At 55.6% G+C, this 111755-nt stretch carries 116 protein-coding genes (2 of these 116 only partly in view); 60 read left to right on the top strand and 56 right to left on the bottom strand.

Annotated elements, in window-relative coordinates; all coding sequences use genetic code 11:
- Both AC2FFA_RS14115 and AC2FFA_RS14120 read right to left on the bottom strand, forming a co-directional pair.
- Positions 1-373 carry the 5' portion of a hypothetical protein gene (locus AC2FFA_RS14115; RefSeq protein WP_496852068.1) on the bottom strand. Its footprint begins 29 nt before the window's first position, so only the first 373 of its 402 coding nucleotides appear in the window; it begins with the start codon at positions 371-373; its stop codon lies beyond the left edge, outside the window.
- A 26-nt stretch (positions 374-399) separates the two neighbouring features.
- Positions 400-1593, bottom strand: coding sequence for an aminotransferase-like domain-containing protein (locus AC2FFA_RS14120; RefSeq protein ID WP_496852070.1), 1194 nt, complete (start codon positions 1591-1593; stop codon positions 400-402).
- Between the two features lie 150 nt (positions 1594-1743).
- Between AC2FFA_RS14120 and AC2FFA_RS14125 the strand changes: the two genes are divergently transcribed.
- On the top strand, positions 1744-2514 hold the full coding sequence (locus tag AC2FFA_RS14125) for a FadR/GntR family transcriptional regulator (protein WP_117869895.1): 771 nt from the start codon (positions 1744-1746) through the stop codon (positions 2512-2514).
- A 42-nt stretch (positions 2515-2556) separates the two neighbouring features.
- Here AC2FFA_RS14125 and AC2FFA_RS14130 read toward each other — a convergent pair whose 3' ends face one another.
- The 6 genes from AC2FFA_RS14130 to AC2FFA_RS14155 all read right to left on the bottom strand — a co-directional run bounded on the left by AC2FFA_RS14130 (position 2557) and on the right by AC2FFA_RS14155 (position 6162).
- A complete protein-coding gene (locus tag AC2FFA_RS14130) occupies positions 2557-3411 on the bottom strand; it encodes a hypothetical protein (RefSeq protein ID WP_162896810.1) in 855 nt (284 codons plus the stop codon).
- A gap of 180 nt (positions 3412-3591) precedes the next feature.
- Complete coding sequence (locus AC2FFA_RS14135; protein WP_496852071.1) at positions 3592-4152, bottom strand: F0F1 ATP synthase subunit B; 561 nt, start codon at positions 4150-4152, stop codon at positions 3592-3594.
- 5 nt (positions 4153-4157) lie between these two features.
- On the bottom strand, positions 4158-4709 hold the full coding sequence (locus AC2FFA_RS14140; RefSeq protein WP_117869898.1) for a F0F1 ATP synthase subunit B': 552 nt from the start codon (positions 4707-4709) through the stop codon (positions 4158-4160).
- 86 nt (positions 4710-4795) lie between these two features.
- Positions 4796-5020 (bottom strand): F0F1 ATP synthase subunit C, encoded by a 225-nt coding sequence (locus tag AC2FFA_RS14145; protein ID WP_005981269.1) that lies wholly within the window; start codon positions 5018-5020, stop codon positions 4796-4798.
- 48 nt (positions 5021-5068) lie between these two features.
- Complete coding sequence (locus AC2FFA_RS14150; RefSeq protein ID WP_117869899.1) at positions 5069-5827, bottom strand: F0F1 ATP synthase subunit A; 759 nt, start codon at positions 5825-5827, stop codon at positions 5069-5071.
- Positions 5828-5829: 2 nt separating this feature from the next.
- Entirely contained in the window at positions 5830-6162 is a 333-nt protein-coding gene (locus AC2FFA_RS14155) for an AtpZ/AtpI family protein (RefSeq protein WP_117869900.1), read from the bottom strand.
- Between the two features lie 231 nt (positions 6163-6393).
- On the opposite strand from AC2FFA_RS14155, the gene AC2FFA_RS14160 reads away from it, so the two are divergent.
- Entirely contained in the window at positions 6394-6729 is a 336-nt protein-coding gene (locus AC2FFA_RS14160) for an ArsR/SmtB family transcription factor (RefSeq protein WP_299637197.1), read from the top strand.
- Here the strand turns inward: AC2FFA_RS14160 and AC2FFA_RS14165 are convergent.
- From AC2FFA_RS14165 to AC2FFA_RS14175, 3 genes are all read right to left on the bottom strand, one after another.
- Positions 6726-7139 (bottom strand): universal stress protein, encoded by a 414-nt coding sequence (locus AC2FFA_RS14165; RefSeq protein ID WP_117869902.1) that lies wholly within the window; start codon positions 7137-7139, stop codon positions 6726-6728. The genes AC2FFA_RS14160 and AC2FFA_RS14165 overlap by 4 nt on opposite strands.
- A gap of 126 nt (positions 7140-7265) precedes the next feature.
- Positions 7266-8180: a DMT family transporter gene (locus tag AC2FFA_RS14170; RefSeq protein WP_496852073.1), complete on the bottom strand. Its 915-nt coding sequence runs from the start codon at positions 8178-8180 to the stop codon at positions 7266-7268.
- On the bottom strand, positions 8177-9055 hold the full coding sequence (locus AC2FFA_RS14175; RefSeq protein WP_117869904.1) for a LysR family transcriptional regulator: 879 nt from the start codon (positions 9053-9055) through the stop codon (positions 8177-8179). Before AC2FFA_RS14175 ends, AC2FFA_RS14170 begins: the two co-directional genes overlap by 4 nt.
- Positions 9056-9175: 120 nt before the next feature.
- Between AC2FFA_RS14175 and AC2FFA_RS14180 the strand changes: the two genes are divergently transcribed.
- Positions 9176-9757 carry an FMN-dependent NADH-azoreductase gene (locus AC2FFA_RS14180; protein ID WP_496852074.1) on the top strand — a complete coding sequence of 194 codons (582 nt, stop codon included), beginning with the start codon at positions 9176-9178 and terminating at the stop codon, positions 9755-9757.
- A 70-nt stretch (positions 9758-9827) separates the two neighbouring features.
- Positions 9828-10565 (top strand): aspartate/glutamate racemase family protein, encoded by a 738-nt coding sequence (locus AC2FFA_RS14185; RefSeq protein ID WP_496852075.1) that lies wholly within the window; start codon positions 9828-9830, stop codon positions 10563-10565.
- Here the strand turns inward: AC2FFA_RS14185 and AC2FFA_RS14190 are convergent, their stop codons facing one another.
- Positions 10566-11096: a prolyl-tRNA synthetase associated domain-containing protein gene (locus AC2FFA_RS14190; protein WP_496852076.1), complete on the bottom strand. Its 531-nt coding sequence runs from the start codon at positions 11094-11096 to the stop codon at positions 10566-10568.
- A gap of 89 nt (positions 11097-11185) precedes the next feature.
- On the opposite strand from AC2FFA_RS14190, the gene AC2FFA_RS14195 reads away from it, so the two are divergent.
- Both AC2FFA_RS14195 and AC2FFA_RS14200 read left to right on the top strand, forming a co-directional pair.
- Complete coding sequence (locus tag AC2FFA_RS14195) at positions 11186-11704, top strand: hypothetical protein (RefSeq protein ID WP_496852077.1); 519 nt, start codon at positions 11186-11188, stop codon at positions 11702-11704.
- Between the two features lie 107 nt (positions 11705-11811).
- The gene (locus AC2FFA_RS14200; RefSeq protein ID WP_117869908.1) at positions 11812-12336 is read left to right on the top strand and encodes a hypothetical protein; all 525 of its coding nucleotides are present in this window, start codon (positions 11812-11814) and stop codon (positions 12334-12336) included.
- Here AC2FFA_RS14200 and AC2FFA_RS14205 read toward each other — a convergent pair.
- On the bottom strand, positions 12333-13220 hold the full coding sequence (locus AC2FFA_RS14205; RefSeq protein WP_496852079.1) for a sulfotransferase domain-containing protein: 888 nt from the start codon (positions 13218-13220) through the stop codon (positions 12333-12335). The genes AC2FFA_RS14200 and AC2FFA_RS14205 overlap by 4 nt on opposite strands.
- A 251-nt stretch (positions 13221-13471) precedes the next feature.
- Between AC2FFA_RS14205 and ffh the strand changes: the two genes are divergently transcribed.
- The 12 genes from ffh to AC2FFA_RS14265 all read left to right on the top strand — a co-directional run bounded on the left by ffh (position 13472) and on the right by AC2FFA_RS14265 (position 20831).
- Entirely contained in the window at positions 13472-14968 is a 1497-nt protein-coding gene (gene ffh, locus AC2FFA_RS14210) for a signal recognition particle protein (protein WP_117869910.1), read from the top strand.
- A gap of 41 nt (positions 14969-15009) precedes the next feature.
- The gene (locus AC2FFA_RS14215) at positions 15010-15522 is read left to right on the top strand and encodes a GNAT family N-acetyltransferase (protein ID WP_496852080.1); all 513 of its coding nucleotides are present in this window, start codon (positions 15010-15012) and stop codon (positions 15520-15522) included.
- Entirely contained in the window at positions 15519-16070 is a 552-nt protein-coding gene (locus AC2FFA_RS14220) for a GNAT family N-acetyltransferase (protein WP_496852081.1), read from the top strand. Before AC2FFA_RS14215 ends, AC2FFA_RS14220 begins: the two co-directional genes overlap by 4 nt.
- Positions 16067-16606, top strand: coding sequence for a GNAT family N-acetyltransferase (locus AC2FFA_RS14225; RefSeq protein WP_117869913.1), 540 nt, complete (start codon positions 16067-16069; stop codon positions 16604-16606). The genes AC2FFA_RS14220 and AC2FFA_RS14225 overlap by 4 nt, the downstream gene beginning before the upstream one ends.
- The gene (locus AC2FFA_RS14230; RefSeq protein WP_117869914.1) at positions 16603-16899 is read left to right on the top strand and encodes a chorismate mutase; all 297 of its coding nucleotides are present in this window, start codon (positions 16603-16605) and stop codon (positions 16897-16899) included. The genes AC2FFA_RS14225 and AC2FFA_RS14230 overlap by 4 nt, the downstream gene beginning before the upstream one ends.
- 71 nt (positions 16900-16970) lie before the next feature.
- On the top strand, positions 16971-17351 hold the full coding sequence (rpsP, locus tag AC2FFA_RS14235) for a 30S ribosomal protein S16 (protein WP_496852082.1): 381 nt from the start codon (positions 16971-16973) through the stop codon (positions 17349-17351).
- A 12-nt stretch (positions 17352-17363) separates the two neighbouring features.
- Complete coding sequence (gene bluB, locus AC2FFA_RS14240) at positions 17364-17999, top strand: 5,6-dimethylbenzimidazole synthase (RefSeq protein ID WP_496852084.1); 636 nt, start codon at positions 17364-17366, stop codon at positions 17997-17999.
- Between the two features lie 6 nt (positions 18000-18005).
- Positions 18006-18155, top strand: coding sequence for a hypothetical protein (locus tag AC2FFA_RS14245; RefSeq protein ID WP_162896811.1), 150 nt, complete (start codon positions 18006-18008; stop codon positions 18153-18155).
- Complete coding sequence (gene rimM / locus AC2FFA_RS14250) at positions 18148-18651, top strand: ribosome maturation factor RimM (RefSeq protein ID WP_299900408.1); 504 nt, start codon at positions 18148-18150, stop codon at positions 18649-18651. Before AC2FFA_RS14245 ends, rimM begins: the two co-directional genes overlap by 8 nt.
- The gene (locus AC2FFA_RS14255; protein WP_496852085.1) at positions 18651-19466 is read left to right on the top strand and encodes a hypothetical protein; all 816 of its coding nucleotides are present in this window, start codon (positions 18651-18653) and stop codon (positions 19464-19466) included. Before rimM ends, AC2FFA_RS14255 begins: the two co-directional genes overlap by 1 nt.
- Complete coding sequence (gene trmD / locus AC2FFA_RS14260; protein WP_299900402.1) at positions 19463-20272, top strand: tRNA (guanosine(37)-N1)-methyltransferase TrmD; 810 nt, start codon at positions 19463-19465, stop codon at positions 20270-20272. Before AC2FFA_RS14255 ends, trmD begins: the two co-directional genes overlap by 4 nt.
- Before the next feature lie 133 nt (positions 20273-20405).
- Positions 20406-20831 (top strand): hypothetical protein, encoded by a 426-nt coding sequence (locus AC2FFA_RS14265; protein ID WP_496852086.1) that lies wholly within the window; start codon positions 20406-20408, stop codon positions 20829-20831.
- Here the strand turns inward: AC2FFA_RS14265 and AC2FFA_RS14270 are convergent.
- The gene (locus AC2FFA_RS14270; protein ID WP_205511819.1) at positions 20828-21628 is read right to left on the bottom strand and encodes a glycoside hydrolase family 25 protein; all 801 of its coding nucleotides are present in this window, start codon (positions 21626-21628) and stop codon (positions 20828-20830) included. The two genes, AC2FFA_RS14265 and AC2FFA_RS14270, sit on opposite strands and share 4 nt — an antisense overlap.
- A 370-nt stretch (positions 21629-21998) precedes the next feature.
- On the opposite strand from AC2FFA_RS14270, the gene rplS reads away from it, so the two are divergent.
- From rplS to AC2FFA_RS14285, 3 genes are all read left to right on the top strand, one after another.
- The gene (rplS, locus tag AC2FFA_RS14275; RefSeq protein WP_117869922.1) at positions 21999-22382 is read left to right on the top strand and encodes a 50S ribosomal protein L19; all 384 of its coding nucleotides are present in this window, start codon (positions 21999-22001) and stop codon (positions 22380-22382) included.
- An 11-nt stretch (positions 22383-22393) separates the two neighbouring features.
- Positions 22394-22615, top strand: a complete 222-nt coding sequence (gene rpmE / locus AC2FFA_RS14280) for a 50S ribosomal protein L31 (protein ID WP_050605278.1) — start codon at positions 22394-22396, stop codon at positions 22613-22615.
- 173 nt (positions 22616-22788) lie between these two features.
- Entirely contained in the window at positions 22789-23016 is a 228-nt protein-coding gene (locus tag AC2FFA_RS14285; protein WP_496852088.1) for a hypothetical protein, read from the top strand.
- Between the two features lie 8 nt (positions 23017-23024).
- Here the strand turns inward: AC2FFA_RS14285 and AC2FFA_RS14290 are convergent, their stop codons facing one another.
- On the bottom strand, positions 23025-24620 hold the full coding sequence (locus AC2FFA_RS14290) for an MFS transporter (RefSeq protein WP_496852089.1): 1596 nt from the start codon (positions 24618-24620) through the stop codon (positions 23025-23027).
- A gap of 78 nt (positions 24621-24698) precedes the next feature.
- Positions 24699-25586, bottom strand: a complete 888-nt coding sequence (locus tag AC2FFA_RS14295) for an AEC family transporter (protein ID WP_496852091.1) — start codon at positions 25584-25586, stop codon at positions 24699-24701.
- A gap of 217 nt (positions 25587-25803) precedes the next feature.
- Here AC2FFA_RS14295 and AC2FFA_RS14300 point away from each other — a divergent pair, with 217 nt between their 5' ends.
- Positions 25804-26613, top strand: a complete 810-nt coding sequence (locus AC2FFA_RS14300; protein ID WP_117869926.1) for a division plane positioning ATPase MipZ — start codon at positions 25804-25806, stop codon at positions 26611-26613.
- 91 nt (positions 26614-26704) lie between these two features.
- Here AC2FFA_RS14300 and AC2FFA_RS14305 read toward each other — a convergent pair whose 3' ends face one another.
- The 4 genes from AC2FFA_RS14305 to AC2FFA_RS14320 form a co-directional block, all read right to left on the bottom strand.
- Complete coding sequence (locus AC2FFA_RS14305; protein WP_299900383.1) at positions 26705-27190, bottom strand: GNAT family N-acetyltransferase; 486 nt, start codon at positions 27188-27190, stop codon at positions 26705-26707.
- Positions 27191-27429: 239 nt separating this feature from the next.
- Entirely contained in the window at positions 27430-28257 is an 828-nt protein-coding gene (locus tag AC2FFA_RS14310) for a class I SAM-dependent methyltransferase (protein WP_496852092.1), read from the bottom strand.
- A gap of 245 nt (positions 28258-28502) precedes the next feature.
- Complete coding sequence (locus tag AC2FFA_RS14315; protein WP_496852093.1) at positions 28503-29753, bottom strand: adenylate/guanylate cyclase domain-containing protein; 1251 nt, start codon at positions 29751-29753, stop codon at positions 28503-28505.
- A gap of 60 nt (positions 29754-29813) precedes the next feature.
- Positions 29814-30266: a MarR family winged helix-turn-helix transcriptional regulator gene (locus tag AC2FFA_RS14320; RefSeq protein ID WP_117869928.1), complete on the bottom strand. Its 453-nt coding sequence runs from the start codon at positions 30264-30266 to the stop codon at positions 29814-29816.
- A gap of 57 nt (positions 30267-30323) precedes the next feature.
- Between AC2FFA_RS14320 and hmgA the strand changes: the two genes are divergently transcribed.
- The 7 genes from hmgA to AC2FFA_RS14355 all read left to right on the top strand — a co-directional run bounded on the left by hmgA (position 30324) and on the right by AC2FFA_RS14355 (position 37153).
- Entirely contained in the window at positions 30324-31679 is a 1356-nt protein-coding gene (gene hmgA, locus AC2FFA_RS14325; protein ID WP_117869929.1) for a homogentisate 1,2-dioxygenase, read from the top strand.
- 219 nt (positions 31680-31898) lie between these two features.
- Complete coding sequence (fahA, locus tag AC2FFA_RS14330) at positions 31899-33155, top strand: fumarylacetoacetase (protein ID WP_496852095.1); 1257 nt, start codon at positions 31899-31901, stop codon at positions 33153-33155.
- 10 nt (positions 33156-33165) lie between these two features.
- Positions 33166-34116: an MBL fold metallo-hydrolase gene (locus tag AC2FFA_RS14335; RefSeq protein WP_496852096.1), complete on the top strand. Its 951-nt coding sequence runs from the start codon at positions 33166-33168 to the stop codon at positions 34114-34116.
- 133 nt (positions 34117-34249) lie between these two features.
- Positions 34250-35860: an FAD-dependent oxidoreductase gene (locus AC2FFA_RS14340; RefSeq protein ID WP_496852098.1), complete on the top strand. Its 1611-nt coding sequence runs from the start codon at positions 34250-34252 to the stop codon at positions 35858-35860.
- 5 nt (positions 35861-35865) lie between these two features.
- Entirely contained in the window at positions 35866-36063 is a 198-nt protein-coding gene (locus AC2FFA_RS14345; protein ID WP_496852100.1) for a DUF2783 domain-containing protein, read from the top strand.
- Between the two features lie 11 nt (positions 36064-36074).
- On the top strand, positions 36075-36713 hold the full coding sequence (gene maiA / locus AC2FFA_RS14350; RefSeq protein ID WP_496852101.1) for a maleylacetoacetate isomerase: 639 nt from the start codon (positions 36075-36077) through the stop codon (positions 36711-36713).
- An 86-nt stretch (positions 36714-36799) separates the two neighbouring features.
- Entirely contained in the window at positions 36800-37153 is a 354-nt protein-coding gene (locus AC2FFA_RS14355; RefSeq protein ID WP_496852103.1) for a DOPA 4,5-dioxygenase family protein, read from the top strand.
- Here the strand turns inward: AC2FFA_RS14355 and AC2FFA_RS14360 are convergent.
- Positions 37132-38760 carry an acyl-CoA synthetase gene (locus AC2FFA_RS14360; protein WP_496852104.1) on the bottom strand — a complete coding sequence of 543 codons (1629 nt, stop codon included), beginning with the start codon at positions 38758-38760 and terminating at the stop codon, positions 37132-37134. The genes AC2FFA_RS14355 and AC2FFA_RS14360 overlap by 22 nt on opposite strands.
- A gap of 221 nt (positions 38761-38981) precedes the next feature.
- Here AC2FFA_RS14360 and AC2FFA_RS14365 point away from each other — a divergent pair, with 221 nt between their 5' ends.
- Both AC2FFA_RS14365 and AC2FFA_RS14370 read left to right on the top strand, forming a co-directional pair.
- The gene (locus AC2FFA_RS14365; protein WP_496852105.1) at positions 38982-40373 is read left to right on the top strand and encodes an aminotransferase family protein; all 1392 of its coding nucleotides are present in this window, start codon (positions 38982-38984) and stop codon (positions 40371-40373) included.
- Between the two features lie 124 nt (positions 40374-40497).
- On the top strand, positions 40498-40959 hold the full coding sequence (locus AC2FFA_RS14370) for a hypothetical protein (protein WP_496852106.1): 462 nt from the start codon (positions 40498-40500) through the stop codon (positions 40957-40959).
- A gap of 950 nt (positions 40960-41909) precedes the next feature.
- Here AC2FFA_RS14370 and rplT read toward each other — a convergent pair.
- The 4 genes from rplT to AC2FFA_RS14390 all read right to left on the bottom strand — a co-directional run bounded on the left by rplT (position 41910) and on the right by AC2FFA_RS14390 (position 44675).
- Positions 41910-42275 (bottom strand): 50S ribosomal protein L20, encoded by a 366-nt coding sequence (gene rplT, locus AC2FFA_RS14375; protein ID WP_074737047.1) that lies wholly within the window; start codon positions 42273-42275, stop codon positions 41910-41912.
- A 14-nt stretch (positions 42276-42289) separates the two neighbouring features.
- Entirely contained in the window at positions 42290-42490 is a 201-nt protein-coding gene (gene rpmI, locus AC2FFA_RS14380; RefSeq protein ID WP_010443552.1) for a 50S ribosomal protein L35, read from the bottom strand.
- A gap of 183 nt (positions 42491-42673) precedes the next feature.
- Entirely contained in the window at positions 42674-44224 is a 1551-nt protein-coding gene (locus AC2FFA_RS14385) for an alanine/glycine:cation symporter family protein (protein WP_496719577.1), read from the bottom strand.
- A gap of 13 nt (positions 44225-44237) precedes the next feature.
- Positions 44238-44675, bottom strand: a complete 438-nt coding sequence (locus AC2FFA_RS14390) for a universal stress protein (RefSeq protein ID WP_117869939.1) — start codon at positions 44673-44675, stop codon at positions 44238-44240.
- Between the two features lie 198 nt (positions 44676-44873).
- Here AC2FFA_RS14390 and AC2FFA_RS14395 point away from each other — a divergent pair, with 198 nt between their 5' ends.
- Positions 44874-45335, top strand: coding sequence for an Lrp/AsnC ligand binding domain-containing protein (locus AC2FFA_RS14395; RefSeq protein WP_254683713.1), 462 nt, complete (start codon positions 44874-44876; stop codon positions 45333-45335).
- A 13-nt stretch (positions 45336-45348) separates the two neighbouring features.
- On the opposite strand, the gene pyk is transcribed toward AC2FFA_RS14395, so the two are convergent.
- On the bottom strand, positions 45349-46794 hold the full coding sequence (gene pyk / locus AC2FFA_RS14400) for a pyruvate kinase (RefSeq protein ID WP_299900337.1): 1446 nt from the start codon (positions 46792-46794) through the stop codon (positions 45349-45351).
- 142 nt (positions 46795-46936) lie between these two features.
- Between pyk and AC2FFA_RS14405 the strand changes: the two genes are divergently transcribed.
- The 3 genes from AC2FFA_RS14405 (at position 46937) to AC2FFA_RS14415 (ending at position 48403) form a co-directional block, all read left to right on the top strand.
- Positions 46937-47674 carry an N-formylglutamate amidohydrolase gene (locus AC2FFA_RS14405; RefSeq protein WP_496852107.1) on the top strand — a complete coding sequence of 246 codons (738 nt, stop codon included), beginning with the start codon at positions 46937-46939 and terminating at the stop codon, positions 47672-47674.
- Between the two features lie 87 nt (positions 47675-47761).
- Positions 47762-48001, top strand: coding sequence for a DUF6868 family protein (locus AC2FFA_RS14410; RefSeq protein ID WP_117869943.1), 240 nt, complete (start codon positions 47762-47764; stop codon positions 47999-48001).
- 87 nt (positions 48002-48088) lie between these two features.
- Positions 48089-48403: a DUF1244 domain-containing protein gene (locus tag AC2FFA_RS14415; protein ID WP_496852109.1), complete on the top strand. Its 315-nt coding sequence runs from the start codon at positions 48089-48091 to the stop codon at positions 48401-48403.
- 381 nt (positions 48404-48784) lie between these two features.
- Here AC2FFA_RS14415 and AC2FFA_RS14420 read toward each other — a convergent pair whose 3' ends face one another.
- Positions 48785-49771 (bottom strand): zinc-dependent alcohol dehydrogenase family protein, encoded by a 987-nt coding sequence (locus AC2FFA_RS14420; RefSeq protein WP_496852110.1) that lies wholly within the window; start codon positions 49769-49771, stop codon positions 48785-48787.
- Positions 49772-50003: 232 nt separating this feature from the next.
- Here AC2FFA_RS14420 and AC2FFA_RS14425 point away from each other — a divergent pair, with 232 nt between their 5' ends.
- From AC2FFA_RS14425 to AC2FFA_RS14440, 4 genes are all read left to right on the top strand, one after another.
- Positions 50004-50999 (top strand): HlyD family secretion protein, encoded by a 996-nt coding sequence (locus AC2FFA_RS14425; protein ID WP_496852111.1) that lies wholly within the window; start codon positions 50004-50006, stop codon positions 50997-50999.
- Entirely contained in the window at positions 50996-53692 is a 2697-nt protein-coding gene (rbbA, locus tag AC2FFA_RS14430) for a ribosome-associated ATPase/putative transporter RbbA (RefSeq protein ID WP_496852112.1), read from the top strand. The genes AC2FFA_RS14425 and rbbA overlap by 4 nt, the downstream gene beginning before the upstream one ends.
- Entirely contained in the window at positions 53693-54817 is a 1125-nt protein-coding gene (locus AC2FFA_RS14435) for an ABC transporter permease (RefSeq protein WP_496852113.1), read from the top strand.
- 143 nt (positions 54818-54960) lie between these two features.
- Positions 54961-55389 carry a hypothetical protein gene (locus AC2FFA_RS14440; RefSeq protein ID WP_496719591.1) on the top strand — a complete coding sequence of 143 codons (429 nt, stop codon included), beginning with the start codon at positions 54961-54963 and terminating at the stop codon, positions 55387-55389.
- Between the two features lie 164 nt (positions 55390-55553).
- Here AC2FFA_RS14440 and AC2FFA_RS14445 read toward each other — a convergent pair whose 3' ends face one another.
- Together AC2FFA_RS14445 and AC2FFA_RS14450 are read right to left on the bottom strand one after the other, a co-directional pair.
- A complete protein-coding gene (locus tag AC2FFA_RS14445) occupies positions 55554-57347 on the bottom strand; it encodes a PHA/PHB synthase family protein (RefSeq protein WP_496852114.1) in 1794 nt (597 codons plus the stop codon).
- A 186-nt stretch (positions 57348-57533) separates the two neighbouring features.
- Positions 57534-57911: a nuclear transport factor 2 family protein gene (locus tag AC2FFA_RS14450; protein ID WP_117869950.1), complete on the bottom strand. Its 378-nt coding sequence runs from the start codon at positions 57909-57911 to the stop codon at positions 57534-57536.
- Between the two features lie 403 nt (positions 57912-58314).
- On the opposite strand from AC2FFA_RS14450, the gene AC2FFA_RS14455 reads away from it, so the two are divergent.
- Entirely contained in the window at positions 58315-61062 is a 2748-nt protein-coding gene (locus AC2FFA_RS14455; RefSeq protein WP_496852115.1) for an HAD-IC family P-type ATPase, read from the top strand.
- Positions 61063-61075: 13 nt separating this feature from the next.
- On the opposite strand, the gene AC2FFA_RS14460 is transcribed toward AC2FFA_RS14455, so the two are convergent.
- From AC2FFA_RS14460 to AC2FFA_RS14475, 4 genes are all read right to left on the bottom strand, one after another.
- Positions 61076-61600, bottom strand: coding sequence for a flavodoxin domain-containing protein (locus tag AC2FFA_RS14460; RefSeq protein WP_496852116.1), 525 nt, complete (start codon positions 61598-61600; stop codon positions 61076-61078).
- 222 nt (positions 61601-61822) lie between these two features.
- A complete protein-coding gene (locus AC2FFA_RS14465; protein ID WP_496852117.1) occupies positions 61823-62230 on the bottom strand; it encodes a universal stress protein in 408 nt (135 codons plus the stop codon).
- Positions 62231-62347: 117 nt separating this feature from the next.
- Positions 62348-62611: a hypothetical protein gene (locus AC2FFA_RS14470; RefSeq protein WP_496852118.1), complete on the bottom strand. Its 264-nt coding sequence runs from the start codon at positions 62609-62611 to the stop codon at positions 62348-62350.
- A gap of 436 nt (positions 62612-63047) precedes the next feature.
- A complete protein-coding gene (locus AC2FFA_RS14475; protein WP_496852119.1) occupies positions 63048-64352 on the bottom strand; it encodes a ferredoxin reductase family protein in 1305 nt (434 codons plus the stop codon).
- Positions 64353-64869: 517 nt separating this feature from the next.
- On the opposite strand from AC2FFA_RS14475, the gene AC2FFA_RS14480 reads away from it, so the two are divergent.
- Positions 64870-65106, top strand: coding sequence for a hypothetical protein (locus tag AC2FFA_RS14480; protein WP_496852121.1), 237 nt, complete (start codon positions 64870-64872; stop codon positions 65104-65106).
- 428 nt (positions 65107-65534) lie between these two features.
- On the opposite strand, the gene AC2FFA_RS14485 is transcribed toward AC2FFA_RS14480, so the two are convergent.
- Both AC2FFA_RS14485 and AC2FFA_RS14490 read right to left on the bottom strand, forming a co-directional pair.
- Complete coding sequence (locus tag AC2FFA_RS14485; RefSeq protein WP_496852122.1) at positions 65535-65888, bottom strand: hypothetical protein; 354 nt, start codon at positions 65886-65888, stop codon at positions 65535-65537.
- Between the two features lie 199 nt (positions 65889-66087).
- The gene (locus tag AC2FFA_RS14490; protein ID WP_496852123.1) at positions 66088-66705 is read right to left on the bottom strand and encodes a response regulator; all 618 of its coding nucleotides are present in this window, start codon (positions 66703-66705) and stop codon (positions 66088-66090) included.
- A gap of 155 nt (positions 66706-66860) precedes the next feature.
- Here AC2FFA_RS14490 and AC2FFA_RS14495 point away from each other — a divergent pair, with 155 nt between their 5' ends.
- The 6 genes from AC2FFA_RS14495 (at position 66861) to AC2FFA_RS14520 (ending at position 75921) form a co-directional block, all read left to right on the top strand.
- Positions 66861-67355, top strand: a complete 495-nt coding sequence (locus AC2FFA_RS14495; protein ID WP_496852124.1) for a putative pterin-binding protein — start codon at positions 66861-66863, stop codon at positions 67353-67355.
- Between the two features lie 43 nt (positions 67356-67398).
- On the top strand, positions 67399-69936 hold the full coding sequence (locus AC2FFA_RS14500; protein ID WP_496852125.1) for a hybrid sensor histidine kinase/response regulator: 2538 nt from the start codon (positions 67399-67401) through the stop codon (positions 69934-69936).
- 151 nt (positions 69937-70087) lie between these two features.
- Positions 70088-71308, top strand: a complete 1221-nt coding sequence (locus tag AC2FFA_RS14505; protein ID WP_496852126.1) for an NAD-dependent epimerase/dehydratase family protein — start codon at positions 70088-70090, stop codon at positions 71306-71308.
- Between the two features lie 19 nt (positions 71309-71327).
- Positions 71328-72944, top strand: a complete 1617-nt coding sequence (locus AC2FFA_RS14510; protein WP_496852128.1) for a cellulose biosynthesis cyclic di-GMP-binding regulatory protein BcsB — start codon at positions 71328-71330, stop codon at positions 72942-72944.
- Positions 72941-74776: a glycosyltransferase family 2 protein gene (locus AC2FFA_RS14515; protein WP_496852129.1), complete on the top strand. Its 1836-nt coding sequence runs from the start codon at positions 72941-72943 to the stop codon at positions 74774-74776. The genes AC2FFA_RS14510 and AC2FFA_RS14515 overlap by 4 nt, the downstream gene beginning before the upstream one ends.
- A gap of 71 nt (positions 74777-74847) precedes the next feature.
- Complete coding sequence (locus AC2FFA_RS14520) at positions 74848-75921, top strand: tetratricopeptide repeat protein (protein WP_496852130.1); 1074 nt, start codon at positions 74848-74850, stop codon at positions 75919-75921.
- A 431-nt stretch (positions 75922-76352) separates the two neighbouring features.
- Here AC2FFA_RS14520 and AC2FFA_RS14525 read toward each other — a convergent pair whose 3' ends face one another.
- From AC2FFA_RS14525 to AC2FFA_RS14545, 5 genes are all read right to left on the bottom strand, one after another.
- On the bottom strand, positions 76353-77753 hold the full coding sequence (locus AC2FFA_RS14525) for a TRAP transporter large permease (RefSeq protein WP_496852131.1): 1401 nt from the start codon (positions 77751-77753) through the stop codon (positions 76353-76355).
- An 11-nt stretch (positions 77754-77764) separates the two neighbouring features.
- Entirely contained in the window at positions 77765-78397 is a 633-nt protein-coding gene (locus tag AC2FFA_RS14530) for a TRAP transporter small permease subunit (RefSeq protein WP_117869968.1), read from the bottom strand.
- Positions 78398-78465: 68 nt separating this feature from the next.
- Positions 78466-79476, bottom strand: coding sequence for a TRAP transporter substrate-binding protein DctP (gene dctP / locus AC2FFA_RS14535; protein WP_496852132.1), 1011 nt, complete (start codon positions 79474-79476; stop codon positions 78466-78468).
- 125 nt (positions 79477-79601) lie between these two features.
- The gene (locus tag AC2FFA_RS14540; protein ID WP_496852133.1) at positions 79602-80942 is read right to left on the bottom strand and encodes a sigma-54-dependent transcriptional regulator; all 1341 of its coding nucleotides are present in this window, start codon (positions 80940-80942) and stop codon (positions 79602-79604) included.
- Positions 80939-82936, bottom strand: coding sequence for a sensor histidine kinase (locus AC2FFA_RS14545; RefSeq protein WP_496852134.1), 1998 nt, complete (start codon positions 82934-82936; stop codon positions 80939-80941). The genes AC2FFA_RS14540 and AC2FFA_RS14545 overlap by 4 nt, the downstream gene beginning before the upstream one ends.
- Positions 82937-83038: 102 nt before the next feature.
- On the opposite strand from AC2FFA_RS14545, the gene AC2FFA_RS14550 reads away from it, so the two are divergent.
- The gene (locus tag AC2FFA_RS14550) at positions 83039-83965 is read left to right on the top strand and encodes a DMT family transporter (protein ID WP_496852135.1); all 927 of its coding nucleotides are present in this window, start codon (positions 83039-83041) and stop codon (positions 83963-83965) included.
- Positions 83966-84617: 652 nt separating this feature from the next.
- Here AC2FFA_RS14550 and AC2FFA_RS14555 read toward each other — a convergent pair.
- From AC2FFA_RS14555 to AC2FFA_RS14565, 3 genes are all read right to left on the bottom strand, one after another.
- On the bottom strand, positions 84618-85004 hold the full coding sequence (locus AC2FFA_RS14555; RefSeq protein ID WP_496685713.1) for a YybH family protein: 387 nt from the start codon (positions 85002-85004) through the stop codon (positions 84618-84620).
- 25 nt (positions 85005-85029) lie between these two features.
- Entirely contained in the window at positions 85030-85464 is a 435-nt protein-coding gene (locus AC2FFA_RS14560; protein ID WP_496685715.1) for a hypothetical protein, read from the bottom strand.
- A 72-nt stretch (positions 85465-85536) separates the two neighbouring features.
- On the bottom strand, positions 85537-85923 hold the full coding sequence (locus AC2FFA_RS14565; protein ID WP_496852137.1) for a YybH family protein: 387 nt from the start codon (positions 85921-85923) through the stop codon (positions 85537-85539).
- A gap of 147 nt (positions 85924-86070) precedes the next feature.
- On the opposite strand from AC2FFA_RS14565, the gene AC2FFA_RS14570 reads away from it, so the two are divergent.
- Complete coding sequence (locus tag AC2FFA_RS14570) at positions 86071-86973, top strand: LysR family transcriptional regulator (protein ID WP_117869980.1); 903 nt, start codon at positions 86071-86073, stop codon at positions 86971-86973.
- Between the two features lie 25 nt (positions 86974-86998).
- Here the strand turns inward: AC2FFA_RS14570 and AC2FFA_RS14575 are convergent, their stop codons facing one another.
- On the bottom strand, positions 86999-87913 hold the full coding sequence (locus AC2FFA_RS14575) for a LysR family transcriptional regulator (RefSeq protein ID WP_496852138.1): 915 nt from the start codon (positions 87911-87913) through the stop codon (positions 86999-87001).
- 107 nt (positions 87914-88020) lie between these two features.
- On the opposite strand from AC2FFA_RS14575, the gene AC2FFA_RS14580 reads away from it, so the two are divergent.
- The 4 genes from AC2FFA_RS14580 to AC2FFA_RS14595 all read left to right on the top strand — a co-directional run bounded on the left by AC2FFA_RS14580 (position 88021) and on the right by AC2FFA_RS14595 (position 92007).
- Positions 88021-88656: a glutathione S-transferase family protein gene (locus AC2FFA_RS14580; protein ID WP_117869984.1), complete on the top strand. Its 636-nt coding sequence runs from the start codon at positions 88021-88023 to the stop codon at positions 88654-88656.
- A gap of 1 nt (position 88657) precedes the next feature.
- Positions 88658-89080: a nuclear transport factor 2 family protein gene (locus AC2FFA_RS14585; RefSeq protein WP_117869986.1), complete on the top strand. Its 423-nt coding sequence runs from the start codon at positions 88658-88660 to the stop codon at positions 89078-89080.
- A 171-nt stretch (positions 89081-89251) separates the two neighbouring features.
- Positions 89252-91222, top strand: a complete 1971-nt coding sequence (locus tag AC2FFA_RS14590; protein WP_496852139.1) for a pyridoxamine 5'-phosphate oxidase family protein — start codon at positions 89252-89254, stop codon at positions 91220-91222.
- Between the two features lie 389 nt (positions 91223-91611).
- Complete coding sequence (locus AC2FFA_RS14595) at positions 91612-92007, top strand: nuclear transport factor 2 family protein (RefSeq protein WP_496720580.1); 396 nt, start codon at positions 91612-91614, stop codon at positions 92005-92007.
- 268 nt (positions 92008-92275) lie between these two features.
- Here the strand turns inward: AC2FFA_RS14595 and AC2FFA_RS14600 are convergent, their stop codons facing one another.
- On the bottom strand, positions 92276-93076 hold the full coding sequence (locus tag AC2FFA_RS14600) for an outer membrane protein (RefSeq protein WP_496852140.1): 801 nt from the start codon (positions 93074-93076) through the stop codon (positions 92276-92278).
- A gap of 72 nt (positions 93077-93148) precedes the next feature.
- Positions 93149-94732: a sulfatase-like hydrolase/transferase gene (locus AC2FFA_RS14605; RefSeq protein WP_058277274.1), complete on the bottom strand. Its 1584-nt coding sequence runs from the start codon at positions 94730-94732 to the stop codon at positions 93149-93151.
- 116 nt (positions 94733-94848) lie between these two features.
- On the opposite strand from AC2FFA_RS14605, the gene AC2FFA_RS14610 reads away from it, so the two are divergent.
- The gene (locus AC2FFA_RS14610) at positions 94849-95424 is read left to right on the top strand and encodes a TetR/AcrR family transcriptional regulator (RefSeq protein ID WP_496852142.1); all 576 of its coding nucleotides are present in this window, start codon (positions 94849-94851) and stop codon (positions 95422-95424) included.
- Positions 95425-95747: 323 nt separating this feature from the next.
- On the opposite strand, the gene AC2FFA_RS14615 is transcribed toward AC2FFA_RS14610, so the two are convergent.
- The 5 genes from AC2FFA_RS14615 to AC2FFA_RS14635 all read right to left on the bottom strand — a co-directional run bounded on the left by AC2FFA_RS14615 (position 95748) and on the right by AC2FFA_RS14635 (position 100423).
- A complete protein-coding gene (locus AC2FFA_RS14615) occupies positions 95748-96101 on the bottom strand; it encodes a tetratricopeptide repeat protein (protein WP_496852143.1) in 354 nt (117 codons plus the stop codon).
- Positions 96102-96337: 236 nt separating this feature from the next.
- On the bottom strand, positions 96338-97414 hold the full coding sequence (locus AC2FFA_RS14620; RefSeq protein ID WP_496852145.1) for a lyase family protein: 1077 nt from the start codon (positions 97412-97414) through the stop codon (positions 96338-96340).
- Complete coding sequence (locus AC2FFA_RS14625; protein ID WP_117870016.1) at positions 97407-98921, bottom strand: tripartite tricarboxylate transporter permease; 1515 nt, start codon at positions 98919-98921, stop codon at positions 97407-97409. The genes AC2FFA_RS14620 and AC2FFA_RS14625 overlap by 8 nt, the downstream gene beginning before the upstream one ends.
- Before the next feature lie 5 nt (positions 98922-98926).
- Positions 98927-99394 carry a tripartite tricarboxylate transporter TctB family protein gene (locus AC2FFA_RS14630; RefSeq protein ID WP_496852147.1) on the bottom strand — a complete coding sequence of 156 codons (468 nt, stop codon included), beginning with the start codon at positions 99392-99394 and terminating at the stop codon, positions 98927-98929.
- 69 nt (positions 99395-99463) lie between these two features.
- The gene (locus AC2FFA_RS14635; protein WP_496852148.1) at positions 99464-100423 is read right to left on the bottom strand and encodes a tripartite tricarboxylate transporter substrate binding protein; all 960 of its coding nucleotides are present in this window, start codon (positions 100421-100423) and stop codon (positions 99464-99466) included.
- Positions 100424-100532: 109 nt separating this feature from the next.
- Here AC2FFA_RS14635 and AC2FFA_RS14640 point away from each other — a divergent pair, with 109 nt between their 5' ends.
- Positions 100533-101450: a LysR family transcriptional regulator gene (locus tag AC2FFA_RS14640; RefSeq protein ID WP_496852149.1), complete on the top strand. Its 918-nt coding sequence runs from the start codon at positions 100533-100535 to the stop codon at positions 101448-101450.
- 25 nt (positions 101451-101475) lie between these two features.
- Here the strand turns inward: AC2FFA_RS14640 and AC2FFA_RS14645 are convergent, their stop codons facing one another.
- Together AC2FFA_RS14645 and AC2FFA_RS14650 are read right to left on the bottom strand one after the other, a co-directional pair.
- Positions 101476-101703 (bottom strand): hypothetical protein, encoded by a 228-nt coding sequence (locus AC2FFA_RS14645; protein ID WP_496720609.1) that lies wholly within the window; start codon positions 101701-101703, stop codon positions 101476-101478.
- Between the two features lie 78 nt (positions 101704-101781).
- Positions 101782-102348 (bottom strand): TetR/AcrR family transcriptional regulator, encoded by a 567-nt coding sequence (locus AC2FFA_RS14650; RefSeq protein ID WP_496852215.1) that lies wholly within the window; start codon positions 102346-102348, stop codon positions 101782-101784.
- A 97-nt stretch (positions 102349-102445) separates the two neighbouring features.
- Between AC2FFA_RS14650 and AC2FFA_RS14655 the strand changes: the two genes are divergently transcribed.
- Genes AC2FFA_RS14655 through AC2FFA_RS14665 form a run of 3 tightly spaced genes read left to right on the top strand, consistent with a single transcriptional unit; the run spans position 102446 to position 104716 of the window.
- Positions 102446-103552, top strand: a complete 1107-nt coding sequence (locus tag AC2FFA_RS14655; RefSeq protein WP_496852150.1) for an NmrA family NAD(P)-binding protein — start codon at positions 102446-102448, stop codon at positions 103550-103552.
- 47 nt (positions 103553-103599) lie between these two features.
- The gene (locus AC2FFA_RS14660; RefSeq protein ID WP_496852151.1) at positions 103600-104172 is read left to right on the top strand and encodes a carbonic anhydrase; all 573 of its coding nucleotides are present in this window, start codon (positions 103600-103602) and stop codon (positions 104170-104172) included.
- A 55-nt stretch (positions 104173-104227) separates the two neighbouring features.
- Positions 104228-104716 (top strand): DUF8737 domain-containing protein, encoded by a 489-nt coding sequence (locus AC2FFA_RS14665; RefSeq protein WP_496852152.1) that lies wholly within the window; start codon positions 104228-104230, stop codon positions 104714-104716.
- Between the two features lie 296 nt (positions 104717-105012).
- Here the strand turns inward: AC2FFA_RS14665 and AC2FFA_RS14670 are convergent, their stop codons facing one another.
- On the bottom strand, positions 105013-105474 hold the full coding sequence (locus AC2FFA_RS14670) for a hypothetical protein (protein WP_496852153.1): 462 nt from the start codon (positions 105472-105474) through the stop codon (positions 105013-105015).
- A 385-nt stretch (positions 105475-105859) separates the two neighbouring features.
- On the opposite strand from AC2FFA_RS14670, the gene AC2FFA_RS14675 reads away from it, so the two are divergent.
- Entirely contained in the window at positions 105860-106771 is a 912-nt protein-coding gene (locus tag AC2FFA_RS14675) for a homocysteine S-methyltransferase family protein (RefSeq protein WP_496852154.1), read from the top strand.
- A gap of 315 nt (positions 106772-107086) precedes the next feature.
- On the top strand, positions 107087-109585 hold the full coding sequence (locus AC2FFA_RS14680; RefSeq protein ID WP_496852155.1) for a hypothetical protein: 2499 nt from the start codon (positions 107087-107089) through the stop codon (positions 109583-109585).
- 97 nt (positions 109586-109682) lie between these two features.
- Here AC2FFA_RS14680 and AC2FFA_RS14685 read toward each other — a convergent pair whose 3' ends face one another.
- Positions 109683-110609 (bottom strand): DMT family transporter, encoded by a 927-nt coding sequence (locus AC2FFA_RS14685; RefSeq protein WP_496852156.1) that lies wholly within the window; start codon positions 110607-110609, stop codon positions 109683-109685.
- Positions 110610-111406: 797 nt separating this feature from the next.
- On the bottom strand, positions 111407-111755 hold the final stretch of the coding sequence (locus tag AC2FFA_RS14690) for a cytochrome-c peroxidase (protein WP_117870041.1). Its footprint extends 779 nt past the window's final position; 349 of the gene's 1128 nt are visible here — the last part of the coding sequence; the start codon falls outside the window, past its right edge — the gene reads right to left on this strand; it ends in the stop codon at positions 111407-111409.

Raw genomic sequence — 111755 nt, forward strand, 5'->3', positions numbered from 1 at the left:
CATAGGCACCATAGTCGATGCACTCGTAGTTCGGGGTAGAGACGGCTGTCAGCAGCAATTGCTTGCCCGCCTCTCGATCACACCCCAGAACACCAACCGTGACCGCCGCATCACCCAAAACATCCAGGACCGGACAGCCCGAAACCTGCGCCATCGCCAACGCGGCCCGATCCCGAACTGAACCCAGCCGAGGGGCGTATTGTGCGTTGATCCGCACAGCCTCGGCCAGATCGCCACGCACGCGCACATCGAACACACTGCCATTCACAGCCACGCGCGTGGCAGGAACATCGCGAAAATGCGGAGTGCCGGCGACGCAGGCGGCCAGCAACAGAGGTGCGAGAAACCGGATCATGCCGCAGAGTTGCAGCATTTTGGTTAACAGAACCTTTCCGAACGTCAGGCCCGCAGCACCTCTCCCAGCCGGCGAATGCCTTCGCGAATCGTCGCCTCGTCGGAATTTGAAAAACTGAGACGGATCGTGTTTGCACCGCTGCCATCCGGGAAAAACGCCTGCCCCGGAACAAAAGCTACTTTGACTGTGTCCAGCGCACGCGCCAGCAGGTCAGAGCCAATCCTCCCCTCGGGCAACGTGACCCAGATGAACATTCCACCCTCAGGGCGTGTCCAATCCACCCCGTCCGGCATATGCTGTTCCAATGCGTTCAGCATCACATCACGGCGGCTGCGATAGACTTCGCGCACTTTTGGAATATGAGTGTCAAAACAGGCCTGCGCCACCTGATGCACGGCCATCTGGTTAATGGTCGCGGAATGAAGGTCGGCTGCCTGTTTCAGCAGTACCATCTGAGAAATGACTGGCTTGGACGCAACGACCCATCCCATGCGCAAACCAGGCGACAGCGTTTTCGAGAAACTGCCGCAATAGATCGTCCGACAGTCCTCGATTGACCCTTTGCGGGCCTGCTCCAAAGACAGTATGGGGGGGATCGGTTCCCCGTCGTAGCGCAGAGCCTGATAGGCTCCGTCCTCTATCAACGCGCAATCCAGCTCCTCGGCCAGATCCAGCAGAGCCTCCCTGCCCTGCAAGTCCACGGATTCTCCTGTCGGGTTTGCAAAATCCGCTGACAGATAGGCGAACTTCACAGTGCCTTCGCCTGCTGCGGCCTTGTATTCGTCCGCCCCTTGGTTGCCATTGAGCCGGTCAAAGCGCGGCTCATAGGCGTTGAATGCCGCCAGCGCACCCAGATAAGTGGGCCACCCAACCAGGGCCGTATCGCCGGGGGACAGGAACAGCTTGCCCAGATAGTCCAGCGCCTGCTGTGAGCCCGAGGTGATCAGGATGTTGTCGATGTCACACTCCACCCCGATTTCGTGCATGTGCTGCACCAGCCACTGCCGTAATGGAACATAGCCTTCGCTGACCGAGTATTGCAGCGCCTGCGCTTGCATATCCGGCCCCAGGGCCTGCTGAAACGCCTGTGCAAATGCATCGGCGGGAAACAGGGCGGGATCAGGAATCCCACCGGCAAAGGAAATGATGCCGGGTTGGTCGAGCAGCTTCAGCAGTTCGCGAATCTCTGACGCTTTCATCCGCGAGGCCCGGGTGGCAAACAAAGGGTTTTGGGACATGAGGTTCCTCCGATCTCAATTCGGCGCAGCCTATGCCCTCTCACATTAAAGTCAATATTGCTGACCTTATTTTTCGGCGGATGTGACCGGGGATTCTTGAACAGCACCGGCGTCCATGGTCAAATGAATTGACCAATTTCGGAAGACGAGATGCCTTTTCACAAAGTTCAGACGGAAAAACTGTCGCTCGCAGTCGTTCGCCAGATAGAGCTTCTGATCCTGCGTGGCATCCTGCGCCCTGGAGAGCGCCTGCCATCAGAGCGAGAGTTGGCAGAGCGCATGGGCGTTTCGCGCCCGTCCTTGCGTGATGCGATTTCCGAACTTCAGGAACAGGGGCTTTTGACCGCGAAAGCCGGATCCGGGATCTATGTGGCCGAGGTTCTGGGCTCTGCCTTTTCCCCTGCGCTGATCCGTTTGTTCGGCAGCCATGAGGAAGCCGTATTCGACTATCTGTCCTTTCGCCGTGACATGGAAGGGTTGGCGGCCGAACGGGCCGCGCGGATGGGATCAGACAGCGACCTTAAGGTCGTTCAAGCGATCTTTGACAAGATGCAGGCGGCCCACAACCGAAACGCTGCGAATGACGAGGCGCAGCTGGATGCCGAATTCCACATGGCCATCATCGAGGCCAGCCACAATGTGGTGATGCTGCATATGATGCGGTCGATGTATGACCTGCTGGTGCAGGGGGTGTTCTACAATCGCCAGACCATGTTCCGTCAGCGCGCCACCCGCGAGGCCATCCTGGATCAGCACCGCGCCATCAATGTGGCTCTGCAACAGCGTGATCCTTTGGCTGCACGAAATGCAATTGAACGCCATTTGGACTTTGTGGAACGCTGTATGGCGGACCAACAAAAGACCGATCGGAACGAAGCTATTGCGCAACAAAGGCTGCAACACGAAACCGGGCGGACCTAAGGGCCATCCTGATAATTCAGACAGAGCAGGGCAAGGCCGGGACTAGGCGGCGCCTGACGCGGCTGGAAGCAGATGTCGGGGAAACGGAGCCCCGCTGCCTTCTCCCAGACGGTCCTCAGCGGCCAGTGTTGTCAGGGCCGGGTCGATGAACAGCCTTGCACCGCGATCCCTCAGATGTTTGTGCAGCATAACATGTTCGCACACTTGTTGGCCTTTTTCGTCCCGGCAAGAATAGCGCAATCCCCGCAGCGCGCGGGATTTATACAACCCGGCACCTCCGAAAGCGCTGTCGACCGGGATCAGGGGCGTATCGGCAGGAATGTGAAACTGGCGGTCAAAAACAGCGGACTTCATAACAGACCGGCGCCATTTACGACGCCCGAACAGCGGCCTGCGCGTGCTTTGAATGCGTTGCCACACGTCTTCATCACACCAGCCAGGGCATCGCAGCGCGTAGATATCGTCATACGCTGGTTTGGGGTTGGCGAAAACACCTTCCCACAACGGGGCGACCCGCTGCGCTGCTGCCAGAACTGTCTGAGCATCCAGGCAGGTATTCGGACCATCCATATCCAACACCAGTGTCAACTCCAGGTCCCTGTCTTGGTCCTCGAGTTTTTTGAGAACTGCGTTCCTGGCCGCCGTGATGCGCTCGACCCGGTTTGGCAATTCTGACGCTAGACCATCCAGTCGCATGATATCGACATGCCTACTTTGACCCGCATAGTCGGACAACACTTGATCCGTACCGTCCGTGTTGTCGTTCGTCGCAATGGTGACAGTGAACCGGCGCAACTGCGCGGACAGGTTTTCGATCCTGTTGATCGTGTCGATCAGCGCCGACCCGCCATTTCGGACGACGCCGACAATATTCATCGAAACTGCGTTGCCTGACACCGCCTGTCTTTCCCTGCTATTGTCACGCCCCCAGCGGAGCGCTCCTATCAACCTGATCCCCGGCAGGTCGTAGGATTCGGAGTGTTTCGAACAACAGAAACAGAAGCGGGCCAAAAACAAAAGACCCGACAGCCAAAAGCTCTCGGGTCGTCTGTTTCATTTGTCTGTCGGGGTCACCCTTCAGTGCAGCTTGGCACCTACATCTGCAATCGATGCATCGATCAGCTTGTTGGCCTGCGCTGCGGTCATTTGCTTCGCCAGAACCGAGCTTGCCGCGGAAACCGCAACCGAAACGGCCTGATCACGCACTTCCTTCACTGCAGATGCTTCAGCCGAAGCGATCTGGTCCTGAGCAGCCGCAAGACGACGCTCGATCGACTTTTCCAAGTCAGCTTTCGCCTGTTCTGCTGCCAAAGCCGCGTCTTCCTTCGCTGCTGCAACAATCGCATCGGCCTGCCCCTTAACTTCACGCTGCTTGCGCTCGTAAGAGGCCAGCAAAGTGCGTGCTTCTTCATGCAGCGCACGGGCTTCGTCCAGTTCGGATTTGATGCCTTCGGCACGGTTGTCCAGCGCACCGCCGATCATACCGGGGACCTTGAAGTAGAACAGGACCGCGATGAAGACGATGAAGCCCAGAAGGACGATAAAGTCGGTATTGCCAAGCGAGAAAAACGGGCCGCTTGCGGCAAAGGCCGGGCTGGCTGCACCAACGGTCAGGACAAGAGCAAGAGTGTTCCGCATGTCACTTATCCTTTCGTCTGCGCGTCAACAGCACTGGCAATAGCATCAGCTTCCGCTTCGCCGCCCAGCGCAATTACCAGTTCAGCCGCCGTATCCTTGGCAACCACCTGAATGCTTTCCAGCGCACCGACACGGATTTCGGCAATCGCCTTTTCCGATTCAGCCGCCTTTGCAGCGATTTCCGCGTCCGCCTTTGCAATCGCGACATCCAGACCAGACTGGATTTCGGCGCGTGCTTCGGCAGCGATCCGCTGCGCTTCGGCACGGGCATCGGCCAGCGCCTTGTTATAGGCCTCTTCGGCCTCGACCGCTTTGGCCTTCAGATCTTCGGCCGCAGCCAGGTCATTTGTAATGGTCCCCTGACGTTCCGCCAGGATTGCCGCGATGCGCGGCAGGGCCACGCGGGACAGGACCAGAAAGATGACGACCAGCGTAATGACCAGCCAGAAAATCTGGTTGGGGAACCAATCGAAGCAGAGCTGTGGCATCCCGATGGCAGAGCCATGCGAGTCGACGCACGAGCCAACTACTTCTTCTGAAATGGGTTCAGTCGCCATGATGTCCTCCGTCGGAACGTTGTCTTTACAACAGATGGGCCGCTATGGCTTGGGCCCACCTGCGCGTAAGGATCAGGTTCCGCAGATTAGACGGCGAACATCAGCAGCAGCGAGACCAGGAATGCGAAGATCCCCAGAGCTTCTGCGAATGCGATACCGATGAACAGGGTTGCGGTCTGCGAAGCAGCCGCCGAAGGGTTGCGCAGGGCGCCGGCCAGGAAGTTGCCTGCTACGTTGCCCACCCCGATTGCGGCTGCGCCGGAACCGATTGCTGCCAGGCCTGCGCCGATGTGTGCGAGATCGCCTTCCATGATGTTTCTCCTTACGAATTGGAAGTTTCGATGTTTGGGTATCGGACCTTAGTGCGACGGATGCAGCGCATCCTTCAGGTATACACAGGTCAGAATGGTGAATACGTAGGCCTGAATGAAGGCCACCAGGACCTCAAGGCCGTACATTGCGGTGATCGCCAGAACCGACACGGGCGAAATCACGGCAATCGCGGCGAAGCCTGCGAAAACCTTGATCACCGCGTGGCCTGCCATGACGTTACCGGCAAGACGAATGGAGTGGCTGACGGGACGCACGAAGTACGAGATCAGCTCGATGATTGCCAGGATCGGGCGCAGCGCCAGCGGCGCGCTGGACACCCAGAACAAACCCAAGAACCCGGCGCCGTTCTTGACGAAACCCAAAATGGTCACGGTCAGGAAAACGGCCAGCGCCAGCGGGATGGTCACGGCGAAATGCGATGTCGTGGTGAACGAGGTCGGGATCAGACCCAGGAAGTTCGCGGTCACGATGAACATGAACAGGGTCATGACATAAGGGAAGTACTTGACGCCTTCCTTACCGCAAATGTCTTCCAGCATCTTGTAGATGAAGCCATAGGCCAGTTCCGCCACCGACTGCATACGCGTCGGCACAATGGCACGTTTGGATGTGGGCAGAACCAGCAGAGCTGTCACGGCCAGCACTGCAAAGAACAACCACAGAGTCACGTTGGTGACCGTGAACATGCCTATCGCACCGTCGCCGAACAGCGGCTTGACGATGAACTGATCCATCGGGTGGAATACCAGGCTGCTGCCTTCTGCTGCGGTGGTCTCAGTTGCCACGTTCAGTCCCTCTCGTCCTTCTCGGCCGCCGATGCCGCCGTTTGTTTATCTTGAACCTCTTTCGCGCTGCGGAGCATAACCTTCACGCCCGCGACAAGGCCCAGCAATGTGAACAGCACCAGAAAGATCGGGATCGTCCCGAGCAGGCTGTCCAGCCCGTATCCGATGCCAAATCCGATCCCGAGACCGGAAACCATTTCAATGACCATCCTCCAGGCAAGCTCGCCCCCGGACACGTCAGCGTCCGCACGAGGTTTTGGCGCCTTGGCCTTTTTCGCCGCCTCGATCTTGGCCTCCAGCTGCGCCATCCGCTGCTTTTGGTCATCATCGGTCACGGGCGTTTCCCTCGTACAGTCTTGGGCATGGTGCTAAGGCGCGAAAGGCGCAGAGTCAACGACCTAGAACGCCCTGATTGACGCACCTTAACACTTTGAAAAAGTTATATTTTCCAGAATACCCAAGGCACGCCAATCGCTCCGATGGCCACCGCTGCGCCGCCAGAGCCCTGAATCTCCATATTCAACCAAATGGTTGACCAATCCCGACGGCTATGGTTGAGCGGACACATGTCCAACGATCTCGACACAGTCTTTGCAGCCCTCGCCGACCCCACCCGCCGCGCTATCCTGGCGATGCTGCTGGAGGATGATATGGCCGTGACAGATGTGGCCGAACCGTTCGAGATGTCGCTGGCCGCGATTTCCAAACACTTGGTGATACTGACCAAGGCAGGTCTGATCAGTCAGGAAAAACGCGGGCGGGTAAAGTGGTGCAAACTCGAACCTGACGCCTTGCGCGCCGCTTCGGTCTGGATGCAGGGGTTCGGGCAATTCGAACCCGTCAATCTGGACGCGTTCGAACGGTTTCTAGAAATTGAACTGCCGAGGTCGGACGAGGCCTAACGCACCACAAAAACCGACATGCTGGCGTGTTTCGCCAGATAACCGGCGTGGCTTGAGAAGATGTAGTCGGTGATCCGGGGTGCGTGGGTGCCGACAATGACCAGATCTGCGCCAATCTCCTCCGCAGCACGGGTCAGATCGCTGTCCACTTCGGCGGCGACGTCGACCGAATGCACCTTGCGCATGGAAACGTCGGATCCACTCTCAGCAGCCAACTGTTCGGTGAACTCCGCCAGTTCCTTGTCGATCTCAGCTTCGGTTTCCGAGGATTCACCCATATGGGCCCCGGTGACGCTGACCAGAGTAATTTTAGCCCCCTGCCATTTTGCAACTTGTGCAGCGACATCGGCCGCTTTGCGAACCTCGGGCGGTAGATGCCGGTCAATCGGCAACATGATGTGTTTGAACATGATCTCCTCCTTTAGCTTGCTGACGAAGCTAATGGAGGTGCCGCAAGGGCGCCTTGATCTGGCTCAACAAAATCTATCTCTGGGATGTATCTTGGATTCGCCCGGTTCCGCCCGAGAAGATGGGCCTTATTCCATGACGCGGCGAACTGGCACCGAGGGCGGGATTTCCTCTTTCAACAGCATAAGCAAAGCGATGATTGTCAGCGCCACACCACCCAGGATCAAACCGGGTGGCACGCCTTTGCCCAGCGCAATCTCCCACAAAATGACCCAGCTGGGAACCAGGTAGGTATAGGCCATGACCTTGGCCGACGGCAGCCGCAGGGAAGAAAACTGCACCAGCACGAAGCTGGCTGCCGTTGCAAAGAACGAAATATAGAACAAGCCGATCCAGACAATGGCCGGAAGCGCAGCCCAATCGGTTGCCATCAGGTCAGACCAGCCGAGCACGACCAACAACAGGCACCCGGCGACCAGCGTACCGAAGGTAAAGACCACGGCGGGCTCTCCCCGGTTCAGCTTGCGGATCATGGGCGTATAAATCGCATGGGCGACGCAGCCCCAGAAATAGATGATCTCGCCCCCACCGATTTCAAATGCACGGAACATCTGCCAATCGGCCCGAAAGATCACCCACAGCGCGCCCACCGCACCAATGGTCAGTGCCAGCGCCATGCGCGGCGTGGTGATCTGGCGCAACAAGACCCACCCCGCCATGGCAGAAACAACTGGTGTCAAAGTGAATACCGCGGCCGCACTGACAGGCGGGGCGGTTTGCAGCCCATAAAACATCAGGACGAAATAGGTGGCGAATAGACCCCCAAGTACCAGATAACGCCAAGGCGCCTGCGCGGCGCTGCGTGGCAGGCCGGTTGTTGCAAGCGCGGCCAAACCAATCACCGCAGCGGCAGTCGCAAAGCGCACCGCGTTCAGAGCGGCCGGGGCAATCTCGTTGGCGATCATGGACCCCAGCGAAAAGCTGCCCGCAACAAGGGCTGAGAAGGTCAGCATGGCCAGATGGCCACGCATCTGCGGATTCATGGCTGCCAGCCTTTGGCTTCTTCTTTCAGATAGCTCAGGAACGCCTGCACCTTGGTGGTGCGATGCAAATCCACGTGGGTCACCAGCCAAAGATTGCCGAACCATTCCGGGAGCGGATCAATCACCTCGACCAGATTATCGTGGCGGGCGGCCTCCCAACGGGCCATGAAACCGATGCCTGCACCGGCCAGAACGGCCTCGCGCATGCAGAAGTTGTTGGTACAGCGGAAGGTGATGCGATCGGCAGGTACCGTCGCGCGCAGCCAGCGGGTGAACGGCGCGCGGCTGGTCTCATCGTCAGAACTGACGAAGTGATAGTTTCCGAAATCCTCAATGCCGGATGGCCTGCCGAACCGTTTGACGTACGAGGTACTGGCATAAAGGCCGACTTCCTCTTGCCGGAACGGTTGGACAACATTGTCGGGTTGATCGGGAGCCGATCCGGCGCGGATCGCCACATGCGCCTCGCCATATTCCAGCCGGAACAGCCGGTCGCCGGTCAGGTATCGCACGATCAGGTCCGGATGCATCTTTTGAAACGCGGTGAGCGTTGGCACGACCAACGGCGCAAGAGACCCCAGAGATGTCACGACCAATTCACCCGAGACGTCGTCTCCGCGACCCTTCATCCGGCCGACAAGCTGATTGAACTGATCTTCGGTAGCCTGCGCCACACGCAGCAGATCGTCGCCTGCTTCGGTGGGTGTGTATCCCCGCGCATGACGCTGAAACAGTTTGACACCCAAACGCGACTCGATCGCATCGATGTGACGGATCACGGTGGCATGGTGAACACCCAGAACCTCTGCCGCGCCGCTGACCGTACCCATGCGTGCCACCTGATAGGCGGTTCTCACTTCATCCCAATTGTCCATGGCAATGTCATCACTGTGCAATTTCCAACAATAACTGTTGATGTATCCGAGTTTCGTTCGCAAACGCAATAATCATATTGGCGGCAGGACAAGATTCCCGTGACCCAAAGGACCTGAACAATGGCTAAAACTATCCTTCATATCGACTCTTCTGCCCGCCGCGTGAATTCGACCACCCGCGATCTGTCCGACCGCGTGGTCAAGCAACTGGGCGCAGAACGCATCATCCGTCGTGATCTGGCCACCCCCCTGCCCCTGCTGACGGAAGACTGGATCGCCGCCAATTTTACCCCCGCCGACCAGCGCGACGACGTACAGCGCGACCGGCTGGCCCTGTCGGACGAACTGGTTTCCGAATTGCAAGACGCCGACACCATCGTCATCGGCCTGCCGATCTATAACTTCTCGGTCCCCGCGGCGTTCAAGGCGTGGATAGACCTGGTTGCCCGCGCGGGTCTGACCTTTTCCTACACGGAAAACGGCCCCAAAGGCCTGATGGAGGGGAAGCGTGCCATTCTGGCCATCGCATCGGGCGGTGTTCCTGTCGGGTCCGAAGCTGATTTCGCCACCAATTACGCGCGCCACGTTCTGGGTTTTATCGGCATTCATGACGTCGACGTCATCGCCGCGGATCAGATGGCCGTGAACCCGGATGCGGCGCTGGAAAATGCCCGCAAGGCAGTGGCGGAGCTTGCAGCCTGATCGCCTCTGGTCAATAGGCGTTGAAACGTCCAGTCTGCCGGTTAGCAAACAGGCAGACTGGACGGGGCGCATGAAAAAAATAGGTATTCTGGGTGGCGTGGGCTGGGCCTCGACCGTCGACTATTACAGGGCCATTGCCGAAGGGGCCGGGCGTTATTTCGCTGAACGTGGTCACGGCTCGCCTTTGCCAATCCCTCCGATGACCATCGAATCCGTCACGCAGGCCAGGACACGTGCCCTTCGTGGTTCTGTCGGGGATGAGGCAAGCTGGGCGGATTTTGACGCGGTGTTCCGCGACGCCCTGCTGACTCTCGAACGCGCCGGGTGCGATTTCGGCATCATCGCGTCCAACACCCCCCATGCGCGGCTACACGCAATACGGCAGGGTGTCTCAATGCCAATCCTCAGCATCTTTGACGCGACCGCCGAAGCCACTGCAGGAACTGGCGCGTCCAAGGCTCTGGTCTTGGGAACAGCCGTGACGATGCAGGCCACCAACTATGCGGATCGTCTGGACGCCGAAGGCATTGCCGCAAATGAACGGTTGCCCGAACCCGAGATTTCCGAGATGCAGGCCATGATCGACAGTGACTTCTACGGCGGCGCATCCGACGCGGCCCGGGCCCGACTACTGGTCTTTTGCGACAAGTACGCCAGCCCCGGAACCGCGATTCTGCTGGCCTGTACCGAGCTTCCACTGGCTTTTCCGAACCACCTGGACGATCCGGTGTTCGAGGCTGACGGACACCTGTTCGTCAACCCGTCAGCCGCGCACGTTGCCGCCGCACTGAAAGAGGCGCTGATATAATCAGGGCAACCAGGTGACCTCGCACCCGATGCGATCGAAGAAGGCCATCATATCTGCCCGCTTCAGGGCCACGGTGCGGTCGTTGACAAGGGGGTGCATGTAAATCAACTCGGCCTGTTTTGCCGCCGCATCCATGAAGAACCGTACATCATTCTGAACTCCGTTGATCATCGCCAGCGGGCTGACCGCGCCGGGACGTATGCCTAGGTTCTGGAACAGACGGTCCGCCGAGCCAAAGGACAGGTTGCCAATGCCCAGCTCGGCCCCCAGCGCCTTAAGATCAATCTCGCGGCTTTGCTCCAAGGTCACCAGATAGTTGCGCTTTTTCTTGTCTCGCAGATACAGGTTCTTGACCCGAAGCGCGTACTCTCCCGGCACCATGAACTGGTCTTCAACCGCCTTGGCATCCTCAACCGTACGCAAAGGCGCATGGGTATGCAGGCGATAGGTCAAGCCCCAGCCAGCCATCCGCGTCAACAATGCGTCGGAGCTCAGCGGCAGTGTGTCCTGATAGGCGGATGAAGCGTCCACGAAACCCTCCTGTTTAGACTGCTCATCGCGCACCAAGGCTTGGAATTCAAGCGCGGGACATACAATCGCCCGGGTGATAGCCTGTCCGAATGAAAGTCGCGCGCAACACACCCCAACAGCTGATCCTCAGCGATACCCCTTGGTTCTTCGGAATTCTGTTTGCTTTGAATACCCTGATTTTTGCAGCGCTTGGCCTTTTGCTGACATGGGCTGGCGGGTCGGCTTTCTGGTACGGGTTGAGCATGATCATCTTTGGTGGCGCTATGGGTTTATGGAGCTTTCACCTGCTGGTGAGGCGCGTTCAGGTAATATTTGACCGGACCAAGGGCACGTTGGTGATCCGTCAGAAATCCATCTTCGGATATGCAGCTATAGAGCACGCTCTGTCCGACCTGTCCCATGCAGAAGTTGAAACCATACTGAACAAGCCCGCATGGTTGTTCGCAAGCCGTCATCGTCCGGTTCTGTTGCTGGACAAGGGTATGAGTGCGGGTCGTCATCCGATCATCCAAGCTTTTTCGACCGGAACCTGTGCCGAACGCATCACCGGCACGGTCAATGACTGGCTTAATGCACGTGGAGGTGACCCCGGCACCCGCTCTGCCTGAAATCAAGGAGATGCGGTCTTGGTGCCTGCCTGTTTGCGATTCCATTCGCGCAAGGCGCGGGCAAATCAAACTGGAACAGGATGTTGGAACGGTGCTAGCGTACCGCCATGAAAGTGACCCGAGACACCCCGAACCAACTGATCATCGCCAATACGCCCTGGTTCATCGGTATCATGCTGGTCATTTTCATTCTGGCCTTTGTCGGTTCCGGTATTTTCCTGATGAGCACGGGCGGCGAAGGCATCTGGTTCGGCCTGATCTTCGCCCTGGGCGGAGGTGGTCTTGGCTTTGGTGCCTTTTGCGCTTTTGTAAGACGGGTTCAGATCATTCTGGACAGGAGGAAGGACAGTATCCTGATCCGCCGCCAATCCGTCTTTGGCTATGAAGCGGTTGAACACACGCTGTCCAACCTGTCCCACGCTGAAGTCGAAAGCACGACATCCCGCGGCAAAAACGGCACCTCGACGCTGTATCGCCCGGTCCTTGTTCTTGAGAAAGGGATGAGCGCCGGTCGCCATCCCATTGTCGAAGCATTTTCCAGCGGGTCTGGTTCTCATCGGTTGGCTGATGCCGTAAATGACTGGCTTCCATCGAAGCTCGGGCAAGACCGTCGTGAAGTCGGGGCGGGTTAAGGGGCCAAGCCGCGTTCCAGCCACAAGCGTTCCTCGGGTGAAACTAACTCGGACATACATGCACCGTAACGCCCCATGTCTTCCGCCGTTAACTTGCCTTCCCATTTCTCGCTGGTTCCTGAGGCAAAGAACTGCGCGTAGTCGTGGAAGACAGTTTGGAAGCCCGGCGCTTGTGCCGCGCGTTCGGCATTGTTTTTCATCGAACCGAAGCTGCCTGCCTCGGCGATGTCGTTGACCAGTTTTGGATCGATATTGATATCTGAAATCCGGGCTATCCGGGCCACCTGACCCGGCAGGTCACGACTGAGTTCTGCATAGTGCAGAAAGTGAATATTGGGCAGCTTCCGGTAACCCCAGAAGGATCGAAAGTGATGAATGATCGATCTGAGAGTCAGATCATCCGTGCCCTTGGACGATGCGGGCCGTTCCAGAAACATCGCAAACGCCTCGGACAAATCATCGGGAAACAGATAGTCCAGCCAGTCTTCCTTCATATTGGCAACATGATTTCGAAGCGAGAAATGCACGTCAACCGGGTGGCGATGCACCACAAGATAAGTCGCAACTGGTGAATAAGTGATCCCGTCCAAAGGCGTATGAGTCTTGATGCAGCGCCGATGCGTCTGCGCCTCCAATTGAGAGGCTTGTTCTTCCTGATCCCTGAATCCAGCGTCCAACCATGGCGAGACCTTGTTGTCATAAACTGCAGGATCCGCTCTACCGGTGATCAGCATCCGAACCAGCGTCTGCGTCCATGTTGTTCCACACTTGGGCGGTGTGCAGACAAAGATATCGTCTGGACGGATATCGAAACTGGACCAGATGTCTGTGTTGGTGACTTGTCCGACATACTCGTTCGTTCTTTGCGGAAGATTGTCCTTCATAGCGCCCCCTGGACTTGGTCCATCCAGATTACACCACGCGCGGTGCGTTTACCTAGGGCCCACCTTGACTCGGGCAGTCCATCGGCGTAGATGACGCCCCAACATCCGGAAGCGTCTGATCTTCCGGTCCCTTGAGTCGTTCAGGGATCGCCCCCCACCAGCGAGTTTCGCCCGTGGGGGCAATTGTGCATTTAACCGGTGTTTCTTATCTAAGAAGCGCCATGAGATAACCGGCTAAGGAGGCCGAAGGCATGTTTGAAAATCTATCCGAACGCCTCTCTGGTGTCTTCGACCGGCTGACCAAACAGGGCGCCCTGTCCGAGGAAGACGTCAAAACCGCCCTGCGCGAAGTGCGGGTTGCCCTGCTGGAGGCTGACGTCTCGCTGCCGGTTGCAAGGGAATTCGTCAAGAAGGTGCAGGAACAGGCGACCGGTCAGGCTGTCACCAAGTCGATCACACCCGGCCAGCAGGTCGTCAAGATCGTGCATGACGCTTTGGTTGACACCCTGCGTGGCGAGGAAGACCCGGGTGCGCTGAAGATCGACAACCCGCCCGCGCCGATCCTGATGGTCGGCTTGCAGGGCTCTGGTAAAACGACGACCACCGGCAAGCTTGCCAAACGCCTGAAAGAGAAAGAGGGCAAGAAGGTCCTGATGGCCTCGCTGGACGTCTATCGCCCGGCGGCGATGGATCAGTTGGCCGTTCTGGGCACGCAGGTTGGTGTAGACACTCTGCCGATCGTGCCGGGCCAGAAACCGGTAGACATTGCCAAGCGCGCCAAGCAACAGGCGACGCTGGGCGGCTACGACGTCTATATGCTGGATACCGCGGGTCGTCTGCATATCGACGAGGTTCTGATGAACGAGGTCGAGCAGGTCCGCAACGTGGTCGACCCGCGTGAAACGCTGCTGGTCGTCGACGGCCTGACTGGTCAGGTCGCCGTCGAGGTGGCCGAGGAGTTTGACGCCAAGGTCGGTATCTCGGGCGTGGTCCTGACACGGATGGACGGTGACGGGCGCGGCGGTGCGGCACTGTCGATGCGCGCCGTGACCGGCAAACCGATCCGCTTCGTCGGTCTGGGCGAGAAGATGGACGCGCTCGAAACTTTCGAGCCGGACCGGATTGCCGGTCGTATTCTGGGCATGGGCGACATTGTTGCCCTGGTCGAAAAAGCCCAGGAAACGATGGAGATGGAACAGACCGAGCGCATGATGAAGCGCATGGTCAAGGGTCAGTTCAACATGAACGACCTGAAAATGCAGCTGGAACAGATGATCCAGATGGGTGGCATGCAGGGCATGATGGGCATGATGCCGGGCATGGGCAAGATGGCCAAACAGATGGATCAGGCCGGTCTGGACGACAGGATTCTGCGCCAGCAGATCGCCATGATCCAATCCATGACCAAGCGCGAACGCGCCAACCCGCAACTGCTGCAAGCCAGCCGCAAAAAACGCATTGCGGCGGGTTCCGGGATGGAGGTCAGCGACCTCAACAAGCTGCTCAAGATGCACCGGCAGATGTCGGACATGATGAAGAAGATGGGCAAGATGGGCAAAGGCAAAATGCTGAAACAGGCCATGAAAGGCATGTTCGGCAAAGGCGGTCCCAGCCCCGAGGACATGGCCGCAGGAATGGATCCCAAAGCGTTGGAGCAGGCGGCCAAGGCCATGGGCGGCAAGATGCCCGGTCTGGCCGGCGGCATGGGTCTGCCACAGGGCCTAAGCGGGTTCGGAAAGAAAAAGTGACGCCAGCACGCTGCACCCAGCCCCCGTCCGGAAAGGCGGCGATGGCAGCAGCGCAATATCGCGCAGCCCTGCCGGTCATTCAGACCCGGCGGCTGGTTCTGCGTGTGCCCACCCTGGACGACCTGCCGATGTGGACGTCGATCTGCAACGACAGCTTTGGTGATACCGCCCAAGACGCGTGGACCGAGTTTTCCTATTATACCTCGGGCTGGCTTCTGCATGGTCACGGGCTGTTCTCGGTCACGCTAAAGAGTGATGATCGCGCAATTGGCTTCGTCGTTCTGGGCCTGGAATGGGACGATCACGAACCGGAACTTGGCTATATGTTCAGCGCTGAACACCGCATGCAGGGCTATGCCACCGAGGCATGCGCCGCCGTACGTGATTTCGGATTTGACCTGCTCGGATCCGGGCAGTTTGTAAGCTACGTTTCGCAATCCAACACCCGTTCGAACGCGCTCGCACAACGACTGGGCGCAGCGCGTGATGCCAATGCAGAAAGCGCCTTTGGACCAACCCAGCATGTCTGGCGGTACAGCGAGGGGCAGGAATGACATTCGCGATGCCAATCCCGACGCTGGAAACCGAACGCCTGATCATGCGCGCGCCGTCCGAAGCTGATGTCAACGCAGACACTGCCTTCTTTGCCAGCGAAGCCGCGAAGTTCGTCGGCGGTCCTCTGCGCAAGGATGAGGTATGGCGGGTGGTTGCCTCGCTGCTGGGTCACTGGGCCATGCGCGGCTATGGGTATTGGAGCGTCGATGAAAAGGACACCGGCACCTATGTCGGGCGGATCGGACTTTGGTTTCCAGAAGGCTGGCCGGAACCCGAGATAGGTTGGACTCTGTTGAACAATGCCACCGGCAAAGGTTATGCGACCGAGGCCGCGCTGACTGCACGCACCTATGCCTATGATGTATTGAGTTGGGAAACCGTGATCTCACTGATCGACCTGGACAATCACGCCAGCAAGGCCGTGGCCAAGCGTCTGGGCGCGCAGTTCGAGTACCACTATGACCACCCCAAGTTCGGAAAGTCCGAAATCTGGCGGCACCCGGCACCCTCGGATCTGGTGAATGGCGGAATGGAGGCTTACGTATGACCTCTTTCACCATCCCCACCATTGAAACCGAACGCCTGATCCTGCGCGCCCCGCATCTGGATGACCTGCCCGCGATGACCGTGTTCTTCGCAACCGAGCGCAGCCATATGGTGGGTGGCCCCAGGGATGCGTTCGAATGTTGGAACTCATTGTCGAACCGACTGGGTCATTGGGCGCTGCGAGGTTATGGCCTTTGGCACCTGACCGAAAAGGCTGGCGGGGCATTCGTTGGCTGGGCCGGAATGATCTACGTGCCGGGCTGGGCGGAACCGGAATTGGGCTGGACCTTGCTGGAAGAAGCCGAAGGTAAAGGGCTGGCCTTTGAAGCCGCCCAGGCTGCGCGCGCGTACGCTGCACGACATCAGGGCCTGAACGGCGTGATCTCATACATAGCTCATGCCAATGATCGTTCGCGCGCCTTGGCTGAACGGCTTGGTGCCACGCTTGAGCTTGAGAATGCCGAACTTCTGGGCAAGCACGCTCAGATCTGGCGCCACCCGCAGATAGACTTGACCACCGAGAGGACCGGCCAATGACCAACCCCGTGACACAGGCTGCCACGCTGTTGAAAGAGCATCGCGAAAGCATCGACCGACTGGACGCGATCCTCGTCTATACGCTGGGCGAGCGGTTCAAGCACACGCAGGCCGTTGGCAAGCTCAAGGCCGCACACGACCTTCCCCCGTCCGATCCCTCGCGCGAAGCTGCGCAGATCGCACGGTTAGAAGACCTGGCGAATGAAGCCGATCTGGATCCCGACTTCGCCAAGGCTTTCCTGAACTTCATCATTCAGGAAGTCATCCGACACCACCGGAAGCATCAAGAGTGAACCTCCGGTTCAACAAACACCAGAACTAACCGGCACCCACGCCGGATACGCCATTCAAAGGAGATACCACCATGGCAATGAAAATTCGTCTCGCCCGCGGCGGCTCGAAAAAACGTCCCTTCTATCGCATCGTTGCGGCTGACAGCCGTATGCCTCGCGATGGCCGTTTCATCGAGAAACTGGGCACCTACAACCCGCTGCTGCCGAAAGACAGCGAAGAGCGCGTGAAAATGAACATGGAGCGCATCCAGTACTGGCTGGATCAGGGCGCACAGCCCACCGACCGTATCGCTCGTATACTGGAAGCAGCCGGTGCCAAAGATAAGGCAGAGCGCAACAACCCCAACAAGGGCACCCCGGGCAAGAAAGCCCAGGAGCGCGCTGAAGAAAAAGCGGCAAAGGCGGCTGAAGCGGCGGCTGCACCGGCTGAAGAAGCCGCCGCAGAAGAATAAGCAGGCGGACGCGTGCAAGATCAAACTTTTTCTGACGATTTTCGCACGCAATTCGACCTGTTGTTGCGGCTCCGGCGTGATGTGCGCCGGTTCCGCTCCGAGGCGATTGACGAGGCAGTGCTGGCGCGCTGCCTCGACGCATTTCGACTGGCCCCTTCGGTGGGGCTCAGCGAACCCTGGCGCGTGATCCGCGTCGAAAGCGAAGCGGCTCGGGCCGCAGCGCTGAAGAATTTTCGAACCGCCAATGACCACGCTTTGGCTGGGTACTCGGGTGACAAGGCGCAGTTGTACAGCAGCCTGAAGCTGTCCGGGATGCAAGAAGCGCCTGTGCAGCTAGCCGTCTTCTGCGACGACGGCACCGAAAAGGGACTGGGACTTGGCGCCGGTACGATGCCCGAGATGCGGCGCTATTCTGTCGTGTCCGCGATCACCCTGTTCTGGCTTTCACTTCGGGTGGAAGGGCTGGGGCTGGGTTGGGTTTCTATACTGGATCCCGACCAGATGATGCGCGATCTGAATGTTCCCGAGACCTGGCGTCTGATTGGTTATTTCTGTGTTGGCACGCCAGAGCAGATGTCGGACATGCCTGAACTGGAACAGGTCGGCTGGGAAAACCGGGCACAGGGCCTGATGATCGAAACACGGTAAGACCTCATGTTCGGATTGATACGACTTCCCATTCTGCTGCTGATCGCCTTTATTGTAGGCGTGTTCTTTGAGCGCAACAACCAGCGCGAAGCCTGCAATGGGCTTGGCGAATGGAGAAACGGGATATGTTTGACGACAGGGGCAGCCAATGAGTGATCTGATCTGCGTCGGCAGCGTTGCGGGGTCTTATGGCGTGCGAGGTGAGGTGCGACTGAAAAGTTTTTGCGCCGTTCCCGAAGATATCGAGGCCTATTCGCCGCTGACCGATGAAGCGGGCAAAGAACGTTATCCGGTGGTATTGACGCGCACGATCAAGAACGGGTTCGCGGCCCGCCTTGGTGGCGTTGAGACCAAGGAACAGGCGGATGCCCTGAATGGTTTGCGCCTTTTTGCGAGGCGCGACCAGTTGCCTTCGCTGACCGATGACGAGTTCTACCACAACGATCTGATCGGGCTGGACGTCTATGACACCGGCGGCACCCTTTTGGGCAAGGTCAAATCCGTGCAGAACCACGGAGCGACAGACTTGTTGGAATTGCACGGGCCGGGCTTGAAAACCACGGTTTTGCTACCTTTCACGATGCAAGTTGTACCCACAGTGGACTTGGAGCAAGGCCGTATCGTAGCCGACCCGCCCGAAGGCCTGATCTGATGCGTCGGGTCCTGCTGCATCTGGGCCTGCACAAGACAGGCATGACCGCAGCACAGTCCTTCCTTCATGAAAACCGGAAACTGATCTGGCCCCGCTTCGCATTGGTTCTTCCCTATAAAACGCGCAACTGCGGCTTAAGCGAGATGGCCACGCGTCATTCGCTTTATCGGCTGGATGCAACCCTGGCGGGTTTTGGGAGTCACCTGCACGCGTTTCTCGACAAGCTGCACTTCGGTGCATACCGGGGGTTGATCCTGAGCGAAGAAAACTTCGCAGGCTTGCGCCCTAGCAGGAATAAGCATGAAGGTTACGGGGCCGCACCGGAACTGGCGGAAACTCTGGTCAGCGTCGTTCGGCGTCGGTTCCTGGGCAACAAGACCGACATCACGATCTACATGTCCTTGCGCAACCGCGATCAATGGCTGCGGAGCCTGTGGGCCCATGACTTGCAGAAATCACGCATGGTGCAGGACTTGGACACTTTTTCGACCGACCTTGCCCATTTGCCATCCCTTCAGGAAACCGCCGACGCCGTCAGGAACCGGCTGCCGTCTGTCACAGTCCGAACGGAATGGATGGAGGCGTTGCAGAACCACCGCTTTGGTGCAGGTGCGCCGTTGGCCGAATTTCTGAACCTGCCGCCCGAACAATCGGCACAGCTTGTCGGGCCTGCACATAGCACGCCTGCATTTTCCGACGATGTGCTGCTGGAAATCCTGGCTCTGAACCGTTCCTCGCTGGACGAAACCGCCATGATCGCCCAGAAGAAAGCACTGATTCACTCCGCACAGAACGAACTGGCCCGCCAGATATGACAGAGAAACCCAGCAGATCACATGGCCGTAAGGCAATCCGTCCTGCCCTGAAACCACGCGAGCTGATGACGCCGAGTCCTGACCTGCACGGGGTCTGGAAAGCCAAGATCATCACTCTGTTCCCGTCCGCCTTCCCCGGTGTTCTTGGCGAAAGCCTGACAGGCAAGGCCTTGCAGGAAGGGCTCTGGCAACTGGAAACAGTGGATCTGCGACAGTTCGGTATAGGCAAACATCGCAACGTTGATGACACCCCGGCCGGGGGTGGCGCCGGAATGGTTCTGCGGGCCGATGTTCTGGGTGACGCGATCGAGCATGCGATGGCAGGCGTTCAAGGGAACTGGCCGCTGATCTACCTCAGCCCGCGCGGGCGCCGCATGGATCAGCGCATGATGCAGAATCTTGCCCGTTGTGACGGCATGACCCTTCTGTGCGGTCGTTTCGAAGGCGTGGACGAGCGCGTTTTGGAACATTATGGCGTGCAAGAGGTGTCGTTGGGTGATTTCGTCATGACCGGCGGCGAAATTGCGGCACAAGCCCTGATTGATGCCACAGTACGGCTGATTCCCGGAGTTCTTGGAAATCAGGCTTCGACCGAAGAGGAAAGTTTTGCCTCGGGTCTGCTGGAGCACCCCCAATATACCCGTCCGGCAGATTGGAAAGGACGCCCGATCCCCGAGATTCTGATGTCGGGCCATCATGGCCGGATCGCGGAGTGGCGCCATAAAATGGCAGAAGACATCACGCGCGAACGGCGCCCTGATATCTGGGCAGAGTATGTCAAAACCAACTCCGAATCTCAGGACTAAGCCCGCGTGATGTGGCCGGGTTGCCGAAGGTTCTAAGTTTGTCAGATTGCCAGTTGTAGTTGATCACACCTCAATGTATTCGCTCTTAGGTTCCATGGGGTTTGGGATAAAAAGAAGTGAAACTGAAGTTACTATGAAAAAGCTACTGCTTGGCACTTTATTGGTTGCCTCCGCCTGTACCACCAAACCGCTTGGGATGTCCGTTCCGACGCAAGCCGGTCATAATCTGCACTCTGCGAAGGTTGCCGTTGATTCCTGCTCTCAGGAAGCTGACGAGGGCGGCAACAGCGCCGTAATCGGCGGTTATGCAACCAATATCCTGCTTTGGGGCATCATCATCGGGCCTGCGGTCACCGCGCCATTTCAGGACGAGCTGCGTCAACAGGGCGAAATCGATCAGGTTGATCGCTGCCTAAGCGCACGCGGTTTCGAGCGGCGCGAACTGACCGCGGGTGAGTCGTTCTGGGTGCGAAACGCCTTTGGTGATGAACGCGAACGGCGGCTGGACCACCTGGTCGGGGGCGGCACTATCGAAACTTACGGAACATCACAAAACTAGCGCCGCGCTTTCCAGCTGGCCCAAGTCTCTGGGGTGCCGTTGAACGTGTTGATGTCCACCCTGCCCTGAACCCCCGGCACCAGCCCGGTGCCGGTGTATTGCCAAAACCGCCAGACCGTGCGGGGATAGACCTGACGCGGATGGCCTGCGACGGATCGCAACCAGAACTCGGTTTTGGGCAAACGCCCGATATCCGTATCCGCAAAGAAATCCACCGTCGTATAGACGATGGGGCGCCGGCCATAATGCCGTTCGAGAATGTCCAAAAAGCGCTGCGCTTCGGCGCGGACGGTTCTGCCATCGGGCCGCAACGTGCAGGTCTTGGAATGCGGCGTCCACTCCATGTCAAGAACATGCGGCAGATCTGCCCCTTTCGGGACGTTCTGAATGAACCAACGTGCCTGTTCCCGGGCCGATCGGCAGAAATAATAGTAATGATAAGCCCCCCACGGCACGCCCGCTGCCTGAGCACCGCGCCTGTGGTCGTCGAATAATGGATCCGCCACATCGCCGCCTTCGGTTGCTTTCAGAAACGCAAAGCTTACGCCCGAAGCTTTGGCCGTGCGCCAGTCTATCGGTCCCTGCCAGCGCGAGACGTCAAGCCCGTGGATCGGATACAAGCCAGGGTGACGGCCCTCCCAGTCATGTGGATCGGCGTCACCAAAATCAGGATAGATTACGGACGGTGCTGTCCTGTCCACGCCCGGCGTGGGCTCCACGACCTGCGGTTTCGGGCCGCCGCGTCCACACGACATAAGCAAAGCGGCTGCAATCGTCAGCATAAGTCCAATTCGCATCATGGGGTCCTGTCTGAGATTTCTGCTCTTTCAATTTCCTTCAGAATGCCTGATCTGACTGCTGTGGCAACGGTGTGATTTTCGAAAGGCGGATTCCCACTGCCCTGCCACACGATTTGTCCTTGATCCCGGCACACAATACCCTTAAATGACCGCAATCCGGTGCCGCATTCTGCGACTCCGGTGTTTTGGTTTGGTTCATGGCTTGAAGCTCGGCTTTCTTCGGCGGGGATGCGTCAGATCAAACCAGACCAAAGGAACATTCGATCTGACCTCTGGCGGGCTGCGTGCAGGACCCGGTGAAGACCAAGAGCTCTCAGGCCGTGCCCAAACTTCGTGGACCAACCACGAGCATATAGGAGTACCTGCGATGGATCTTATCGCACAGCTTGAGGCGGAACAGATTGCCGCCCTGGGGAAAGACATCCCCGACTTCAAAGCCGGTGACACCATCCGTGTCGGCTATAAGGTGACCGAAGGGTCGCGCACCCGTGTGCAGAACTACGAAGGCGTCTGCATCGCGCGCAACAACGGCAATGGCATTGCCGGTTCGTTCACCGTTCGCAAGATTTCGTTTGGCGAAGGCGTGGAACGTGTGTTCCCGCTGTATTCGACCAACATCGACAGCATCACCGTTGTCCGCCGTGGCCGCGTTCGCCGCGCCAAACTGTACTATCTGCGCTCGCGCCGTGGTAAATCCGCGCGTATCGCAGAAGTCACCAACTACAAGCCCAAGGCTGGCGCCGAAGCGTAAGGAACGGAAAGATGAAAAAAGACATCCATCCCGATTATCACGTCATCGACGTCAAAATGACCGATGGCACCGTGGTTCAGATGAAGTCCACCTGGGGCGCCGAAGGCGATCAGCTGGCTCTGGAAATCGACCCCTCCGTGCATCCAGCATGGACCGGTGGCTCGTCGCGCCTGATGGACGCTGGCGGCCGCGTGTCGAAGTTCAAAAAGAAATACGAAGGTCTGGGCTTCTAAGTCTGACTGGTTTCGAATTCGAAAGGCCGTCCCTTGGGGGCGGCCTTTTTTTGTAAGCTTCCATGTGTCTTATGGACGCGACACCGGACAAACCGGACAAGATGCGTTTGGGCACAGGCTCAGTGATGTTACACTCCGGGTGACCAACGCCCAGCTTCCACGGAGACCCGGACATGCCCCAGTACAACGACATGATCGAGCTATCGGTCGAGGATATGGATCTGATTGAAACGGCATTGCGCGGTTCGATCGCTTCGTTGTCACAAGCTGCACTGGACGAACCAGAGAACAGCAGGACCAACCGTGAAGACACATTGCGGCGCACTCACGAACTTCTGGGCAAGCTGCACGATCAGAAGGTCTTTTTTCGTCCTCAAAAAGGGGTGTATCTCGGAGGTTAGGGACAAGGCTATCGCGGTTTGCGCGTCAAGTCCGCTGCACTGTGGGGAGGGGGAACTGGTCCACGCAATAGCATGAGTGCCAGAGTCATCCCGGCCAGCGCCGCGATCGCTGCAACCATCATGGCACTGTTAAAGGCGTTGTCCTGCATATCCCTTAGGGCCTTCGCCAATTTACTTCCCGTTGCCGGATCCATCTCCGAGATCAATTGCTGTATCTGGCTGGGCGCTCCATGTGTCAGCGCATGGGCCAGATCCTCGCGCTGGGTTGACCCGGCAGGCAACGCGTCGATCACCTCGGACAGACCGCGGCGTTTCGTGATTGCTTCAGCCAGACCTCCGACCACGGCGCCAAGTGTTGCTCCGAAATAGAGACAGGCGTTTATGACCCCCGAACCCTGCCCGACATGTTGCTCGGGTAACAGGCGCAGACCCAGACGAGGCAACAGCGAAAAGCAGATGCCCAGCCCGACCCCGACGATCAGCAGCTTCCACCAGATTTCGGAAAAATGCGTGGTGTTCGTGGTTGTCGTCAGCAGCAGGAACCCGCAGGCCATTGCCCCCAGGCCAATCGCGATCGGCCACTGAAAGCTATACGGGGCAAGAAAGCGGGGCGCGGTGACAGATATCACAAACATGCTGAGGCTGAGCGGCATGATCGCCAGCCCCGCACCGATGGACGAATACCCAAAAGCATCGGGCGATTGGACGAATGTATTGAAATAGACAAAGAAGCAGAACAGCGTGAAGCCGGTAAAGAACATCCCCGCCGCGGCCATCAAATAACGCGGATGGCGAAAGTACCGAAGCTCGATCAGGGGGTCGTCGCTGCGGCGGGATACGATGACAAGGGCAATTGTCGACACGGCCGCCACGCCCAGAGGCACCAGCGTCAGAGGCGAAGTCCACCCACCGCTTTCCCCATTGCTGAGCGCAAAGGACAATGGCCCGAGGAAAAACAGTATGGCAACGGCCCCTGCATAATCGAACTTTGCGTCGGCAAGACGGGTTTCGGGAACATATTTCCGCTTTCTGACATGCAGACCGATGGCAAAGGCCAAAGCCAGCAGAACCAGGTCGGCTGCAAAGACCGCGCGCCAACTGACATAGTGGCCGAATGCGCCGCCGACGATAGGCCCTACACCAATCGCCAGTCCGACAATCGCGCCCCAGATGCCGGTGACGCTGGCGCGCTGCTCCTCGGGCGTGGCTGCCGTCAACAGTGACAAAGAGGTGCCAAACAACGCCGCCGCGCCTGCACCTTGCGCGCAGCGCCCGATGAGCAGCATGGCCCCATCCTGAGCAAACATGGCCGAGGCTGACCCGATTGCAAAGACAATCATGCCAGCGAAAAAAACACCCATCTTGCCGGTGATGTCCCCCAACCGGCTAACGATGCAAACAAGCGTCGCGCTGGTCACGGAATACGCGGCCATCACCCATTGCAATCCTGACGGGGTCAAATCGAACTCGGCCTTGAGGTTGGGCAAGATGGTGGTCACAGCAGTGGTGTTAAACCCCACGACCATCATGCAAATTGCCGTTAAGGCCAGCACCACGCGGGCGCGGGACTGCGGAGATACATTTGCCGAGGTCTCGTCGCCCATTAAGCACTCGCAAACCAAGATTGTTTGATACGATTACTCATCAGTTTAGCGATTTCTGACCCTGCGCATAGGGCTGCGTCAAATCCAGTAGGACAGGGCAAACGGCAGCACCAGGATTGTGCTGAGCGTGGAGACAAGAATATACCCGGCCACATCTGCCCCGTATTCCGGAACATGCTGGTCGATAAACAGATAAGTCGCCACGGATGAAGGCATCAGGCAACACAGGATCAGAGCACCCCGTTGCGCTCCCGTAAAACCAAACAACCAGATCAGAACGCTGATAATTGCAACGGCCATCGCCAGATGCAAGGCTGTCAGCAGAACAGCACGGCCCAGGCTTTTCACCTGCAACGTCGCAAGAGTATGCCCCAGTGTCAGCAGCATGAGAGGGATCGACAACCCACCAAGGATGTCAAAGGACTTTGCGACCGGTTGTGGCAGGCTTTGCCCGGTCGCCATCAGGATCAGAGAGAAACCCACGGCGTAAATAATCGGGGACGTCGCCAGTTTCCTGGCTGAGAATTCTCCGGCGGGAATCCACATGCCCACGGTAAAGATGCTGATCAGCACCACCACCACGAACGCCATGGTGTAGGCCATACCTGCATCACCCAGCGCCAGCAGAGTGATCGGCAGGCCAATGTTGCCGACATTGCCGTGCATCAATGGTGTCAGAAACGCGCGCACCGGCAAGCGGAGACTCCTGAGCGCGACATATCCCAAAACACCGAAACCGGCCACCGCAAGGGCAGCGGCGGTCATCATGTCAAGAAACGTGCCTACGGCCAGTTTGGTGGTCGACAAATGAGAAATGATCAGTGTCGGATAGCCGACTTTCGAAACGATCCCGCCAATGACCTTGTTGTCAAATGGGGCCTGAATCACGGCAAGAACATAGCCAATACCAGCGCAGATCAGAACTGGCAGAACCACGTTCAATACGTTCAGGAACAGGTGCTCCAAGCAGAATTCTCCTAGCCGAAACCGTTTTTCGACAGTGAATCAGCGTCATTGCATTGGCAAGCGCCCTGTGTAACCCGTGTTCTGCGTTAGGTTTTCCCAAATAGAGTCTGATATTGCCCGAAAGCGCCGCTTGAGGTTCTTTTCATCGCGGTCGACACAACATATAGTGGGCACCAACAACGTGTAGTGAAGCACGGCGAGACTTGGGAATACAAGCATGGCACATATCATTGTGGTCGGGAACGAAAAGGGTGGCGCAGGCAAATCGACCGTGTCGATGCATGTGGCAACCGCACTGGCCCGATTGGGGCACAAGGTCAGCACCTTGGATCTGGACCTGCGTCAACGCAGTCTGGGACGCTATTTCGAGAACCGCAACAACTTCCTGAAAAGCTCGGACCTGACTCTGCCAAGCCCGCGCCATCACGACCTGCCCGAGATTGATGCCGCCACGCTGAAACCGGGCGAGAATATCTATGACCATCGCCTGTCTGCCGCCGTTTCCCAACTGGAAAGCGACAGCGACTTTATTCTGATCGACTGCCCGGGGTCTCATACCCGGCTCAGTCAGGTGGCGCATTCGCTGGCCGACACACTGATCACCCCGCTGAACGACAGCTTCATTGATTTCGACCTGTTGGCACGGATCGACTCGCAGGGTGAGAAGATCCTTGGCCCCTCTGTCTATTCCGAGATGGTCTGGAACGCACGACAGTTGCGGGCGCAGGCTGGACTAAAGCCCATCGACTGGGTCGTCGTTCGCAACCGCGTCGGTACACAACGCATGGTCAACAAGGAAAAGATGCAGCGCGCGATCGAGATGCTGTCGCAGCGCATCGGTTTTCGCGTCGCATCGGGCTTTTCCGAGCGGGTTATTTTCCGCGAGTTGTTTCCCCGTGGCCTTACCCTGCTGGACCTCAAGGACATCGGTGTCAAACAGCTGAACATCTCGAACATCGCCGCCCGTCAGGAGCTGCGCGACATGATGAAAGAGCTGAACCTGCCGGGTGTGGAGATTGATTTCTGATATGCTGCTTCGGCGGCCGCTCTGCGGACAAAGTTGCCGTTCCGCTTGGAGGGCCATATGTCCGTTTAGCTGAGAGACAGTAAGTTTTGTTTCAAAGTCCCATACTCATCTCATGCCATGCCATTCCTCCGTGGTCGGAGGCAGAGCGTCTCAGATAGCTATAGCCCAGCTTCTCGTAAAGCGACACGTGATGCTCTTTGCACATCAGATGGATCGTTGCCTTGTTCATCTGCTGCATTCGCCTGACAAACTCATCCATCAGAGACCTTGAATAGCCCTTGCCTTGTTCGGTCGGGTCTACGACAACGGACATGATGACCACATTGGGCGCGTCAGGGTCGTGGCCGATAAGTTCCTTGAACTCCTCGTCAGACATTTCAACCTCATGAGCGCATCCGCAGTTGATAAAGCCAACGACCGTTCCATCCACTTCAAGGATCAGAAAGCCATCGGGGTAGGTCTCAATCCGTCTGCAGATTTTGGCGTGTGTCGCAGCCTCTTCACCTTCGTAGGCCGCGGTCTCGATTTCGAAGCAGCGATCCGCATCAGCGGCATGGGCATTTCTAAACTTGCACATACAGTTCTCCCACTTGTTATGGAGAGATATAGCCTAAAAAACCCGAAGCTGTCTCGCGGCCGGCAAAGCGTATCGATAACCAGACAAAGGCGCGAATTGCAGCCTCTGCCGAATTGGCTTGAACTGTTCATCTGACGGTTTCAGCAGGTCATCCGGTCGGTTCAGGGGATATCAAAACCGGCTAGCGGGACAAACTTGCCAGTCGCTGCACGCGCATAATCACAAAGAGTTTGCTAAAGTCAGCGGCGAACGGCCGAAACGATGACGGACGGAGCCGGGACCAGAAAACCGCCATTGTGTTTAATACCTTGAGAGCGAGTACGTGCCGCCAGATCAGAGCGAATTGCATCTCGTTTTAGGACTGGCTGCGCTCCCAAAAGTGATGCTGCGCGAACGGCACCTTGGTCAAAGGCATCAAACAAGTCTTCAGGTTGCTGCACATGCAGTTCTGACGGCACCTCGATCAACTGAACCTCTGCAAATCCCGCTTTGGTGACTTTAGTTTCAGCAGCAGCGCGGTCCGCAAGCATATGAGCATCAGGTCCGAAGGGCAATGTGACCGAGGGGTCGCCCAGACGTCCAACCGCATCGAACAACCAACCGAATGCACCATCTGATCCTTTCCCTCTCCAGATTGAAAATGCGATATGCCCTCCCGGTCTCAATACCCTTGCCGCTTCCGCCAAACCACGTTCGGGATCGGGAAAGTGCGGTACGCCGAAACCAATAGTGACAGCATCAAAGCTTTTATCGGCAAAGTCCATTGACATCGCATCTCCTTGAATGAAGGAAGCGTCCGGCACAGCTGCTTGCGCAAGGGAAATCATTGCCGCAGAAAAGTCGAGCCCGGTTACAGTAGCGCCTCTTGACGTGAGTTCTGCAGCGACCACACCATGCCCGCTGCATAGATCAAGAACCGTTGACTTAGGTCCAGCCGAAACTGCATCCGAAAGCCTTTGCGCCACAGCGAGCGTAGCTCGGTCGAACCCATCTGCATAACCCTTGGCGATAGCTGGATTGGCCCAGCCTTCGCGCTCCATCTTTTCAAAATCATTGAGGTCGGTCATGCATCCTCCAAATCAGGTCAGCGTAGCATCAACAATTTTCTGAAGCCAATGGAAGCCCTCTTCGCGCCCTACGACGGCCTTCCGGCAGTCTTGCCACGACCTCCGCTGGAAGCTCAAAGCAGCTATTGGATTAAGGCCGCATTATTCTTGAACGTCCGGGCTAACCCGCCGCTCATGCCCAGCTAAACCAAGACGTTCCATCTAGTCCTTCAGGTTCGGAAATGCTGAACGTAATAGCCGCAGTTTCACTCGGTTCCTGATGGTTCACCGGGACTGTATACCGTAAACAGCTCTTTCGGCTCATTCACACCCCGCAGCATGTAGCGACCGACCGAGACAAGTTCCTGCGCGCAGGGTCGTGCAGCGCGGGCGACGTCGTCCGAGATCAGGATTCTCTGACCCAAAGACCGGTGCATGCCCGCGATGCGGGCGGCCTGGTTTACAGCCGGGCCGATCACGGTGAAGTCCAGCCGCGTCTCGGACCCGATATTGCCATAGAGAATTTCGCCGGAGTGTAGCGCCAGCGTATAGTTTGCCACAGGCAGGCCTTGCGCACGGCGTTTGGCGTTCAGTTCATCCATGCGGGACTGCAACAAAGGCACGGCGTTCAGCGCAGCGCGAGCGTCTTCGTCGATCTCTCCGACATCGAACATGGCCATCAGCCCGTCGCCCATGAATTTCAGGATGTTACCGCCCTTGTCATGCACCACACCCACGGCAACAGCCAGATAGTCGTTCAGCATGTCGATGATCTCATGCCCTGGCAGGTCTTCGGACAGCGTGGTGAAGCCTTCGAGGTCGAAATTCCAGATCACCGCATCGATTTGCTGTAAGGACCCGCGCCGAATTTCACCCGACAGAACCCGGCGACCGGCATCCCGCCCCAGGTAAACCCGCATCAGATCCTTGGCCAATTCCTGGTTCTTTGCGGATTTGAGCGCCAGCCCCAGATGCGGCAGTACAGTGTGTATTCGGTTCAGATCGCTGTCTTCAAATCCGTTCGGTGCGTCGCAGGTCCAGGACATCAGAACGCCATCGCTGACCTTTTTCGTGCCGTCGGGGCGCAGTTGTTTCGCTCCTTCATAAGACAGGCCGGTGGCATAATAATCGGTTGCTCCGATTTCACGCAGATCGTTCAGCAGGGGAAAGCGGCTGGGTTCGTTGTGCTCGACCATTTTGACCCGGATTTCATCCAGATCTTCGTTTAGCAGCGCATAGAGAGGGCTTCGCTGCCAAACTTCGCTGGGCGTGTCCGTGTATTCAAACGTCTCGGATTCGCCACCCGCGCCGTTGTACCAGCTGTAACCGGTGCCGCCATAGACCGGATGCAGGGTCGATTGCGCCGCATGAAAGCGCATCAACGGAACACCCATATCTACCAATCGGGTACAAAACCCTTCCAACAACTCTTCTTGCCCGGCGCCCTCAAGCCCCTTGTTAACCAACCAATCGATCAGAGAATGTGTGGAATCCGAAGCGGAATCTAGCGAGGTCATTTTAATGTCCGTATCAAGCATGATCCCCATTTGGGGGCGGCACGCATCAATTGCCATAGGTCAGTCCAAACCGGCCAACCTTTGCAGCATTTGACGCAACAACGCGGCCTCTTCCGGTTTGAACAGGCCTGACAGTTTCGCATCGTACTTGGCAGCAACGCCGCGCAGGTCACGATACACAGCCTGCCCTGCCGGTGTCAGTGTCAGCCATTCCGCCCGCCGATCCGCTTCGTCCCGCGTGCGTTTCAGATATCGACGTTCTTCCAGCTTGGCGACCGCACGGCTGATCTTGGTTTTGTGCATTCTGGCGCGCTCTCCGATTTCCTTGGCGGTCATCTCGCCAAATAGCCCCAAATGGAACAACACCCGCCATTCGGTTCTGAGCATCCCATAGCGACCCTTGTAAACAGCCTGAAACTCAAGCGAAGCCCGTTCGGCAGCCTGATTCAGCAGGAAGGGCAGAAAATTCTGCAAATCAAAGTCATCATTTTTTTCGGATTCATCGTGTGTCATGCTTGTTAGTTACAAAATCAACTATTAACCGACAAGCAGCAAACGGAGGAAAACGCAATGAATCGTCCGACTGATCCGCATACGCTGACACAGGCTGCAACGCCTGTCGGAACTCACGCAGGCTATATGCCCGGCTTTGGGAACGACTTTGAGACCGAGGCCCTGCCCGAGGCCTTGCCGCAAGGGATGAACAGCCCGCAACGGTGCAACTATGGTCTTTACGGAGAGCAACTGAGTGGCACGGCCTTTACCGCCAACCCACCGGAGCGTACCTGGTGCTATCGCATTCGCCCATCCGTAAAGCACTCGCATCGTTATGAAAAAATCGATCTGCCCTACTGGAAATCGGCCCCATGTATTGATCCGGATGTGATCAGCCTTGGTCAGTACCGCTGGGATCCCATCCCGTATTCCGATGAAGGTCTGAATTGGATGACGGGTATGCGGACCATGACGACCGCAGGTGATGTGAACACGCAGGTCGGCATGGCAAGCCACATCTATCTGGTCACGGAATCCATGGTCGATGACTATTTCTTCTCGGCTGATTCCGAATTGCTGGTTGTGCCACAGGAAGGGCGCCTGCGATTTGCGACAGAACTGGGAATCATTGACCTGGAGCCAAAGGAAATCGCGATCATTCCGCGTGGTTTGCTGTACCGGGTTGAGGTTCTGGAAGGCCCTGCGCGCGGCTTTGTCTGCGAGAATTACGGTCAGAAATTTGAGTTGCCGGGTCGCGGGCCGATCGGGGCCAATTGCATGGCCAATCCGCGCGACTTCAAGGCACCGGTGGCGGCTTATGAAGATCGTGAAACCCCTTCTACCGTGACAATCAAATGGTGCGGGCAATTCCACACCACCAGGATCGGCCACAGCCCGCTGGATGTCGTGGCATGGCACGGCAACTATGCTCCCTATAAATACGACCTGCGCAACTATTGCCCCGTCGGCGCGATCCTGTTTGACCATCCCGACCCGTCGATCTTTACCGTTCTGACGGCCCCGTCCGGCCAGCCGGGTACGGCCAATATCGACTTTGTCCTGTTCCGTGAACGCTGGATGGTGATGGAAGATACCTTCCGCCCGCCATGGTACCACAAGAACATCATGTCCGAGCTGATGGGCAACATTTACGGTCAGTACGACGCGAAACCGCAGGGCTTCGTGCCGGGTGGGACTAGCCTGCATAACATGATGATCCCGCATGGCCCTGACAGGGAAGCTTTTGACAAGGCGTCATATTCCAATCTGGGGCCGGACAAGCTGGATCAGACGATGTCGTTCATGTTCGAAACCCGCTTCCCACAGCACCTGACCCCGTTTGCTGCCACCGAAGCGCCACTGCAGGACGACTACATCGACTGCTGGACATCCCTTGAGAAGAAGTTCGACGGGACGCCGGGTAAGAAATGAGCCACCCACTGGTTCACTTTCACTGCAGCCGTTCTGCTGGCGTTGAATACACCGGAATTGAACCGGTTGCTGAGCTAACATTCCTCGGTAACCGGTGTGCAGTGACGCGCCCCTCGCATACGATGTGCCACAACCGAGGCGGCTTCGTGCTATTGCAATCGCTGTTCCGGAGTTAAGATCCTTCAGAACCTCTTAGAACATAACAAACAGGGGCAAGATATGCCTTTAATGACTTCCTGGGTTGCGTCGGCCAATGACGCGACACATCCGTTCCCACTGAACAACCTTCCGTACGGCGTCTTCTCGACCGAAGGTGATGATCCGCGCTGCGGCGTGGCCATCGGTGACATGATCCTTGACATTACCGCAGCCGAGGCCGAGGGCCTGATCTCCCTGACCGATGAGCCACTGTTCGACATGCCGTTCTGGAACCCTCTGATGGAGGAAGGTCCAGCCGTCTGGACCGCGCTGCGCGAACGGCTTATCAGCCTTCTGGTCGAAGGTTCAGACGAGCAAGCCAAGGTCGAACTTCTGCTTGTCAAACAAGAAGACGCGGAAATGCATCTGCCCTTCGCCGTCAGCGAATACACCGACTTTTATGCGGGTCGAAACCATGCCTTCAACGTCGGCACCATGTTCCGGGGGCCCGAAAACGCTTTGCCGCCGAACTGGCTGCATATTCCGATTGGCTATAATGGCCGGGCATCTTCGGTCGTGGTATCGGGAACGGAAATTCGCCGCCCCTGGGGTCAGCTGAAAGCCCCCGATCAGGACTTGCCCGCCTTTCTGCCCAGCCGTCGCTTTGACATCGAGCTTGAGATGGGCGCGATTGTCGGAACACCCTCGGATGGTCCGATCACCGTGCAGGAAGCGGATGACAATATTTTCGGCTACGTGCTTCTGAATGACTGGTCCGCGCGGGACATCCAGGCATGGGAATACCAGCCGCTGGGTCCGTTTCAGGCAAAGGCCACGGCCACCTCGATCAGCCCATGGATCGTGACCAAGGCGGCCCTCGAGCCATTCCGCTGTGACACGCCGCCCCGCGAGTTCGAGCTGCTGGATCACCTCAAGGATTGCGGCCCGATGCTCTATGACATCGATCTGGCGATCACCTTGGCACCTGCCGGGCAAACCACCACGACGATTGCCCGGACCAACTACAACCAGATGTACTATTCTGCTGCGCAGCAATTGGCGCATCACACGACATCAGGATGCCCCATGAACACGGGCGACCTGCTGGGATCCGGAACCATTTCCGGGCCAACCAAACCTGAACGCGGCTCGCTGCTGGAGCTCAGCTGGGGCGGCAAGGAACCCCTGACATTGGACAGCGGTGAAACCCGCAGCTTCATCGAGGATGGCGACACGTTGACCCTTACCGGTGCGGCCAGTGGCGACGGCTACACGATCGGCTTCGGTGAGTGTGTCGGCACCGTTCTGCCTGCTCTTGAAAACCCATATACACGATAAGGAACCCACCATGGCCAAAGCATTCGCGTCCCAGGGGGACATGTCGGAAAAAAAGATCAGCTTCACTGAAGTCGGAGAAGGGCTCTATGCCTTTACCGCCGAAGGCGACCCGAACTCGGGTGTGATCATCGGTGACGACAGCGTGATGATAGTCGAGGCGCAGGCGACTCCGCGTCTGGCAAACAAGGTGATCGAATGCGTGCGTTCCGTCACCGACAAACCGATCACGCATGTGGCCCTGACCCACTACCACGCAGTACGTGTTCTGGGCGCAAGCGCGTTCGGCGCGCAGCAGATCCTGATGTCGGACATGGCCCGCGCCATGGTCGTGGAGCGAGGTCAGGAAGATTGGGACAGCGAATTCCAGCGTTTCCCGCGCCTGTTCGAAGGGCACGAAAGCATCCCCGGCCTGACCTGGCCCACCACCACCTTCAGCGATACGATGACCGTCTATCTGGGCAACCGCCGGATCGACCTGATGCATCTGGGGCGCGCTCATACGGCAGGCGATATCGTCATCCATGTGCCCGATCAGAACGTGATGTTCACCGGCGATATCGTCGAGTATCACTCGGCCTGCTATTGCGGCGATGGGCATTTCAGCGACTGGGGTGACACGCTGGACGAGATCAAGTGGTTCGATGTCGACGCCATTGCACCGGGGCGCGGCGATGCGCTGGTCGGCAAGGATATGGTGAATGCAGCCATTGAAAACACCCGCGATTTTATCGAAAGCACCTACCGCCCGGCGGCCAAAGTTGCGGCACGTGGCGGCAGTCTGAAGGAAGCATGGGATGCAGTCCGAGCAGAATGTGACCCCAAATTTGCCGATTACGCGATCTACGAGCACTGCCTGCCGTTCAACGTGGCCCGCGCCTATGACGAAGCTCGCAGCATCGACACGCCCCGTATCTGGACCGCACAGCGCGATCTGGAGATGTGGGAGGCTCTGCAAGGTTGACGAAAAACGGTCGAGTTTGATCCAGATCGTTTTTTGCGGCGGGATTCGATGAAACCATAAGCCAAGGCCTCCGGCGCCCGTCGCCGGGGGACAGGATATGCAGCACATCGGTGCATCTGTTTGGGGGGAGCCCATGAACAAGATCTTTGAAACGCCGCTATACGGATATGAACGCAGCCCGGATCAGGACAGCCCGATGCCCGTCAGGCGCAAGGTCATCGTGATCGGTGCGGGCCCGGTTGGTCTGGCCGCCGCTATCGATCTGGCCCAACAGGGGGTCGAAGTCGTGGTTCTGGACGAGAACGACAAGGTCAGTTTTGGCAGCCGTGCCATCTGTTTTTCCCAACGCACGCTGGAAATTGCAGACCGGCTGGGTTGCGGTCAGCGATTGGTCGACAAAGGCGTTCTTTGGGACCGCGGCAAGGTCTTTTTCGATGATCGTCAGGTCTATGAATTCAACCTGCAACCGGACGAAGGTTACGCCAACCCGGCCTTCATCAACCTGCAGCAATACCACTTTGAAAACTACTTTGTAGAACGTGTTCGCGAGTTGCAGGCAGACGGCGCGCCGATCGAAATTCGCGGGCGCAACAAGGTTGAGGCGATCGGTACGCACGAAGACCACGTTCGGCTGGAAGTCGAAACCCCCGAAGGCCCTTATACACTCGAGACCGAATGGCTGATCGCCTGCGACGGCGCGGCGTCTCCCACCCGGCGGATGCTGGGTATCGATTTCGAAGGGCGCGTTTTCGAAGACAACTTCCTGATCGCGGACGTGATCATGGATGCCGATTTCCCCTCGGAACGCTGGTTCTGGTTTGACCCTCCGTTCAATCGCGGGCAATCCGCGCTTCTGCACAAGCAACCCGACAATGTCTGGCGTATTGACCTGCAACTGGGTTGGGACATCGACAAGGAACGCGAAAAGCGCCCCGAGAATGTGATCCCGCGCCTCAAGGCAATGCTTGGGGATGACGTCGAGTTTCAGCTGGAGTGGGTCTCGATTTATACATTCCAGTGTCGCCGCATGGAAAGCTTCCGCAAAGGACGGGTCCTTTTCGCAGGCGACAGCGCGCATCAGGTCAGCCCCTTTGGCGCGCGCGGTGCCAATTCCGGCCTGCAGGACACTGACAACCTGTGCTGGAAGCTGAAACTGGTGCTGGATGGGAAAGCCCCCGAAAGCCTGCTGGACAGCTACAACGCGGAACGCGTGCACGGGGCTGATGAGAACATCCAGAAATCCAGCCGGTCGACCGATTTCATCACTCCGAAATCCGAGATGTCGCGGGTTCTGCGGGATGCGGTTCTGGACCTGAGCGAGCAGTACGAGTTTGCCCGTCCGTTGGTGAATTCAGGACGCCTGAGTCAACCTTGCACCTATGACAGCTCTTCGCTGAACTCTGCCGACGCGCTGGATGGCCCTGCCGAGACACGCCCCGGCTCGGCCTGCCCGGACGCGCCGCTGGGTGATGAGTTCCTGTTGCCCAGACTGGCAGGCAAATTCACCCTTTTGACAATTGACGCAGATGCTCCGGAGGTGCTGGAAGAAGACGGGGTTGAGATCACGCGGTTGGCGCTGTCGGTCAAGGATGACCTGACCCTGGCGCTGAAACGTCGCTATCTGGGCGACGCAGCCAGCGCAGTTTATCTGATCCGCCCCGATCAGCACGTGGCGGCGCGACGGGACAGCTATGAAGAAAACAGTTTCCGGCATGCGATCCGCAGAGCCTGTGGTAAGGAGTAAGCGCGATGTCTGACCTGATCCTATCTCCGAATATCGACAATGCTGACGACTTCTATGCCGAGCTGTTGGCTGCGCATGAAGGGCTTGATAAAGCCGACAGCGACGCGCTGAACGCCCGACTGGTTCTGGTGCTGGCCAATCACATCGGCGACGGACAGGTGTTGTCTGACGCCATTCGCGCCGCCGCCTTGACCGACAATTGACGGATTGGAATGTGAGCGAAGTCGTCCTTTATGACTATTGGCGCTCCTCGGCCAGCTATCGGGTGCGGATCGCCCTGAATCTGGCCGGGATCGACTATCGCGCGGTTGTCGTCGACCTGGTGGATGGCGAACACAAGGGTGACGCACATATCGCGCGAAACCCACAAGGGTTTGTTCCGGTTCTGGATATTGACGGGCAGCGGCTGACGCAATCTCTGGCCATTCTCGACTATCTGGACAGAACACGTGAATTGAACCTTCTGCCCGACGATGCAGCGGGGCGCGCGCGCGTGCAGGCGCTGGCCTATGCGATTGCGGTGGACATTCACCCTGTTTGCAACCTGTCAGTTGCTCGACATGCGACCGCCCTCAGCAAAGACCCATCCGATATGCCCGGAGAGTGGATGCGGCACTTCATCCGGCCGGGATTGCAGGCCTTTGAGACCATGTTGGGTGAGTTTGAACAAACCCCCTATTGTGTTGGTTCGCAGCCCGGCCTCGCTGACATTTGCCTGATACCGCAGATATACAACGCGCGCCGGTGGAAGGTCGATTTATCGGACATGCCCCGTCTGTTGGGGGTCGAAAAGGCCTGCGCCGGTCACCCGGCATTTGTCGCAGCACATCCTGAAGCGCACGCACCCCAATAACCTTGCACAGATCCTGTGTGCTTGTGCGCCTAGGCGTCTGGTCCGATCGGACTTAGCTTTGTTTCATCAAAGCAATAGAGGTTCTGATGCCCGAGATCACCGGCTACCATGCCCATGTCTATTTTGACGCCGACACGCAGAACACGGCACAACAAGTCTGCGAAGAGGCCGCCCGTCTGTTCCCCGTCCAGATGGGGCGCATGCATTGCCGTAATGTCGGCCCCCACCCGCGCTGGAGCTGCCAGTTGAGCTTTGCGGCTGATGCCTTTGATCAGGTCACTCCGTGGTTGATGCTGAACCGGCAGGGCCTTACGGTTTTCACCCACCCGGAAACCGGCGACCATCTGGCCGATCACCGCGATCGCGCGATCTGGATGGGTGAAATGCTGGATCTGGACCTGTCGATCATTGCCAAGCTTCAGCCCAGCGCCCGCGCCTGATCCCGCAGAACGAATTTCTGCACCTTACCGGTTGAAGTCTTCGGCAGGTTGCCAAACACCACGGTCTTGGGCGCTTTGAAATGGGCCATGTTGTCCCGGCAAAAGGCAATCAGCTCTGCCTCGGTCGCGGTTGCGTCAGGCTTCAGCTCAACAAAAGCGCAGGGGGTTTCGCCCCATTTCTCGTCTGGCCGGGCCACAACCGCCGCTTCCATGACTGCCGGGTGTTTGTAGAGGATACCCTCGACCTCGACGGACGAGATATTCTCGCCGCCTGAAATGATGATGTCCTTGGACCGGTCTTTGAGCGCGATATAGCCATCCGGGTGCATGACGCCTAAATCGCCGGATGCAAACCAGCCGCCCTTGAAGGCCCCATCCGTGGCATTAGGGTTCTTGAGATACCCTTTCATCACCACATTGCCCTGCATAAAGATCTCGCCCATGGTTTCGCCGTCCGCGGGCACGGGCTCCATCGTTTCGGGATCGGCTACCATCAGACCAGACAGCGCCGAATACCGCACGCCCTGCCGTACTTTCAGAGCGGCGCGGTCTTCGGGTCCCTTGTCGTTCCATTCATCCTTCCACGCACAAACGACCGAGGGCCCGTAAGTCTCTGTCAGGCCATAAACGTGTGTGACTTCGACCCCCATCGCCTCCATCGCTTCGATCACGGCGGCAGGCGGCGGAGCGCCCGCGGTCATCACCTTGATTTGATGGTCAAAGTCTTTCAATTCATCTGGCGCGTGGGCCAACATGTTCAAAACGATAGGAGCGCCACAGAAATGGGTGACTTTCTCATAGCGGAATGCCGCATAGATAGGTTCGGCACGCACGGCGCGCAGACAGATGGACACGCCTGCATTGGCTGCCATGGCCCAAGGGAAGCACCAGCCATTGCAGTGAAACATCGGCAAGGTCCACAGATATATCGAATGCTTGGACATATCCCAGTCCAGCAAATCCGATTGTGCATTCAGGGTAGCGCCGCGGTGGTGATAGACCACGCCCTTGGGATTGCCCGTTGTACCGGACGTATAGTTCAGTGTGATAGCGTCCCATTCATCCTCGGGCAGTGACCAGTCAAACTCGGGATCTCCCCCTGAAATCAGGGCGTCATAGGTCAGGCTGCCGAGCCTTTCACCACCATCAAAGCTGGGATCCTCGATGTCGATTACCAAAATATCATGATCAACCTGCTCCAGCGCCTCTTTCACGACGCCGGAAAATTCGGGATCAACCAACAATGCCTTGGTTTCGGCGTGGTTCAGGATGAAAGCGACTATCGGCGCATCCAGGCGCGTGTTGATGGCGTTCAGAACGGCGCCCGCCATGGGCACACCAAAATGCGCTTCATACATTTCGGGGATGTTTGCAGCGATAATTGATACGGTATCACCCTTTACGATACCTCGTGCATTCAAGGCACCCGCCAGCCGACGGCACCGGGTATAGGTTTCAGCCCAGGTATACCGCCGCTCACCATAAACGACCGACGGGTAATCGGGATAAACCTGCGCCGTGCGCTCAATGAACGAGAGGGGCGACAAGGGTGTGTAATTCGCCCGGCATTTGTCCAAATGACGCTCATAGATATTGGTCGCTGCCAACTGCTGATCCTCCCTGCACTCGGTTTGCGCGACTTGAGCATAAACTTGGTGCTCTGACAAATCCGTAGTATTACGATACCTTTATTGACTGGCAATACGAGATGGTGCCATCTGGCCCTACTTAGATCCGGCCATTCGCGGTGATCTGAAGCATCTTAAACATAGGCCGGGGCATACCGTTTCCCCACCCCGTGCACCGCATCTCACTGAAAGGACTTGTCATGGACGGCACGTTCAACGAAAACGATCTTTCCCGCGTGGTCGAGGCTGACCGCGCCCATATCTGGCATCATCTGATCCAGCATAAACCCTTTGAAACCAATGACCCTCGCATCATTGTCGAAGGCAAAGGCATGCGCGTCTGGGACCAGAAAGGCAAAGAGCATCTGGATGCGGTTTCCGGCGGTGTCTGGACTGTCAACGTGGGCTATGGCCGCGAATCGATCTGTAAGGCCGTATACGACCAGCTGATGAAGTTGTGCTATTTCGCCAATTCGGCCGGCTCGATCCCCGGCGCGATCTTTGCCGAGCAACTGATCGACAAGATGCCCGGCATGAGCCGCGTTTATTACACCAACTCGGGCTCTGAGGCGAACGAGAAAGCGTTTAAAATGGTGCGCCAGATCGCGCACAAGAAGTACGGCGGCAAGAAGACCAAGATCCTGTATCGTGACCGCGACTATCACGGCTCGACGCTGGCAACCATGTCGGCAGGTGGTCAGGACGAACGTACTGCGCAATACGGTCCCTTCGCACCTGATTTCGTGCGCGTGCCCCACTGCATGGAATACCGCAAGCACGAGCTGGACGGCGCCCCCGAAGAGAACTTCGGCGAATGGGCCGCAGACCAAATCGAAGCCGTGATCCTGCGCGAAGGCCCTGACACCGTTGGTGCCCTGTGCCTTGAGCCGGTCACCGCAGGCGGCGGCGTGATCGAAGCGCCCGAAGGCTATTGGCAGCGTGTGCAGGAAATCTGCAAGAAATACGACGTGCTGCTGCATATCGACGAGGTTGTCTGCGGCGTTGGCCGGACCGGCACCTGGTTCGGCTATCAGCAATACGGCATTAAGCCGGACTTCGTAACCATGGCAAAGGGCGTGGCCTCGGGCTATGCGGCGATCGCAGTCATGGTCACCACCGAGGAAGTCTTTGACATGTTCAAAGACGACATGTCGGACCCGATGAGCTATTTCCGCGACATCTCGACCTTTGGTGGCTGCACCGCCGGTCCGGCCGCGGCCATCGAGAACATGCGCATCATTCAAGACGAGAACCTGCTGCAGAACTGCATTGATATGGGCGACCGGATGTTGGGCAACCTGCAGGCGCTGATGGATAAGCACGAAGTTATCGGCGACGTGCGCGGCAAGGGTCTGTTCCTGGGTGCCGAACTGGTTTCCGACCGGGCCACCAAAGAGCCGATGGACGAGAAAAAGGTTCAGGCGGTCGTCGCCGACTGTATGGCGCAAGGCGTCATCATCGGGGCCACCAACCGCTCGATCCCAAGCCGCAATAACACACTGTGCTTCTCGCCTGCGCTGATCGCGACGGCGGATGACATCGACCAGATCACCGACGCCGTTGACGGCGCGCTGGGGCGCGTGTTCGGCTAAGTCGCTGCAATACTATTGTGAAAACCGGCGCTCATTGCGCCGGTTTTTTTTGTTTTACCGCGATAGTTTGCCAAATTCCTGAACTGGGGTAGCCTGATCGCACCTCTACGCAGGAGATCACCCCATGATACTCAATCTTTTCCGCACCCTTGCCGCCGCCCTTGTTCTGGCCCTTGCAACCCCGGTCAGTGCAGATGACGACAGCGGCTTCCCCCAGATCGTCGGCACGTGGCATGGTACCTATCTGGTGGCCTTCGCCAAATCGAACCCGAACCACGACAAAGGACTGCTGCAAACCGAGATGGAGCTGGAGGTCACAAAGCTGGACGGCAACCTGATCACGGCCACCAACCGCTGGCGGCGCATCGGCGACAAAGACTGGATCGTTGAAGAAGCTATGGGCACCTTCAGCCTTGACGACCCCACCCGCTTTGTTCTGGCCGAGGCTGGGATATCGGGCGATGACGTTTCAGCTGGGATTTTCAACGGTGTCTATCTGGATGACGTGATTATGGTCACTTATGTTGGTCCGGGGACTGGCGTAGCCTTTGCAGCGCAGTTGGTGAAGAAAGACAGTAGCAAGTAGTCATAGGGCGAGTGTTGGTATTTTGAAGCCGCAATGAAGCTGGGAATTCCAATGTCGGCTATGCGGACAAAGCTGACCTTGGACAGCGCACTCGGATGAGATACGAATTTAAATCCATAGTTGTGATACAGCGCAAATTAGCTTGGAGCATAAATTCAGTTGAAAGCCGCATCTTCGTTTTTTGTGCTTATTTTCTGGTATAGCAGTTGGCTCCCAATCTCACTGGATAGATGGGCGCTTTCGGCCATTGCAATCTGTACCCTTGGATGGCTCGCGGTACTTCTTGTCCAAAAGCCACTAAAGGAATACCGGTGGCCAGCTAGAGCACTGTCGGTGCTCACAGTCCTCGTTCTGATTGGCGGGGCTTTACTCGCTTTTGCGGCGTTGGCCTTAGGTACACCAGTTGATGGGGCAATCACCTTGTTTTTCGTCGTGGGGTTTGCTGGCTATCTACAATTGCTTGCTGACATTATTACACCAAGGCGGACCTCGCGGTGGTTCCCTCGAAGAGGTTTCTTGGTCCTCTTTCTTCTTGCAACGTGGTCTTGGGTTTCAGCAATAGGCATGTACGTTCATCGTGGGGCGGCTAGCGATACACAAGAGGCATGTATTCTTGTGCCCAAACCAACTCGATATGACACTGAACTCATTTCCATTTGGGAAATGCGTCTTCCTGAAGTCGCGACGAGCAGGACGGGACCGACCGGCACAGTAATTCTGGACTATCATGCCATCCTAGTAGCTCCATCTGACCAGCGAACTGAGGTCTACAACTGGTCAAAAAAGCGGATGCGCTTCGAAATTCTCGACACAAAACTCAATCGATATTTACCGACTTTGTGCCCATAGATCTGGTGCGTTTGGGCTCTAAGCTGACTTAAGTACTTCCCAAACAAAAAAAGGCCGTCCCAAACGGGACGGCCCTTCTTTCACTGTCTCTTTTCAGAGGATCAGGCAGTCAGAGCGGCCTGGGCTTGGGCGACGATCGCGCCGAACGCTTCCGGTTCGTGCACGGCCAGATCGGCCAGAACTTTGCGGTCCACTTCGATACCGGCCAATGTCAGGCCGTTGATGAAGCGGGAATATGTCAGTGCTTCGTCATGCGAACGGACAGCAGCGTTGATACGCTGGATCCACAGCGCGCGGAAGTTGCGCTTGCGGTTCTTACGGTCGCGGGTTGCATACTGGTTCGCCTTGTCAACGGCCTGACGGGCAACCTTGAAGGTGCTCTTGCGGCGGCCATAGTAACCTTTGGCGGCCTTGATAACCTTCTTGTGACGGGCGTGAGTTACGGTTCCACCTTTAACGCGGGACATGTCTTAATCTCCTCTTAGCGGTCGTAGGGCATGTAGCCCTTGACGATCTTGGCGTCGGGGGCGGACAGGGTGGTGTTGCCACGGGCATCGCGGATGAATTTCTTGGTCCGCTTGATCATGCCGTGCCGTTTGCCGGCCTGGCCAGCAAGGACCTTACCGGTCGCAGTCACCTTAAAGCGCTTTTTGGCGCTCGACTTTGTCTTCATCTTAGGCATTTCCGTCTCCTTTTCCGGGTTCGGTTTCAGACGCGACTCGGCATGCCATCTCGGCCGGTCACGCGATCAGAAGCGCCGTTTACGCAAGTTCGGTCATACTGGCAAGGGGGTTTGGATCAGAATCTGCGCTTTTTGCAGGCTGATCAGGCACTGGGGCGACAATGGCCGCCCCAGTGATTGGGTTTAGTGCTCGAATTTGCGGATTTCACCGGTTTTCAATCGCTCAGAGTAAGAGGCCAGCTCTTGACGCACCACTTTCATCAGGAAGTAGAGCGCAAAGACGTTGACCACCGCCATCGCAAAGATCGCTGCATCCGAGAAGTCGATGACTGGGCCAAGATTGGCCGCCGCCCCGATGACGACGAAGATACAGAAGATGACCTTGAAGATCAGCTCTTTGGTGTGGCCCTCACCGAACAGGTAAGTCCAGGCCTTGAGGCCATAGTAGGACCAACTGATCATGGTCGAGAAGGCAAACAGAATCACCGCAACCGCCAGGATATACGGGAAGAAACTGAATGCGCTGCCGAAAGCGGCAGAAGTCAGACTGACGCCCGAGTTGCCGTCAACAGTGGCAATCGCCGTACCGGCCTCATTCAGCATGTAGTTGCCGGTTTCCGGATCGATGATCAATTGCTGGGTGATGATGATGACCAGAGCGGTCATTGTGCAGATCACCACGGTATCGATAAACGGTTCCAGCAACGACACGAAGCCTTCGGTGATCGGCTCCTTGGTCCGAACAGCCGAGTGTGCAATCGCCGCCGAGCCAACACCCGCTTCGTTCGAAAACGCCGCACGTTTGAAGCCCTGGATCAGCGCGCCAACCATGCCGCCTGCAACACCCAGACCTGTGAAGGCACCGGCGAAGATCTGGCCAAAGGCCCAGCCGATCATATCCGCATTCATCAGGATGATGACAAGAGCGGTCAGAACGTAGAGAACGCCCATGAACGGTACGACCTTCTCAGTCACTCGCGCGATAGACTTCAGGCCTCCGACGATGACCATGAAAACAACCGCTGCGAAGACCAGCCCTGTGATCCAGCCAGGATAATCACCGACGATGCCCGCGATCTGCTGATGCGCCTGATTGGCCTGGAACATGTTGCCCCCGCCCAGCGCGCCAAGGATACAGAAGATCGAGAACAGAACAGCAAGGATCTTGCCACCCGGCAAACCCAATTCGTTGAACCCCTTGGACATATAGTACATCGGGCCACCCGAAACGGTGCCATCTTCGTACTCGTTGCGGTACTTCACGCCCAGCGTACATTCGGTGAATTTCGACGCCATACCCAGAAGACCCGCCAGGATCATCCAGAAGGTTGCGCCCGGTCCGCCGATGCCGACGGCAACAGCGACGCCCGCGATATTCCCCAGGCCGACTGTGCCCGAAAGCGCCGTGGCCAGAGCCTGAAAGTGGCTGACCTCGCCCGCATCATTGGGGTCGGAATAGTCACCTTTGACAAGACTGATTGCGTGACTGAAGAACCGCATCTGCACAAAAGCAAAGTACAGAGTGAAGACCGTCGCAGCAATCACCAGCCACATCACGATCCACGGAAAGCTGGTCCCGGGAAATGGCGCGAAGATGAAGCCAACGAATGGACCGGTCAGGTCAGCGAAAGCCTGGTTGATTTTTTCATCAAGCCCCGGAGCGTCTTGCGCAAAGGCAGGGCTAGCGACAATAGCGGCGGCCGTTGAGGCGCCGAGTTGTTTTAGCATTCTCATTTTGTCCCTCCCTTCAGTTCACAACCGTGACCGGAACATCGGCATGCATCACAAGGTTTTGCGTCGAGCTGCCGAAGATACGTTTCTTGATCCCGTCCGCCGAAGACCGGCCAACAACGATCTGCGAGCCGCCCATTTCCATTGTAATGGTGTTCAAGGTCTCCGCCACATCGCCATGACGAACAACACCCTGCGCTTCAAAACCAGCCTCTCTGAGGGCCTCAACGGCAGGTGTCACGATACGCGACGTAGCCAGATCAACCTCTTCTTCCCTTCGTTTGTGACGCTGTGCGTTTTCTTCCGGTGTCTGAAAGGTGTAAGGGGACCATTCGATCACATAAGCGACCACCAATTCACACGTCCCGATCAGCTTTGCCAAATCCTTTGCAAAGGCAATCACGCGCTCACCGGTCTCTGTCCCGTCGAGTCCTATGACAATCTTTGTTGTCATGTCGTTCCTCCATTTTTTTTCATTTGGCCGGGGCCCGTGCCCCCGACAGGGCAGCCGGAACTTGGAACTTTCAATAAGACCGCCCTTTGGTAAGTATCAGGAATTTTCACTAGGAATTGGAGATTTTTTTGGTCTATATTCAGTGGAATTTGTCGTTTTACGCTAAAAATACAGGGAATATTACTGATTAGCAGAGAATTGGATAATATCGACCAACGCATCCTGAACGAGCTTGAGGCCAATGGTCGGCTCTCAATAGTTGAGCTTGCGGCGCGCGTAAACCTTACGAATACGCCCTGCTCTGAACGTGTGAAACGGCTGGAAAAGAACGGCTATATCAAGGGCTACAGCGCCATAGTCGACAAAGAACGGATTGGGCTGGCCCTACTGACCGTCGTGCAGGTGTCGCTGACCGCGACCGCGGAACAATCCCTGGAAAAGTTCAACGAGGCCGTACGCAATGTGCCGGAAATCGAAAGCTGCCTGATGGTGGCAGGGTCGTTTGATTATCTTCTGACTGTCCGCACCCGCGATATTGCGCATTTCCGGATGATACTGGGCGAGAAAATAAACAAGCTGCCCGGAATTCACCAAACCAGCTCCTTCACGGTCATGGAAGCCGTGAAAGAACCTGTTGGCCAACGGGTGCCGGAAACCTGAAGCCGGTTTCTGATTATTCGGGATCAGTGCTGTAGATCAGACGCTCGTCACACGGGGCCACACGTAGAATGTTGGTCGTGCCAGGCACGTTGAACGGCACGCCCGCAGTGACGACAATCTGATCGGTCTCGGTTGCAAAGCCCCCTGCCCTGGCTGCGCGAGCCGCGTTTACTACCGCGCTTTTGAACCGTTCGAGCTCGGGCGTCATGACGCAGTTGCAACCCCAGGTCAGGCAAAGTCTGCGCGCCGTTCCCATCAGCGACGTCATTGCGATAATCGGAACACCGGGACGTTCGCGCGCGGTCAATGCGGCTGTCGTGCCACTTTGCGTAAAACAGCAGATCGCCTTGATTTCGGTTTTCTCGGCTATTTCGCGCGCCGCGGCAACGATCGCGTCCGCAACGGTGGTTCCCTTGGCGGTACGCGAGGCGGCGATGATCTGCGTATATGTCGGGTCGGCTTCGACTTCGATGGCAACCTTGTTCATCGTCTGCACGGCTTCGATCGGATAGGCACCGGCTGCCGATTCCGCGCTGAGCATGATGGCATCCGTACCTTCGTAGATCGCTGTCGCAACGTCCGACACTTCGGCACGGGTCGGCATCGGGCTTTCGATCATGCTTTCCAGCATCTGTGTTGCAACGATGACGGGTTTGGCCGCCCCACGGCATTTTCGAACCAGGCGTTTCTGGATCGGAGGCACGGCAGATACAGGCAGTTCCACGCCCAGGTCGCCTCGCGCCACCATGATCCCGTCCGACGCATCAAGGATGTCGTCAAACGCCTCAACTGCGGCAGGTTTTTCAATCTTGGACAGGATCGCCGCGCGGCCGTCAGCAAGTGCGCGGGCCTCGAAAACGTCTTTGGCGCGCTGCACGAAGCTCAGCGCCAACCAGTCGACACCCAGTTGGCAGACAAACTCCAGATCCTCTCGATCTTTCGCCGACAAAGCCGCCAGCGGCAGCACCACATCGGGAACGTTGACGCCCTTGCGATTCGAGATCGTGCCCCCCACCTCAACCGTGCAATTTGCATAATCCTGTCCGCAGTCCTGAACAGTCAGACGGATCTTGCCGTCATTAACGAGCAGGCGCGCGCCCGGTTCCAGCGCCGCAAAGATCTCGGGATGCGGCAGGCAGACCCGGTTGATGTCGCCAGCATCAGGGTCGAGGTCGAGACGGAAAGCTGCGCCTTCTTCCAGATCCTCTGCCTCATTGGCAAAAACACCAACGCGCAGCTTGGGCCCCTGAAGGTCGGCCAGAATGGCAATCGGGCTGTCCAGGTCCTTTTCCACCTGTCGAATGATCTTGTGCCGTTCTCGGATCTCATCATGGCTGCCATGGCTCATGTTCAGACGAAAGACATCTGCGCCAGCCTCGTGCAGGGCACGAATCGTGTCATAGTCATTTGACGCTGGCCCCAGCGTCGCCACGATTTTCACATTTCTCAGGCGTCGCATTAGCATAGACCTCCTTACGTCATCTCAGGTTTGCAGATCAGCTTCCGCAAAATGTTACCGCAAACATCATTTCGATGCTTATTGCGCAATTCCCTTTTCAAAGCAACTGCCCTACACCTGCGGCAAACTAGATGACAGGCTCATGACATACACCCCGTTTTTCGTCCACGGTGCGGATCGCCCGTCGCGCTGGCTGATCACATGCGACCACGCAACCAATACTGTTCCCCCAGACGTAAATGGCGGCGACCTCGGTTTGCCGCGCGAGGATATGGAACGCCACATCGCCTATGATGTCGGCGCGTACGAGGCGTCGAAACATCTAGGTGAGATCCTGAACGCGCCGGTGATCGCCGCCAACTTCTCGCGGTTGGTAATCGACCCAAACCGGGGTGAAGACGATCCGACGCTGTTGATGAAACTCTATGATGGTTCAATCATCCCCGGCAATCGCCATGCAGATGATGACGAACGCGAACGTCGCCTGAACATGTGCTACCGCCCCTATCACGAGGCACTGGCGCAAATGGCGGCCCTGCCCCATGCGGTGATCATTTCGATGCATTCCTTCACCCGCCAACTGCGCGGTCGTGAACCGCGTCCATGGCACATTGGTGTGCTGCACACCTTGGACGAACGGTTCTCGCGACCTCTGATCGCAAGACTTCAGGCCGAGGATGATCTGTGTGTTGGCGTCAACGAGCCGTATTCCGGAGTTTTGCCGGGGGATGCGATTGACAAACACTGTACCGCGTTCGGACGCCCAAACGCACTGATCGAGCTGCGCAACGACTTGATCGCGGACCATGCGGGGCAAAGGGAATGGGCCGAACGATTGGCTCCTATGCTGCAAGATGCATTGGAAGCCAGCGACCTTTGACCGCAAGTCTCACACGCGCTTTAACGTTCATCACGCTATTGTGAGAAAACCTCTCGATCCCCATATGAACAGGGAAAGGGGGTCATCGTGACACTAGAGCTTCTGACGACTTTTTTTGGTTGGATGGCCGTGCTCAATATCGCGGTTCTTCTGTTTACCACCCTGATGGTTCTGCTCTTGCAGGATTGGATCGCAGGCATTCACGGCAGGATGTTTCAGATGGAACGCCCCGATGTGAAACGCGCGTATTTCAGGTACCTTGCAAACTACAAGATCCTGACGCTGGTCTTCTGCATCGTACCGTGGCTGGCATTGAAACTGATGTGAAAACGCACTGGTGCAGGTCAGATTGTTGTAACAGGACTGCTGGGTTGTTAGGTCAGATTCAACACAATCGCCATCCGGAGCCACATCATGGACAAGCAAACCGAAATCGAACTTCAGGCTGCCGCGTTTCGCCGGTTGCAAAAGCACCTGATGGAAGACCGCACGGACGTTCAGAACATCGACATGATGAACCTCGCCGGTTTTTGTCGCAACTGCCTGTCGCGCTGGTATCAGGAAGCCGCGAACGAAAAGGGTATCGAGCTGGGCAAGGATGAAGCCCGCGAGATTTTCTACGGCATGACAATGGATGAATGGAAATCCAAGTATCAAACCGAGGCCAACCCCGAGAAGCAGGCCGCCTTCAAGGTTGCGTTCGAAGAAAACGTCGGCGGGAAAGACTGACAGCGCAAAGTTCAAAAAAGGCCTGCCAATCCGGCAGGCCATCTGATGTGGATTGCCGCCTCAAGCTGTTGTGCCGCGTGCCAAACAAATCAACGGCTGCCCTGCGCCCAGAACAGGTATTTGGCGTGCATTATCCAACTGACTCGCAGATTACGTGATGGCCCCGGCGCTGAGCTGGTCCGCAAGCTGATCGAACACCAACCTGATCCTACGCCTGTGTTAAATTCCGAGTTGGCGACAAGCTAAACCGGGAACTCAGGGTCAGGACCCATTGATTTCCATTTGGAGAGATGACTCACGGTTCGAAAAACGAGCGGTGAAAGAAAGTCGTCAGCTTTATGGGGCGGGTAGTCGCATTTTAGAGTACCTTGGGGCCGTTGGTCAGGGAACCAAAACCGCTGCCCCTTGCAACCGCCCAGCACTCAGATCCGCGAGGGCTATGTTGGCATCCCTTAGTGAATATCTTTGCGTCTGTGTCTGGATGCCTGCGGTTTGGACAATTGCGAAAAACTCTTCACCATCCTTGCGCGTTAGGTTTGCGACAGACAGGATATGTCGTTCCCCCCACAGATCGCTGTATGGAAATTTTGGGATGTCGCTCATGTGAATCCCACCGCAAATCACGCGGCCGCCCTTTCGTACGGCGCGCAGCGCTTTGGGCACAAGGGACCCGACGGGCGCGAAAATGATCGCAGCATCCAGTTCTGCTGGTGGTTGTTCGTCAGACCCACCCGCCCATACTGCTCCCAGATCACGCGCGAATTCCTGTGCCTCGATATCGCCGGGTCGGGTCAGCGCATAGACGTTTCGACCCTGCCAGACGGCCAATTGCGCCAAGATATGCGCGGCGGCTCCAAACCCATAGAACCCAATGTTCTTGGCATCTTCAGCCATTCGCAAACAGCGGAACCCTATAAGCCCGGCACATAACAACGGTGCCAGTGCAACCGGATCGGCGACCTCTGGCAGCGCAAAGACGTAGCGTGCATCCGCGAGGCAGGCTTCGGCAAATCCTCCGTTTCGTGTGTATCCAGTGAAAATCGGCGCATCACACAGGTTTTCCTGTGCGCTTCGGCAATAAGGACACTGACCACAGGTGGACGCAAGCCAAGGCACGCCGACGCGCTGCCCGATTTCCAAGCCTGTCACTTCATCGCCCTTACGCAGGACTCGTCCAACAATTTCGTGACCGGGAACCAGTGGAAGTTCAGGATGCTTGAGGTCTCCATCGACGACGTGCAGATCAGTGCGACAAACACCACAGGCCTCAATCTGGATCTGTATATCATGAGCGCCTGGTGCTGGAAGTTCGATGCCTTCCAGTCTCAGCTCGCGGCCGACACCTTTGAAAACCATTGCGCGTGTCATGTTGTAGCACTCCAAAAACAATTACTCGGGATCATCCGCGTTTTTTGCTTCCTCTCGTTGCAAGTCACGGGGCGCACGAACCCGGCTTTCGGACGATCCCCAAACGTGGAACAGAGTTTCGACTATCGGCACGATAGCACACGCGCACCTTAGAAACGCTTGATCCATCGCAAAGCCTCCGATCCAGACACGTACTAGACTGACCGTCGAATTCAATGATCAGGCAAAAGCTATGAAGAAGAGTTCGCCCATCTTTTTTGCTCTGGCAGTCGTCGTGATCGCTGGCGCGGTTTTTTATTCCGTTATTTCCCAAAACGGCAATCAATTGCCGAATGGTTTCGTTCAGGGAAATGGACGGATTGAGGCCGAGCAGGTTGAGATTGCACCGACAATCGCAGGTCGCGTTGCCAAGGTTCTGGCACCTGAGGGCGGCATGGTTGCCGCAGGTGATGTTCTTGCCGAGATGGACATAGATGAATTGTCCGCTGCGCTGGATCGGGCAAAAGCTGAGGTGGCGCTGGAGCGCCAAACAAAAGCTGAAGCCGAGGCTTTGGTTTTGCAACGCCAGAGTGAACAGCGCAGGGCAGCGCAAGAGCTTGAACGCGCAACGGCGTTGCTGACCGGGAACACTATCTCTGAGACGGTTTTCGAAGAACGCGAAACCATCCATCAAGTTGCTGCTGCTGTGTTGGGTGCCGCCAAGGCCCGTGTTGCAACCGCAGAAAGCCGGATTGCCGCTGCCGAGGCCGAAGTGCGCCGGATTGAGGCGCAGATTGAAGACAGTACCTTGCTGGCACCAATGCCGGGGCGTGTCCTTTATCGATTGGCGGAACCCGGCGAGGTCGTCGGATCGGGCGAGCCGATCCTGACCCTTCTCAGTCTTGAGAACGTGTATATGGAAGTATTTCTTCCAGCGCGCGAAGCCGGGCTGTTGCCGATTGGCGCCGAGGCTCGCATCGTGCTTGACGCTTTGCCCGAGTACGCCACGCCCGCATATGTCAGCTTTGTCTCTCCCGAGGCACAGTTCACACCCAAACAGGTCGAAACCCTGGATGAACGCGAACAACTGGTCTTTCGCGTCCGCGTCCGTATCCCCCAAGACCTGGTTGAAAGCCGGATTGAACATGTAAAAACTGGCCTGCGTGGGATTGCCGTGATCCGGATCAACCCTGCCAGCGCGTGGCCCGAGGCGCTTGAACAGCGCATCCCGCAAGAGCTGTTCGAATGAATTTGGCGGCCGCCGCGTCAGAATTTCGCATCGCCGGTGTTACGCACAGGTATCGAAAACACATCGCGCTGAACTCTGTATCCTTGGAACTTCCGACCGGACAGCTTGTCGGTTTCATTGGACCGGATGGTGTGGGCAAGTCCACATTGCTTGGCTTGATCACAGGTGCAAAGAAACTGCAATCCGGGTCAATCAACGTTCTAGGCGGTGCAATAGATGAACCCGCTCATCGTCGACGTATATGTCCCGCGATCGCATTCATGCCGCAAGGTTTGGGTCGGAACCTCTATTCAGAACTGTCGGTACGCGAAAACTTGGAATTCTTCTCGGGGCTGTTCGGCCAGGGGCACGTTGAACGTGATATACGGATCGCCGCGTTGCTAACGGCGACGGGGCTTGCGCCTTTTGAGGATCGCTTGATGGGCAAACTCTCTGGCGGGATGAAACAGAAGCTGGGCCTGTGCTGTGCATTGATTCATGACCCTAAGCTCCTGGTTCTGGATGAACCGACAACCGGTGTCGATCCGTTGTCACGTCAACAGTTCTGGACGTTGATCGGAGCGATCCGAGCGGAAAACCCTAAGCTCTCTGTTCTGGTGTCGACTGCCTATATGGAGGAGGCCGAAGGCTTTGACCGGATCGTTGCGATGGACGCAGGTCGTGTCATCTTTCAGGGCAAACCCGCCGAATTGAAGCGCGACGACAAGGATTTCGAAACCGCATACCGACGCTTGCGGGCCGATGGGGCGTCTGGTTCAGAGCCGGATCAAACAATCGTTCGACAGATCGACACGGATCCGGTGATCACTGCTCGCGGGCTGACACGGCGCTTTGGCGATTTCACCGCCGTGAACAACGTCGACTTCTCAATCAATCGCGGAGAAATATTCGGGTTTCTGGGATCAAACGGCTGCGGCAAATCCACGACGATGAAGATGCTGACCGGTTTGCTGCCGGCCAGCTCAGGTGAGGCATCGCTATTCGGCAAACCCGTTGACGCCCGGGATCGAAAAGTGCGTCGCGATATTGGGTACATGAGCCAGGCTTTCTCATTATACGGCGAATTGTCGGTGCACCAGAACCTGCAGTTGCATGCCCGCATTTTTGCGATCCGTGACCGTGACGCGCGCATTGCGGAATTGACGGAACGCTTCGGACTGGCGGCACATCGTGATACCTTGGCGGCCACTTTGCCCCTTGGGATCAAACAGCGCCTATCTTTGGCAGTTGCAATCATCCATCGCCCGCGTGTGCTGATTTTGGATGAGCCGACCTCCGGGGTGGACCCCGAGGCACGAGATACGTTTTGGGCATTGCTCGTTGAATTGTCGCGAAAAGACGCGGTAACGATCTTTGTCTCCACCCACTTCATGGCAGAGGCAGAACGATGTGACCGGGTTTCGTTCATGCATGCAGGCCAGGTCTTGGCCGAAGGCGCCCCAGCCGAACTGATCGCCGCCGAAGGTGCAGACAGCCTTGAGGAGGCCTTCATCTCAATTCTAGAGGCGGCGGAAAAACCAGCGCCGGTTGCAGCGCCAAAAGTTGACGTAACAACCAGTTCAAAACATGTGGGCGGAAGTGTCGGGCGTGCACTGGCTTATACACGACGCGAGGCCGTCGAAGTGGCGCGCGATCCTGTTCGCCTTGCCTTTGCGTTTCTTGGGTCTGCCATTTTGATGTTAGTTTTCTGCTTTGGCATTACGCTAGACATTGAAGAGCTGGATTTTGCAGTTCTGGACCTTTCTCAGGGCCCTGAAAGCCGGGCTTATGCGACTGAGTTCGCGGGGTCGTCCTACTTCAAACCCACGCCCCCCTTGAACAGCGCCGTGGAAGGGCGCAACCGGCTAAAGGCCGGAGACGTTTCACTGGTCATAGAGTTGCCACCGGACTTCGGCCGTAAGCTGCGCACAGGAGAGCCGACACAGGTCCTCGCGACAGTCGATGGTGCCATTCCGTTCAAAGGCGAGACGGTTGAAGGATATGTCGCGGGGCTGCATCAGACCTTTCTGGATGAATACGCCCGTAACACCGGACAACGTGACTTCGAGATTGCCCGGATAGAACCACGATTTCGCTACAATCAAAGTTTTGAGAGCATTGCAGCAATGGCTCCGGCCATGCCGGCGATTCTGCTTATCATGTTGCCGGCCGTCTTGACGGCGGTCAGTGTCGCGCGTGAGCGGGAGCTGGGATCTGTGGTGAACTTCTACGTAACGCCGACAACTCGGCTCGAATTCCTGATCGGCAAGCAAATCCCCTACATTGCAATTGCTTTCGCGAACTTTCTGCTGCTGGCAGCGATGACCATTTTCGTCTTCGGCGTGCCGCTCAAAGGCGATCCCATTCCGCTGGCGGTTGGTGCGTTATTGTATGTCTGGGCAACGACGTCCTACGGATTGCTGATCGCCACAATGACATCCAGTCAGGTGGCGGCGACATTTGCGACGGCCATCGCCTCGGTTGTGCCAACCATCCAATTCTCGGGCCTATTGCAACCTGTTTCCACATTGGAAGGGGGAGCTCAGGTTATTGGCTCGCTCTGGCCGTCTTCTTACTTTCTTCATTTGAACGTCGGCGCGTTCACCAAGGGCTTGGGTTGGGAATCTCTTGCGCCGGACATTCTGGCGCTTGCCTGTTTCGGGCCGGTGCTGACACTAATCGCCGCTCTTTGCCTCCGTGCGCAGGAGAAGTGAATGCAACGCCTCTATTGCATATTCTGGCTAGGGCTTAAGGAAATGATGAGCCTGCGCCGCGATTGGGTGATGATGGCCTTGCTGGTCTGGTCGTTCACGCTGGCTCCGATCATGGAGGCAACAGGCGTTGCAAGCTCGGTGAACAACGCCTCGATCGCATTTGCAGATGAGGATAACTCTCCATTGTCGCGGACACTTGCCACCGCGTTTTTCCCGCCGGAGTTTCAACCGGTCGTGCAAATTGAACCGGGGACCGGCCCAACGCATATGGATGCCGGGCGGTTTATCTTTATTGTCGCCATTCCGCCGGGGTTCGAAAAAGACCTGCGTGCCAGGCGCACGCCAGAGATTCAGGTTCTGATAGACGCCACGGCCATGGAGCAGGCAGGTATCGGCGCCAACTACATCACCAACATTCTGAGCGCCGAGATCCATCGCTTTGCAATCGGTGTAGATCTCATGGATCCAACCTCAATCAATGTCATTCTGAGAAGCGCCTTCAACCAAAACAGAGATACGGTGCGTTTTGCAGGCATCGTTGCGCTGATTGGTCAGATCATGTGGCTCACGACCATCCTGACGGGTGCTGCCATGATCAGGGAGAGAGAGCACGGAACAATTGAGCATCTGCTGGCCATGCCCTTAACCCCGCTTGACATCGCTTTGGCGAAAATCTGGGCCAATGCGGCCGTTGTCCTGATCGCTGCCGGGTTATCGCTGGCCTTCGTCATGCAGGGCTCGCTGGACATTCGAATTGCCGGATCAAAAACACTGTTTCTTTGTGGAACGGCGCTCTTTCTGTTTACAGCCACAGCACTTGGGGTCTTTCTGGCAACGATCGCGCGCTCGATGGCACAGTTTGCGCTTCTGGTCATGCTGATTGTCCTGCCAATGCTTATGCTGTCCGGAGGGGAAACACCTGTCGAAGGGCAGCCAGCCTGGCTGCAAACCGGAACGCTGTTTCTGCCGTCGCGCCACTATATGTCAGCCAGCCAAGCAATCGTTTTCAAAGGTGCTGGAATCGAAATGATCTGGCCGGAATTCGTTTGGATGGCTGTGTTGGGTTTGGCACTGTTAATGACAAGCCTGTTTATGTTCCGAAGGTCGGTCGCCCAGATGAGCTGATATGAACCGGTCGCGTGCGCCGTTTCCAGGCATATCGGGAACGACAGTGCGCAAATACCTCGCGAATTTGATCTCGGTTAATGTGAATGCGCCTGTAGACATGGTAAAATCGGCTCACCGTCTTCTTTCTAGGGAGAGTCCAAATGCCTACAAAATCAGCCAAACCCGAAATACAGGAAGCCCTTACCGACGCGTTGAAATCCATGCGGGGCGTGATGTCCATGAACCCGGTGGTCGCACCGCAGATCGAACAGTTTTGGAAAGCGCAGGACCATCTGCTGAGCGAGGCGGAGGAATACTCGCGTCTCTGGTTCAAACGCCGCCACGAAGCTACACGTACTGCGCTGCAAACAGCCCGGGAAACCACGACTGGCGACAACCCGGATCCGGCCAAAACGATGCAGGCCGTCGCCGATTGGCAACATCATTCCATAGAACGAATGGTGGAAGATGCACGTGAGTGGTTCGAAATGGTGTCACGCTGTGCAAAACACGTGAGCGAAACAGAAGCAGACGCCATCGGCGAAAGCATGGAAGCTGCCTCCAAGGCTGCGGGCAAATCCAAAAGCTAGAACCGATTAAACCCGTTTGACGCAGCCTGTCTTCGACAGGCGTGGTACTATCTGACCATTCACGTATCGCAGGCCAAGCCGAGTGATTATTATTGCGATAGCGCTCTGCCAGTTTTGCATGTTTGTCCACACATGGCTGACCAAGCAAAGCTGGGGCCTAGCGTTCAGGTCTGATGAATGTAAGTGCCCGGCGCTTTGGGCAGTTTTGCGACCCCCTTTCGTTTTCCCCCCATCAGCGGGGGCGCAGTTTCACCAGACGAACGGCCTTTTATCCAATCCGCCATCGCTGGCCACCAGGAACCTTGCCGTATTTCCGTCGCTTCAAGCCATTCATCCGGTGAGGTATACAGCGCATCCGCCGGTCTATGGCCCTGACGATAGTGGCGATGCTTGTGCCCCGGCTCGCTCAGGATGCCGCCGTTGTGACCGCCATTGGTCAACACGAAGGTCAGGTCTCCGTCAGTAAAAAGACGTATCTTGTAAACTGAGCGCCACGGAGCAATGTGATCTGATTCCGTTCCGACCACAAACATGGGAACGCGTATGTCCTTAAGCGCGACAACCCGTCCTTCGACGGCGAACCGTCCGGCGCTCAGTCGGTTTTCCAAGAACAGTCCGCGCAGATACTCGGAATGCATCCGTGCGGGCATCCGGGTTGTATCATTGTTCCAGACGGTCAGGTCTGTTGGAAGATCGTCTTCACCCAAAAAATAGCGCCGCACTGCCCGCGCATAGATCAGGTCTTCGGCGCGGATAGTTGTAAAAGTCCGAGACATCTGAGGGCGGTCCAAACAGCCCTGCAACCACATCAGGTCTTCGACAAAAGCGACTTGGCTCTCGTCGATAAACAGCAAAAGCTCACCGGCCTCGGCAAAATCAACCTGCGCTGCCATGAGTGTGACGCTGGCAAGCCGATCATCGCCATCACGTTGCATCACCGCAGCCGCAATCGCCAGAAGTGTGCCGCCAAGGCAATATCCATTGGTGTGTATCTTTTGACCCGGGATGATTGTTTCGATGGCGTCAATCGCTGCCATAACGCCATTCAGGCGATAATCCTCCAAGCTAAGGTTAGCTTGATCAGCCGTGGGATTGACCCAAGACATCATGAACACAGTAAAGCCCTGCTGGACTAGGTACCGCACCATGGAGTTTTCAGCAGAGAGGTCGAGTACATAGTATTTCATGATCCAGGCAGGCACAAAAAGGATAGGTTCGGCCTGCACGCTCTTGGTGCGCGGTGTGTATTGAATCAGCTCGAACAGCGCATTGCGAAAAACGACCCTGCCGGGAGTTGCGGCAAGGTCTTTGCCAACCTCATAACCCTGAGGGGCAGGTTCGTGTTCTTGCGTTATGGTATGGGCAACATCCTCAATGAAATGCGCGCTGCCCTCTACCAAATTGCGACCACCGGTCTGGAAAGTGCGGTTGATTATTTCCGGGTTTGACCATGGGAAATTCGATGGGGAGATGAGATCCAGGGCCTGGCGGATTTGAAACTGAGCTCGTTCCGCGTCGCGGGGGGCGATGCCCGGCATTTCGTCCGTTGCTGCCTGCCACCAATCCTGTGCGCTTAGAAAGGCTTGCTGCCAAAGCGAAAATGGCGCCTTCTGCCAGCCGGGTGCACTGAAGCGGTGGTCTTGTTTGCGTGGCTGAAAAGGCGGAGTAGCTTTTGCTCCAATCGCCATCTCGCAGGCATAGACCCAGAGTTTTGCAGTATCGCGCGCCGCGCGCTCTGTCAGTTCAAGCTGGCGCCCGGGGGAACGACCCAGATGCATGGCCCAATCCATCCAAGTGGCCATAATCGAATGCGGCGATACACCGGCGGTGGCACGGGCTAGTGCCGCGCGCGTAGCGCGGTCAAGTTTCTCATAGGGGTGTCGCGGGGTATTCTGCCCAGTGTCTGCCGCAGGAATCTTGTCTTCAGCAGACAGCTTGTCAGGAGGTAATTCAGTCATCTGGGTTCTCCGATCTGGGCAAAGTGCTATAAAGCTGCGATCTTAAACCTTCGCGGCCACCAAGCCCGGAACGACCAGGCAACCGCCCATCTTCATTGGACATACTTCTTTCCGCCGCACGGAGTCTGCGACCCCTCCTGAAGAAGCAGCAAGCGTCCGGCAACCCGTATTGCTAGGCGTCTTTCGCTATTTCGGCAGCATAAAGAACTCTTCCAGTACAATCTTGCCATCCTCAACGGAATAAATGGCAATCTCGCTAAGAGTCATGCTTTGCCCCGTGTCTTTCTGCACGACCTCGGCGTTGAAACCCACCCCAAAGCGATTGGGAGGATGAACATAGGGGCCGTCTACAGTAAGCTCCTTGATTTCATGTGTTTTCAGCCAGTCTTCTCGCTTCGCCTTGATGGCATCGCGACCCTTTGTAATCCGAAATTGCCTTACCGGAGGCACAACCGCTTCTACGGACTGAGCGTTTTCTGCGTACATTTCGTCAACGCTTATTAAGCCTTTGCGATCACGCATCGCCTGAACAAATGCCCGGCCTATTTCGACTAGCGCTTCCATGCAAGACCTCCTGTTATGTTGATGACTGTACTTCTGCGCACTGCGTTCAACCTTGACGAAGATCAAAATGGAACAGCCCTGAGCATTTGATTGTACGGCCTGCGGTTCTCATTCACGCGATGGAACCGAAAGATACCCTTTGGAACCGGGACGTCACTGCTGTGCTATACAACGCACACAATCCGAATTGCATAAAGGAAGCTGTGAAAATCGCGCACACTTCAATCCCGCGTCGTTGAGTTGAACCACATCAAATACGGCCACGGCAGGACCGCATATAAAGGAATCGCTCAACCATAAGCCTGTCGTGACGGTGCGACTTGGCCGTCGTCACGAAGGCGCATCAATCCCAAGTTCACTGCTGCAACGACATCTCTGAGACGTGTCTTAAACGGAGTTTGAAATGCCAGAACGCCTTAAAGTTCTGCCTGAAACACCTGGAGCCCTGCCGCACACGCAAGAAAGTGCCGATGTGCTTAAGGACCTGCAAACAATGGCCACCGGGCTTACCTCAGAACAAGCTAAACTCCGTCTTGAGAAATTCGGACGCAACGAGCCGCCGCCGTCACACAGGCGAAATGTGATCCTGCGGTTCCTGGCTCACTTCCACAATGTTCTGATCTACGTGCTTGTCGGGTCAGCAGCTATAACCTTTTTGCTGGGGCATTTGGTGGACACTGTCGTCATTCTTGCCGTTGTTCTGGCCAATGCCTGCATCGGGTTCGCGCAAGAGGGTCGGGCTGAAAAGGCAATGGATGCGATCCATCAGATGCTTGCCCCAAAGGCTTCAGTCTTACGTGATGGGCGGCGGATCGCAATCGATGGTGCCGAAATTGTTCCCGGCGACATCGTTCTGCTCGACGCCGGTGACAAGCCCCCTGCCGATATGCGCCTGATCGAAGCGCATGGCATGAAGGCACAAGAGGCTATTCTGACAGGCGAGTCAGTCGCCGTTGACAAAAAAGACATAGCAACTGACGCAGACGCAGCACTTGGCGACCAGCGCGGCATGGTGTTTGGCGGCACGTTGATCACGGCCGGTCAGGGACGCGGCGTTGTGACAGCAACAGGCACGCGGACCGAGATCGGGCGCATTGGCCGGATGATCTCTGAGGTCGAGACACTCTCGACGCCGCTGGTACGCCAAATGGATACCTTTGCGCGCTGGCTTACACTTTTCATACTGGCCGTGGCCGCGATCCTTCTGGCTTTCGGTTATTTCGTAGCTGAATACAGCTTCATTGATTTGTTCATGGCGGTCATTGGTCTTTCGGTCGCCGCAATTCCCGAGGGGCTTCCTGCGGTCCTGACCATCACTCTGGCGATCGGGGTGCAGTCCATGGCACGCCGCAACGCCATTGTCCGGCGCCTTCCCGCAATCGAAACGATTGGCTCGGTCTCGGTCATCTGTACAGACAAGACCGGCACCCTGACTCGCAACGAAATGGTGGTGACCAATGTTGCTGTGGGAAGCCATTGCTTTGACATCCAAGGCGACGGCTATGATCCCGCCGGTGCTATTGTGTGCGATGGTTCAGAACTGATACAGACTCTGCCGCCAACCCTGCGGGATTTGGCAACCGTCGCGCTCTGCTGCAACGACGCGACACTTGAACAACGATCCGGTGTTTGGGATGTAAACGGCGACCCGATGGAGGGTGCGCTTCTGTCCTTCGCCGCAAAGGTCCTGGGCCCTCTGGACGGGGCGCGGGCATCATGGAACCGTCGCGATGTTCTACCCTTCGATGCGCAACGGCGTTTTATGGCGACGCTGGATCAGAGTGAGGCCGGAGCACGTAAGATTTTTGTCAAAGGCGCGCCCGAGACGCTGCTGTCTCTTTGCGAAACGCAGCTCGACGCCGATGGGAGCGCACTGCCAATTGACCCTGTAGCATGGTCCGCGATCGAAGATCGCTTTGCCTCGGCAGGGTGCCGGGTATTGGCGTTCGCCTCCCGTCCTGCACACGAAGGTGAGACATGTCTAACGTCTCAGGACTTTTCGGGGGATCTGGTCTTCCTTGGGCTTGTTGGCCTGATCGATCCGCCACGCAAAGAAGCGAAACATGCGATTGCTGCCTGTCAGAACGCAGGTATTGCGGTCAAAATGATAACCGGTGATCACGCCGGGACAGCCGCAGCAATCGGCAAGGACATTGGTCTGGTCCACGCCGACAACATTCTGAGCGGTGCACAGATCGACAAATTGGACGATACCGCGTTATCACTCGCGGCTCTGAAGGCGGATATCTTCGCGCGCACAAACCCGGAGCATAAGTTGCGCCTTGTCCATGCGCTGCAGGCGCAAGGCCTGACGGTTGCCATGACCGGCGATGGCGTCAACGACGCCCCGGCCCTGAAACGCGCGGATGTAGGCATCGCCATGGGCCAAAAGGGGTCAGCGGCCGCCAAAGAAGCTGCCGACATCGTCCTCGCCGATGACAACTTTGCCACCATCGCTGCGGCGGTGTGTGAAGGGCGTACAGTGTTTGACAATATCAAAAAAGTCATCAGCTGGCTTCTGCCCACAAGCGGGGGTGAAGCCCTGGTCGTCATCGTCGCCCTGTTGTTGGGATTAACGCTGCCGGTTTCTCCGATTCAGATCCTCTGGATCAATCTCATCACAGCCATCACGCTTGGCATCGCGCTTGCCTTTGAGCCGACCGAAGAGAACACGATGTTTCGACCGCCCCGTCCGCGCGACGCGCCGATCCTGGGGGGTGAACTGGTATGGCACATTGCGCTTGTCTCTGGTCTGTTTCTGGCCGGGGTCTTCAGCATTTTCACCTATGCTGAACGGCAAGGTTACTCTGTAGAACTGTCGCAGACGCTAGCGCTGAACACTTTGGTGGTGATGGAGATTTTCCATCTGTTCTTTGTACGCAATATCTATGGCACGTCGTTGACCTGGAAGGCGATCCAGGGAACGCCAACCGTTTGGGCCTGTGTGGGTGCCGTCTCAGCGGCGCAACTCGCCGCCACTTACGTTCCGGGTTTTCAAAATGTCCTGGGAACCGCTGCTGTGGGATTAAAGGACGGCCTCCTTATAATCGGCCTGGGTATTGCGCTGTTTGTTCTGCTTGAGTTGGAAAAACAAATCGCTCTCACCCTGGGGGCGCGACCCAAAACCACAATCAATCGGCATCGGCGCTAGTGCGCAGAAAGCGTTATCTGTTCAAGAATGCCGTCACGACTGCTTCCAGTGCGGCCCAATCCGTAAACTCCTGTATGCCATCTCGCAGATCGACACGCCGACCCCTTAAAACAACATGACGGACAACTTCTTTCTCATAATAGTCATAACTTTCGGGACGCACTGCACCCGCGACCAGAGCGCTTTCCTCCGGTTCAAAACCGGTTCGCAAAATCATTTCAGCCAGATAGTCCTCTGCCTCCTCCCGACCTTTGGCGAAAGCCGCTTTAAGACTTACCGATAGCATCAGCGAGCTGCCGGCTAGCAAGGCGTCACGATGTGTTTTTATAAATGTCTCAAATGGCTTGGGATGCCGTCGCTCGTGGACCGAGGCCGCAAGGATGAATTTGTCCACGCCTTCAAAGAAGAGTTCATCTATCTCCCGACCAGTATCGATCAGAGTGGCTTCGAACCCGTTCTTTGTCGCAACACCCTTTATGAAGTCCGCGATTTTCGCAGTCTGACCTTCTATGCTGCCGTAGGCAATAGTTACGATCATACCGACCTCCTCCAAACGGTCTGAAACGCGCGCCCATAATAGCAGTTCTTCTCGCGGTTAACGCTGATCTTGGTCAATCGGCTTGGATTGGCAGCCTTGCCTTCCAGCCACCGTCGGGAAAACAATCCGCTCGCAATCCCTTAAAAGACCACCATGCAAAATGCTAACTTAATTGCGATGCCCTCACCCTAATCGCACGAACGAAGGTCGATTTAAAATATATCAACGTGTTACGTGAACCGCGCACTTTGCGTGATGAACGACCCTGTTGGCTGTTGAGCCAACAAAGATGTTTTCCAAACCAGGTTTGTGAGAGGCTACCGCAATGCAATCTATTTCGTTCTCGTTCGCGAAATCGACGATCGCTCTGCCCGGATGCCCTGAGATCAGCCGTGCCAATGCACCAGGCAGTTCCGATGCCTTCCGATGTAGTTCTTCCAGAAGCTCGTGTCGCGTATTCTCAAGAACGTCTTCAGGAATTTGAGATGCCACGTAAGCCGGGATCGGCTCCTGTACATGAAGTGTGGTGAATTTGGTGTCGGCGTCTGCCAAATGGCGAGCGGCTTCAAAAGATGCCTTAGTATCATGATCACGATCCAGCGCTACAGGGATCAGGATGTTCTTGTACATGTGAACTCCCTTTTAACGTTCCTGATGCCTTCGGACTGACATCAGCGGTAGTTAGATTTCTGAACTGTCGCAAGTCGCGTTCCGCCGGGCGAGATGTCCTGAACTGCCTTTGGCGAACTACTCGATCTGTAAGGTCTCAAGAAAAGAGATTAAATTCGCCAGCGGCACGCCCGCCATCATCTGCTGACCATTTGGCAAAGAAAGCGCGACTTGAAGGTCTGAATTCAACGCTGGTCCGAAAATGGGCATGTCTCCCCCGTGGGCAAGCACCGCCGATCGTCCATCAATCCTCAGTGCAACCGTCTCGGTCGGGAATACTCCGTCGTTTTGTGCTGCCAATTGGGTAAGATCAGGTGTCCTGATCGCCAGCATTTCAGCCATTGGCCCGTTTCCGATCGCTTCAAAACCATGGCATTACCAGCAATAGGTCCGATACAGCTCGTTTCCTTCCTGAACGTTGACTTCCTGTGCCAGTACGGCACCCGAAGCAAATAGCCCCACTATTATTACGCGAATCCCAGCAATTCCTCCTCCTTTGCAAATGCGTTTTCCAAGAGAAGTTTGCCAGGCACCCTTCGGTTCTGCTTTGATTTCGCTCATGGTAATCAGGTTACATCGAGCGTGTTTTTGGCGAGACAGGCAAGCCACGTTCGACAAATATCGATGGAATCCTAGGCGCATCAGCGAAACCTGGTAGAAAACAAAATGGGCTATCTTCTATCGCAGACCGAAGCCCAAAACTGCGGCGCATAGAATGACGACGACCAACCAAATTGCCAGCGAGATCCGACGACGCAAGGACATTCGCCTGAATGGATCAATCATAGTCGAACCTTTCCGAAAGTATGCGGTCCGATGGCGTGCCTTGAGCGATCAGATGATCCTCGACAACGTCCATCATTACTGCAGGTCCGCAGAGCACAAAAAGCCATTGCGCGTAGTGGTCAGAAGTCAGGACACGATCAAGGAGGGCTCCATCAATTACTCCGGTTTCACCGTCCCAGTCTTCCTGCGGCTCTGAAAGGGCGAAAACTGCGTTTTCCGCCGCCAGCTCGTCGCGATAGACGATCTGGTTTTTCATGCGGTTCCCATAGATCAGTTTGATATCCTTTGGGACGTCGGCGAGACGATTTTGCCGTAAAATGCTGAGCATCGGAGCTATTCCGACCCCTCCCGCAACCAGCACGACCCCAGGTTCCTGCCGCCCATTGATCGTAAGACTACCATGCGGGCCATCCAGATAGGCGAAGGTGTCGGGCCCAAATCGCTCAAGCGAACCGGTAAAATCGCCAAGCTCTTTGATCACAAAAGAAATCTCTGGCCCCTCTGCCGGTGCCGAACTTATTGAAAAGGGGTTCTCGTGCAGTGAGAACACACTGTTTCCTACGTTCAGCCAAACAAACTGGCCCGCCTCGTACACCAGCCCATTGTGACCGTCAGGGCCGATCACAAGTTCCCACTGCTTGGGGGTCAGTCTGCGTCTCGATACCACCCTCCATGGCCTGCGGCGCTGCCGCAACGGCTTAAAAAGATACACAAACAACAGTGATCCGACTGCAGTCGCTACCATAGCTGACCACATAACAGTCAGGACCGAATGCGACCCATAGCGCCCTGCTGCTATGGTGTGATGTAGTAGCAATCCCGCAAGCAACAAAGCTCCAATCCCATGTGTGAAACGCCAGGATTCGTATTTGTATTCTTGTTTCGTTCGGCTGGCTGCAGACAGGATCAGAGCAGGCAGTAGAAGATAAGCGAGAATCCCGGTTGCGAGGGCTGTCAAATCCGTTGTGAGTGATAACTGCCGCGTTTCATCCCAAGGGCGAGAACCCCCGGAAACCGAGCCTTGATAGAACAGTGGATGCACAACGGCAAAGGCCAAAGCGACACGCGCCATAACCTGGTGGACCCGCATTGTAACGTCCATGCCGATACCTGTTGAAATGCGTTTGAACCGGCCGGACAGGATGAATTCAACAAGAATGATCGAAAAGGCCAGGATGCCCAGTCCGGACGCGATTTCCTGGTGCCATGGCCGAGGCGGCCAACCAAGAGCATAAGAAAGCCCGAGTGGTAGCAAGAGTACTATCAGGTAAGCTGATATTAGAAACGGCGCACTCATTGCATTTGTGTGTTCCGATCAGAAGAGCCAATTGAAAGGAGGTCAATTGGCAACAGCGCCGTTCTCGGACGGCGCACGCTCATGCACTTTGTTCCTGCAATAGCAGAAGCGGACAAATCCTTGCAAAGCCCCACGGCGGCCTCCACAAATCGACAGTTATGTTTCAAATCCTATTCACAGATGATTGAGCGGGGAAAGAGAATCCTTTGCTGTTACAATCCATTAGACTTCCAGGTAAAATGTTGCGAGCCAGTCAAGCCATTTGATCCCCGTTAACGTTTTCGCGAAAGCAAATTCGCACAACTGGTGACTCAGTACTTAGAATATAGCACCTATCGAAGATGATAATGTCGAAATCACCTATTTTGATCACTAGTTTTCATTCCCAGTTTTCGGGTGCTCGGAACATGAACCGGCTTTTGAATCTTGGTATGTCTGGCGTCAGCGCCCACCGGACAAATTTAGGGGTTTGAGCAACGGAGGATTTCTGGTTCATCGAAGCCATTATGGAGCGAAGATGAACAAGAGAGTTCCAGTTGCGCTAGTCGGTTATGCAGACTTGGAACAAAGTCTAAAGTCATATGACCTTTCCGACGTTCATGATGCCGTTTGGAAATCGGTTGAGCAGAAGTTTCATGGCTATGAGTTATCGGGAGTACTTAGTGACTTTGCCGAAAAGCGGGAGAGGAAACCAGACTATGACTACTCTAGTCTTGTGAAAGTAGCCGCCCCTTGGTGGGGTGAGAAAGCGTGACAGTTGAAAGGCATATATCTTGATTGCAAGCTTCTGAATTACTTCGCTTTCTTGCAGATCTTTCAGCCATGAGTGTTTAAATTTGTGCTTCCGGTCGAATCTACTCGTGCCATTAATAGCCAGCCCTCGCAAAATTCTTGCTACGCCGACCACACGGCCTTTGGAACGCTTCTCCTTAAAGCCGCCACCGTCTGGTCCCAGTCCTTATCAACCAGTGTATTGAATTCCCATTGTGTAAGTTTGTGCTATTGACTATCTCGGTTGCAGCGAAGGTTGGCTTTGCGGCAGAGTATCCTGTGCAAACTTGGCAGTGGCCGTGCAAAATACCAGGCTCGCGACGGCAGCCGTCTTTGTCGAAATACTCATGTCCTTCTCTCCCTTAGAATATAGTGCGCGGGGTGCCGAGGTAAGTTCACCCCACGCGACACTCAGTCGAGTGTGTTCTTGTAGATCACGCCATCTTTCATGATCAGATCGAAGTTGTTCTCGTAGTCCGTCATGATCAGGGCATCCTCGACCGGGTTTCCGTCGACCAGCAGAATGTCGGCATAGGCACCTTCGGCAATCACGCCCAACGGACCCTCGGGATAGGGATTGAGTCTACCCGACAAGGCCAACAACTCACCGGCCTTCGAAGTCGCCTGGACCAGCACTTCGTAGGACGACCATTCCTCGAGGCGGTACTTGAATTCATCGTTCTGTTTGGTGAGTGCCGTAGGGTCCTCGATAATCTCGGTGGAAAAGGCGACCTTTTCGATGCCGGACTCTTTCAGAAGTTTCATCTGGTTTCTGGCTCCGGCCTGAGTGTCCCTCTTAACTGATGCTGCTGACCGCTTCAGTGATCGTCGAGTCAAAGCTCGAAAGCATTTAGACTTCACGCACGACACAGGACTATTCTGGCAGGATGAGGATTTTGCCACGCGACCAAACGAGGGTTTGAAACAGAAACGATAAAACCTGTTGTGACGTTTGTTCCGCCGTTTAGAACAACTGCTTCTCTTTTGCCAGTAGCGCGGCTTGCGTTCGGTTGGAAACGCCCAACTTGGCCAACACATTTTTTACATGCAACTTTACCGTAACCTCTTGGATTCCCAGATTTCGAGCAATTTCTTTGTTGGAAAGGCCGTTGCAGAGCTGTTCCAGCGTTTGCATCTCCCGGCCGGACAGGGTGGCAAAAACGCCAGATGACTCCACTGGCTCATCTGCTTGTCCGAAATCAAAGGGAAAATACCGTTCGCCTGACAGTACAAACTTGATGGCGTTGACCAGCGACACGGCTTTCAAGGACTTGGGAATAAACCCGTTTGCACCGTTCTCCATTGCCTTGTTGGCAACCTCCCGGTTAGCGACACCTGACATCAGTACAACCTTAGTTGCTGGAAAGGCCTGACGGGCGCGACTGAGGCCATTCAAGCCGTCCATTCCCGGCATGTGATAATCGAGGATCAGCAGATCGATGGACTCCAGACCGCGCATCAATTCCAACGCTTCTTCCAAATTGGCAGCGGTTTGGACTTTGAAGTCGTCTACAGTTTCCAGATAGGCCGCGATTGTGTCGCGGACCAGATCATGGTCGTCAGCTAAGAGGATATTAGGCATGTCCACAGTGTCCTTACGCTGAACGCATTCACCACCAAAAAATCAGGCTAAAACATGACAGAACTATACTTTAGTATAGTTGTCTATGCCAATGCTCTGATGACCGGGGGAGATCAATAGTTATAACGCAGTTTACCTCACCCGGAGTCTATTCAATGGCACAAAAACACTACTCGCGGATTTACGTCGTGCTGTTCATACTATTGCTGAGTTTTTCTACTCCGGCTACAGCTCGGGCAGAGATGACGTTGGAAGTAACAACGTCAGGCTCTAACTCCGCATCCGTCGAATTCAGCCTTCAAGATCTTGACGCAATGGACCAGGTGACATTCAGCACCTCAACGATCTGGACAGATGATGAAGTTACGTTCTCGGGAGTGCCGTTAAAAGCCCTGCTTACCGAATTGAACACGGACGGCACCAGTATCGAGATGGTGGCCTTAAACGACTACAAGGTCACGATGCCGCTGGCGGAACTTGAAAACGACGCTCCGATCATAGCCACTCGCATGGATGGCGAGACGATGTCTGTTAGGGACAAGGGGCCGTATTGGGTTGTTTTCCCATACGATCAGGATCCCAAATACCGGGCTGAAACGATCTACACTTTCAGCATTTGGCAGCTTAAGCATTTGAAAGTCGTAGATTAACACGCTGAGTGTGCTTACGGTGACCTCAAACAGGAGGTTGTAATTGAAGCCCGAGTTGAACCGATACCGTCTCTTGGTATTGGCAGGCATCTGCCTGTTGATCATCTTGTTCGCAACAATGGTTTCGAACCTGTTAACACAGGTACGCGACTTGTCGAGCGCTGATGAAGACAACATTCAGTGGAGCATTTCGCAGCTTGACATCGAGTTTGCGAACCTCGACGCCGTTCTAACCGAGCAAATTGCTGCACAAACAGGTTTCTCTGACCAATTACAGTTGCGTGCAGATATTGCCTTAAGTCGCTTGCACGTTGTCAATTCTGGGCGGGCCCGCGAAATTTATGGTGACAGCAGCGAAGCGGCGGAATTGATTGAGCAAATCGAGGTCTTTGGGGACGATGCCGTTGCAATTTTGGATTCGTCCGAGCCACTGGACGAAACTGATCTACTTGAGCTGAAACGCTTGGTTCGTGACGTTCGCCCTGTTGTTCGAGAGCTCGCATTGCTGGGTGTCCGGATAGTTGCCGAGCGTTCCGAAGCCCGTCGCGCTGAATTGGCCGGCCAATTGTCTCGAACCGGGGGAATTGCAGTCGGTTTACTGATCCTTATGGCACTCCTGTTACTCTTCATGGATCGACTTTTGCAGCGCTCCGTTCGCAGGGACGCGGCTCTATCTGCATCGTCAAAGCAACTTGCATCGACCGTCGCTGCATCACTAGATGCGATTGTAACTTCAGATAGCTCCGGACGTATTATCGAATTCAACGCTTCGGCCGAGCGCGTTTTTGGTTGGACCCGAGACGAAATTGTTGGGTTGACGATGGAGGACACCTTCATCCCACAGCGTATGCGCGATGCGCACCACAATGGCATGAAGCGTTACCTAGAAACGGGCGCGCCACGTGTCGTTGATGCCGGCCGTGTCGAGCTTGCCGCTTTGCGCAAAAGTGGCGAAGAGTTCCCGGTCGAATTAAACGTTACAACCACTCATGATGGTGATGACACCAAGTTCATTGCCTACATCCGTGACATCAGCGAGCGTAAAATCAACGAGCAGAAGCTGATTGATGCCCGGGACCGAGCCGAGAAGACGGACAAGGCCAAATCACAATTCATGACAGTGATGAGCCACGAAATGCGCACCCCCTTGAACGGTATCCTGGGCGTGCTTGATCTGCTTAAGACTACCCCCCTAAACGACCAACAGGCTCGCTATACCCGCATTGCAACATCTTCCAGCGAGGTTTTGCTGGAACATGTGAACGAAGCACTCGATATCACTCGTATTGAAACGGGTAATCTTCAACTGAACTCCGAAGTCTTTGATCTAACAGAGCTAATGCAAGCGTTGGTCGATTTGTTTGAACCGCTCGCCAATGAGAAGAATTTGGCTGTGAAATTCGACATAAACCCAGCAATGCAAGGGCCATATCACGGTGATTCCGGGAGAATTCGCCAGGTACTTACGAATTTGATCGGAAACGCAATTAAGTTCACTGAAGATGGAGAGGTCACTATATGCGTCAGCGGCATTCATGGCCCCGAAACCTCTTCACTTCGTTTTGAAGTGATCGATACTGGCATCGGAATTCCCGCCGAACAGCACGAACAGGTGTTTGAGGATTTTATTGCCCTCGCGAATAGCGAAGGTCGCCAGGCTCGTGGGGATGGTTTGGGTTTGTCCATCTCTCGTCGCATCGCGCGGGCGATGGGCGGGGATGTGTCCCTAAAAAGTGTCGAAGGCGCGGGATCGGTGTTCATCTTAACTTTGCCTTTAAGACGCACAGAACCTGAGACGCGAGACGTCAGTGACAATCTGGCCCAAAACGCCAAGCAAGCGCCCTCATGCAATATCCTTATTGTCGAAGATAACAGCATCAACCGCAGTGTCCTGTGCGACATGCTAACGACGATGGGTCACACTGTACGCGAAGCTGTTAACGGCGAAGACTGCCTACAAAAGGCCAAGGACGAGGTGTTCGATATCATCTTGATGGACATCAGCATGCCAGTCATGGACGGGATTGAAGCGACCGAACGCTTACGCCGCAGTAACGGGATAAACGCCGGGACACATATTGTCGGATTAACAGCCCATGGGCGCGAAGAATACCGTGAAAGATCTGTAGCTGCGGGCATGGATCGCTTTCATACCAAGCCCATCAGGCTGGAGGCTCTGCAAAACATTGTTGCGGAAGTGACCTCCAAGCACTTGTCGAAACCGGATACGGCACACTTTCCCGAAGCGCTTTCCGAGATGATCGACTTGTTAGGCAGAGCCAAGGTCGCAAATATCGCGGAGAAATTTCTGTCCGAGATAGCTGAATTTACGGCGGACCTTCGCGTAGCGAGCGACCCGCTCGATACGCTGGCTTTTGCGGAAGCAGCCCATAGGGTCAAGGGCGCGGCGTCTCTATTGGGGCAGATTGAACTACACGATGCTTTGGAAAAGCTGGAACTTGACGCGCGCGATGGAAATCTCACGGCAACGCAGATCTGGGCCGAAACTCTGGAAGCCGAGGCAGCAAAGTCCAAATCGGTACTTGATGGGGCCATCAACCGCCACGCCAACACCCCATAGGCCTATCCGCCCTACCCGTTGGGATAGCTGCCCCTGCCTTAATCTCCCCAATCTATACTCTCGCACCCCGGCACGTTTCGCTCCGGGCCTCTACACCTGAGTTCATCTTGAAGAGGGTCGCCTGGAGGGGCCTGTGCAGAGGAACATCAAAATGAAAGATTCAAAAAAAATTATAGTGGTCGGTGGCGACGGATTCTGTGGCTGGCCAACGGCGCTCCACTTATCAAAGCTGGGTCATAACATTACTATCGTCGACAACATGTCGCGCCGTGAAATTGATGCGGCGTTGGGCTCTGACAGCCTGACGCCAATTGCCTCCATGGATGATCGACTTGCCGCATGGAAAGAGCATTCAGGCAATACCATTGCATTTAAAAACATCGACATTGCACAGGATTTTGACGCCGTCACCACTTTGCTGGACACGATCAAACCAGACACCATTGTGCACTTTGGCGAGCAACGCGCCGCACCATATTCGATGAAGGGTGTCGGTGAAAAACGCTACACCGTCGACAACAACATTTCGGGCACTCACAACCTACTGGCGGCATCGGTCGCTCTGGGTTTAGACCCACACTTTGTCCACCTCGGCACAATGGGCGTCTATGGATACGATGATGACGGGTTGGAAATTCCTGAAGGCTACTTGCCGGTCTATGTCCCTGGTGACGATAAGCAGATCACGAAGCGTGATATCTTGTACCCGACCAACCCCGGCAGCGTGTACCATCTGACCAAATCCATGGATCAACTGCTGTTCCAGTTCTATGCAAAAAACGACCGGTTGCGCATTACTGACCTGCACCAAGGCATCGTTTGGGGAACTCAAACGGACGAGACCAAACTGGACGAGCGCCTGATAAATCGCTTCGACTATGACGGAGATTACGGAACGGTATTGAACCGCTTTTTGATGCAGGCCGTCGTTGGTCACCCGCTGACGGTGCACGGAACAGGTGGCCAGACACGGGCGTTCATCCACATTCAGGACACCGTGAAGTGCCTTGCCCTGGCCGTTGAAAACCCGCCTGAAAAGGACGGCAAAGTTGCAATCCTAAACCAGATGACTGAAACACATACCGTGCGCGAGCTAGCCAAACTGGTTGCAGATATTTCCGACGCGCGGATCGCCAACGTGGACAACCCACGCAACGAAGCCGCTGAAAACGATCTGCGTGTTTCGAACAAAACTTTTCTCTCTCTGGGTCTGAAGCCCATCACGCTGGCCGAAGGGTTGATCGAAGAAACACAAAAGATTGCCGCAAAATATGCGGACCGGTGCATTCACAAGATGATCCCTTGTGTATCCACCTGGACCCACAAGCAACGTCCAGGCATCGTCTCTCCAAAGCCACGCAAGGTAGCCTGACAACTTCGCACCGCTCGCGTTGGACCTGCTTGGAGGTGGGCCTAACGCGGTCGGTTTTTGTAACCATAAAATTACAGTGAAAAACATGCGCATGATTGGCATTGGGCTCATGGGATTTCTCTTGGCAGGCATAGCCCTCCTGCTATCGACAATGAACATTTTGGAACAAGGAAAACGCTACATCCATGAAGTAACGTCCGGACCGCAATTGGTGTTTGAGCACCGTACACCCGCTAAAGCACAAGACTTGTACGAAGCAGTGATATTGCGCGCCGATCCCGACAATCCAGTCATTTTATCCGGTTTTCCCGCCTACCAGAGCGTCGCATTCATGATGCCAGTGGATGCACGCCCGACGTCTGGATACCTCCAAATCGATGCAACGTCTCAGGTTCTGGTTGGGGTTGAAGGGGTGCTACGCATCTCAATCAATAATACCCGTCGAGGCGAGATGCTGCTGCGTTCAGGCGAGGTGGGACGTTCCCTGCAAATTCCTCTTTCACAGGCGGACTTTGCAGGGAACCAACTGGTCGTTTCTTTCTCACTGCAGGGCACTGGCCCTCAAATCCAGTGTGGTTCGCAGGATGGTTTTGAAGCCGTTGTTGAGATTGAAACGACCAGTGCCGTTTTTTTGACGCTGGATCGACCACTGCACAGTGTACGCGATCAGGTGCATGCCTGGGGTAATGTCGTGCGCGTTGCATGGCCTGACTGGCTGAAAAAAGACGAACAGCTTCGCCGCTTGGTGTTGGCAACCCAGTTCCAGCGACGGGGCCTTGCAACCGTGTTTGCTCCGTCCTCACAAGAACCAGCTCTAAATACCCTCGAGCTACGCGCGGCACTTCCAGCCTTTCCTGAAACCGATGTAAGCGCGCAAACGGTAGGCGCGTTGGCGCAAAAGGGAACGAATGGCGGTTTGCGCCGCTTTTACAGACAAGCTGTATGGCGTGAGCGGTTCGAACTGGGAGGCCACAGCAGACAGTACATACCCAGCCAGTTGGACCTTCGCATGCAGCTTGGGCACCTCATGCATGGTCAGAATTGGTCGCTCACCGTAACGCTGAACAACCGGCTTGTTTTTCAAGAGCATGCCAATGGGTCTGACGCCGAGTACCAAACGTTAATTGACCTCCCGGTTGATATTCAGGTCGCCACAAATACGCTCGAAGTAGTGGCGACAACGACCGCTCCGAAAGACGGCGTGTGTGATCAGGGTCCTGAACTGGTGGCGGAGTTACTACCTCATTCCCGTTTGATCGTTAGTGACACACCCTTTGCCAACGCAATGTCCGAATTACACACTGCTTTGCACAGTGTTGGACCGGTCAACGTTGCCATGACTTCAGAACTGACCGCGCTGGACGCTGCCGCGGCAAGCCGCATGTTGGACTTGGTGGTACCTGCTGGCGTCGAACTCAAACCGGCTGGAAGGAAGGTTCACATCAATGTTCTGGGCCCAGGTCACCCTGCCCCGCTTTTACCCAATGCTGGCACCACCACCTGGTTAGTCACGCAAGTCAGTGCCACCCAAGGCTTGTCCGTTAGAAAACTACTACCGAACGAACCACTGTCGCATGTCGGTCTTGCACTGCTGGTGACGCCCGCCGCCCCGGTATTACCGGAGGCAAAAGGATGAGTGACCTTGATGACAGGCGCGAACAGATCAACTTTGTCTCGGTCGACAGCGCACCCAAACGTTTTGCCGGGGCGGTTTCAGAATGGCAGGCACCCAAGATGCTGGCGGTGTTTGCGCTGCTTGCCACAACACAACTTTGGATCGTGAACACTGATTTTGTCGCACAGGTATTTCCAAACCGTGACTATGTGTTTTCGGCCCATTCGGGGCGGCACGCCATTGCGATCCGGATCTTCCTGATCTCGTTCTTTGTTGCTTTTGCTGCATTCAGCTCCGGCGATTTCCGTGGGCGTTCGATGTTCGGCCTCGATCTGGTACTGACCTTTCTGGCAGGCTGCGCAGTATTCGATCTGGCAAATGTCATGGCAGAAGACATACTCGGATCATCCTTCTCCCTGCATTTCAGTGCAATTGCGTCTGGGCTGTTCGGTTTTGCGGTCTATTCGTTCAAACTGCTGGAGCGCGGCTTCATGCCGGCCCGCATCCGGGTCGAGCATATCCCGGTTAGTCAGATGCGTGCCTTATTGCGCCTTGGCGTCACAATTGGCATCGCGGCAGCAGTCGCGATGTGGGTTGGTGGTATGGATCTACATGCGGTCGAAGTGATGCGCAGTCTGACGCTGTTGGGAGGCATTGGTCCGGGTGTATTTCTGTTCCTGCCCGTGCTTTTTGGACAGCTTTACCTGCTTGCGATCTACGATGTAGTGACCGCCAAGACGCCCAAGTTCAATCCACCCGTTTCGGTCATCGTGCCTGCGCACAATGAATCCTACATCATCAAAGATACAATCAACGCGATGGACCGCGCCGCCCACCACTATGGTGGCGAAGTTAACGTTCTAATCATGAACAACAATTCGACCGACGACACAGAAGAAATCGCGCGCGAGACACTCTTGTCATGCAAGGCCGCAAAGGGGCGCGTGATCAATGTTCCAAAGCCCGGCAAATCTAACGCTCTCAACGCAGGTCTTGATGCCTGCGAGACCGAGTTTCTTGTGCGTGTCGATGCCGACACTCTTGTGGGCGAAGATAACTTTTCCCGAGCTATGCCATACTTCACCGATCCCTCCGTAGGTGTTGTAGGCGGCGTGCCTGTACCACCAGGTGGAGCCCTTTTTGACCGGGCTCGCCTGTTGGAAGTTCTTGTGAAGCACGGCTTTTACTCAGTTGCCATGGGGGCAGTGAATGGAGTTGTGGGTATACCGGGCATGTTCGTTGTCTACCGCACGCATCATCCACGCTACCTGGGCGGGTTTGTTGAAGGGATGAATGGCGAAGACACCGATATTTCGCTGCGTATTGGCGAGCTGGGTTTCCACTCGGTTGTCGATCCCAAGATCCGCTACATTTCCGAAGTGCCGTCAACCTACAGCCACATGCGCGAGCAACGCATGCGGTGGTTCCGCTCAATCTATCACATCTCGTCGCGCTGTCGGGACCTGATCTATGGACCAAACGTGACGTTGAGGGGGAAGGTTATCCTGCCCTACATGCTGGTAAACTCCGCACGCCGCGCGATGCTTGTCCCTCTGATAATTTTTGGGGCCTTAGAGTGGGGCGTCGCGTTTAACGAAAATACCCCTATCGTATGGCAATCCATCGTGGCCGTGACCACAGGTGCGCCTGCGATCGTGGCAGTGGTTGCTTCGCTGCTAAACGGTGTGCCGCGCGGCATCCTTGCGCTACCAGAATACCTGATCTTTCGGGTCTTGCGGGCCTATTTCACTCTCGAATCTATGCTCAGCATTCTGATCGACATCCGTGCCGAAAACCTTGAGCTCGCAATCCGACGCGACATCGTTCCCGACAAGCCCAAACGCGTAGCATGATGACGACATTTCATTCACTGCCACAAAAGATTGGCCGACACAAACTATGGGATTAAGTAGAGGAGCGTAAAATGAGACAAATAGCTTTGGCTGCTACCTTAGCTTTGACTTTGGCAAATGTGGGCGCTGCTCAGGAACAACGCTTACAATTCAAGGCCATTATCAAGCAGGAGCAGGCCGATCCAGTTGCGGCACATGCCGCAATGATGTCTTTGGCAGAAAGTGGGTACGTTCCAGCAATCGATCGGGTCGGATACTATTTCCGAAAAGGGATCGGCTCGCAAAAAGATCTAAAAGCAGCGCATCAATGGTATGCGAGCGCCGTCGATGCTGGTCATCCTTGGTCCACTGCATCTCTGGCACGAGTTGAAATGGAGATGGGACGGGGTGACGTCGCATTGGAGCTCCTCCGGGCTGGCGCCCGCGACAACCAACCCGGCGCAGAACGGCTTTTGGCAACGGCACACATTGATCGAAAGTTGGGCGCCGCTTCAGACGTCAAAAAAGGACGAGCGATCTTAGAGCGTATGGCGGAGAGCGGTGATCAAAATGCGGCACGCGATTTAGTGGTGCGCATAAACTGGAAACGTTTAAGAGGACCGGCTCCCGATACAGCCGTAGAGCAAGTTGTGCGTGCAGGCCTTGCGGGTGACGCGAGGTACGCCGCAGTTGCGCTGGTCTATCTGTCTTCGCAGCCTGATAGAAGCCAAGAGGCTTTTCAAACGCGTGCCATGCTCGCGGAAGTTCCAGGCATTTCTGATAGGGTGTTGTCGCCAGAGCTGATTAAGCTTGCTGCAGAAATAAATCCCACTCAATTCTGGTCGGAAGTCGAAGGTATTCTTGAAGACACTCAACCAGAAAACTACGCAAAGGCAGCAAGCACGGCCTTTTGGATCAACAAGAATGCGTGGGTTCGCGTGTTACAGAAAGAACTTCGCGCATTCGGGTATTATCAAGGACGGATCGATGGGATGATGACCACACGTACAATCAAGGCTCAAAACCGTTTTTGCAGGGATCGCGAGCTTTGGTCAATTTGCGCATCAGGTCCACTGCGCGGAGCAACCGTACGGACCATGGCAAGTGAAATTGCAAAGGAAAAGCATAGCAGCAAAATTGACAATATTGCGCATCCGGGTTCGTGAAGTGAGGCGGAGCAAATGGAAGGTTTTAGACATTCAGGTACGGACTTTTGCGATCCGACTGAAAAGTTCCGAGCGCGCACCTCGTTTTGGCCTCAGAGAAACACAAATACTTGGTGTTTCACTTCGTCGCTACTAGCCATCAACGTCGCTGAAGCGGATTTATGTGAAGCGATCTCTGGTTGAGTGATGGCCCTTCAGTGGAACAAGTACGAAAGGCTGCCTCGCGGACAGAGCCGGCATTGGCAATTCCGCCTTGGCTGACGCTGCATCGCTTTGCAATTGCAGCGAGTCTTTTACCGCGACGCAAACCAGGCTTAGTAAGCTGTCATTGGTCCAGTTCGTATTCGGAACGCCAACTGCTAGCATAGCCATTTTCGGATGCAAGAAAGCTCAAACCAATCCATCGCCGTTGGACCCATCGGAAAACCACTTCAAACCTGTCCGGGAAGCCACAGAACGATAGCAGGGAAAGCAACAAGCATCGCAATGGTCGCAGCATCCGCGAGAAAGAAAGGCGTTACACCTTTAAAAACATCCTGAATGCTTAGGTCATCACGCACGCCAGCCACTACAAAGCAATTCAGCCCGATGGGTGGGGTAATCAGGCAAAACTCGGCCATTTTGACAACCAGAATACCAAACCAGATAGCACACATAGTCCCGGACATACCGAAGGTACTGTCAGCTGCGCTTACGGCCTCGCCACCATTCAGCGCCATAACCGCGGGATAAACAACCGGCAACGTCAGCAACAACATTCCAATCGCATCCATGAACATGCCCAGAACGGCATAAGCCAGAAGGATGCAGATTAGGATCAGCATTGGCGACATCTCGAGCGAGGTGATCCAGTCGGAGAACGCGATGGGCAGCTCTGCAAAACCCAAGAACCGAACGTAAACCAACACGCCCCAGATGATGGTAAAGATCATGACGCTCAGCTTGGCCGTCTCCAGCAACGCGTCTTTAAGTTCGGACCAGCGCATGCCCTGATATAGCGCCATCAGAAAGACAACGAAGGCACCGATTGCGCCACCCTCGGTTGGCGTGCCCCAAGCATCGCCTCCGAATGGGTTGTAGACAAAGAAGATGATGGTAACGACGACAAACAAGATAGGCAGTGCGGGCGGAAGAGACATGAAACGCTCTTTCCATGTAAAGCCTGAGACTGCGGGACCAAATCCTTTGATCACGACGGCCATGCCAATGATCAGCAAACCATAGATCACAGCCGAGAACATGCCCGGGATGAATCCGGCCAACAGCAGTTTGCCCACGTCCTGTTCCACAATGATCGCGTAGATGACCAGAATGGCCGAGGGAGGGATGAGCGAGGCCAGCGTACCGCCTGCCGCCACGACACCCGCAGCAAAGCGTTTGTCATAGCCGATCTTCAGCATCTCGGGGATGGCGATGCGAGCGAAAACGGCGGATGTGGCAACCGAGGCTCCGGACACTGCAGCGAACCCGGCGGTCGCGAAGACAGTCGAAACCGCCAACCCACCCGGGACCCATGCCAACCAACGCTTCGCGGCTTCGAACAGTGCTTTGGTCAGGCCCGCGTAGTAGGCAAGGTAGCCAATCAGGATGAAGGTCGGGATAAGGCTCAACGCCTGGCTTGAAATCTTAGAGTGCGGCACTTGCCCAGCTGTTTTGACGGCCACAGTCACAGCCTTTCCGAAACGCGCCGGGTCGTACCCAAACTTGGCCCAGAAGATCCAGATCAGACCAACCATGCCAGCTGTCGCGGCGGCAAAGGCCACGCGCATCCCCAACACCACAAGAACAAGCATACCGCCCGAGACGATCAGACCAATATCAATGGGTTCCATCAGATTTAACCTCAGTTGTCGTGGCCCGAGACGTGCTCGGCTTCCATTGCAGCTTGAGTGGCTGCATCGGCTATTAGCGGGACGGCAATAGGTGCCTGATCCGGGTGCCTGATCGCGCGACCGTAGGCCCAGATCTGTAGAGCAAGCCTCAGGCAAAGCACGCTAAAGGCGACGGGGGCCAACAGCTTTGCGGGCCACAGCGGGATACCTATGTCGATGGAGCTGTCGCGGCTCCAGAGTGGAGCACCAAAGTCAAAGCTGCGTGCGAAATGCGCCCAGCTCCCCCAGATCAGCAAGACGATCAGCGCCAAAATGACAGTGGTTGTGACGAACTCAACGATATAGAGCGTCCGGCCTCTAAGCGCTCCAACAACCATGTCCATTCGGATATGACCGCCATCACGCTGCGCATAGGAAATCCCCATGAAGGCGATCAACGGCATGGCCTGCTCGATCCAGTCAACGTAACCGGGAAGTGGCGCATTGGCGAAATTCCGACCACCAACGGAGACTACGGCCATGACCATCAGCGAGAAAACTGCGAGGCCGCTGATCAGGGCCAGAAAGCTTTCCAGTTTGTAGAGATGTTGATCGAGAATGCTGAGACGGCTGTCGTCGGACAGCACCAGGGATGACCCGGCCATCGTTTTACTCCGCTGTCAGGAAATAGAGAACCCGACGCCAATCAAGCCGACGCCGGGTTGTAAGTGGATTAGCTGCCGTTTGCGATCTTCCCAGTCACAAGGTCATAGAGTTCTTGTGCTGGTAGGCCACGCTGGGTGTTTTCTGCAATCCAGGCCTCGGCCGCGGGGGCGGCAGCGGCTTCTCTGAACGCTGCGATTTCTTCGTCGCTGAAAGTGACCCGTTCGATGCCGCGTTGATCCAACTCAGGGCCCCACGCTTCCATCGTTTTGGTCTGGTAGTGGCTCACGTAGTGATCCAATGCCTCATCCACCGATCCCAGCAGAGCTTCGCGGTGTTCGTCAGATAGATCTTCCAGTGCCAGCGTGTTCACCACGACAGGGCAGTTGACGGTGCCGGGATTGAGGTTCGTCGTCCACCACGTGCCATTTTCAATGGTGCCAAAGGACATATGCGCGTGTGGCGCAAAGCTGACCGCTTTGACGATGCCGCTGTCCATTGCCTGACGCACTTCGGATGCAGACATCGAGGTCGGAACTGCTCCAACCGTCTCCATCGCTTTACCGATGCCGCCAGTCGCCCGAACGCTCAGACCTTCGAAATCGGTTAGGGATTTGGGTGCTTCACCAACGCCAACAAGGTTGTACTGCGGCAGAGGCGACGGCATCAGGAGCGTAGCATCCCAGCGGGCCAGATCCTCGACAACGGCCGGGTGTTGGTAGACAGCCATCGACAGTTCAACCTCTTGGTCCAGCGATGTCACACCCAGAAACGGCAGTTCCAGAACGGTGATCGAGGGGTTTTTGTCGCGATGATAGCCAGCGCAGAACTGGGCCATTTCAAACGCACCGATCGAAATCCCATCAAGATTTTCTTTGTTCTTCGACAGACCGCCATAGCTGATGTTGAGTGTGAATTCGCCGCCCGTCTTTTCGCTCACCAATTCGGCCAGTTTCTCGACGTGTTCGGTAAAGGCGCGACGTTTGCCCCACAGGGAAACGTTCCATTCGACAGCCAGTGCTTCGGATGCAACGGTCAGCGACAGGGCGGCAATGGCCGCCCGGTTAAGATGTTTGCGCATAATGGCTCCTCCCAGATCACGCAATGTGTTTGGGCAGAGTATTCAGGATGCGCAGCAGCCTGCCTATGAAGGAAAATGCGCGTGAAGTTTTGGAGTCCCTGCGGATATCCGCAGAGTGATTTCTCCTACAACAACGCCTCTTTATCGAGACCGAGTTTGACGATCTTTTCGTTGAGTGTCCGGCGGCCGATCCCAAGCGCTTCGGCGGCGGCATCCATTCGGCCTTTGTGCGCCTTGATGGCTTTGGCGATGAGCTCGCGTTCAAAAGCGGCAACCGCTTCGCGCAGCGTATCCGGCACTTCGTCGAAGTTCTGATCGCTTTGGATAGCCTGCACCACCGACCCTCCTCCGCGTCGGGCCGCCAAAATGCGCCGTTCGCAGACATGGCGCAATTCACGTACATTCCCGGGCCAGTCATGTGCTAGCAGAGCGGCCAAATCGTCCTGATCGAGTTCTGGCGCGTCAATCTCATAAACCTGCGCGTATTCGCTCAAGAAATGCGTTGCCAACAGAACCAGATCATCTCGTCTTTGACGTAGCGGAGGTAAAGATAGGACAACAGTGTTCAGTCGAAACAAAAGGTCCTGACGCAGGCGGCCTTCCTCGGCTGCCAGTACAACATCTTCGTTGGTTGCTGACACGACCCTGAAGCTTACTGGCACTGGCGACACAGCCCCCACCGGCAGCACCTGCTGATCTTCGATGACCCTTAACAGCTTGGCCTGCGCTGCAGGCGGGCATGAGCAGATTTCGTCAAGAAACAAGGTCCCGCCCGATGCCGCCACAAGCCTTCCGTCGGATTCACCTGCGACGCCGAACATTTCCGCTTCAAATGTATCGGCCGACAACGCGGCGCAATTCAGCGCTAAAAACGGTGCCTCCGGCGAGCGGCCCAAATCATGTAAAGCATGAGCAACCAGCTCTTTCCCGGTGCCCGTATCGCCCTGCAACAAAACCGCAACCGAGGTATCAACAAGATCAAGTACATCTTGTCGCAAGTCTGTGATGGCGTCTGTTTGACCCAGCAGGATGCGGTCAAGGCCTGACAGTTTGAACAGCCGGTCTTTGAGGCGGGCATTGATTCTTCGCATTCGGTTTTGTTCAGCCGCGTGCCTCAGCACCGTAAGCAATCGCCGTGGCTCATATGGCTTTTCGATGAACCCATACGCCCCGTCCTGTATAGCCTGAACCGCCATCGGGATGTCACCATGTGCCGAAATCAGTACCACCGGAGGTGCCACTTGCCTGTCCAGGGTGGCCAGCAATTCAAGTCCCGACATGCCGGGCATACGCACATCAGACAAAATGACATCGGGCGAGGCGTTGGCCAGATGTTCCGTCACCTGGGTCGCACGTGGCAAGGCGCTGACAGTCCAGTCGGCGGCTTCGAGCAATTCGACAAGAGATTGTCGCAGAGATTTGTCATCGTCAACGACCAGAACTTTAAATGGTTGCCGCTGGGTCATTCGTTAGTTTCTTCAGTAATAGAGGCCATCGGGAAGGTGACACGAAAAACTGTTCCGCCGCCATCACGATTTCGGGCCGTCATCGTGCCATCGTGATCTTTGACAATGCTGGTGGAAATGGCCAGTCCCAAGCCCATGCCTCGCCCGCTCTCTTTTGTGGTTACAAATGGCTCTTGCAACTCAGCCAGCGTTGCCTCGCCCAACCCGTGACCGTTGTCCTGAATTTCCAGCACTGCCTCATCATCAGATGCCATGATAGCGATTTGGATTTCAGGCGCATCCGCTTCATCCGTTGCATCTATGGCATTGCGCAAAAGATTGGTGATGACCTGTTCGATCCGCAGGGCACTGCCCCGGATAAAGACCGGATCGGTCGGCGCATCAGCTGAGATTTTCACTTTGCCCTGCTCGATGTTTGGCGCAACCAGAGCCAAAGCGGCATTGACCGAAGTGCATAAGTCTACGTCGTCAAACGCCTCACTCTCTGAGCGCGCGAAGAACCGCAATTGGCGCGTGATCCCTTCCATCCTGTCGACTAGACTTCCAATTTTTTGCGGCAGCTTGGACTCACCGGAAGATGAGATCTCTTCTGCCACCAGGTGATTGCGCATCGCAGCGATGGGCTGGCCCAGTTCATGCGTGACCGACGCGGATAATTGCCCCAGAGCCGCCAATCGGCTTGCGCGCTCCAACTCGCCTTGGGTGCGTTTGAGGCTCCGCTCGGCTGTCTTGCGGTCGTCGATTTCGATAGCGAGCCTTTCATTTGCCTCCCGCAGCTTTGCTTCTTCCTCTTCCGACCGCTCCAAGGCCGCGCTTACGCGCCTTGCGCGTTGTATCTGGAAAAAGATAAATGCGAGCCCCGCCAAAAGGACAAAGACTGCAGTTACAAGCCAACTACGTGCTACGGCCTGATCGTCACTTGCAAAATAGTGAAGCGACCAGCCATGGGGTAAATCCGTAGCTGCAAGGTGCAGGCGCTTCGTACCAGCAATTCTGGCCTGATCTCCCGGCAACTCAACCCAATCCAACACATCTAAGTCTTGCCCCGGAAACTGCCTGGCATCTCGAATCCGTTCTTGCTGAGTTTCTGACAATGGCGTCAACGCGCGATATTGCCAATCCGAGTTCGAAGAAAGCAAAACGACGCCGTCTTCATTGGCCAAAAGAACCTGCTCGCCCGAGTTTTTCCAGCTTTCCTGAAGGTTGGAAAAATCAATCTTAATAGCAACGACGCCAGCTGGTTTTCCCGCTTCGCCACGCACCGCATTGGCAATGAAATAACCCGGCAATCCTGTTGTTGTCCCGATCGCGTAAAACCGCCCCTGGTCGCCGGAGAGAGCCATTTGGAAATATGGGCGGAACGCGTAATTCTGTCCTACAAAACTTCCGGCCTCACGGTAGTTGGAAGCCGATATCGTTATACCATTCTGATCCATCAGATAAATCGCGTCCAGGCCTGCTTGCGCTGCAAAATCCTCGAATCTCTGATTGAGAATTCCGGTACTGTCACCTTGCGCAGTTCCGATTACAAATGGGTCTTGCGCCATTACGTATGTGAGATGCGAAAAGCGCTCCAGCTCAGCGGTGACCGAACTTTGATAAAGAGAAAGCCGTCCCTGTGCTTTCGAAAGCTCTTCCGAAAGGAAATACCTGTAAGATGAGAGGTAAAGGCCGGTGCTGGCGACAACTGCAGTAACCAGGATCGCAATATGTGACGATGACCGCATTAAGCACCCTTTGATCCCATAAGATAGGAACATAGTAGCTTGGGATAGTCTATCCCACACGCTGGGCGTGAGCGTAAGACACTGCTGCGTTGTAAATGAACGGCCAGTTTTCGGCCGCGTTACGGAGTTTGATTTTCTGCGCCAGCAACATCTGCCGCACTTTGCGCGCGCGCAGCATGAAACTAATATGACTGAAATGGGCTCATTGTCGGCATTCTCTGCGGTGGGCGTCGATTGGCGGTAAGAGCCCTTACCTGCCTTTTCCAAGCTACTTGACCTCTGCGGGTGCATGCGTCCTGTAAGCGGGCAAAGTTGCCGTTTATTTGTCTTGACGAGGTCACCGGCAATATAGCGTGTTAGTTGTCAGCAATGAACCAACTAGCCTCAGCCAAGCGGAACGCCATACCCTATGCCCTTGCGGTCGTTGGTGTGCTTTTTGCATCCATCTGTTTTGGCCTTGTACCTTACTTTAGCCGTGGGCTCACCGATCAGGGCCTCGCTCCCTATGCGGTTGCCTTTTATCGTTACATCTTGGCAGCGGTTGTCCTTTTGCCCGCACTTGTAATGCATCGCTCGAAGTGGCGGGAAATCGTCTGGGGTATGGTTGCAGGCGCAGTGATGGGTCTTGGCTGGGTCGGCTATGTTACCGCTCTTGAGACTGTTCCTGCATCGACGGTTGGTGTTCTCTACATGACCTATCCGGTGTTTACGATTGCTATCGCATGGGCGCTTTTTGGTGATCGGCCAACACGGCGTAGCCTTATTGCGGCTGGATTGATCGTTGTTGCTGCGATATTCGCAGGTTCTCCGGCATCTGTGCCTCCAGACCAAATTCCAATCCTGCTCGTCTCATTAGCGGCACCTTTCGGTTTTGGCTTCGGCATATGTGTTCTCGTGCACCGCCTGTCACGTATTGCGCCTTTAGCCAGAATGGCGTCAGTCTCGCTTGGGTCAGTTATTGGCCTTGCCCCTCTCATTCTTTCATCCGAGGTCGGCGAAATCCTACCAGAAAGTGGGGGCGACTGGTTTCTAGTTGTCGGATTTGGCCTTGTGACGGCGCTTATTCCGCAACTGATTTACACGATCTGCTCGCCTATTATTGGGGCAGCGCGCACTTCTGTAGTTGGAAGTATTGAACTACCCACGATGTTTGCTGTTGGCGTTCTTGCATTCGGTGAAGTAATCACGGGTGCACAGGCACTGGCCTGCGCGCTGGTTTTGGGTGCGATAGCTCTCACTCAAAGTCGATCAATTCAAACTGTGACGACCGTGATCAGCAAGGAGCCTGAGAGGTAGCTTTGGTCTCGTTGCCGACTTTCTCTACGGCGAGTTTGGACAAGCAGATTGAGCCCTTTGCAGACCACCGCTAGCACGGCTGATTTTGCCAGCGCAGCACGTCGAGAACCGCAGAAACCGGACATTGGATTTCCTAGGCGGGATTGGTGGTCAGCAGGACATTGCTGCCGTTTGCTTCCGCGGATATTGTTGACGCAGCATTTGCTCGCACTTGCAGCACGGTCATCTTTGCACTGCAGCCGAGGTCACTAGAGCGGCCATTGTAAACTGGTCTAAGCCGTCAAATCCAAACTGCTCTTTGGCTCTTTCGCTGTTTGGTTGAGCAGTTTTCGAGACGCGGATCTAGGCGACGTGGAAACTTTGAACTTCGCTGACGCCGCATCATTTCGCGGTCGCAGCTTTGCTACTATTGCCTCGCAAGGTGAGTTAGCAATGCTTTTGTTTGATGATATCGATTTGCGCCGATTTGAATTCGCTCTTTCGCTTTCTCGCACACATGTCAACGGAGCGCCGGTCTATCCGGCGCGAAATCCCACATGTAATGCGCGGGCGTCACGTCGACCTTTGCCCGAATCCCGATCTGTTTTGCAATCCCACCCAGCGATCATGAGTGCGTCCGGTAGCCGTGGGACGCCCTCAAATGCTCGTGCGATCAGGCAATGCTTGGAGGACCGTTAGGGCAGTCGATCAGATACCCCCAACCGCCGTTTTCCAGCTTTTTGGCGACTTCGGTGGATTGGCCTTCGGCCATCACATTACCGTCCGGGGCAATAACGCGCCAGTTTGCGCGCAGCAGAGCGACATCGCCATTAATGACCTCGCTGAACACCTCGCTTTTGATCTGAGGGCGGATGTCCAAGAATCCTTCAAAGGCTTTGCGAGCCCCTTCCAACCCTGTCAGGGGCGGCTGGTCGGGTGGAAAGAAGATCCGGCAATCTGGATGGAACATTGAGGTGATGCCATCCAGATCACCTTCTTGCAAATAGGCGCTGACGCAATCAGCGATTTCACCGGGGTGATGGGCGATACGTTGTGTCATGTCGTTGCTTTCAGATTAGAGGTGATCAGAAATCGAATGGGCCTGCCGCGCGTAGAGCATCGGGAAGCCATGTTTCCTGAATGTGCAGCCAAGTCACCGGGTCGGTCATTTTCATTAAGACGCTGGACACACGCGCGTTTTTCTTTTCGGCTGACAACGCGGCACCTATCTGCCACTCGGTATATGTTACCATCACCAGATCACCGATTTCATGCCGGATGGTGACGTCGCGGATTTTGATGCGGAAGTCCTTGTTCGAGCCATACCCGCGGTCGAACCCGCCCTTGAGCATGTCGCCTGTCATGATGTGTCCTTCGGGCGGGATGAAGACGACATTTTCATCCAAGCGTGACAAGAACCGTGGCTCCAGTTGGTCGCGCTCTACGGTTCCGTTGAACCACTCGGTAAAGAAGTCGTGCAAATCGACGATTTCCTTTGTGACAATCTGAAGTGTTTTCATCTCGAACTCCTGGGGTCTTGGTTTTTCCTGAAAGAGGTCCGGTCGCGCCAGATCAGGCGCGGCGGCGACGGCCTAGGCCGGGCCGTTGTTGTCGATGTCGAGGAACATCTTCCACGCTCCGTTTTCGTCGCGCCTGTACCCAAGCACCAAGCGGCCCTCAGGCTTCTTGACCTCGCCTGTGTCGCGCATCTTCATCGTGCCGTAGAAACGGCCGGACACGATGGCTGTGTCACCGTAGACCTGCAGATCTTCGATGTCATAACCAGAGATGATTTCTGCGGCGGCAATACGTGGGTTGTATTTGTCGCGGATCGCTTGCGTGCCGATTGTTACGGGGTTGCGTTCGTTCACCGTCATCACATCAGGATGGCATGAAGCCACCATCCGTTCGATGTCACCACTGTCGAGGCCATTGTTCCATTCGTCGATGGCGGCTTGGATTTCTTCACGTTCGGTCATTGACTTGCTCCTTGGGTTGTTGATTGAAGAACCGGCTATCGACCTGATCTTCGTTGCCACATTTTTGCGTCTTGCTGAGTATGTATGGCGCTGCTAACGTAAGGATAACCCCACTTCATTCTGACAGCGAGATCGGAAAAGCGAACAATGGCCCGTAGTAGCTTTGGTGACATTCGTGTATTTGTCGAAGTCGCGCGCCGTGGTGGTTTCCGCGCGGCGGCCGAGCATCTTCAGCAAGCTCCGGCGTCGGTTAGTGAGGCAATCCAACGTTTTGAAGACCGTCTGGGCGTGCGGCTGTTTGAACGTTCATCACGGTCCGTCGTGCTGACACCGGTAGGCGAACAGTTCTATGTAAAAAGCCTGCCCGCCATACTTGATCTGGAAGGCGCGCTGGATGACATCCACGCGCAGAAAGATGAGGTCGCAGGCACCTTGAGGCTTTCGGCCCCTTACAGCGCTGGCCCCTTCTTTCTGGATGATCTGGTCGCGCGTTTCGCGGCTGCATTTCCAACGGTCGATGTCGAAGTGATCTATGATGATCAGAAGGTCGATCTTCTGACGTCAGGCGTCGATGCCGCCATCCGTTCAAGCACGCTACTCGGGCCAGATACTCATGCTGTTTCTGTTGGGCCAGAGCTGGAGATGACCATCGTCGCTTTGGCTGAGTACCTTGCGCAGAAGGGGACACCCGACCATCCGCGGGATATCCTAGATCACGATGCAATCTGCTATGCTTTTGGCTCGGGTGATAATCTGGCCGCGTGGGGGTTCAACGGGCCAGAGGGTATTTACACGATACAGCCAAAACCGCGTATGGTGGCAAACGATATGCGGTCGCTTCTTGCCTATGCAAAGCAAGGGCTTGGTCTTGCATATCTTTACAGAGAAATAGCTGTGCCTCATTTGGAAGAGGGTGGTCTGACCGAAGTTCTTAGCGGCCAAGTGGGACAGCTTCCGCGCTATTCTTTGAATTACCGCAGTAAGCGTAATATGACACGACGGCTCAGAGCGTTTGTCGATATGGCAAAAGCGTCTGGCAAGGCGGCGTAGCGCAGGGTTGGGGCGATTTTCCGTGTCAGCCTGGCAGTGTCGCGACGCTGTCAGAACATAAGGCCGCGTCGCCTGAGAGATGATCAATAAGCGCGCGCACCCGCGTTGTAAGGCGCCTGTTCTGCGGGAAGAGCGCGGCAACAGTATATGGCGAGACCCGGTGCTCGGCGAAAAGTTCAATCAAGTCACCGGACCTGAAGGCGTCCGCCACCGTGTAAGCGGGGCAACGTGCGATTGCAGCCCCTGTTGCGGCGAGCCGGGATGCGGCTGCGGGCGCGTTCATGCGAAAGCGTCCGCTGACTGAGACAGCCTCTTCCTGGCCATTGATATTGAACCTCCAGACGGTGGGCTCGGTCATGTTCCCGTCGAGAATACACTCATGGGTGGCCAGCGCGCGCGGGTGGTTTGGCGTTCCGGCTTGCTCCAGATAGGCAGTTGATGCGCAGACCACCAAGGGCATGCGGCCCAGTTGCCGTACCTTGAGTGAGCTGTCTCGCATGGGGCCAATCCTGATGGCGAGGTCGAAGCCTTCTTCAATGATCGACACGCGGCGGTCAGAGAATTGCAGATTAAGTTCCACGTTGGGGTGTTTCGCCGCAAACTTTGCAAGCGACGGCGTTAGCCGCAATGCACCGAACCCGGTGGGGGCCGAAATGTGTATCGCACCACGTAGCGACGCCTGATCGTGTCTGACCCTTTCTTCCAACTCATCAAAGCCATCAAGAAGAGGTTCACACAGCGTTAGGTATGTCGCGCCGGCGTCTGTCAAAGAGACACTACGTGTGGTGCGATTGAGCAGCTGCACACCAAGCGCGTTTTCCAAGTCAGCGACGTATTTGCTGACCAAACGCGCAGATCGCCCCATGCGTTGCGCGGCAATAGTGAAAGAGGCGTTCTTGGCGACAAGCGCAAACGCCCGCATTCGGTCAATTTTATCCATCTTATTGCGCCTTCTCAGGGCTTAAACATACGCTAATTTAGACAGTTATCGCTGGAATGTACAACTGGTAGGGCTAGCGCATACCTTGAACATAACTGGAGACACTGATGTCAAACGCCGTTCGCATTCACCACTTCGCAAAGTCAGGTCACGCCCATCGTGCCTTGGTTTTTGCGAAGCTCGCCGGGATCGCTCATGAAGAAGTTCCCGTGGATTTGGCAAGTGGTGCGCACAAATCACCGGAGTTTTTGGCCATGAACCCAAACGGACAGGTGCCCGTTATGGAAGATGGCGATGTAATCGTATCGGATTCAAACGCAATTCTGGTCTATCTCGCGCGGACATATGCGCCTGACTGGATGCCAAGCACCCCGGTCGACGAAGCCAATGTTCAGCGCTGGCTAACCCTTGCGGCTGGTGAAATTGCATTCGGGTCTTGTGCCGCACGTCTGATCACCGTTTTTGACGCCCCGCTGGACCCAGTCTTTGCTGATTCCACAGCGACCAAGGCGATGCAAAAGCTGGAACATGGGCTGGAAGGTCGTGATTGGCTGGTTGGCGATCGTCCGACGATCGCTGATGTCGCGAATTATTCCTATACCGCCCATGCGCCTGAGGGGAATGTCTCGCTTGATCCTTACCCGAATGTCCGGGCATGGCTCGCCCGTTTCGAAGCCTTGCCAGGTTTCCAGGCCATGCCAGCGACGGCTGTCGGCCTTGTGGCTGAATTAGGGGCGCGCTGATATGACATCCGCAGCCCCGCGCCATCCGGTACCGCCGTTTACGAAAGACTCCGCGATCGAAAAGGTGCGTCTTGCAGAAGACGGTTGGAACGGTCGAAACCCTGCGAAAGTCGCACTTGCGTACACACCCGACAGCAAATGGCGCAATCGGGCCGAGTTTCCCGAAGGCCAGGCGCAGATTGAAGAGTTTCTGACCCGCAAGTGGGCCAAGGAACTGGACTATCGGTTGATCAAGGAATTGTGGGCTTACGGCGGTAATCGCATCGCCGTGCGATACGCCCATGAGTATCACGACGACAGCGGAAACTGGTTTCGGGCCTATGGTAATGAAAACTGGGAGTTCGACAAAGATGGGTTCATGGCGCATCGTTTTGCCAGCATCAACGAACACCCCATTCAAGAGGCAGATCGAAAGATTCATTGACCGCTTGGTCGCCGCCCTGATGATCATCCGGGTCTAAGGGATCTGGGGCTATAGCTCTGACGCCGTAGCACGAAAAGTCGCTAACGCCTTCCAGACCCACAGATCCAATGGAAGGCGTCAGCGGAAGCATTGCAATACAACTGATTGTCAAACGGATGAACGGAGCACGGGATGGTTCGGATACATAAATCTCACAAGGGTGAGCTGTTGCTTCAAAAGCGGCGCAAGACACCAAAAGAGCTGATCGACTCCATTCCTCGATACATCGACAGTGACATGCCGCAGCAGCACGCGGATTTCTTTGCGGGCCTGTCTTACTTGCCGCTGGCGACGCTGGATCGCGACGGGCGACCGTGGGTCAGCCTGCTGGTCACACAGTCAGAGAGCGATCCGTCGGTCGGCATCAAGATTTCGGGCCACAATGCGATGGACGTCTTCGCCGAAAGCAACGCTTTCGATCCCTTTGCCCGCTCTTTGAAGCAGGACCCAATGTCTGGGCGGCAACAACGGCTCTTTGCTGGAGTAGGGGTCGACTTCCGCAACCGTCGACGGAACAAAATCGCAGGGGGAATTCGCTCTGCATCTGTTGAAGAGACTGGAAAAATCAGCCTGCAACTGGAGTCTGATCAACACCTTGGGAACTGCCCCAAGTACATCACCGTGCGGGCATTGGCGCATGAACAGCGCGCCGCTGAACTGGTGCATGATTCCTTTGACAGCCACACAACTGCTTTGCCGGATGCGGCCAAGGCGGTCGTGGATCAGGCCAGCACGGTCTTTCTGGCGACAAAGCACAGTGGAAATGAAACCGCTACTGGCACGAAGACGGATATGGGGGTAAATCATCGTGGCGGTGCACCGGGTTTTACCCGCATTTACGAAGAAACCGATGGCGACGATATCACGACCTATCTGGTTTTGCCCGACTATTCCGGCAATCGCTTCTATCAGTCCTTGGGCAACATTGAGACTGACCCAGAGGTCGGCCTTGTCTTTCCAGACTTCACCACGGGTCATGTCCTTTATGTCACGGGTAAGGCAGAAAACCTGATGGATGATGAAGCGCCAGCGATCATGCCGCGGGTCAGCCTGCTTACGCGCATCAAAGTTACAGGGGCGGTTTTTGTGAAAGACGGCCTGAACCTCAAGCTCATGTCGGAAGAGCACTTCTCGCCCTATAATCCGCCGGTAAAGCCCTTGCGTCAGGAACTGGAACAGATGGGGCATGCACTCGTTGCGCACGAGACTGCAACCCCAATCACTGCCACTCTTGTTTCGACGAAACCGCTTTCTGACAGTATCACAACTTTCAACTTCGATCTGTCACAGCCGATCCACTCACCTTTGCCGGGTGGGTTTGGTGTTTTCGATTTCTCTGGGCTTCTGGACACGGGGTACAGCCACATGAACGAAGCCAACCCTCAGCTTGTCAACGAGGACTTCGTGCGCACCTGGACGCTTTCGAATGCGCCCAGCTTTGCGGCAGAAAGAAATGCGTTTGCCGCGACCCATCAGGTCAGCGTCACTGTCAAACGTAAACCGGGCGGCTTGATGTCGAATGTTCTGCATAATAATGCCCAAAAACTGATCAAGGATAGACTGCCGATTGAATTCAGAGGGTGTGGCGCGGGGTTCACCTGCTTTTCGCAAGGCGCCAAAGACACGCCTCCACATATCCCATCAAAGGTTCTGTGGATCGCAGGCGGTGTCGGCATTACCCCATTTATGGCGATGTGGGACGGCATCCTCCAGCTGGCGAACGCTCACCCGCAAACATCGACCGACATCGTCCTCCTGTTTTCTGGTCGTGGTGATGACATCAAAGTGCTGGAGCATTTTGCCGGGCAAATTGGTCCTGTCCCAGCCAGTGTGAAACTTCGCATTGTGGCGTTTCAAAGCGTCGGAGATGACCCGTTGGTCGCAAAATCTGCAAGGGATGATCTGCGTCTAGCATTTTCTAAGGATGCGCTGCAGACCGAAGAACGGCGCGCGCAGATTGAAGATATCCAATCCATCTCCGCACTCGACACGCGAGAAGTCTATATGTGCGGACCCGATGCGTTAATGACGTGGAGCGAAGCAGCGCTCACTAAACTAGGCGTCGAAGAAGGGAGACGTCATCGCGAGTCCTTCGTCTTCTGATTACAAAATTCACAAAGCCAATGACCATTTTTACCCGCAGTCAGTGAATTTTGAACCAGATTTTTGCTGCAGTATGTACGAATGGCTGATTTATCCACCGCGCGGCAGCACTAAATTTTACACTGACGCAACAGTTCCCGCGCTGCATGCGCGCGCAGCGAGAAAACCGAATTCACAGGTAGGGCTCAAACCAGACCTCGGAGGCGGCGCAGCATTTGAATTGAGGGATACCAGGAGCGGTATCGTGGACGGCCCGGATCGGATGAGGTGGTTGGCTCCTGCACCATCGACATCGAACGTGCCATAGTGCAGCTTTCATGCGGTAGCTTGTTCACCTTCAAGGTCCCAATTAGAATTTTCGGAACGAATAATCACTGGGGGACGTAGCCATGACGCCTGATATCCAAACAGCCCGAAAATTGGCGCAAGATCATTGTGATGCCTGGACGAACAAGGCTCCGGATCAAGTCGCCAGTCGGTATTCGGAAAATACAACGATGATTATGAATGGTGGCGAACCGATGAACAGTCGCTCGCAGATCGGTGAAATGGCGGCCGGTTTCATGACTGAATTCCCCGACCTAGTGCTTAACCTCGATACTGTTCTCGTAGCCGATCATCACATGGTTTACGCATGGACGTTCGAAGGCCAGCACAAAGATACAGGAAACAAAGTTCGCTTTTCGGGTTGGGAAGAGTGGGACCTCGATGAAAATCTAAACGTGACCAAGTCGCTGGGGTGGTATGACGGCGCAGATTACGATCGTCAGGTTTCAGGGACGTAACCGCTCAAATCGCAAACACACTAACGGTCGATGTTGGGATCAATGGTGGCCTCTGGTCAGCGCAGCCTTTCCCGTCGCGATACGAAGTCACTTGTGGGTGACGGCCCAAAACTGCCGTTGACAAAGAGACATCTTTGCTGCGATGCGGCCCGTCAGATGAGACATTCGCCGCGGGCGCAAAACCGAGATCGAGTCGAACTCACGGTTTGCGGACGAAGCTGACATTCAAATCGTATTCAGTGCTGGAGCATAGATGGTGTTGTGCAAATCAGAATCTGAATTTAACACCGAGCACCGGACCATGTTGATCAACGTCATATTCAAATGCACCTGTAGAGAGGCTGTCGCTATAATCCATGCTGTAGTAGCGCCAGCCAAAGAAAAGTGACGTGCTGTCCCAAGCGCGCCAATCAACTCCGATGTTGGCGCCGATTTGCAAATCGTTGCCCCCCGCGCCGAAACCACCAAGGTCCAATGATGCAATTGCTGTCCATTGGTCATTAAGCACCCATGTGCCGCGAGCACCAATTACTGGCTCCCACCATCCCTGATCTCCTCCAAGAACAGGAACTGGCAGGGGCGACGAAACCGTGATTTCCTGTCTCAATGAGTTATATCGGGCACCAAACTGCAAATCGATGGCGTAGCGTTGGCCATTGTCACCAACTGCATCGACGGCTTTGTAGGCAGCAAGTAAGCCAATCCACTTTTGCCGGATGTCTGCGGTGAACGAGGCGCCTCCTGGAGTAGGCAAGTTTCCGTCAGCCTCCAGAGAGACGTAGTTAGCGTCAATTATGAAACCCCAATCGCCGCGCCAAATTTCGTACCTGCCAGCTGCAGCAAAATCCAAAAGCTCCAAAGCATCGCCAAGATCAAGATCAAGCGGAACGGTGGCACCAGCGACGGTTGACGTTCCGCTCGTTCGTGCGGGCAGGAATGCATAAAACGCTAACGTCTGTCGCCATTCATCTTCACTTTGGCCCGCAAGTGGGATCGGTTCGGCAAATGAAGCACTTGCAGCCAACGATGTCATTGCGGCGGATGTCGCAATCAGGCTTCTGTTAATCATGACAATTCTCATTTCTCTTGACTAAACGAGCGGGTTCCGAAGCACCGAAAGAATGCCTCGGAACCAACACCATCAATGGCTTTGCGCTTTTAAGCGGGCTTCTTCAGGAGTCATTGGCGACCGATGTGGAAACTGCTCCACTCGCCCCATGTGCATACCCAATAATTGCTGCATCGGTTGCACGACCCAAAGTCCCGGGTAGAGAGCGCCGTACTTTTCACCCGGGTCCCGCATGATGTTGAAGAAATCCATCCCCGGTAAGCCCCCGTGACCTTCCTTGATATGGATTTTGAAATCATCGTAGCGGAAGGCTCCAAGGACTTCGCCACTGTAGTGCGCTATGAAATTCCGCCGACCGTGACCTTCGCCATTCAAAAATAGAGAAGTCTGATCGACCCCGTCCGTTATTCGGTCATTTGGAATTTTATCCAACGCACCACCGATCCGCGCCGCCGTGGTAAACAGATCAGTGACGTGGATAACATCCATCGGGTCTTGCATCGGTTCGATCATGCCGGGCCACCACGCCATTGCCGGTACGCGAATGCCGCCTTCAAGCACATCTCCTTTTGCGCCCTGCAACAAAGTGTACCCGGCGGTCGGCCAGAAGGCATACATCGGACCGTTATCGCTCATCCAAACGACCAGCGTGTTCTCGGCAATGCCTTCTTCTTTCAGCGTATCCAGAAGTTGCCGCACATGCTTGTTGTGAAGCGCCATGAACGAAGCTTGGCGGTTGTTTTTGTCTACGCCTGGATCATCGCTGAATTCCTGCGAAGCAGCGAGTTGCAAAGCGTATGAAGCCCAGTAGACAAAAAACGGTTTATCGTCTTGCGCATGGTCTTGAACGAACTTGGTGATCTGGCTAATCGACTCATTCTCGAAAGCTTCTTGGCGTTCGGGGGCCAGTATCCCGGGTGCGCCCTCAATAGGGGTGCGGCCTTCGCCTTTGCGACCGACGTAACCAGCGACGGACAAGTCAATTCCAGCGCCGTCCAGATAGGCATCATTTCCGGGAAAATCTGCAAACGGGAACGTTCCGCTTTGGTCTTCGTAAGAGGCCTGCCAAAAGTCCGGGGCACCATTGAAAAGCCCGTAGTAGGCGTAATCGTATCCTTGGTTTTCCGGTGCATGCTCCGGTAAGTCACCCAAGTGCCACTTGCCCCACATGGCCGTGCTATAGCCAACTCCCGACAGCAGCTCCGCCGTTGTTACTTCTTCAGCCGACAACCCATCCACTTGCCCCGGCCACAGTACGGTAAGCAGGCCTGTCCTTACTGGGTGTCGACCAGTGTTGATCGCGATCCTTGTTGGCGTGCACGAAGGCTCTGCATAGGCAGACCAAAACCGCATTCCGTCAAAAGCCATTGCATCTAATTCTTCTGAAGGCGTGCCCCGATGCTTACCGCCACCCTGCCAGCCAAGCTCACCCCAGCCGATATCATCAGTAAGGATGTAAATGATGTTAGGCTTCTTTCCAAAGCGCTCCTCAAGAGACGCAAGTTTCGCATCGATTTCAACGTCTTCTGCCGCCCATATTTCCGCATTGCGTTGGGCATGAGCTAAATGCGGACCGTCCGGTTCCAGGGCGCTTGCGGGTGTGACAACTGCCAAACAGGCCAAAACAACGGCTCCCGCTTCAAGTGTCCGTCTCATAATCTCCCTCCCAAAAGCTGCTCAGCTTGATATACACATTAATATACGCAACCGTCTATATAATTATACGGAACCGTACAGTTGATAACATTTAGCGGATTCGATATCTGCTGAACATGACTCAGATCAAGGGCGGTAAGACTGTGGGGAAAAAGCGTTTCAGCAAGCAGGACTGGTTAGATTCTGCCCTGAATCTGCTTCGTACTGGAGGAATTGAGGCAGTCCGCGTGGAACGTATTGCCGACAAGTTAGGCGTTGCCAAAAGTGGCTTTTATTACCATTTTCGTGATCGGGCCGACCTTCACAAAGCACTGCTGGATCATTGGGTGCAGCTTGACGGGGTGCCTTTTCTAGAGGAAAGGCGATTCTCCGAAGCAACACCGGTGGAAAAACTCGCGATGGTCGCCGACGTTGTCGATAGTGCCGACCTCAGCCGGTACGACAACGCAATACGACAATGGGCTCGACAAGATCCCAAAGTGCGCCGGGTCTGGCGAAAAGAAATGAACAAAAGACTCGAGCACATACGCGAACTTTTTCGAAATGTTGGCTTTGAGGACGATCAGTTGGAGATGCGTGTTCGGACATTTGTTGCTTATCAAGTCAGTGAACGTGAACTTTTCTCCGAGCTTTCTGCAAAAGATCGCTCCAGGATTCGGAAGCTAAGACTTGAGCTTTTGGTTAAGGACTAATTACGAGGCTCAATTGGTTGCTTGCAATTGAACCGAATTTCAATCGCGGCCAACTTAATCAAGCTGACGCATTCAGAAGTCTGCTTCGGGCTCACTGCAGACCTCGGAAGCAGCGCAGCATGGCCCCTGCCCCACTAGCAACTGGTCTCGCGGATCGGCCCATAGGAGACATTCAGCGCTATCCAACTATGCCGTGATCACAGCCCGCTTTCTTGCCGTTCGCTGCAAGCGCAAAATTATGACTGAGTAGAATCCACGCAAGGTGGGACAAAGTGGGCGTAGGCAGTGATGGTTTGCTAGAGGGCGTTTTGGTCGGATTTGGCTTATGTGTCCGGAAGCCCGGCTTGGATTAGAGCATTAATGTATTTGCTCGTAAAATCCTGGCTTTTGAAACCCGATCGCTCGCGTGCGGCCCAATCAGAGTTGGCACCAGGAAAAAGCTCTAACAGATTCTCCATTTGCCGGCGCGCTTCCTCCATATCTCCTTCAAAAACGGGCACAGCGACTAGCACTGCGGCGGCATCGCGCTTTGCGCGAACATCTTTGGGATTTGATGCCAAAACCTGATTGGCCAAGGTCTTGGCTTCACCATGTTTTCCCAACTCCATTCTGGCCATATTTATCGGGTCAGGGAGCCACTCAGGGTAGTCGGGTTCCAGTCGCGTACCGCGTTCCATCAACTCCAACCCTTCAAGGGTTTGGCCAGACACCAGTTTAACTTGCCCGGCCAAGGAATTCACATCCGCGCTGCCGGGCGATAGGGCGACCGCGGTCATCGTTGCTGCGGTGCGGCCCGCCAGAGGAGACATTCGCTGCAACTGCGAATTATGGGCTTTGTCGATCTCACCGAACGCGGACAGCGTTGCCGTTCGCCGCAACAACGCGAATGACGGCTAGCGTTTCTTAACTCTTCTCAGATTAAATTCTGTTCCATCCCGCCTTCGTCGACTCTCAAATCAGATAGCATCCGATTTGCCCATGACAAAGCTCCTGACGACAGCAAGAACACTTCAGGAACGACAAGCCACTCACCGACCCAAACACCGCCAGAGCGCTCATGTTGGTGCAGAGTCAGTTCCCCTATTTGCTCCGACCTTTGGCGCCCCAATCTTGCTACGGCCTCGGCAAATTCACTGGCCCGTTGATTACGTTTGTGATGCATTGAGGATGAAGCACCCCTACCATTTTCATGGCATTCGCAGACCTCACCGATATCACTGGATGAAAGCAGGTTGATGTTGTGGGCTATTTTGCAGATCGTCGCACACAGCGCGCCGAGGGCGGTGACAATATCGGCCACGCCGTCACGCGCGTTTTGCCAATGAGGTTCTGCAACGCCCAAACCAAGCGCCTCTGCCATTCGCACCTTTATCTCTGTCCCTGTTCCATCGCTATAATTTGACAAATCCCCTAACGGCCCGCCGACCTGAACGAACACCCCACGCTTTTCCGCTTCGGTGATCACCTCGCGACGACGTAGAAGCTCCTCTAGCCAGACTTCAAACTTGGTCCGGAGCAGCATCGGGATCGCGTGTTGCCCGTTAGTGCGCCCGATCATTCGCGTGTTGGGGTGCTCCTTGATCAGGCCCGTCAGGGAAAAAACGAGCTGATCGAGGTCGCTCAACACGGTCGCCAGACCGAGCTTCATTTGCATCGCAAGCGCTGTATCCATGATATCTTGCGTCGTGCTATTGAAATGGACGAACTTGGCGAGATCCTCGCCGACGTGTTCGCGCAGTTGCCCGACCAATCCCACAATGGGCCGCCCGACAAGCGCCATGTCCTGCCGCAAGCGCTCCTGATCGAGCTTTCCGATGCCAAACCCGTCGAGTGCAACAACAGCTTCATTCGGCACGAGACCCGCATCACTTTGCGTACGCGCCAGCATTTGTTCGACTTTGATCCAGGCAGAGATTGTCGATGATTCAGACCAGATGTGCCGCATATCTGTGCTGGAAAAGCTGCCTTGCATGAGCTGCCATTCAAGCATCGCCCAACCCTCCCTGCGCCAGTTTGCGTTCTTTTAAGATGCCGCGAATGCGAAAGGCAATAGCCCCGGCACCAAGGATCAGGAAGGCAAGCGCGATCGGGCGTTCAACAAAGATCAGCGCGCCACCATCCGACATCAGCAGGGATTGCCGGAACGTCTCTTCCGCACCTTTGGCCAGAACGAAGGAGATTACGAATGCCGCAATGTTGAAGTCATGCTTGCGCATCAGCCATCCGACGAAACCGGCAAAGGTCATAACCGTCACATCGAACATCGAGCCTCGTGCTGAGTATGCCGCGACGAAGGCTGTCATGAAGATCAGCGGATAGAGAACGTTGGTCGGGATTTTCAGGATTAGCCGGGCGACTTGTGTGGCTCCGAAATAGCCGATCAGGCCATACACGAGGATACCAAGCATCCCGCAGGCAAAGAGTTTGTAGACAAGTTCCTTGTCAGTCAGAAATAGCGTCGGCCCGACCTGGATGCCATGGATCAGAAACACGCCCAACAGGATCGCGCCGATGGTCGAGCCTGGAATACCCAAAGTCAGCAGAGGAGCCATGGACGGGCCGGACACCGCGTTGTTGGCCGCTTCTGGCGCGGCCACGCCTTCCAATGCGCCCTTACCCCATTGTTCAGGGTTTTTCGCACGGCGCTTGCCTTCTCCATAAGAGATAAAAGCCGCAATCGCTGAACCCAGACCTGGCAGAACACCAATGCCCGCACCGATAAACCCACCGCGAAAAGCATGAGGCAGACACGGTTTGTATTCCTCCCATGTCAGATCATTGCCATCAGCCGAGCTTTCGTTTTCTTTGGTCTCGCCTGTTGCTTTGCGCCGCTCTTCAAGTTGCGCAAAGACTTCGCCCAAGACAAAGACACCGATCATCAGCGGCACCAAGCCGATGCCATTGGACAAGTCGAACGAGCCGAATGTGTAGCGCTCTTCGCTGGAAATCGGATCGAGCCCCACCATTGCCACCAGAATTCCCAGGAGCGCGGAGGCCAGACCTTTAACAATGGATTCTCCGATCACCGAACCGATCACCACAAAGGCGGCAAAGTAGATGGCAAAGGTTTCTGGAGGTCCCAGCTTCAGAGCAATTGCTGCGATGAACCCGACACCAACAACCAAAAGAACGTCGCCCATGAGATCGCCGATCACGGATGAGATTGTGGCAACTTTCATTGCTTTACCCGCCTTACCAGCGCGAGCCAGTGGATAGCCGTCAATCTGCGTCGCAGCACTCGCGGCTGTACCAGGCGTATTAAACAAGATTGCTGCGATGGAACCGCCATAGCGTCCGGATTTTCCGATCACATAGAGAAAGGCGAGCGCAAAGAGGGGCGACATATAGAAGGTGATTGGCAGCAGCATCGCGATTGCTGCTGAAGCTGTCAGACCCGGCGTTGCGCCCACAATCATGCCAACTGTGGCAGCAAGAACGATGGCAAAGAGCAGCATCGGATCAGTGATGACCGAAAGAAGGGCGGGAAAAATTTCCATGAGACTTACCTCTGTATCAAGCTGAGTAGGTCGAACACTTCGCCATAGGGCGGGAAGACACCAAGCAGCACAAAAAAGATGAGGTGAAAAACCAACGGGCAGATGACTACAGAAACTGCAAGGCCGATCCAGCTCCGCACACCGAACAAATATAGCACGATGGGAGCCACGACGGCCGTAGGTAGTAGATACCCGAACCAGCGGAATGACTGTTGGTAGACCAATGCAATGATGAATAGTGCGATGATCTGAACAGTCGCCCCATTATCTGTGCTGGCAGCGGTGACATCGCCTGTCTGACGGGATGCACCTATCAGCAAGAGACCAGACAAGCCCAATAGAGCGACGGATGCGGCAAAGGGAACAATCCCGGCCCAGGTATCTCCGGGCGATGCAGCGGGCACCTGCCACGCGCCCCAAATAGCCACAAGTGAAACGGCCGCCAGCACCAAACCTTCGGCATAAGCGCGCATGTCATCCTCCCTCAACAACGCGTGGGCAAAAAAAGGCCGGGGGATCATCGATCCCCCAGCCTTGAAGACTTAATTAGTCAGACTTTCGACCAACGGAGCGGCGTCCTCTTTCATAGCGCTAAGCGTTGCCTTGGCATCCGCACCATTCTGATAGACAGGACCGGTCCCACGCGAAGCCAGCAGCTCGGCGAACTCGGGCTTAGCCGAAATCTGCGCAAGCGCGGCTTCCATCGCTGCGACCACCTCGGCAGGCGTACCCTTCGGAGCAAACACGATCACCGGCGAGGAGACAGCAGCAAACGGAATGCCCAATTCTCCAAAGGCAGGTACATCCGTCATGATGCCGTCGCGTTCCTGGCTGTTGACCGCCAGCGCGCGCAGTTGGTACTCGAAACCGGCAAGCTGTTGTACGCCCAAGAAGCCGAAGTCGGCTTGCTCACCGATGAGAGCAGCACGGGTCGGGCCACCACCTTTGAATGGAACGTCTTGCGCTTCGATGCCGTTATTGGCCAGAAAGCCCAGACCGCCTACATGGTGGAAACCACCGCGGCCTGAATGCGCCCAACGAAGCGAGCCAGGATCAGCTTTAGCCGCGTCGATCACGTCTTGAACGGATTGAAACGGGCTGCTCTTCGGGACCATCAGAGAGGTTTGCAATTGGCCGACCTGTGCGACGAACTCAAAGCTGTCCAGCGCATCAATGTCGGTGTCGCGGGTCATGGTGGACAGCAAGAACGAGCCCCCTGAGGTCATCATCATAGTATAGCCGTCGGGTCGGGCGCCGACGACAGAATTGGCTCCATTCAAGCCGCCCGAGCCAGGTTTGTTCACGACCACTACGGGGACATTCAAAATGCCTTCAGCTGCCGCCGAGATGGCGCGAGCATAGGCGTCAGTGCCGCCACCCGCCTTGTAAGGCACGACCAGATTGATCGGGCGTTTGGGCCAGTCAGCCGCAAAGCTGGCTGTTGCTGTTGCCGCAAGGGCGATGCCTGCCAGTACGGCAGAAATGAGTGTTCTGCGTTTCATAGTATCCTCCCTAATTCCTCTCCTGATCTCACCTAGCAGATGATGGAGATTGCGAAAAATGCAAAGGTGTTTAGTTTACTTGCAAAAATTGTAAGTGACGGTGGCGAACATGAATATCAAAGCGCTTCGTGCATTCAGAGCAACGCTGTCTGAGGGATCACTCGCAGCAGCAGCAAATATACTGCACCTTTCGCAACCAGCAGTCAGCCGGTTGATTTCTGGACTCGAGAGGGAGTTGCGGCTTAATCTTTTTGATCGAAGCGGCCGGAACCTCACTCCAACACCCGAGGGACTTGCGTTCTATCGCGAAGCTGGTCGCATCCTCGACAACCTGGATGAGATCCCCAGAATCGCCGCCGAGATTCGTGCAGGCCGCACTCAGAACCTTCGGATCGTCGCAATGCCGCGCATCGCCCGCGCGCTCGCCTCCCCCGCTGTTGGCCAATTCATAAGGGAAAATCCTGATATCAATGTCAGCCTCGATGTGCGCGCGCGCAGAGAAGCTGGCAAATGGTTGGCCGGTCGGGAATATGACGTGGGAATTGGTGCTCTACCGGTCGAACACCCCGATATCCAAACCGAGTTGCTATTGCGCGTAAGAGCGCAAGCCGTCGTACCAATTGATCATCCGCTTGCCGATCTTGAAGAAGTTTCCATTGACGTTTTGGCTGACGTTCCAATTGTTCGCCTTATGCACGGATTGCTCTTGCGCGACCAACTGGATGATATGTTTAGATCTGCAGGGGTGCTGCCAAAACAAACCTGCGAAGTCGCATCTTCTTCGCTGGCATGTGCTCTGGTAGCAGATGGCGGTGGTGTCACAATCGCAGATGAACTCGTGGCCGCCGATGTAGATCAGACCCGTGTTCGGACAGTTCCAATTTCGCCTGAACGCTGGATGTCGTTTGGGCTTCTCTTTCCACTGCATTCAGAACCAAACGAAGCGCGTGACAAGTTCGTTGAAGTATTAAAATCGCATGTCGCAACACTCGCGGCATCGAGCCAGTCGATAGAGGTAGTTAGTTAGCGATTTAACTAGTCCCACTGAGCTTTCACTTGGAAACTCGACTTTCAGAGAGCCAAGCATCCAGGAAGCTGTCATTGGTGGACAATGCAGCATCGGTATCATCGGGCTCATTGAAGACTTCGGTGCCGTCGCAGCAAAGCCCCCTGCCCCGCAAATAACTGATCACGCGGACGGCCCAAGCCAGCCATTGGCCACACAACTCGACGCCAAAGCGCAGCTTTCGCATTGCTGCCGTTCGTGCACCTTGCAGCATTGTCGATTCGCGTGTGATGGCAATGCACAACGCAACCGCGAATCCCTCGGAATACCCTGCAGCAGTTTAGGACCTGTCTTACGGCCAATGATCCTGCAGCAAATCTATGGCAGTGCGTCCGGCCTCCAGAGCTCGGTCCGCCTCCTCTTCAGTTCCTGCCAAACGAGCCAGAGTAATCGTACCCATAAGGAGTGCCATCGCAGCCAGGCCCTGGTGCGAGCCGGATTCCGGTGTGTCCTGCAAAAGGGCCGCCATGCGATCCGAAGCTTGAGCGCCCGCGTGTCGGGATGCGCCCTTGGTACGGGCAAGCTCGGTTCCCATTGCCGCAAGCGGGCATCCATGCCGACTGTCTTGAACATGTGCCTGGGACAGGTACTTGGCTATATAGTCCTGACGTTCTTTCCCTCGCCCTTCGCTTGACCCCTCGCGCTCCATTTCGGAAACCACATTATCGACTGCGTGCCGGAAGGCTGCCGCGATCAAATCTTCTTTCGAATGGAAATGCCGGTAGAAACCTCCATGTGTCATTCCGGCTGCCTTCATGACGTCCGCGAGGCTAGTCGCTTCGATACCGCGTTCGCGGAACAACTGTGCTGCAGCATCCAGTATCCTGTTGTGACTGCGCCTTTTTTCCACTTCCGACATTCTCGGCAATTTCGCACTCCTAGGCGGGGTTGACAATTAAGATTATACCTATCATCTAAATAATAGATTGCAAGTATCATCTAAAAGGAGCGTGCCTATGCCTGCCAAGCCTAAGATCCTCGTCACCAGCGCAAGCGGCAAGACCGGGCTGCAAGTCGCGCTTCAGCTCAGAGCCAAAGCCTATCCTGTCCGTGCGTTCATACGGCAGAGGGATCATCGCTCTGATATTCTCGAACGCGCGGGCGCTGAACTATTCGTGGGTGACCAGTATTCGTTGAGCGACATGCGCAACGCCATGAATGGCGTGCAGCGGGCCTATCAATGCGCCCCGACGGCACCCAATGGGCTGCACTTCAACGCGGTCTTCACCGTTGCAGCTTACGAAGCTAAGATTGAGCACGTCGTTACGCTAAGCCAATGGCTTTCGAGCGTAGATCACCCGTCGCTGTTTACGCGCGAAGTCTATTTAGGCGACATCCTGATCGGCATGCGCCCCGAGATGTCTGTGACTACGGTGAATGTCGGCTGGTTTGCTGAAAACTACCTGATGGTGCTGGGCATGGCGGCCCATCTTGGGCAGTTCACAATGCCGCTTGGCGACGGCGACGTGAAAAAGAATGCTGCCCCCTCGAACGAAGATATTGCACGCGTTGCGGTCGGTGCCTTGACGGACCCGGCACGCCATGCGGGCAAGACCTACCGCCCCACGGGACCAACGCTGCTGTCACCCAACGAAGTCGCCGAAGCAATGGGCCGCGCGCTGGGGCGGCGGGTACGTTATGTCGACATTTCCGAGCGTATGATGGTCAAGGCTCTGAAAGCCCTGCGCCCAGCCAACTATTCGGAAGCGGCAGTCACCCAGCTTGCAATCTATTCAGAAGAGTACAGGCGAGGCACCTTCGCGGTGAACGCCCCGACCGGGGATGTATTCCAAGTAAGCGGGCACGAACCTGAAGCGTTTGAAAGCACCGTACGGCGCAAGGTCGCTGATCAACCGGACCTGGCACGCAGCCTGTCCGGCAGCATCGGTGCGATCGGCAGCTTTCTGAAGATCCTCACGACGCGCGCCTTCGATCTTGATCACGCTCAGAAGCAGCGAGACTACGTTCAGCTTTCCTCTTCGTCGTACTGCCTGGACGATGCGACATGGACGGAAAAACACCAACCCAAGGACGTACAAGCCGCACCAATGCGCGTTGCCTAACGCAGCATACGACGAAGGTTTACCCTCCAAGACGAAAGGACCTCTTCATGAACGTTCAAGACGAATTCATCACTCGAAACCAAGAATTCTCTGTGGGCTTTGACAGTGCTGGCCTACCGATCCTGCCAAAGTTGCGAACAGTAGTTCTAACCTGCGGCGATGCCCGGGTTGATCCCGCGCACATCCTCGGACTGGAGCTTGGCGACGCGGTTGTGATCCGAAACAATGGCGGACGGGTTACACGCGCCGCAATCGAAGAAATCGCCACCCTCGCCTTTCTGGTGAGCGCTATGACGGAGGGCCACGAACAAGGGTTCAACGTCATCCTGATGCAGCACACACAATGTGGAGCCGAGCGGTTGTCCAATCCGGACCTTCGGGACGCGCTGCAGAATAAGCTCGGGATCGACGTATCCGAATACGCGATCACGGACCAGGAAAGCGACCTTTCGGCAGACATCAAGCGTCTAGCGGCAGCACCGGAGGTACCAGACGCGATCACCGTCTCGGCCTTGCTTTACGATGTCGCCACTGGAAAAGCCCAAGAGATTACTCCAGCCGCTTCACTGGGGACGATCCGGGCCGAGGCGAGCGTATCGCAAACTGTGGCCCGAGCATGAAGGTCTGCCCACCCTCAATTCATGTAAACAGACGCATATCGAAAGGATCGATCAGATGACCCCCACAGTGGTATTCCTACTTCAGTTCGCAATGAGCCTCTTTGTCTTTGCTCTGATAGCGGCGTGGTACGTTGCACCCTGGCTTGCACGGCTGTCGGCGGCGGCGGCGCTCTCAATCCTGCTGCTGCCGCATGCTTTCCGACACATCGGAATGAGCTTCATGGTACCAAATCTCAACAACGGAGGGTTGCCCGAGGCATTTGCAACCAGCGCCAGCTATGGCGATTTGCTCTCGGCGTTTCTGGCAATCGCGGCGCTTTTCGCTTTGCGATGGAGATCAATGGCCGCCCTTCCGTTGGTGTGGGGTTTCAACATCCTTGGAACTGTCGATCTGGTGAACGCCTTGCGCCAAGCCGAGGCAATTAACTACTTTGGCCCCACTTGGTTCATTCCAACATTCTTTGTGCCGGTACTTTTGGTCACGCATGTGATGATCTTTGCACGGCTGTTGAAGGCAGTTGGCCCCAAGACAGCCTCGGCATGAGAGGACAGGTATTGTTCCAGGGCAGGCAGCGCTGCTGCCCGCCCCACTGAGTCTCACGGCCCAGAGCCGACCTTGAGTACGGTCTTAGAGTGTTGCGGTGCGGCCCGTCGAAGCTACCATTCGCTGCGGCTGCATGATCGACGGCAGAACGAATTCACACTCCGCAGATTGAAGCGGCCGTTCGTCGCATTATAGCAAGCAATCCCGGAAGGTTTAAAACCAAGCAGCGAAACCCACTTAAGATCGACAAAGCTCGAGACCAATCGAAACAGTACAGATACAAAAGCGCAGCCGTCTTAGTCAGGGATTTCCACTGTTCCGACTATGTGAGTTCGCCTCAGAGGCAACGCTTGGTATGCTGAGGCGATGTCTGTTGTCGCGATGCCGCTGCCAGTCATCCCTTCATAGCGCCCCGTCCCGGTGATGATTTCCCAGGTGTTTGCCGCGCCTTTTTCTCCTGCCTTCCATCGCATGGTAAAAGTGTCATCACCTTCACCGAATACGCATATTCCATTGATCGAGTTGGTGCCGTCTTCGAACCCAAATCCCGAACCCAAACATCTGGCGGGCCCGTTATCCATTGGACCTTCAATTACTTCGAAACCACCAGTGTTGTCCGTCAGGTGAAAAATGTGATCACCAAGATCAAAATTCTCTTGGTTCAGAGGGTAGACATTGTTGATCTCGATGCGTTGCTCGTCAGCACTGGCAGGAACACCAAGTATCGCCAAAAGCTGGATGATCCATAAGATTCTCATTTGGCTCTCCAAAAAATGTCACTCATCTTAAGGGCCTTCAAAGCATTTACAATCAGCAAAAATGCTGATGACCGTCCACTTATAGTGTGTGGGGAAAGCGCTAATACAATCTCGAGATCGGGCCTTCACGGTCGTTAGATCGGACACAGAAAGTTGAGCTGACGGGTAAATCTGCCCGACGAGGTGGCCCAAATCGGCCATTGGCAATGGCTTGATGCATCTGCGGTTCAGCCCGCCGAAGGGGGCGTTCGCTGCGGTTGCGAGTTGCCCGGGAAGATGAGGTCATTCTCACGGCAGACACCCTGTCGCCGCCCTAAGGTTCACAGGAGGCCCAAGACAATGTAGGTTTCTTGTGAAAGCATAACGGCAATAGGCGTAGATCAGAATGGCCCGACAGCTCTCACTCGAAGGTGATAAGACCTTTCTGGTTTACGCCGGCACTGGCACCGACCTGATATTCAATCATGGAGTTGAGTTACCCGGTTTCGCGTCGTTTCCATTGCTGGAAGAACCTGGCACTAGGGCAATACTGGCCGGTCAAATGCAGGCACTTGTCGATCTCGCCCGAGAAATGAATGTCGGATGCATCCTTGATGCGCCCACTTGGATGGCGAACGCCGACCGGGCAGCGCCCTTGGGGTACAATGCAGAACGGCTCAGTGAGGTGAACAAAGATGCGGTGAGTTTGATGGAGGACCTGCGCCAAGCTTCTGCTCGCGATGACGTACTGGTGTCGGCCTGCATCGGCCCGCGTTATGATCCATACGCCGACATCCCGCCGGTACCCGTCGAAGATGCACGTCAATACCACGCCGCTCAAATGCAAAGCCTGAAAGACACAAGCGTCGATCTGGTCACTGCTTATACATTCAACCGTCCATGCGAGGCAGCGGGTTGCATCCTCGCCGCCCGAGACGCTGATATGCCAATCATCATGTCTCTGGTTGTTGAGACAGACGGGCGCCTGGCAGACGGAACCAAACTTGTGGACGGCATAGACCAAATCGACGCGGCAACCGGCTCGGCGGCGCTGTTTTTTATGGTCAACTGCGCCCATCCGACCCATTTCGGCAGAGCGCTTGGCAACCACCCCCGACTTAGAGGCCTGGTGGCGAACGCTTCGAGTTGCTCGCATGCGGAACTTGACGAAGCCGATGAGCTGGACGAAGGCGATCCAATTGAACTTGGCAAACAGATTGCCTCGATTGCGCGGCAGAATCCGTCGATTCAAGTATTTGGAGGGTGCTGCGGTACCGGCATGCGCCACCTGAAATCGATGATCAGCGAATTGGCGTAGCCAACTTGGTTCAATCTGCGCGTTAACGCCGAGATCTGAGGCGATACCGAGACTTCTTTCCGCAACTTGTTAGGAGCGGCCGAATGCAATCATTGATCGCGTTCACATGCTTATCGGTATTTTCTCGTAAAGCGGACTTTTATGCATGTTGCAGCCCTTCGGGCTCTATAGGGCAGGTCCAGCCGTCGCGTAGAAAGCTCTGACCGGTCGATTTAAACGCCTTGGTTCACACTATTGCTTGTGTATCATGTCACGAAACGGTGCCGCCTTAAAGATATACACCTTCCATGGTCGCACTTCTGCGGAGTGACGTTAATGCCCGCCATCGATGATCTCTCATGGCCTGAATCTTACGTTGAGCTACTGCCGCTGATAACTGACAGGTGGTCAGTGAAGGGTGAAATTTATTTTCACCGACAACTAAGTGCCGGCAAGTCCGGTGCCCTTGTTTTTATTGTCGACATTACTTGCGACGCATTCAGCGGACAGGCCATTCTCAAATTTGACGCCCTGCCCGATCCGGAATGGAAAGAAAAGGCCGAAAACCAGCGACATCTGGAGGCGTTTGAAGCGGTTCCTGCGTTTGGATCAAAGCACCTGGCACGCATTGTCCATTCTTTGGAACACGACGGTAAGGTCGCGATCCTTTCCACCGTTGTGGCGCAAGGACTTGAATACTCTCTTCCTTGGAATGATTGCGGCTACGAGCTGGCCTTGAACGTTCTTGAGCGGCTGTCGAGAAGCCTGCTTGATGACTGGAACGTCGATTATGAAATGGCGCCCGGATTGCAGTCGCCCGGGGAACTGCTTTCCGGATGGCTCGGCTACAGACTGGACTCTGAACCAGGTCGGCTACATCACTTTCTTTCGGATGTTTGCGGTCATGACCCGAACGAACGTTGTCTGATGTTTGAAGGGCACTGGTACCCAAACCCGCTGGCTTTTGCCTACGATGAGAACCTGCCAAGCCGGTTGAGTGTAAGAGCGGCAAAGGGTCGGGTGCATGGGGACCTCCATGGTTACAATGTACTGGTTCGAGCGCACCAAAGCCGTGATCCCGATTATTTTCTGATCGATTTGGCGTTGTACGTAAACAAACAGTTTTTGTTTTACGACCACGCGTATTTCGAATTGGCATACCTGTTGGCGCGGCGCGGAAACTGCATACCTGCCCAATGGGATGCCATCCTTGATGATCTTGGCCTCTTTCATTCAAAACACCACACATTGGGGCTTTGGCAGGATGATGTCGGCATTGTCGAGTTTGTCAGATCTTTGCGGCGTGGGGCGATGAGTTGGGTTGAGCGCCACGAAAGCCATCGACTCAGTTTTATGGAAAGCCAATACTTGCTGGCCCGTGTTGCAGTGGGCCTGAATTTCGCACACAAGAACCTCAGTGTCGCTGCTCGCAGCCACGCATTCTTGTACGCAGCCCACAACCTTAAAGATTACATGACGCTCAACAATGTTGAGTGGCCCCGGCACGGACCAGTTTTCCGCTTTCCGACAGCGGAAAAAAATTTGCCCAGCAATCGAACTAAAACCGAAACACTTGCACCAAAAACAGAGCCGCCGGCCGAAAAAGACCGTCTGTTTGATCAGATGGTCACACAGCTTCCAACACCGCAAAAGCCAGTAGTCGCAGTGCTGCCTTTCGATTGCCTCAGTGGACAAAGCGACACCAATGGGTTTGTGGCGGGCATCAACCATGAACTTGTGACCGAACTGGCAAAAGTGGATTGGCTATCGGTGGTCTCTCCTACTTCAACCAAGCTCCTCAAAGATGCTTCTTTGGCCGGCGAAGAGATCGCACAACGTCTCGGGGCGCATTATTTGGTAGAGGGTAGCGTGCGCTATGACGATCAGCGCGTTCGTGTGACCGCCCATCTGGTAGACACATCAACTGGGCATGATCTTTGGGCTGATCGTCTGGACCACAAAACGGAAGATGTTTTTTCCCTCCAGGAGGAAATTGCGTCAGCCGTTGTCGGGCACATAGATTGGGAGTTGCGGTTTGACTTGCGCGAACAAGCCCGATTGAAACGTGGTGAAATCAACGTGTGGGACAGGGTTCAAAAAGCACTGTGGCATCTGTTCAAATTCACAGATGAAGATACCCAGAAAGCAAACGATATCTTAACAAGAACCATCGATATCACACCAGACTACGCGCTCGCGCACGCAGTGATGGCAAACGCCGAGCTTCGGAAACTGTTCTTCGTCCAGGTCGATGATCGGGCAGAGGCGAAGGAACGCGCGCTCTATCACGCGGAGCGCGCCGTGGCCCTGGATGAACAAAGCAGTTTCGCGCATGCCACTCTTGCCCGTGCCTACACTCAGTATAACAAACACGATACCGCGATTGCAGAGGCACAACTTGCCGTCAGTCTCAACCCAAGTGCAGCAAACGCGCATTTGGTTCTCGGATATGCACATCTGGCAAATGGGCAGGCGAAGCCTGCGTTGTCCCATTTCGAGACAGCAACCCGGTTTGGCCCATCAGGTCCATATTTCAAGGTGAAGCTGCTGGCCAAAGCTTTCTGCCTTTATGTTCTCGACAGTTTTGATCAGGCGGAAACTTGTGCGAGAACAGCGTTGGAGGGCAAATCGGTTGATCCATTCGGCCGTTATGTGTTGGCGGTAATACTGATACGACAGAAAGCTCCGGATGAAGCGAGACGAATAATCAGTCAGAGCAAAGAAAAACGCCCCGACATGACCTGTTCGCGCGTCCGTCTGGCCTTCGAAAACCTGCAAAAAAGCGATCTTGACAGATTTGTCGGAGACCTCCGGGAAGCTGGTTTGCCGGATTGAGCTTCACCTTCTGCGGACTGGCCGTGAGGCATAGAATTCCATTCAATTCGCCTTGCCCAAAATGAGGCCAGGCACAATACCGCTGGAAGCACATGTATCAATGAGGCGGATGGTCCGCAGCGGTTGGTCGATGGTGCAAACGGGTTGCGATCAAAACGCCACTAACAATCAGCACACCGCCGAAACCTTGATAGATCTGGAGATCCACGCCCTTTAGGGCTACAGCTTCGACCGTAACGAGTATCGGCACGAGATATGCAAATAGGGAGGCTGTCGACGCACCAACTTCGTTTGTGCCGAAATTAAGCAAGTGCAGATAGATAGCACCCATACCAACTCCGACGAACAGGATCGAGCCCCAGACCTGCCAAGAGTAGTCTAATGGTCGAAATGTGCCAGCTTCATGTATCACAACGAACGGCAGCAGAACGACAATGCCAACAACGAAAATCACGAACAAACCTTCGTCGGGCTTAAGATGCATGTGCCATTTCTTGAGAAGAACCAAATAAAGCCCGCGGCAAGCATTGGAGGCTATCATCAAAAGGAAAGCGAGATGCGGGTTGAAATTGATTAGATTTTCCAAGTCACCACGAAATGCAAAAACCAGCGCTCCAAAGAGTGCGATGGCGACACCCAGATACTGAACTGCCCGCAATCGTTCGTTAAGCAACAATGCCGAAAACAAGATCGTGAGCAAAGGCACACTGGTATATCCGGCGCCAAGATCTATCAGATCATTGGATTGGAGCGCTGTATATACAAACCAGGGCGTAGCCACCACGCCAATGCAAGCAAGGATTGTAGTACGAAGCCAACTGCCCTGAAAATGATGGAATGGGTTGCTCCGTCTCTTCAGAACAAGTGGTAAAACAAATATTGCTGCAATCAGGCAGCGCCAAAATGTTAATACAACCGGATGAACTTCGTTGACTGCCAGATTGCCGAACAAAAAGTTCCCGGCGCTGATCAGCATTGCAAGCAACAATGCCCCGTAAGCCAGTGCAGTTTTGTTCATTTTCATGGTTACATCAGAGCATGACCGGCTTTTGAAACAAAGCTTCAATCGATGCAGCCATTGTGTAAAAACCACCTTAAAAAACTTGCACTGCTTTGACCTCGAAGCTCGGAAAGCGGCCCAAAGGAGACCTTCAGGGTGGTTCTGTGATGCTGCGGTCGCAGCCCTCGAAACAGTTCTGTCGAATGACTGCTTTGCCTTGTTACTGGTCGGCGCCGAATCATTAGATCATCTTCTGCAGTTTCCTATCGGCGCGGATATCGGTCGTGAAATATGACCGCTTGTCCTCGGCTGTGCCTGCGGGCCGCACCACCCCTGTCGAATAGCGTTGCCTCGCCCCCCCCCGCGTTTGCCACGTGGCAGATTAGCAGGAACAGGCAGCTTCGCTGTCTGACCTGCAAATCAGCTCTGATTGTCCGAAAGGGAAGTCAGAACAAACCAAACTGTCTGCGGGAGCATAATAAGGGGGCGGCGTGTTAGTTGATGACGTAAAGGTCAAATTCAACTGATGTCCAACGTTGGGGGCGCCATCTGATGTCGAACGTTCACCTTGTTTCTGGTCCACCTGTGACGGTTGGGTCAGATTCGTGTGACGTTCAACAGGAAATGTAGAACGTCACTGATACTTGACTCAATCGATATCCAAAACCTCAACAAATCGGCCAATCACGTCATCCATTTCTGACCCAAACGTCAAGCAAATCTGACCCAGAGCGAGCAGAACCCCCTCATCGGCACTGCTAACGATAGTCGCCGAACCAGCTTGCCAAATAGCCCATTCCCGGGCTTTAAACACAAACGCTTTAATAAGGTGCCTTGGACAGCGTCATCAAAAACGCAACTAAGTCTGCAATCTCTTGCTCAGACAAATTCAATTGCGAGAGAATGGCTTCACCGTCGGCGTGCAGCCTTTCCGTATTGATTTTGCTGTAATGTCGGATCACAGCGTTCAGATCCTTTAGGCTGCCGTCATGCATGTACGGTGCGGTTTCAGCCACTCCACGCAGGCTGGGCGTGCGGAAGGTTCCAAATTCAGCGTGGCTCCGGCGTACATTTCGAACCGCCCAAGCACCTTGCTTATCCGGATCGTCATTCCAGTCGCCGTCCAGTGTATAGAGGCTTGAGAGCAAAAAGTTCAATCCACCAAACCGA

This window comes from Ruegeria sp. YTSB088 (genome assembly GCF_059609825.1).

Coding starts and splice junctions, on each gene's coding strand:
- pyk (WP_299900337.1), bottom strand. CDS start 46,794: ATGCGACGCCTGAGAAATGTGAAAATCGTGGCGACGCTGGGGCCAGCG.
- AC2FFA_RS14485 (WP_496852122.1), bottom strand. CDS start 65,888: ATGAAACTTCTGAAAGAGTCCGGCATCGAAAAGGTCGCCTTTTCCACC.
- AC2FFA_RS14185 (WP_496852075.1), top strand. CDS start 9,828: ATGAAAAAAATAGGTATTCTGGGTGGCGTGGGCTGGGCCTCGACCGTC.
- AC2FFA_RS14465 (WP_496852117.1), bottom strand. CDS start 62,230: ATGTACAAGAACATCCTGATCCCTGTAGCGCTGGATCGTGATCATGAT.
- AC2FFA_RS14450 (WP_117869950.1), bottom strand. CDS start 57,911: ATGGAAGCGCTAGTCGAAATAGGCCGGGCATTTGTTCAGGCGATGCGT.
- rpmE (WP_050605278.1), top strand. CDS start 22,394: ATGAAAAAAGACATCCATCCCGATTATCACGTCATCGACGTCAAAATG.
- rpsP (WP_496852082.1), top strand. CDS start 16,971: ATGGCAATGAAAATTCGTCTCGCCCGCGGCGGCTCGAAAAAACGTCCC.
- AC2FFA_RS14605 (WP_058277274.1), bottom strand. CDS start 94,732: ATGAGACGGACACTTGAAGCGGGAGCCGTTGTTTTGGCCTGTTTGGCA.
- AC2FFA_RS14445 (WP_496852114.1), bottom strand. CDS start 57,347: ATGACTGAATTACCTCCTGACAAGCTGTCTGCTGAAGACAAGATTCCT.
- AC2FFA_RS14470 (WP_496852118.1), bottom strand. CDS start 62,611: ATGGCTGAAATGCTGGCGATCAGGACACCTGATCTTACCCAATTGGCA.
- AC2FFA_RS14460 (WP_496852116.1), bottom strand. CDS start 61,600: ATGATCGTAACTATTGCCTACGGCAGCATAGAAGGTCAGACTGCGAAA.
- AC2FFA_RS14495 (WP_496852124.1), top strand. CDS start 66,861: ATGGCACAAAAACACTACTCGCGGATTTACGTCGTGCTGTTCATACTA.
- AC2FFA_RS14215 (WP_496852080.1), top strand. CDS start 15,010: ATGGCAGCAGCGCAATATCGCGCAGCCCTGCCGGTCATTCAGACCCGG.
- AC2FFA_RS14675 (WP_496852154.1), top strand. CDS start 105,860: ATGGCCCGACAGCTCTCACTCGAAGGTGATAAGACCTTTCTGGTTTAC.
- AC2FFA_RS14285 (WP_496852088.1), top strand. CDS start 22,789: ATGCCCCAGTACAACGACATGATCGAGCTATCGGTCGAGGATATGGAT.
- AC2FFA_RS14560 (WP_496685715.1), bottom strand. CDS start 85,464: ATGAAAACACTTCAGATTGTCACAAAGGAAATCGTCGATTTGCACGAC.
- AC2FFA_RS14580 (WP_117869984.1), top strand. CDS start 88,021: ATGTCAAACGCCGTTCGCATTCACCACTTCGCAAAGTCAGGTCACGCC.
- AC2FFA_RS14300 (WP_117869926.1), top strand. CDS start 25,804: ATGGCACATATCATTGTGGTCGGGAACGAAAAGGGTGGCGCAGGCAAA.
- AC2FFA_RS14435 (WP_496852113.1), top strand. CDS start 53,693: ATGCAACGCCTCTATTGCATATTCTGGCTAGGGCTTAAGGAAATGATG.
- AC2FFA_RS14610 (WP_496852142.1), top strand. CDS start 94,849: ATGACTCAGATCAAGGGCGGTAAGACTGTGGGGAAAAAGCGTTTCAGC.
- AC2FFA_RS14525 (WP_496852131.1), bottom strand. CDS start 77,753: ATGGAACCCATTGATATTGGTCTGATCGTCTCGGGCGGTATGCTTGTT.
- AC2FFA_RS14135 (WP_496852071.1), bottom strand. CDS start 4,152: ATGCGGAACACTCTTGCTCTTGTCCTGACCGTTGGTGCAGCCAGCCCG.
- AC2FFA_RS14170 (WP_496852073.1), bottom strand. CDS start 8,180: ATGAATCCGCAGATGCGTGGCCATCTGGCCATGCTGACCTTCTCAGCC.
- AC2FFA_RS14575 (WP_496852138.1), bottom strand. CDS start 87,913: ATGGATAAAATTGACCGAATGCGGGCGTTTGCGCTTGTCGCCAAGAAC.
- AC2FFA_RS14480 (WP_496852121.1), top strand. CDS start 64,870: ATGAACAAGAGAGTTCCAGTTGCGCTAGTCGGTTATGCAGACTTGGAA.
- rpmI (WP_010443552.1), bottom strand. CDS start 42,490: ATGCCTAAGATGAAGACAAAGTCGAGCGCCAAAAAGCGCTTTAAGGTG.
- rplS (WP_117869922.1), top strand. CDS start 21,999: ATGGATCTTATCGCACAGCTTGAGGCGGAACAGATTGCCGCCCTGGGG.
- AC2FFA_RS14355 (WP_496852103.1), top strand. CDS start 36,800: ATGCCCGAGATCACCGGCTACCATGCCCATGTCTATTTTGACGCCGAC.
- AC2FFA_RS14670 (WP_496852153.1), bottom strand. CDS start 105,474: ATGAGAATCTTATGGATCATCCAGCTTTTGGCGATACTTGGTGTTCCT.
- AC2FFA_RS14615 (WP_496852143.1), bottom strand. CDS start 96,101: ATGGAACGCGGTACGCGACTGGAACCCGACTACCCTGAGTGGCTCCCT.
- AC2FFA_RS14425 (WP_496852111.1), top strand. CDS start 50,004: ATGAAGAAGAGTTCGCCCATCTTTTTTGCTCTGGCAGTCGTCGTGATC.
- trmD (WP_299900402.1), top strand. CDS start 19,463: ATGACAGAGAAACCCAGCAGATCACATGGCCGTAAGGCAATCCGTCCT.
- AC2FFA_RS14665 (WP_496852152.1), top strand. CDS start 104,228: ATGACCCCCACAGTGGTATTCCTACTTCAGTTCGCAATGAGCCTCTTT.
- AC2FFA_RS14515 (WP_496852129.1), top strand. CDS start 72,941: ATGAGTGACCTTGATGACAGGCGCGAACAGATCAACTTTGTCTCGGTC.
- AC2FFA_RS14540 (WP_496852133.1), bottom strand. CDS start 80,942: ATGACCCAGCGGCAACCATTTAAAGTTCTGGTCGTTGACGATGACAAA.
- AC2FFA_RS14220 (WP_496852081.1), top strand. CDS start 15,519: ATGACATTCGCGATGCCAATCCCGACGCTGGAAACCGAACGCCTGATC.
- hmgA (WP_117869929.1), top strand. CDS start 30,324: ATGAATCGTCCGACTGATCCGCATACGCTGACACAGGCTGCAACGCCT.
- AC2FFA_RS14255 (WP_496852085.1), top strand. CDS start 18,651: ATGCGTCGGGTCCTGCTGCATCTGGGCCTGCACAAGACAGGCATGACC.
- AC2FFA_RS14595 (WP_496720580.1), top strand. CDS start 91,612: ATGACGCCTGATATCCAAACAGCCCGAAAATTGGCGCAAGATCATTGT.
- AC2FFA_RS14505 (WP_496852126.1), top strand. CDS start 70,088: ATGAAAGATTCAAAAAAAATTATAGTGGTCGGTGGCGACGGATTCTGT.
- rplT (WP_074737047.1), bottom strand. CDS start 42,275: ATGTCCCGCGTTAAAGGTGGAACCGTAACTCACGCCCGTCACAAGAAG.
- AC2FFA_RS14440 (WP_496719591.1), top strand. CDS start 54,961: ATGCCTACAAAATCAGCCAAACCCGAAATACAGGAAGCCCTTACCGAC.
- AC2FFA_RS14335 (WP_496852096.1), top strand. CDS start 33,166: ATGGCCAAAGCATTCGCGTCCCAGGGGGACATGTCGGAAAAAAAGATC.
- AC2FFA_RS14630 (WP_496852147.1), bottom strand. CDS start 99,394: ATGCGCGCTTATGCCGAAGGTTTGGTGCTGGCGGCCGTTTCACTTGTG.
- AC2FFA_RS14655 (WP_496852150.1), top strand. CDS start 102,446: ATGCCTGCCAAGCCTAAGATCCTCGTCACCAGCGCAAGCGGCAAGACC.
- AC2FFA_RS14120 (WP_496852070.1), bottom strand. CDS start 1,593: ATGTCCCAAAACCCTTTGTTTGCCACCCGGGCCTCGCGGATGAAAGCG.
- AC2FFA_RS14245 (WP_162896811.1), top strand. CDS start 18,006: ATGTTCGGATTGATACGACTTCCCATTCTGCTGCTGATCGCCTTTATT.
- AC2FFA_RS14415 (WP_496852109.1), top strand. CDS start 48,089: ATGGACAAGCAAACCGAAATCGAACTTCAGGCTGCCGCGTTTCGCCGG.
- AC2FFA_RS14230 (WP_117869914.1), top strand. CDS start 16,603: ATGACCAACCCCGTGACACAGGCTGCCACGCTGTTGAAAGAGCATCGC.
- AC2FFA_RS14475 (WP_496852119.1), bottom strand. CDS start 64,352: ATGAGTGCGCCGTTTCTAATATCAGCTTACCTGATAGTACTCTTGCTA.
- AC2FFA_RS14385 (WP_496719577.1), bottom strand. CDS start 44,224: ATGAGAATGCTAAAACAACTCGGCGCCTCAACGGCCGCCGCTATTGTC.
- AC2FFA_RS14345 (WP_496852100.1), top strand. CDS start 35,866: ATGTCTGACCTGATCCTATCTCCGAATATCGACAATGCTGACGACTTC.
- AC2FFA_RS14305 (WP_299900383.1), bottom strand. CDS start 27,190: ATGTGCAAGTTTAGAAATGCCCATGCCGCTGATGCGGATCGCTGCTTC.
- AC2FFA_RS14585 (WP_117869986.1), top strand. CDS start 88,658: ATGACATCCGCAGCCCCGCGCCATCCGGTACCGCCGTTTACGAAAGAC.
- AC2FFA_RS14310 (WP_496852092.1), bottom strand. CDS start 28,257: ATGACCGACCTCAATGATTTTGAAAAGATGGAGCGCGAAGGCTGGGCC.
- AC2FFA_RS14455 (WP_496852115.1), top strand. CDS start 58,315: ATGCCAGAACGCCTTAAAGTTCTGCCTGAAACACCTGGAGCCCTGCCG.
- AC2FFA_RS14225 (WP_117869913.1), top strand. CDS start 16,067: ATGACCTCTTTCACCATCCCCACCATTGAAACCGAACGCCTGATCCTG.
- AC2FFA_RS14320 (WP_117869928.1), bottom strand. CDS start 30,266: ATGACACACGATGAATCCGAAAAAAATGATGACTTTGATTTGCAGAAT.
- AC2FFA_RS14625 (WP_117870016.1), bottom strand. CDS start 98,921: ATGGAAATTTTTCCCGCCCTTCTTTCGGTCATCACTGATCCGATGCTG.
- AC2FFA_RS14405 (WP_496852107.1), top strand. CDS start 46,937: ATGACATACACCCCGTTTTTCGTCCACGGTGCGGATCGCCCGTCGCGC.
- AC2FFA_RS14160 (WP_299637197.1), top strand. CDS start 6,394: ATGTCCAACGATCTCGACACAGTCTTTGCAGCCCTCGCCGACCCCACC.
- AC2FFA_RS14620 (WP_496852145.1), bottom strand. CDS start 97,414: ATGCTTGAATGGCAGCTCATGCAAGGCAGCTTTTCCAGCACAGATATG.
- ffh (WP_117869910.1), top strand. CDS start 13,472: ATGTTTGAAAATCTATCCGAACGCCTCTCTGGTGTCTTCGACCGGCTG.
- AC2FFA_RS14490 (WP_496852123.1), bottom strand. CDS start 66,705: ATGCCTAATATCCTCTTAGCTGACGACCATGATCTGGTCCGCGACACA.
- AC2FFA_RS14420 (WP_496852110.1), bottom strand. CDS start 49,771: ATGACACGCGCAATGGTTTTCAAAGGTGTCGGCCGCGAGCTGAGACTG.
- AC2FFA_RS14390 (WP_117869939.1), bottom strand. CDS start 44,675: ATGACAACAAAGATTGTCATAGGACTCGACGGGACAGAGACCGGTGAG.
- AC2FFA_RS14565 (WP_496852137.1), bottom strand. CDS start 85,923: ATGACCGAACGTGAAGAAATCCAAGCCGCCATCGACGAATGGAACAAT.
- AC2FFA_RS14520 (WP_496852130.1), top strand. CDS start 74,848: ATGAGACAAATAGCTTTGGCTGCTACCTTAGCTTTGACTTTGGCAAAT.
- AC2FFA_RS14195 (WP_496852077.1), top strand. CDS start 11,186: ATGAAAGTCGCGCGCAACACACCCCAACAGCTGATCCTCAGCGATACC.
- AC2FFA_RS14270 (WP_205511819.1), bottom strand. CDS start 21,628: ATGCGAATTGGACTTATGCTGACGATTGCAGCCGCTTTGCTTATGTCG.
- AC2FFA_RS14685 (WP_496852156.1), bottom strand. CDS start 110,609: ATGAAAATGAACAAAACTGCACTGGCTTACGGGGCATTGTTGCTTGCA.
- AC2FFA_RS14550 (WP_496852135.1), top strand. CDS start 83,039: ATGAACCAACTAGCCTCAGCCAAGCGGAACGCCATACCCTATGCCCTT.
- AC2FFA_RS14570 (WP_117869980.1), top strand. CDS start 86,071: ATGGCCCGTAGTAGCTTTGGTGACATTCGTGTATTTGTCGAAGTCGCG.
- AC2FFA_RS14590 (WP_496852139.1), top strand. CDS start 89,252: ATGGTTCGGATACATAAATCTCACAAGGGTGAGCTGTTGCTTCAAAAG.
- AC2FFA_RS14650 (WP_496852215.1), bottom strand. CDS start 102,348: ATGTCGGAAGTGGAAAAAAGGCGCAGTCACAACAGGATACTGGATGCT.
- AC2FFA_RS14340 (WP_496852098.1), top strand. CDS start 34,250: ATGAACAAGATCTTTGAAACGCCGCTATACGGATATGAACGCAGCCCG.
- fahA (WP_496852095.1), top strand. CDS start 31,899: ATGCCTTTAATGACTTCCTGGGTTGCGTCGGCCAATGACGCGACACAT.
- AC2FFA_RS14205 (WP_496852079.1), bottom strand. CDS start 13,220: ATGAAGGACAATCTTCCGCAAAGAACGAACGAGTATGTCGGACAAGTC.
- AC2FFA_RS14145 (WP_005981269.1), bottom strand. CDS start 5,020: ATGGAAGGCGATCTCGCACACATCGGCGCAGGCCTGGCAGCAATCGGT.
- AC2FFA_RS14140 (WP_117869898.1), bottom strand. CDS start 4,709: ATGGCGACTGAACCCATTTCAGAAGAAGTAGTTGGCTCGTGCGTCGAC.
- AC2FFA_RS14645 (WP_496720609.1), bottom strand. CDS start 101,703: ATGCTGCAAGGTGCACGAACGGCAGCAATGCGAAAGCTGCGCTTTGGC.
- AC2FFA_RS14180 (WP_496852074.1), top strand. CDS start 9,176: ATGGCTAAAACTATCCTTCATATCGACTCTTCTGCCCGCCGCGTGAAT.
- dctP (WP_496852132.1), bottom strand. CDS start 79,476: ATGCGCAAACATCTTAACCGGGCGGCCATTGCCGCCCTGTCGCTGACC.
- rbbA (WP_496852112.1), top strand. CDS start 50,996: ATGAATTTGGCGGCCGCCGCGTCAGAATTTCGCATCGCCGGTGTTACG.
- AC2FFA_RS14175 (WP_117869904.1), bottom strand. CDS start 9,055: ATGGACAATTGGGATGAAGTGAGAACCGCCTATCAGGTGGCACGCATG.
- AC2FFA_RS14640 (WP_496852149.1), top strand. CDS start 100,533: ATGAATATCAAAGCGCTTCGTGCATTCAGAGCAACGCTGTCTGAGGGA.
- AC2FFA_RS14365 (WP_496852105.1), top strand. CDS start 38,982: ATGGACGGCACGTTCAACGAAAACGATCTTTCCCGCGTGGTCGAGGCT.
- AC2FFA_RS14265 (WP_496852086.1), top strand. CDS start 20,406: ATGAAAAAGCTACTGCTTGGCACTTTATTGGTTGCCTCCGCCTGTACC.
- AC2FFA_RS14165 (WP_117869902.1), bottom strand. CDS start 7,139: ATGTTCAAACACATCATGTTGCCGATTGACCGGCATCTACCGCCCGAG.
- AC2FFA_RS14555 (WP_496685713.1), bottom strand. CDS start 85,004: ATGACACAACGTATCGCCCATCACCCCGGTGAAATCGCTGATTGCGTC.
- AC2FFA_RS14530 (WP_117869968.1), bottom strand. CDS start 78,397: ATGGCCGGGTCATCCCTGGTGCTGTCCGACGACAGCCGTCTCAGCATT.
- AC2FFA_RS14200 (WP_117869908.1), top strand. CDS start 11,812: ATGAAAGTGACCCGAGACACCCCGAACCAACTGATCATCGCCAATACG.
- rimM (WP_299900408.1), top strand. CDS start 18,148: ATGAGTGATCTGATCTGCGTCGGCAGCGTTGCGGGGTCTTATGGCGTG.
- AC2FFA_RS14660 (WP_496852151.1), top strand. CDS start 103,600: ATGAACGTTCAAGACGAATTCATCACTCGAAACCAAGAATTCTCTGTG.
- AC2FFA_RS14635 (WP_496852148.1), bottom strand. CDS start 100,423: ATGAAACGCAGAACACTCATTTCTGCCGTACTGGCAGGCATCGCCCTT.
- AC2FFA_RS14600 (WP_496852140.1), bottom strand. CDS start 93,076: ATGATTAACAGAAGCCTGATTGCGACATCCGCCGCAATGACATCGTTG.
- AC2FFA_RS14315 (WP_496852093.1), bottom strand. CDS start 29,753: ATGACCTCGCTAGATTCCGCTTCGGATTCCACACATTCTCTGATCGAT.
- AC2FFA_RS14370 (WP_496852106.1), top strand. CDS start 40,498: ATGATACTCAATCTTTTCCGCACCCTTGCCGCCGCCCTTGTTCTGGCC.
- AC2FFA_RS14680 (WP_496852155.1), top strand. CDS start 107,087: ATGCCCGCCATCGATGATCTCTCATGGCCTGAATCTTACGTTGAGCTA.
- AC2FFA_RS14125 (WP_117869895.1), top strand. CDS start 1,744: ATGCCTTTTCACAAAGTTCAGACGGAAAAACTGTCGCTCGCAGTCGTT.
- AC2FFA_RS14290 (WP_496852089.1), bottom strand. CDS start 24,620: ATGGGCGACGAGACCTCGGCAAATGTATCTCCGCAGTCCCGCGCCCGC.